This window comes from Micromonospora sp. AP08 (assembly GCF_008085935.1).
Lineage (GTDB): Bacteria > Actinomycetota > Actinomycetes > Mycobacteriales > Micromonosporaceae > Micromonospora > Micromonospora chersina.
Map to the genome: position 1 here is coordinate 1 of NZ_VSEZ01000016.1, position 114007 is coordinate 114007.

Below are 114007 nucleotides of genomic sequence, written 5' to 3' on the forward strand. Positions count from 1 at the left end.
GCAACCAGTTCCTGCACACCGTGGTGCCGCTGCTCGCGATCGCCGACTGGGCGCTGTTCGACCGCCGTGGCCGGCTGCGCCCGCGGTACGCCGCCTGGTGGCTGGCGTTCCCGCTGGCGTACCTCGGTTTCGCCCTGGTGCGGGGGCTGGTCGTGCACCGCTACCCGTACCCGTTCCTCGACGCGGGGCAGCTCGGCTACGGCGGCGTGGGGGTCAGCGCGCTCTTCTTCGCCGTCGCGTTCTGGCTGCTCGGCCTCCTCCTCGTCGGCGTCGACCGGGGACTGGCCGGGCGGGCCCGCGCCGTGCCGGCGGAGCCGGCCCCGGCCGCCCCCGCCGACACCCCGGAGCAGAGCGCGGCCGGACCGCGCTGACCGGACGGGCGTCGGTCACCCGGTGATGCGCCGCTCACCGCTCGCGCCGCCGACCCGGACCCGCCGGCCCGTGGTGCGGTCGCGGCCGTAGGAGTCGGCGCGCCCCCAGCGCCCCGGCACGTCGAGCAGCTCGATCCGGCCGTACCCGTCGGGGACGCACGGGTTCACCAGCAGGTTCTCCCCGCACGGGCGCAGCCCGAGCATGGTGGCCAGCAGCATCAGCAGGCCGCCGGAGGCCCACGACTGCGGCCGGCCGGCCGCCGGCAGCTGGACCGGGTACTTCGTGACCTCGCGCGGGTAGCCGGCGATCACCTCCGGCACCGAACCGCCGAGCGTCTCCGCCACGGCGAAGATGCCGGACACGACCTGGGCCGCCTCGGCGTCGTACCCGTAGCGGCGCAGGCCCGCCGCGACGATCGCGTTGTCGGACGGCCAGACCGCGCCGAGGTGCGCGCCGACCGGGTTGTAGGGCCGCTGCCCGGTGGCGTACGTGCGCACCCCCCAGCCGGTGAAGAGTTCGGGGCCGGACAGGTGCGCGGCGACCGCGTCGGCCCGCTCCGGCTCGACGATGCCGCTCCACAGCAGGTGCCCGAGGTGGGAGGTGAGCGCGTCCACCGGCTCCCCGTCCGGCGTGAGTGCCAGCGCGTAGTAGCCCCGGTCCGGTAGCCAGAAGTCCCGGTTGAACCGCTCGCGCAGCCGCGCGGCCTCGGCCTCCAGCCGGTCGGCGTACCCGGGGTCGCCCCAGATCTCCCGGGCCAGCCGGGCGCCCCGGACCTTCGCGTCGTACGCGTACCCCTGCAACTCACAGGTCGCGCGGGGGTACGGCGGCTCGACGGCGTTCCGGTCGACGATGGCACCTGGCGAGTTGCGCCAGGTCTGGTTGGCCAGCCCGTTGACGGTGTTGCGCGGCTGGTAGCGCAGGTAGCCGTCGCCGGTGGAGTCGCCGTACTCGTCGAGCCAGTCCAGCGCCATCCGGGCCGGGTGGCGCAGTTCCCGGACCAGGCCCACGTCGCCGGTCCAGCGCTCGTACTCGTCGAGCAGGATCACGAACAGGGGCGTGGTGTCGGCCGCCCCGTAGTACGGCGCGGTGGGCTGCTCGCCGAAGGCGGCCTGCTCGCCGTACCGCAGCTCGGTGAGGATCTTCCCGGGCTCCTCGTCGTGGTAGTCGTCGAGCCGCCCGCCTTGAAGAAGGGCGAGCAGGTGCAGCGTCGCCGGGGTCAGCTCCGGGGTGAACGGCAGCGTCGCCAGGCAGGTGACGAGGGCGTCGCGGCCGTACAGCGCCATGGCCCAGGGCAGGCCACCCACCGGCACCCGCTCGCTGTACGACAGCGGCGTGTAGCGCAGCGACGCCAGGTCGGTCAGCGCCTGCCGGTACGCCGACACCAGGGGTTCCCGGTCGGCGATGAGCTGCGGCGCGTGGTCGAACCAGCGGGCCAGGTCCTCCCGCATGTCCTGACGGACGTGCCGGCGGTGGGACTCCAGGCTGGAGCGCAGGTCCCGTCCCCCGGCGCCGTGGATGATCATGGCGATGTGCAGGTCGGTGTGCCACTGCCCGTCCGGGTCGACCCGGATCCGGAAGGTCATGCCCTGCTGATCGACCTCGACGGGCGCGGTGCTGGAAACGAGGGTCTCCCGGGTGAACCGGCCCCGCTCGTAGCAGATCCGCAGCTGCCGGTGGGCCGGGTCGGCGGTGACCACCGGCCGGCGCGGCGCGGGACGGAGGATCTCGGCCGTGTCGGCGAAGTCGCTGCCGATCTCCATCCGCACGGTGAACTCGGCGGGCTCGGCGGAGTGGTTGAGCACGGTGATCCGCTCGTTCAAGCTGTCGTCGAGGGACCGGTGCCGGATCACCGAGACGTCGGCGTCCACGTAGTGGCTGGCGGCGCCGGGCACCAGCACGAACCGGGTCTCGAAGTAGGCCAGCTCGTCCCGGGACAGGGAATGTAGCCGCTCCCCGTCAACGGTGAGCACCCAGTGGGACAGGAAGCGGGTGTCGAACGAGAACAGGCCGATCGGGGCGTACGGCTCGACCTCCATGTCGCCCTGCGCGTCGCTGAGCACGAACGCGTTGCCGGCGAGGACGTTCACCAGTTCCTGCTTCATCGCGCCCCCACCCGGTCTCCGGCGCGGGCCACCTCGCGGGGATGCCGGGCGTCGGGCGGGCCTGGGAAGAGCCGGCGCAGCGACAGCAGCAGCCGCAGGTCGCCCTGCGCGGTGAGGTCGTTGCGCAGCAGCCCCGCGACCGGGTGCAGCCGGCCGGCGACGATCCGGTCGAACACCTCCCGGTCGGCGCGGACCACCAGGTCGGCGTCGTCGGCCAGGCGGTCCACCCGGATCTCCTGGTGGTCGATGGTGAGATACCAGTGTTCGGTCCGCGCCCCGTCCCGCACGTCCATCCGCAGCGTGCCGGCGGTGGTTTCAGACAGGTCGGGGTGCCGGCCGGCGACCTCCCGGTCCAGGTACTCCGCGGCCGAGACGCTCATCCGTCCCTCCCCGTGTCCGTCGTCGCGGCTCACCGCCGGGCGGCTCCCGCCCGCTACGCCAGGGTCCCCGCGCACCGGGTGAGTCCAACTCACCTCGTACGGGTGAGAACCGGGCTGCCGGACTGGCCGTCCGGCCTCCGCGCCGAGCTGGATCGGGCCCGGGCCGCGGTCAGCCGCGCTGGATGAGCCCGCGGACGTACGCCGCCTGGCCGACGTGCTGGAGGTCGTCGTCGAGCACGCTCACCAGCCGTACGCCCAGGGTGACCGGCGGGTCCCAGTTCTCGTCGACCACCCGGTCCAGGTCGGCCGGGCCCAGCCCGCGCACGTACGCCAGGGTCCGGTCGACCACCGCCCGGTGGTAGGCGAGCAGCACCCCGCCGTCCTCCGGCCGCACGCGGGCGACCTGCTCGGGGCCGTGCCCGAAGCCCGTGTCGTCCGGGTCGGCGGTCAGCCCGCACCGCTCCGCCCAGGGGCCGCCGACCCAGAGCTGCTCCTCCCCCATGACGTCGCTGAGGTGGTGGTCCTGGAGCCGGGTCAGGTGCCAGACCAGCCAGCCCACCGGGTTCGACCCGGGGGCCGGGGCCTGCCACAGCTGTTCGGGGCTGAGCCCCTCGATCGCGCCGGCCACCAGGTCGGGCAGCCGGCCGTACGCGTCGGTCAGCAGGTCGTTCACGTCCACCGGTCCCACACTCCTCCGCCGTCGGTGCCACCCGGGCAGTACCGCCCTGGCCGGGCGACAAACCTCACCCCCTTAGGGTGATCGCGTGGTCGCGGCGCTGGAGCTGTATCTCGACACCGACGCCACCCGGCGGATCCGGGTGCTCTGGGACGCGTTGGAGGCCGAGGGCGTGCAGAGCATGCGGTCGCTGCTGGAGCAGCGGCACCGGCCGCACGTCTCGCTGGCGGTCGCACCGCGGCTCGACCCGCACCGGGTCGCCGAGGCGCTCGCCGGGATGGTGGTGGCCGCGCCGCTGCGGCTGGAGTTCCAGCACGCCGGGCAGTTCGTGGGGCGGGTGCTCTGGCTCGGTCCGGCCCCCACGCCGGAGTTGCTGGCCCACCACGGCGCGGTGCACGAACGGCTGGCCCGGGCCGGCATCGGCCTGGTGGAGCACTATCAGCCGGGCCGCTGGGTGCCGCACTGCACGCTCTCCATGCGGGTGCCGAACGCGCTGATGGCCGCGGCGGTGCGCCGCTGCCTGGAGGTGCTGCCGCTGACCGCCACCGTGGTCGGCGCGGCCGTCACCGACCACGCCCGGGGCATCTCCCACCCGCTCGGCTGACCTGCGTCCCGACCGGGTTTTTCGCCATGTGCTGGCGGTGATGGCGCTGCCGCCGGACCGACGCAAGCTGGTAAAAGCGCAGGTCAAGGCCGTCCTGGCCACCCGAGGACGTGCGGCCGGAGCGCCACGAGCAGCCTCGAGGAGGCATCCCATGGCCGCACCCGTCATCCGGTCCGTCACCGCCGAACCGACCGTCCTGCTGCCCGGCCAGTCCACCACCGTCCGGGTGGACGCCTACCATCCCGACTCGCGGCTGCTGACCCTCTCCGGCCGGGTCAGCGACCCCACCGGCGCCGCCTGGGACAGCCCGGTCCGGGTGGACCTGAGCGTGCCGCTGACCGTCCAGCTCGGCAGCAGCGCGCCCGGGGTGACCGTCACGCCGGACCCCACCGACCCGACCCGCTTCACGGTGACCGTGCTGGCCGGCCGGGGCACGGTCACGCTGACCGCGACGGCCCGGGACGGCGCCGGCCGGACCGGCACCGCCACCACCAGCCTGGCGGTGCCGCTGCTGGTGGGGATGAGCGCCGAGAAGGGGGCGCGGACCCAGCGGGCGGTGGCCGAGTACCCGGGCATCCGCTACATGCGCGACTTCGGCACGGACGGCGGCGACGCGGACGCCCTGCCGGAGCTGCCGCCGCTGAACGCGGGCAAGTTCGTCGACGCCCCGTCGGCCGTCATGCACGTCTCGTGGAAGGACGACGTCGAGCAGTTGACCGGCTGGCTGGACGGGCTGGGCCGGCCGATCTACCTGACCTGGTACCACGAGCCGATGGGTGATGTGACACCGGCCACGTACCGGACCACCGCGACCCGGGTGGCGCAGATCGTCGCCGCCCACCGCAACCGGCGCTGGGTCCTGGGGCACGGCCCGATCGTCACCCGCTACTGGCTGGACGAGGGGCGCGGCAACCCGGCGGACTGGGGGTACCCGGGCATGACCCACTACGGCGTGGACTGCTACTCCCGGGACACCGCCACCTACTGGCCGGCGTCCCGGATGTTCGGGGTGGCGTTCGGCAAGGTGCGTGCCGCGTACCCGGGGATCCGATTGCTGGTGCCCGAGTACGGGCTGAGCCGCACCACGGCCGACACCACCGGCGCGGGTCGGGCCCAGGCGATCCGGGACCACGTGACGTGGCTGCGCCAGCAGAACGACGTGGACGCGGTCGCGTACTGGAACAACTGGGCCGAGTTCGAGCTGGGCGACCCGCCGCTGGAGTCGACCGCCTGGCGGAACCTCCAGCTCGCCTGAGGCGGCCGCCCCGGCCCGGCGGCCACCCGGCCCGGCCGGGCCGGGTGGCCGCCCGAGGGCCGTCCGCGACGGGTGTGCCTAGACTGGCCGGGTGGGGCAGACCGAGTGACCAGCGACAGCGCATCGTCGACCGCGTACGGTCACGCCTGCCTCGCCTACGACGACCCGGCGGCGCTGGATGCCCGGGCGGTCGCCCACCTGGCCGCCGGCCTGGCGGCCGGTGAGCAGGTCTGGCTGGTCGCCCCCGGCGACACCGACTCGCTGACGCGCCGGCTGGACCGCCTCCCCGGCCGCGACGACGCGCTGCGCCGGCGCGCGCTCCGGCTGCTCCCGGTGGAGCACGCCTACCGCCACGACGAGGTCGTCGACCCGGAGAGGCAGGTCCGGGCGTACGCGAGGGCCACCACGGAGGCGCTGGCCGCCGGCTACACCGGCCTCCGGGTGTTCGCCGAGGCCACCACGCTGGTACGCAGCGTCGCCCAGCGGGACGCCTTCACCCGGTACGAGCACCTCATCGACCGCTGGATGCGGCACCACCCCATGTCGGCCGTGTGCGCCTACGACCGCCGGGAGCTCAGCGAGGCGGCGATCGCCGAGCTGGCCTGCATGCATCCCGAGACCAACACCGACGCGCTGTTCCGGCTGCATGCCGGTGGCGGCGAGGCGGTCGTAGAGCTCGCCGGGGAACTGGACCCGTCCAACCACCGGCTGTTCGCCGCCGCGCTGGACCGGGCCGACCCGCGACCGGTGGACGGCCGGCTCGTGCTCGACGCGACGGGGCTGCGTTTCGTCGACCACCGCAGCCTGCTGCTCCTGGGTGACCACGCCCGCCGGCACGACGCCACCGTCGTGCTGCGCACCTCGCGCTCCGCCCCGGCCCGGCTGGTCGAGCTGTTGGACCTCCACGAGGTGCGGGTGGAGGTGGTCCGGTGAGGACGGGCGCCGCCGCCGGTCACGTGGGCTACTACCACGAGGCGATCCTCTACGACTCCGACGAGCACCTGCTGGCCGTGGTGCTGCCGTTCCTGCTCGGCGGCGTCGAGGCCGGCGAGCCGACCGTGGTGGGTCTCGGCGGGCGCAACGCGGAGCTGGTCCGCCGCGCCCTGCCCGCCGGCACCGAGGTCACCTTCCTGCCCGGCGGCGACGTCTACGCCCGCCCCACCTCGGCGATCCGCTCCTACCGGAAGCTGCTCGCCTCGTACGTGGCCGACGGCGCCCGGCAGATCCGGATCGTCGGCGAGCTGCCGCCGCCCGTGCTGGGCGCCACCTTCGACTGGTGGGCCCGCTACGAGTCGGCCATCAACCACGCGTACGACGACTTCCCGCTGTGGAGCATGTGCGCGTACGACACGCGGAACACGTCGGCGCGGGTGCTGGCGGAGGTGACGCGGACCCATCCCCGGGTGGCGCTGCCGGACGGCAGCCACGTGCCGACCGACGACTACACCGACCCGCCGACCTATCTGGCCGAGCAGCGGCTGATGCTGCCCGACCCGGTGCAGCGGACGGCGCCGACGGTCGAGCTGACCGACCCGACCCCCGCCGAGGCCCGGGACGCGGTACGCGCCGCCCACCGCGGCCAGCTTCCCGCCGACGGTGTCGACGACCTGGTCGTGTCGGTCAGCGAGGTGGTGAGCAACGCGCTGCGGCACGGGGTGCCGCCCGTGCGGGTGCGGCTGTGGAGCGCCGCGGACCGGATGGTGGTGACCGTGCGCGACGGCGGCACCGGCCCCACCGACCCGTACGCCGGGCTGCTGCCCGCGGGCAACGGCGCCGCCGGTGGCCTGGGCCTGTGGATCAGCCACCAGTCCTGCGACCACGTGGCGCTGCACCGGGAGGCCGACGGCTTCACCATCCGGCTGACCGCCGGGAACCCGCACTTCCCGGTCTGAGGCGGGGCGGGGCGGAAGCCGCGGGCCGACGGCGGTACCGTTGCGCCTCATCATGCCCTGCGGGGCGGTCATCCGCCGGCCTGGCGCTGGCGAACCGACGGAGGATGGCGCATGTCCAACGGCGAGGAACCGTTCGCACCCCACGACGACGTGTCCGCGCGACCGAGGTTCGACCCGGCGCTGCGGGGCTACGACAAACGCCAGGTGGACCGGTACGTCGAGCAGATGGACGGCGAGCTGACCGCCGTGACGGCCGACCGGGACCGGGCGTACGCGCAGGTCCGGGAGCTGACCGCGCAGGCGCAGCGGGCGCAGACCGAGGCCGCCGAGCTGCGCCAGCGCCCGACTCAGGTGGACCGGGCGTCCTTCCGCGACCTCGGCCCGATGGTCGACCAGATCCTCGACCTGGCCGAGAAGCAGGCCGGGCAGATCACCGAGGCGGCCACCAAGCGCGCCGCCGACCTCCAGGCGCAGGCGGAGAAGGTGCTGGCCACCGCGCGCGAGGAGGCGGAGCGGGAGCGGCACGAGCTGGCCGAGGAGCTGGCCACCCGCCGGGCCGAGCAGGAGAAGGCGGACGAGGAGCGGCGGACCGCCGCGCAGGCGGAGCTGACCGCGATCCGAGAGCTGACGGAGAAGCTGCGCACCGAGGGGCAGGCCGCCCACGACCGGGCCCAGCAGGAGGCGAAGCGGATCGCCGAGCAGAGCGCCCAGCAGGTCGAGCAGGCGCGCTCCGCGTCGGAGGCGCTGGTGAAGGCGGCGCGCACGCAGATCCAGCAGGAGGTGCAGGCCAACCGGAGCAAGGCCCAGCAGGAGCTGGCCCAGTGGCAGGCCACCATGGCCCGCGAGCTGGACGAGCGGCGGGCCGCCGCCGAGCAGGAACTGGCCGACCGGGCCAGCGCCGCCGAGCGGGACATCGCCGCCCTGGTCGCCGAGGCCCAGCAGTACGCCACCGAGGTCCGCGAGCGCGCCGACGAGGAGACGACGGCGCACCAGGAGCAGCTCGCCACGGTGCAGCAGGAGATCCAGCAGCGGCAGGAGGCCCTCACCCAGCTCCTGACCGAGCTGGCGACGGTCGACGAGCAGCTGGAGCGCACCCGCCGGGAGATCGGCACGATCGAGCAGCAGGGTGCCGCGCTGGAGGAGCAACTGGTCGAGGTGCGCCGGGATCTCGCCGCCGAGACCAAGCGGCTGGACGAGGCGCGCCGGGCGGCGGACCTCGCCGAGCAGCACGCCAAGGAGACCCGGGCCCGGGTGCAGCGGGAGGCCAAGCGGGTCGCCGACCTGGCCGCCGCGGCGGTCATGGCGGCCGCCGCGGGCGGCGTGGAGACGGCCGAGTACCCGCAGGTGGCGCCGCGTCCGATCGCCGCGCCCGCGGAGGCCGTCCCGGCGGTCGTGCCCGCACCGGCCGCGGTGCCCGCCCCGGTGGTGGTGCCGGCCCCGGCCGCGCTTGTCGACCCGGCCGCGCTGGCCGATCCGGAGCCCGCCGAGCCGGCCGACGGGGAGCGGCCTCGCGCCGAGCCGTTCCTGGAGCGGGCCTCCCTGGACCGGCCGAGCTTCGACGCGTTCGCGGTACGCACCCCGGCGCAGCGCCCCGCCCCCGACGCGGAGACCATCGGGGAGCCGGCGGCCGGTCCGGACGGCGGCGTGCCCGCCAACGCCTGACTCCCAGCAGCCCGGCGGACCCGCGTCGGCCGTGGAGCCGGCGGCACGCGCGGGTGCGGTCAGCGGGCGGCGAGGGCGGCGGCCAGGTCGGCGAGGTAGCCGGCCACCGGGCCCGCCGTGAGCACGCCGCTGCCCGCGCCGGCCAGCTCGTCGGCGGCGGGGCGCAACGCGGCGTGCAGCCGCGCCATGGTGGGCCGGTCCTCGAGGACGAGGGCGGCCCGGGCCGCGACGCAGAGCCGAGCCTCGCGCAGCTGGTCGTGCGGCGACTCCGGCAGGCAGCGGAGCGCGGCGGCCGCCTCGTCCCGCCGTCCCGCGGCGAGCAGCGCCAGCGGCCGGACCCACGGCGCGTACGGGCCGGTGGCGGTGGCGTCCACCAGCGCCGGAGCGGGGTCGTCGCCGGTGGACAGTCGCAGGCAGAGCAGGGCGAACGGCAGCAGCCCGCCCGCCATGCCGGGCATCTGGCCGGCGTCGAGCCGGACGGCCGCCGCGCGGTACGCCGCCTCGGCTTCGGCGCGCTGGCCCGTGACGGCGAGCCGGAGGGCGGCGTACCAGGCGGTGAAGACGCCGACCAGGGGCAGTTCGTAGCGGGTGGCGAGGCGGTCGGCGGCAGCCGCGTGGGCGTCGGCGGCGGCCAGGTCGGCGCGGGCGCACTGCGCCTGGAGCGCGATGAGGTGCCCGAGCACCTCGAAGGTGACCAGCCCGTGCCGGGCGGCCAGGTCGACCAGTTCGGCGCCGATGCGGGCGCGGTCCGGTGCCCGGCCGGCCCGGTCGAAGGAGTGCATGAAGCGAGCGTTGAGCGCGAAGGCCAGCAGCGCCGGGTCACCGAGCCGGCGGGCGATCCCCTCCGCCTCGGCGGCCGCCCGCCGGCCCCGGTCGCCGGTCTCGCCGCGCAACTCCAGGGCGAGGGTGCAGAGCAGGCGGCAGCGGCGGGCCGTCTGGTCGGTGGGGAGCGCGGCGAGGGCGGCCTCGGCGGCGGCGACGATGCGCCGGGACAGCTCCTCGTCGTCGTTGCGGGCCCAGACGGCCGGCACGTCGAACGCGGCCAGCACGTCCGCGGTGAGCCCGGGGTCGGCGAGCCGTTCGACGGTGGCGACCGCCTCGGCCCGCAGCCCCCGGGTCCGGTCGAGGTGGCCGGTGATCGCGAGGCCGCGACCCCAGCCGATGATCGCCGCCAGCCTTCCGCGTACGTCTGTCCCGCCGGCCCGGTCGTGGGCGGCGACGGCCTGCTGCCAGAGCCGGGCCGCCTCGTGCGGGTGGCTGTGCCGCTCGGCCCGTTCGGCGGCGGCAGCGGCGTACCGGGCGGCGCGGGTCGCGGCATCCGGACCGGGGGCCTGTCCGAAGTGGTGGGCGAGGGCGGTGACGTCGTCCGGCCGGAGCCGTTCGAGCGCCGCCCCGACGGCGGCGTGCCAGCGGGCCCGGCGCGGGGCGGACAGGTCGGTGTAGAGGGTGTCGCGGACCAGGATGTGGCCGAACCGGGTGCCGTCGGGGGTGAGGAAGCCGGCCTGCGCGGCCCGGTCCACGGCGTCCAGCATGGCCTCCTCGCCGGCCAGCGCGGCCAGCACGTCCGCGTCGAGGTCACGGCCGAGCACCGCGGCCTGCCGCAGCACCGTCCGGGTCGGCCCGGGCAGCTGCGCCAGGCGGTGCCGGATGACGTCCCGCACGCCGGCCGGGACGGTGTCCAGCGCGGCGGCGCCCTCGGCGGCGAGCAGCCGGGCCAGTTCCCGGGCGAAGAACGGGTTGCCGCCGCTGCGCCGGTGCAGCACCCGCACGGTGTCTTCGTCCGCGGGCCCGGCGACCGCCCGGACCAGGTCGGCGGTCTCCGCCTCGGCGAGCCCGCCCAGGTAGACCCGGACCGGTTCGGTGCGGGCGAGGCGGGCCAGGGCCCCGGTCAGCGCCGGCGTGATCCCGGTGGCCCGGTACGTGCCGACCACCAGCACCGGCCCGGTCACCGGCTCCGGCCCGGTGAACAGCGCGGTCAGCAGGTCGAGGGTGTCCTCGTCGGCGCGGTGCAGGTCGTCGAGGACGAGCAGCACCGGGCCGCGCCGCGCCGCCGCGCGGAGCCGGTCGCCCGCGATCCGGTGCAGGCGGTACCGGGCCACGGCAGGCTCGTCGCCGCCCGGCACGTCCTGCTCCGGCTCGGCCGGTTCCGCCGGTGCCGTCTCGTCGGGCAGGGCGGCGGCGAGCTGGGTCCACGGCCAGGCGGCCGGGGCGCCCTCGTACTCGGGGACCCGCCCGACGGCGCAGGTCCAGCCGGCGGCGGCGAGCGGGTCGGCCAGCGCCTCGACGAACACGGTCTTCCCCGCGCCGGCGTCGCCGGAGACCAGCGCGAGGGCGGGCCGGCCGCGCCGCGCCACCTCCCCGGCGAGCCCCGTCAGGCTCGCCAGCTCGGCCACACGCCCCACGAAGGGCCGCCGCTCCTCCGCCGCTCCCCCGGCGGCCACCGAGAGCCGAGCGGGCGGCGGGACCGGGGCGGGCGGCGTCGGGTCGAGGTGCGGGGCCTGGGCCAGGATGTCGGCCTCCAGCCGGCGCAGGCGGGGGCCCGGGTCCACCCCCAGTTCCCGGACCAGCACCGCTCGGGCGTCCCGCAGCGCGGCGAGCGCGTCGCCCTGCCGGCCGGCCTGGTAGAGGGCGACCGCGAGCAGCCGCCAGGTCTCCTCCCGCAGCGGGTGGGCGGCGGCCTGGGCGCGCAGGTCGCTCGCGGCCTCGGCGGCCCGGCCCAGGGCCAGCAGCGCCTCGGCGCGCCGCTCGACGGCGAGCATCCGCAGCTCGTCCAGCCGGTCGATCTCCGCCCGCGCCCAGGGCTCGCCCGCGAACTCCGCGTAGGCGGGGCCGCGCCAGAGGGCGAGCGCGTCGTCCAGCGCGGCCAGCGCCGGGCCGGCCCGCCCGGCCGCGAGCAGTTCTCCCGCCGCCGCGACGGCCGCGTCGAACCGGCCCGCGTCGACCGCCTCGGGGGCGGCCGCGAGCGCGTACCCGGGTGGGGCCGTGACCAGCAGGCGGGCCGGCTGCCGTGGCGGCCGGTCGGGCTCCAGGGCCCGACGGAGGTCGGCCACGAAGGTCCGGACCGCGCCGACCGCGCCCTCGGGCCGCTCCCCCCACAGGTCGTCGACGAGCCGGTCGACCGGCACCACCCGGCCCCGGGCGACCAGCAGGCGGGCCAGCACCGCGCGCTGCCGGGCGCCCTTCAGCGCCACCGGCCCGCGCTCGCCGGCCGCCACGAGCGGCCCGAGCACCCCGAAGGTCGTTCCGGGTACGCGCGGCGGGCTGGTCACCCCGCCCACTCTAGGCAGCCCGGTGCGCCCGTACCGGCGGCCGGGCCAGGGCACTCATCAGTTGCTGACCGGCCACTGACCGGCCCCGGGCAGGCTCGACGGGTACCCGATCGCACCCGGAGAGGACCTCTCATGATCAACGGATTCGCGCAGCACCGCGTCACCGTCGCCGACGGCGTCGCCCTGCACGCCGCGGTGGGCGGCAGCGGCAGCCCGGTCGTGCTGCTGCACGGCTTCCCGCAGACCCACCTCATGTGGCGGCACGTCGCCGCCGACCTGGCCGCCGACCACACGGTCATCTGCCCCGACCTGCGCGGCTACGGCGACAGTGACAAGCCCGCCGACACCGACGGCACGGCGTACGCCAAGCGGACCATGGCCGCCGACGTGGTGGCGCTGGCCCGGGCGCTGGGGCACGAGCGGTTCGCCCTGGTGGGGCACGACCGGGGCGCCCTGGTGGCGATCCGGGCCGGCCTGGACCACCCGGAGACGGTCACCCACCTGGCCGCGCTGGACGTGCTGCCCACCCTCGACACGTGGGAGGTGATGCACGGCGTCACGGCCGCCGTCGGCTTCCACCTCTACCTGATGGCCCAGCCGCCGGGCCTGCCCGAGCGGCTGATCGGCGCCGCCCCGGACGAGTTCTTCGGGCACTTCCTCGACCTGTGGGCCGGCGACCCGGAGGCGATCCCCGCCGACGTGCGGGCCGCGTACCTCCGGGCCTGCCGCGCGGCGGTGCCCTCGATCGTGGCGGACTACCGGGCGTCGGCGGGCGTCGACCTCGCGCACGACGAGGCGGACCGGGCCGCGGGCCGGGTGCTGCGGATGCCGGTCACCGTGCTCCAGCAGGACTGGGGCGCCGCGCTCGGTTTCGACGCGGCGGCGCGCTGGCGGGCCTGGGCGCCGGACCTGCGACACGTGCCGGTGTCGTACGGCCACTTCATGGCCGAGGAGGCGCCGGCCGAGGTGGTGAAGGAGCTGCGCGCGCTGCTGGACCGCTGAGAACGCACCCTTGCCTCGCACCGTGAAAGATGTAAATATTCGGATCACTTTACGTGTTGGAGTACTCACGTTCGGGGGTTGATCGACATGCGGAAGTTCTCCTCGGTGGCGGCGGCGGTCGCGCTGACGGTCGGCTGCACCGGTGTCGCGGTGGTGGCCGCCGCCGCTCCGGCGAGCGCGACGTGCAGCCACGCGCACTCCAACATCGACACCAAGTTCGGCACGCTCTTCAACGCCAGCAACGTCAACATCCGCACCGGCCCGCACACCAGCTGCGGCTCGCTCGGCTACGGCCAGCTCAGCCACAGCGTCGACTTCCACTGCTTCGCCAGCGGCGACCGGGTCAGCGCGAACGGGCACACCACCTACACCTGGACCTACCTGAAGGACACCACCACCGGGGTGTCCGGCTGGGTCGCCGACGCCCTCCTGGACAACCTCGGCAGCAGCATCGCCTGCTGACCGTCCCCGCACCACCCGCGCCGGGCGGGCAGGATGGTCCGGCATGAGCGAGCCACGCCTCTACCCGCCCGTCGAGCCGTACGCCACCCACCGGATCGCCGTCGGCGACGGCCACCAGCTCTACGTGGAGGAGGTGGGCACGCCGGACGGCGTACCCGTGGTCTTCCTGCACGGCGGGCCCGGCGGCGGCCTGGTGCCGGCGGCGCGGCGGTTCTTCGACCCGCGACGCTACCGCGCCGTGCTGTTCGACCAGCGCGGCGCGGGGCGCAGCACCCCGTTCGGTGAGCTGCGCGCCAACACCACCGGGCACCTCGTGGGCGACCTGGAGACGATCCGGGAGCGGCTCGGAATCGACTCCTGGCTGGTGTTCGGCGGGTCGTGGGGGGTCACGCTCGGCCTGGCGTACGCCCAGGCCCACCCGGACCGGGTCACCGGGCTGGTCCTGCGCGGGGTGCTGCTGCTGCGCCGCAGCGAGCGGAACTGGTTCTACCAGGGCGGCCTGCGCCACCTCCAGCCGGACGAGTGGGACCGCTTCGTGGCGCCGATCCCCGTCGCGGAGCGGGACGACGTGCTGGCGGCGTACCACCGGCGGCTGCACGGGCCCGACGAGGCGCAGGCGCGGGCCTGCGCGGTCGCCTGGGGGCGCTGGGAGGCGGTCAACTCCTCGCTGCGCCCCGACCCCGGGGTGCTCGCGCACTTCACCGCCGAGGAGCAGGCGCTGCCGATCGCCCGGATCCTGTCCCACTACGCCGTGCACGGCGGCTTCCTCGCCGAGTCGCAACTGCTCGACGGCGTGGACCGGATCCGCCACCTGCCCGCCGTGATCATCAACGGCCGCTACGACCTGTGCTGCCCGCCGGTGTCCGCCTACGACCTGGCCCGGCGCTGGCCCGAGGCCGAGCTGCGGATCGTGCCCGACGCCGGCCACTCGGCCGCCGAGCCGGGCATCGCCCGGGAACTGCTCCGGGCCACCGACCACTTCGCCGACCTGCTCGGCTGAGCCGGCTACGTCGCGAGCAGGGCCCGGATCGGGTCGGCGATGGCCGGATCGAGCGGGAACCGGGCCGCCAGCCAGTCGAGCGTGGCCCGGGCGGCCTCGCGGTTGTGCCGGTAGCCGGGCACCATGGCGGCCAGCGGCAGCACCTCCGGCGGGTACGCCTGCTCGACCCGGCGGCTCGGGTCGAACGGGTCCCGCCGGTGCGCCGCCGACGGCTCGCTGAGCCGCAGGAGGGCGAGCACCCGGTCCACCGCGTACGACTGGATGAAGCGCACCGCGGTCAGCCGTTCCCCGCGCAGCTCCCGGTGCAGGCCGACGTAGAGGTTGGTGAGCGCCTCGTTGAGGTGGAACTCGACCGTGTCGTACGGCGTGGCGGGGCGCGGCGCCGCACCGCTTCCGGCCAGCCCGGCCGGCGCGTCGGGGCGCTGCCACACCACCCGGGCGCCGGTGAACGGCAGCCGGGCCAGCTCGGCCACGGTGAAGACCGCGTACTCGACGAAGATCCCGTCGGCGTAGCGCGCCTTGCGGCCGTTGCGCTCGTTCGCGAAGCTGTACGCCACCGGGCACGGCGCGGCCAGCCAGTCGATCGAGTCGACGTAGTGGGCCACCGCGCCGTCGGAGACGACGAGGAAGAAGTCCAGGTCGGAGTGGTCGTCGAGCCGGTCCCGGTCGGCCCCGGCGGAGCCGAGGCCGAGCAGCGCCACGGTGTCCGGCCGGGTGGCGAGATGGGCGGCCAGGTCGTCGAGCCGACGCAGCATCGGGTGCATGCCGTCGCCCCTTCCGTGAAGAGTCGACGTTTCATCCCGTGCGGCCCTGCACCGCCGCCGGGGTCGCGACACCGATGCCGGCCATTCTGCGTCGGACCCCCGACACCGGACAAGTCACGGCTGTCCATCGGCGGGCGGCGCTGGCAAGATCGACCGGGTGACGGGTGCGCTGTTCGCGGTCAGTGACCTCCATGTGTCGTACGCCGAGAACCGCACCGTCGTGGACGGGCTCCGGCCGGAGTCCGGGGACGACTGGCTGATCGTGGCCGGCGACGTCGGTGAGGTGTTCGCGGACATCGAGCGGACGTTGCGGCAGCTCCGCGACCGGTTCGCCCGCGTCGTGTGGGTGCCCGGCAACCACGAGCTGTGGACCCACCCGACTGACCCGGTCACCCTGCGCGGGCAGGCCCGCTACGACGCGCTGGTCGGGATGTGCCGTGACCTGGGCGTGCTCACCCCGGAGGACGACTATCCGGTGTGGGACGGCGAGGGCGGGCCGGTCACCGTGGCGCCGTTGTTCCTGCTCTACGACTACTCGTTCCGCGCCCCCGGCACGAACTCCAAGGAGGAGTCGCTGCGGGCGGCGTACGCGGCGGGGGTGGTGTGCACCGACGAGATGCTGCTGCACCCCGACCCGCACCCGGACCGGGAGTCGTGGTGCTGGGAGCGGGTCACCGTGACCGAGCGGCGGCTGGCCGCCATCGACCCGGCGCTGCCGACCGTCCTGGTCAACCACTGGCCGCTGGTCCGCCAGCCCACCGACGTGCTCTGGTATCCCGAGTTCGCCCAGTGGTGCGGCACCGACCGCACGGCCGACTGGCACCTGCGGCACCGGGCCGCCGTGGCGGTCTACGGGCACCTGCACATCCCCCGCACCACCCACTACGACGGGGTGCGCTTCGAGGAGGTGTCGCTGGGCTACCCGCGCGAGTGGGGCCGGCGGGGCGGCGAGCCGCGGCCGATGCGGCGCATCCTCGGCGGCGCCTCATGATCGAGACCCTGCTCCCGCCGGCGGCGGTGCCCGTCGAGGCGTTCTCCGACATCCCCGGCGAGGCCCCGTACCCCGGCGAGGAGGACCTGCTCGTCCGGGCCGTGGAGGCCCGCCGACGCGAGTTCGTGACCGCCCGCCGCTGCGCCCGCGAGGCCCTGGCCCGCCTCGGGTACGCCCCGGCGCCGATCCGCCCCGGCCCGAAGCGGGAGCCGCTGTGGCCGGCGGGCGTGGTCGGCAGCATCACCCACTGCGCCGGGTACCGGGCCGCGGCGGTCGCGCGGGACACCGCGCTGGCCGGGCTCGGCATCGACGCCGAGCCGCACGGGCCGCTGCCGGACGGCGTCGCCGAGGTGGTCATGACGGCCGGCGAGCCGGAGTCGCTGGCCCGGCTGCGCGCCGACCGTCCGGCGGTGCACTGGGACCGGCTGCTGTTCAGCGCCAAGGAGTCCGTCTACAAGGCCTGGTATCCGCTGACCGGGCGCTGGCTCGGCTTCGAGGACGCCGAACTCTCCGTCGACCCGGCCGCGGGGAGCTTCACGGCCCGGGTGCTGGTCGACACCACCCGCGCGGACGGCGGGCCGCCGCTGGCGGTGCTGCACGGCCGCTGGCTGATCGCCGACGGCCTCGTGGTCACGGCCGTGGCCGTGCCCCGGCAGCCCTGATCCGGGTGACGGTCGCCGGCCGCGGGTGAGCGTTCTGCCTGACCTCCTACGAGCACAACGCGGTGCTGCGCCGCCGGCCGGACGGCGAGTTCGAGACGGTGCTGCACGACCCGCGACTGCTGTGGCCGGACACGATGTCCGTGGCCGCCGACGCCTCGGTGGTCCGCTCGACACCGGTGCGGCGGTCCAGCAGGTAGACGCTGTGCACGCCGGCGTAGTCCAGCGACGAGGCGACCAGGCCGAGGATGTGCGTCGGGGTGACGACGCCCCAGTACTCCCAGCGCTTGGCCCGGCCCCAGCCGCGCAGGTTCGCCCGGTGCAGCGGCCGACGGCTCCAGCCCACCGCCGCCGGGTTCAACCGCCCGTCCGGCCCGCACAGGTCGACCGGCTCGGTGATCTCCCGCTCGTGCGTCATCGACGCAGGCTACCGGCTCGGGCCGCGCCCGCGATCCGTCCCGGCGGTCAGCCGACCCGGTTCAGGTTCGGCCGGCCGGCACGGGCCCGCTGCCGGTCCGCGGGCACCCGCGGGCCGTCCACGGCGAGCATCCGGTCGGCCGCCGCCAGCCCGGTCAGCGCGGCGCCGTAGGCGGCCAGCTCACGCTGGAAGTGCTCCACCTTCGCGTACCAGAACTTCAGCTCCGGGTTCATGGCCTTGGCGTTGATGTACCCCACGATGTCGGTGTCCGGCGTGATGCCCCGGCGCGCGTAGCAGCGGTCGAAGGCCGCCTTGGTCCGCTCGTACCGCTCGTTCATGGCGGTGAGGCCGGCCTCGGCCTCCAGCAGCCGGTCGCGCAGGTACCGAACGTACGTGGGCGGGACGCCGGTCGGTGTGGGGCTGGGCCTCCGGTGACCGTCGGCGCCGTCGGGGAATGGCATGACCGCCCTCCTTCCTGCGGTCGAAGTGCAGTGACGTCCTTCTACCCCCGATTCGGCCGAATCATGCCGGGGTCCCGGCAGCCTGACCAGAGCCAGCGATATTGGTCGATGCTTGATATCGATGTAAGCCAATATGTAGGCTGGGCCGATCCCGCTCGACCCCGTCCCACAAGGAGAGTGAGCGATGCGTCTGCCCAAGGTCACCCGGTTCCTCGCCACCGTCGCCACCGCGGCACTGGCGGCACTGGGCGCCGTCACCGTCGACGCGGCGCCGGCCGCCGCAGCCGTCCGCAACGTCTGCTACAACACCAGTCAGGCCGGGCCGTTCGCGAGCTACGCCGTGCAGGCCGCCTCGATCTGGAACAACGCCACCAACAACATCAACATGGCGCAGTGCGGCTCGAACCTGATGATCTACTACACCTACGGCGGCGGCTCGTACGCCCAGCGCACGAGCCTCGGCAACGGCCGCGTGGTCATCGACTACTACCAGGCGCAGCAGTACTCGCCGCTGCGCATCATGACCCACGAGATCGGGCACATCCTCGGCCTGCCCGACAACTACAACGGCAACTGCGCCATCCTGATGTCCGGCGGCAGCGCCGGCACCAGCTGCACCAACCCGTACCCCAGCTCCACCGAGGCCGCCCGGGTCGACTCGCTGTTCGGCTTCGCCGCCCGCAGCGCGGTGACGCCGCAGGTCTTCACCGGCAGCTGGCCGGCACCTGCCACGGCGGGCGCCCAGCGCTGACCGGCGGAAACGACGACGCCCGGCCGGGCCGGCGGAGACGCCGACCCGGCCGACGTCGGTGGCGGTACGCGAGCGCCGAACTGCGGGTGCTGACCGGCATCGCCTCCAATCGATGGGACGGGTCCCGCCGCGGGCCCTCGGCGGGGCGACGCACCGCCCCGCCGAGGGGGTGACTCAGCGGCCCCGGGTGGCCTTGCAGATCTCCACCGGGAGGGCCGGCGCGCCGTCGACCGGCGCCGGGTCCTCGGGCGTGGCGGCGATGCCGCCCGCCGCGATCCGGTCCAGGGTGGCCAGCCCGGCATCGTCGATCGTGCCGAACACGGTGTAGTTCGGGCGCAGCGCCGAGTCGGACTGGACCAGGAAGAACTGGCTGCCGTTGGTGTCCGGGCCGGCGTTCGCCATGGCCAGGGTGCCTCGGGCGTAGAGGCGGCGGACCCCGGTCGGGTCGGTCGGCGCCGGCGGAAGGTCGGTCGGCAGTTCGTCGGCGTACCGGTAACCCGGCCCGCCCTCGCCGGTGCCGGACGGGTCACCACACTGGAGCACCTTCAGCGTCGGGTACGCGGTGAGCCGGTGGCACGGGGTCCGGTCGTAGAACCGGTGCCGGGCCAGGTGCAGGAAGCTCTGCACGGTGCACGGGGCCTGCTCGCGGTCGAGGGTCAGCCCGATCGGCCCCTGGTTGGTCCGCAGCGTGACCCGGACCGTGCCCCGGTCGGGCGTGTGGCGGGGGTCCGGCGGCAGCGGCACCGGCCGGGCGGCCGGCTCGTCCGGCGTCGGCGTGTACGCGCACGGGCCCTTCGTGGGCGCCGGGTCGGCGGCCGGCGCCGCGGACGCGGCGACGCCGCCGGTGGCGACCAACGCGGCGGAGATCGTCGCCACCCCGGCGAGGCGGGCCAGCAACGGCGGTACGGCGCGCGGTCGGGTTTCGCTCGACACGTGGGTCCTCCCTGGACTCGTGGTACCAGAAAGACCGGAGTCTATGGAGGCGGTGACCGGATGTCGATGATGGTCGACGCGAGTGCCCCCCGATCCAGGGCGCGCGCGTTGCCGTCGGCGCCCCGGAAGGTGACATGATGATGCGACCGAGCCGGTGCTCCAGGTGAGAAAGCGTGGGTTGCCCATGGCGTCCTTCCGGGCGAGGACCTCCCGCGAGCCGGGACGCACGGTGATCCGGCTGGCCGGCGAGTGCGACCTCGCCGCCCGCGAGCGGCTGACCGGCACGCTGCTGGCCGCCGTGGACGGCGCTCCGGTCGTGGTGGTCGACCTGGCCGCGGTCGAGTTCCTCGACTCGACCGGCATCCACGCGCTGGTGGCCGCGCACCACCGGGCGCGGGCGGCGGACGGCCGGCTCTACCTGGTCAACGCCGCGGGGGCGGTGGCCGCCCTGCTGGAACTCACCGGCGTCGGCGACCTGCTGCGGCATCCCGGGGACGGGGCCGGCTCGTGACGGCGGCGGCGGATGTGCCGCCCGCCGGGGAGCGGGCCCGTGACTGACCACCCCACCGCCCCTCCCGACACCATGCCCTACGACTGCGCGGCGGACCTGTCCGCCGTGCGGGCGTTCGCCTCGGCCCGCGCGCTGGCCGGCGGGCTGCCCGCCGCCCGGGTGGACCTGCTCGCGCTGGTGGTGAGCGAGCTGACCACCAACACCCTCCAGCACACCGACGGTGGCGGCTCGGTCCGGGTGTGGGTCGAGGCCGGGCAGCTGTGCTGCGACGTCGTGGACCGGGGCGGCCCGCGTCCGACGGCCGGCCGGATGCCCCCGGCCGACGCCGTCCGGGGCCGGGGGCTGGCCATCGTGGCGGCGTTCTGCGACGAGGTCGACGTCCGGCCGGGTCCGGCGGGGACGGTGGTGCGCGTCCGGTTCGACCTCTGAGGACGGTCAGGGCAGCACGCGGACGGCCAGGGTGCACGTGTCGTCGTCCGGGCTGGGCCGGTGCAGCGCCTCGCGCAGCCGTGCCAGCGGGCGTGCCCCGGGCTGACCGGAGAGCGCCGACAGGGCCGACCGCACCGCCGCCAGCTGGTCCTCCGGGTTGCCGGCGCGGCGTTCCACCAGCCCGTCGGTGTAGAGCAGCAGCACGTCGTCGCCGCGCAGCTCGGTGGTGACCACCGGGTAGCGGGTCCCGGGGTCGGCGCCCAGCAGCATCCCGGCGGGCCGACCGAGGTCGCCGGTCGCGCCCGCCCGGGACAGCATCGGCAGCGGGTGCCCGGCCCGGGCCCAGGCCAGCCGCCGGGTGGCCGGGTCGAAGACCGCGATCACGGCGGTGCCCGTGATGGCCAGCTGGCCGCAGAGCCGGTTCATGTGCCCGAGCAGCGCCGCGGGTTCGCGGATGCCGATCGAGAGCCACGCCACCAGCGCGAAGCGCAGGTGGGCCATCCCACTGGCCGCCTCCAACCCGTGCCCGGCGACGTCGCCGACCGCCAGGACGACCGACCCGTCCGGCAACGTCTCGGCGTGGTACCAGTCGCCGCCGACCCGCAGCGCGCTCTCCGCCGGCAGGTAGCTGACCAGCACCTCCAGGCCGGCCAGGGAGATGGGCTCGCGGGGCACCGGCTGGATGAGGTTCTGGAGCTGGGCGGCGAGGCGGTGCTCGGCCAGCGCGGTCGTCTCCCGGGTCCGCAACTGGTCGCTGAGCTGCTCGATGGCGCTGCGCGAGTTCTCCCGGGCGGTCACGTCCTGGACCACCGCGTAGATCTTCACCGGCGCGCCGCCCTCGTCGCGGGCCACGTCCGACAGGATCCGCAGGTACTTGACGGTCCCGCCGGCGCGGAACCGCACCGTGACGTCCGACGCGGCGCCGCTGTCGAGCGTCTGCCAGGCGGCCTCGCGCAGGCCGTGGTCGTCGGGGAGGAGCGCGGCGGCCTGGTCTGCCCGGGACAGCGGCCCGAGCGCCGGGTCGCGCTCGAAGATGCGGTACATGCCCGGGGACCAGTCGCTGCGGCCGGTCACCAGGTCGTACTCGGCCCAGCCGAGGTTGCCGAGCAGCTCGGTACGCGCCAGCCGCCGCCGGTGCTCGTCCAGCCGCTGCCACCAGACCAGCAGCCCGTCCAGCACCCGGTGCACGCTCACGTCGAAGACCGAGTCGGTGACGACGCCCGCGCCGTGCCCGGCGTACCGGAAGTCGGGCAGGTGGGCGGGCTCCCCGGTGGCCAGCACCTCGTGGTACGCCTGCCACAGCGGGCCGGCGACCATGCCCGGATAGAGCGCGCTGAGCCGCTGGCCGACGCGGTCGGCGCCCCGGCCGTGGAGGTCCCGCCCCTGGGCGCTCACGGCGGCGACCACGAAGTCCACGACCGCGCCGTCCGACGCCCGCACCGGCAGCAGCCAGGTGCAGCCGGCCGGGATCGTCGCCAGCACCTGCTCGACCGCCGCCACCATCGGGTCGGCGGTCGACCGGGACACCACCCCCGCGGGCGCGCGCGACACGGCCTCCTCTGCCATGCCGGCAGCGTAGCCACCTCCGGTGCGGCGCGGTGGATCCGAATGCGGTCGGCTCGTGAAAGTCGCTTGCCGCCCGTCGTGGACTCCGGCAGGTTGTGTCCATGACGTTCTGACGGACCGCACCCGACGTTCCCGGGCCGCGCCACGAGCCGCGCCGCCCTGCCGTCCGCCTTTCCTCCTTCGCGAGAAACGAGCGTCCTTGTCCGCGCACCCCTCCCGGCGGGAGTCCCTGCCGCCGTCCACCCCTGCCACCGTCTCCGTCTTCGCCTCCGCCGGCAGCTGGATCGAGTCCACGGCCCTCGACCAGTGCCGCCAGGTCGCCGCCCTCCCCGGCATGGTCCACGTCGCCGGCATGCCCGACCTGCACCCCGGCAAGGGCGCACCGATCGGCGCCGCCATGGCGTCGACCGTGCTCTACCCGTTCCTGGTCGGCTCCGACATCGGCTGCGGCATCGCCGTGTTCCCCATCGCGCTCCGGCGCGCCGTACCCGAGCGGCTCGCCGCCCGGTTTCCCGACCTGGACCGGGCGCTGGACCCGGAGCGGGACGCGGACGACCCGGCCTGGGCCGTCGTGGCCGGCGACATCCCCGCCGGTCACCTCGACGGCCTCGGCACGGTCGGCCGGGGCAACCACTTCGTCGAGCTGGCCCGGGTGGGCACCGTCCTCGCGCCGGAGCACGCGAGCCGGCTCGGGCTCGACGCCGGTGACCTGGTCCTCGTGGTGCACAGCGGCTCCCGCGGGCTGGGCGAGCGGATCCTGCGGGCGCACACCGAGGCGCACGGCGCCGGCCCCGCCCCCGACCCGGCCGCCTACCTGGCGCGGCACGACGCCGCGGTGCGGTGGGGTTCGCTCAACCGGCGGCTGCTGGCCGCCCGGGTCGCGCACGCCCTGGGGGCGGAGCCCACCGCGCCGATCGTCGACCAGTGCCACAACCTGGTCGAGGTCCGCGACGGGCACTACCTGCACCGCAAGGGCGCGGCCCCCGGCGACGGCCGGGACGTGCTCGTCGCCGGCACCCGGGGCACCCCCTCCTACCTGGTGGCCGCGCACGCCGGTCCGGCGGCCAACCACTCGGTGGCGCACGGCGCGGGCCGCAAGATGTCCCGCGCCGACGCGCTGCGCCGCGGCCGCGCCAAGCACACCGTCGAGGAGCTGCGCCGCACCCCGCTGGGCTCGGTCGTGGTGTGCGGCGAGCGCCAGCTGCTCTTCGAGGAGGCGCCCACCGCCTACAAGCGCATCGAGCAGGTGATCGACGACCTGGTCGCGCACGACCTGGCCACGCCGGTGGCCACCACCGTCCCGCTGGTCACCTACAAGACGCCCGACCTCGGCCCCCGGTCGGAGCGCCGGGACAACCGGCGCGGGCGGGGCCGGCCGTGACCGTCCACCTGCTCCTCTCCGCCGGTCGGGGCCCGCAGGAGTGCGCCTGGGCGCTGGCCATGCTGCTGCCCCGCCTGGAGGCCGACGCCGGCGGGCGGGGGCTGACCACCCGTCGGGTCGAGACAGTGCCCGGTGACCGGCCGGGCACCTTCCGGTCGGTGCTGGTCCGGATCTCCGGCGCCGACGCCGCGGCGTTCGCCGCCGGCTGGACCGGCACCCTGTGCTGGCAGGCGCGTAGCCCGTACCGGACCGGGAACGGGCGCCGGAACTGGTACGTGACCGCCCGGCCGTGCCAGGTGGACGCCCCGGTCTCGACGTTCGACGAAAGGGACGTCGAGGTGGTGGCCGTGCGCACCGGCGGACCGGGCGGTCAACACCGCAACAAGGCCAGCACGGCGGTCCGGGCCATCCACCGCCCCTCGGGCACCGTGGTCGTGGTCGACACCGAGCGGCAGTTCAGCCTGAACCGCCGGATCGCCGTCGACCTGCTGCGCCGGCGGATCGCGCAGGCCGACGAGGCGACGCGGCGCGCCCTCACCACCGACCGGTGGCGGGTCCACGACGAACTGGTCCGCGGCGACCCGGTCCGGGTCGAGCGCCCACGAGCCGGCGGGTGATCCGCGCTCCGGGTGGTTTCGGCGGGAGCGTCCCGGGTGGTGCGTCGCAGCGGAGCCTTCGGCGGCGGCGGACGTTCGCCGGCCTGCTGCCCGGGTAACCGCGTCGGAGCCGACCAGGGGCCCTCCCACGGGCCCCTCGCCCGGGGCTGACCGCCGGGCGATCCACGGAGGCCCCATGCTGCGACCACCGCTCACCCCGATGCTCGCCGTGCCGGTGGCGGAACTGCCCACCGGCCCGCACCTGGCGTACGAGCCGAAGTGGGACGGATGGCGAACCGTGGCGTTCCGCGACGCGGCCGGGGTGCGGCTGCAGTCCCGGGCCGGCCGGGACCTCACCGGCTACTTCCCCGACGTCACCGCGACGCTGCGGTCCCTGCCCGCCGGCACGGTGCTCGACGGCGAGCTGATCGTGTGGGCGGAGGGCCGCACCGACTTCGCGCTGCTCCAGCGGCGGGTGACCGCCGGGCGTGGACTCGCCGCGCTGGCCGACCGCCATCCCGCGCACTTCGTGGCCTTCGACCTGCTCAGCGGCCCGGGCGGGGAGCCCCTGCTGGACCTGCCGCTGGCCGAGCGGCGGGACCGGCTGGCGCGGCTGCTCGACGGCGCGCCCCCGGGACTCGTGCTGTGCCCGCAGACCGGGGACCTCGCAGAGGCCCGGGAATGGCTCCGGACGTGGACCGACGCCGGCGTCGAGGGAATCGTGGTCAAGCGGCGCGACGGCCGGTACGAGCCGGGGCGGCGGGGCTGGCAGAAGGTTCGCGCGCACCGCACCGTGGAGACCCTCGTCGGCGGCGTCACGGGGCCGGTGACCGACCCGGACACGCTCCTCGTCGGCCGGTGCGACGACCGGGGGCGCCTGCGCTACCTGGGGCGGACCCACCCGCTGCACCGGCAGCAGCGCCGCGAACTCGCCGGGCTGCTCCGGCCGGCCGCCGCGCAGGGCCACCCCTGGCCGGAACCGCTGCCCGGCGGGTGGACCGGCCAGCTGAACCCGGCGCCGCCGCTGCCGTACACGCCGGTGCGCCACGACCTCGTCGTCGAGGTGGAGGCCGACACGGCGTACGAGCACGGGCGCTGGCGGCACCGCGTCCGGCACCTGCGGCCCCGGCTCGACCTGGCCGCCGGCGACCTGCCCGTGCTCACCGACGGACCGGAGGCGTTGGGCGGTGACGGGGCGGACGGCGGTACGGGCGGTGTAGGCACGGGCCGGCCGGGTAGCCGCACCGGGTGAGCGACTGGCAGAGACTGCTCGTCCCCGACACGCCGCTGTGGGAGATCGCGCTCCGGGGCAGCGTGATCTACCTGGTGCTGTTCTTCCTCCTGCGGGTGCTGCTGAAGCGGGAGAGCGGCAGCACCGGCGTCACCGACCTGCTGGTCATCGTGCTGATCGCCGACGCCGCGCAGAACGGCATGTCCAACGACTACACGTCCATCACGGACGGCGTGCTGCTGGTCGCGGTGATCATCGGTTGGGCGTACCTGCTCGACCTGATGGCGTACCGCTGGCCCGCCGTCGCCCGGATCGTCCAGCCGGGGTCGCTGGTGCTGGTGCGCGACGGCCGCGTCCTGCGCCGCAACATGCGGCGTGAGCTGGTCACCGACGAGGAGCTGCACAGCCAGCTCCGGCAGCAGGGCGTCGAACGCCTTGGCGACGTCAAGGAGGTCCGGATGGAGTCCCAGGGCCAGTTCAGCGTGATCCCCCGCGACGGCGGCGGGCGCGACCGGGGCTGAGGCCGTTTGTTCCCGCGCGACCCGGGAAGCCGACGTCGGCATGGCGCGCGGAGCCGCAGATGGCCGAGGAACACGCCAAGCGGTGACGGCCACGGTGGGGCGCCGGCGCCCGACCGTCAGCCCACGGTGACCTGGGCGCTCCACTGCGTCATATGAACAGATGGTTAACGGCCTGTCTCTTGACGGCCGGTTGATGCACGCCATTGAATTTCGACGTGGTGAGCTGCCTCATCCGAGTGGCGTCCACATCGGCGGTCGGCGCGGGCGCGCCGACCGGGCGACGTCGCGCCCGCACGGGCCCGCGCGGCCGAGGGCCGGGGGCAGGGTGGACGGCGGGATGAGGGAGCGCCGCCGCCGCACGCTGATCAGCGCGGCCCTGCACGCGGTCTCCCACGCGGTCGCCGTCGTCTACTGCCTCATGACGCTCACCGGGCCGAACCGGGGGCTGATGCTCACGGCGTACGGCTGCGGCCTGGCCGCCGGCGTCGTGGGTTCCTGGGCGGCGACCCGGGTGACCACGAAGGCGTCCGGCTACCGGGTCTCGTTCACCCTCCTGATGATCACGCTGGTGGTCGCGGCGCTCGGCGCGCACTGGGACGGCGGGGTCACCTCGCCGGCGGCGCTCGGATTCGTGACCACGGCCGTGTTCGTGGCCGGCTACACCCCGCACCTGCGGCTCATGGTGGGGCTGGAGGTGCTCACCCTCGGGTCGTACGTCGTCGTGGCCGTCGCCGGTCCGCAGGCCCCCGCCGGTCACGTGTTCGTCTACCTGGCCGGCATGCTGGTCCTCGTCTCGGTCTGCTCCACGCAGACCCGGACCCTCGCCCGGCAGCGGTCCCAGCTGCGCGCCCTGGCGTCCCTGGACCCGCTCACCGGCGCCCTGAACCGGCGTGGCCTGGCCGAACTGGCGACGTTCCTGTTCCACAGCGGCTGCCGCCCCGGCCCGTCCCTGCTCTGCCTCGACCTGGACGACTTCAAGCTGGTCAACGACCGCCTCGGGCACGCCGCCGGCGACGACCTGCTCCGCCGCGTGGTGGCGACGACCCGGAACGTGCTGCGGGCCGAGGACGCCGTGGCCCGGATCGGCGGCGACGAGTTCGTGGTGGTGCTCGGCGACGCCGACCGGGACTCGGCGCGGGCCGCGGCGGCCCGGATCGAGGCGGCGGTCCGGGGGCTGGCCGGCGTCAGCGTCGGCTCGGCCACCGCCCCGTACGACGGCGACAGCCTCGACCGGCTGCTGCACGTCGCCGACCAGCGGCTCTACCTGGTCAAGCAGCAACGCCGCCGGACCGCGGGCCGGCTGCTCGCCGACGGCACCGGCCGTGGCTGACGGCTGCGCCTCCTCCCGGCCGGCGATGGTCCGGACCGACCCGGCACGGGCGTCCGGTGCCGGATACCGTTGCCGCGGCGCGGGTGACCGCGCCGGGCGGTCGAGCGGTGGGAGGGTCGGATGCGCCTGCACGTGGGCTGCGCCATGTGGACGCACAGGTCCTGGCAGGGGCGTTTCCTGGCGCATCCGCTGCCGGCCCACGAGCGGCTGCGCGCCTACGCCGAGTGGTGCACGGCGGTCGAGGGGAACACCACCTTCTACGCGACCCCGACCCGGGAGACGGCGGCGTCCTGGGCCCGGCAGACCGGTCCCGACTTCCGCTTCGTGCCCAAGCTGCCGAAGGTCGTCACGCACGAGCGCCGGCTCACCGGCGCCGACGCGGAGCTGCGGACCTTCCTGGACGCCGTCGAACCCCTCGGCCCGCGGGCGCACGCCCTCTGGGTGCAGCTGCCGGGCTCGTTCGGCCCCGGCGACGTGCCCACGCTGGCCCGCTTCCTGCGCGGCCTGCCCACCACCCACCGGTACGCCGTCGAGGTCCGCCATCCCGCGTTCTTCACCGACCCCGGCGCGGTACGCGCCCTGGAGGAGGCGCTCGCCCGGGTCGGCGCGGAGTGGATTCCCTTCGACACCACCGCGTTCTTCCGCACCCCGCCGACCAGCGACGCGGAACGGGAGGCGTGGCTGAAGAAGCCGCGCCTGCCGCTGCGGACCCGGGCGCTGACCGACCGGCCGATCGTCCGCTACCTGGGTCGGGACGACCCGGCGCGGACGGTCGAGGGCTGGCAGCCGTGGCTCGACGTGGTGACCGGCTGGCTGCGCGAGGGCCGCTCGCCGACCGTCTTCGTGCACACCCCGGACAACGCCGACGCGCCCGACCTCGCCCGCCGCTTCCACGACCAGGTCCGCGCACGCCTGCCCGAGGTCGCGCCGCTGCCCGAGCCGGCGCCGGCCGCCCCGTCGACGCTGTTCTGACCCGACCGCGCCCCGTCAGGCCGGCGCCAGCGGCAGCAGCACGACGAACCGGGTGTCGCCGGGTTCGGACTGCACGCGGATGTCGCGCAGTTCTAGGCTGAGGTGGCAGCGCCGGGCGTTGACCAGGGAGGGATCGCCATGAGCCAGACCGAGCGGACCGACTTCGCCGACGAGTGGAACATGGCCGAGGACGACGGCGTCCTGGACGCCTCGGACACCCTCGACGACGACCGGGTCGGCGACCCCCTCGACACCGGCATCGTCGCCGCGGACCACTGGACGGGGGCGAACCGGTTCGGCACCACCCCCGCCGAGGAGCGGGCCGGCGAGTCGCTCGCGCAGCTGCTCGCCCAGGAGGAACCGGACCTCGACCCGTACGCCGAGGCGGCCGACGACGAGGACGAGCTGACCCGCCGGGGCTACGAGCGGGAGGCGCGGACGGGGCGCCTGGTCGCCGACGACGCGGGCTTCGGTGAGGACGAGCAGGCGGACTCGGTCGCCTGGGACGCCGGCGTCGACGGCGGCGGGGCCAGCGCCGAGGAGGCCGCCATGCACCTGGTCGACGACCCGAACGGCCCGGGAGACGGCCCGCTGCGCTGACCCCTCCGGCGTCGCCTATCCGACGCCGGTGTTCCCCGCACGGCCGTCAGGTCGTTCACTGTCGCCACATCGAACCGGCGGAAGGGAACCCCGACATGACGATCAGCCACCTCAGCGTCGGTCACGGGCCGCACCGGGTGCTGGCCCTGCACGGCTGGTTCGGGTCGGCACGGGGCTGGGGCTGGCTGCCGGAGCTGGTCGACGTCGAGCGCTTCACCTGGGCGTTCCTGGACTACCGGGGGTACGGCGCGCGCGCCGACGTCGCCGGCGAGCACACCATCGCCGAGATCTCCCGCGACGCCCTGGCGCTTGTCGACTCCCTCGGCTGGGACACCTTCTCGGTGGTCGGGCACTCGATGGGCGGCAGCGCCGCCCAGCGGGTCCTCGCCGACGCCCCGGGCCGGGTGGACCGCCTCGTCGGGATCAGCCCGGTCCCGGCCGGCGGGGTGCCGTTCGACCTCCAGGGCTGGACCCTGTTCGACGGCGCGGCCGGCAACCCGGCGAACCGGCGCGCGATCATCGACCTCACCACCGGCAACCGGCTCTCCGGCCGCTGGCTCGACGAGATGGTCCGGTTCTCCCTGGCCCACTCCACCCCGGAGGCGTTCGGCGCGTACCTCACGGCGTGGGCGCGCACCGACTTCACCGACGAGGTGAAGGGCAACCCGGTGCCGGCGCTCGCCGTGGTCGGCGAGCACGACCCCGCGCTGGGCGCCGACATGATGCGTGAGACGTGGCTGCGTCACTATCCCAACGCCCGCCTGGAGGTCCTCGCCAACGCGGGGCACTACGCCATGTACGAGACCCCGGTGCGGCTGGTCACGGTGATCGAGGAGTTCCTCGGGCGGTGACGCCGGGGCGCCCGCTCACCGCACCGGCCGCCGGCCGCGGGTCGACACGAACTGGTACGACATCACGGCGAACCCCGGGTCCCGCAGCAGCCGGCGGAACGCCTCCAGCTGTCCCGGCGACAACCCGGCGTCGAGCAGTTCCGGCTCCAGCTGCCGCGAGTTCGTCCCGTACAGCGACGCACCGACGGAGCCGCCGGGCCAGCTCTGCGCGTGGGTGACCGTGTCCACCTCGACCAGCCCGGCCGCCACCAGTTCCCCGTGCACGTCCTGCGCCCAGGCCAGGTCCGCGCCGTGGCTCTCCAGAATGCCGAGCATCGCGTCCGTGACCTGGGCGAAGAGCTTCGCCGCGTCGTCGCTCGGCGCGGTCAGCACCCGCAGCGGTGCCGTGCAGTCGAACTCCTCGACCACCAGCCACCCGCCGGGGGCCAGGGCGCCGGCCAGCGCGGCCAGCACCCGCCGCCGCTCCGGCAGGTGCAGCAGCACGAGCCGCGCGTGGATCAGGTCGAAGGCGTCACCGGGCGGCGGCTCGGTACGCACGTCGTGCCGGCGTACGTCGAGGTTGTCGGCCGGGGTGAGACGCACGGTGTCGAGGTCGGTCGCCACCACTCGGCCGCCCGGGCCGACCGCCCGGGCCAGGCTGCGGGCGATCGAGCCGCCGCCGGCGCCGACCTCCCAGCACCTGCCGCCCGCCGGAAGCACCGGCGGGGCGATCCGGCGCGCGGTGATCGGATCCAGGAAGGACTCCAGCGCCCGCAGTTGGGGCACGGCCTCCGGTGAGCCGTTGTCGAAGGCGTAGTCGGTGTCATGGACGTGGGTCGGCATCGTTCCTCATCCCTGTCGCAGCGGGTCGGGTCAGGTGCCCGGCATCGGACCACAGCCCGGGCACCGGTCGGGGAGCCGGCGGCTCCGGGACCGCGGCGACGCTGAGCATCGCCGCCAGGACGTCCGGGTCGGCCCGGACCTCGTGCGCCGGCCGGTCGTAGACCACCCGGCCGTACTCCAGCACCGCGACCCGGTCGGCCACCTCGACGGCGTGCCGGAGCTGCTGCTCGACGAGGAGCACGGTGAGCCCCGCCCGGGCGAGCGTGCCGACGAGGTCCCGCACCCGGGCCGCCAGATCGGGGGCGAGGCCCTCGCACGGCTCGTCGAGCAGCAGCAGCCGGGGCTGGCCGAGCAGGGCCCGCGCGATGGCCAGCATCTGCTGCTCGCCGCCGGAGAGCTGGTCGCCGCGGTGGCGCAGCCGGGACCCCAGCCGGGGCAGCAACTCCAGGATCCGGGCCACCGTCCAGCCCTCGCCGCCGGGCGTCGCGGCCCGCCACGGCGCGGCGGCCAGGACCAGGTGCTCGGCCACCGTCAACCGGGAGAACACCCGGCGGCCCTGCGGCACGAGACCGACCCCGCAGCGGGCGATCCGGTGCGGCTGCCGGCCGGCCACCGGCACGCCGCCGACCTCGATGGCGCCGGAGTAGGGCCGCACCAGGCCGGCCACGGTGTGCACCAGGGTGCTCTTGCCCGCACCGTTGCGGCCCACCACGGCCTGGACGGTGCCGGTCCGCACGGCGAGGCTGACCTCGTGCAGCACCGTGCCGCCCGCGTAGCCGGCGCAGAGCCCGTCGATGCGCAGCATCAGGCAACCCCCTCGGCGTACGCCTCCCGGACCGGGCCGGAGGCGCGGATCTGGGCCGGCGTCCCGGTGGCGAGCGTCCGGCCGTCGCGCAGCACGGTCACCGTGTCGCAGAGCGCGTAGACCAGGTCCAGCCGGTGCTCGACCAGCAGCACGGCGACCGCCCGGGGCAGCGTCCGCAGGAACTCCACGAGCCACCCGACCTCGACGGCGGACAGCCCGGCGGCCGGCTCGTCGAGCAGCAGCAGCCGGGGCCGGCCGGCCAGCCCCATGGCGATCTCCACCTGCCGGCGCTGCCCGTGCGCCAGGTGTGCGGCGGGGACCGCGGCGATCTCGGCCAGGCCCACCCGCGCCAGCAGCGCGTCGGCCGTCCGCTCGGCCGCCCGCCGCCGCGCCGACGGGCGCCACCGGCCCGGCCGCACCGCCCGGGGCAGGGCGGCGACCAGCACGTTCTCCCGCACGGTCAGCGTCGACCAGACGGCGGGGCGCTGGTGGATCCGGCCGATGCCCCGGCGGGACCGGGCGGGCGGGCCCAGCCGCGTGACGTCCCGGCTGGCCAGCAGCACCCGGCCGCCGACGGTCCGGGTGGACCCGGCGAGCACGTCCAGCAGCGTGGTCTTGCCGGCGCCGTTCGGCCCGATGAGCGCGTGCCGCTGGCCCGGCATGATCCGCAGGTCGACGCCGTCCAGCGCGGCCAGCGACCCGTACCGGACGGTGATCCCGTGTGCGGACAGCAGCGGGGTCATGCGCGTACTCCCGTCGGCGTCGGGCGGTCCGGGGCGGGACGGCGGGCCGGGACGGCCAGGAGCAGCCGGCCGCGCGCCGGCGGCCGGGGGCCGCCGTCGGGGAGCAAATAGACGGCGGCGACGAACGCCAGCCCGAGCACCAGGGGTGCCTGCCCGGGAAGCACGCCGAACAGCCAGTCCCGGGCGGCCACGACGAGCGCGGCGCCGACCAGCGCGCCGCCGACCGAGACGGTCCCGCCGATCACCACCCCGAGCAGCAGCAGGGCGGAGGTGTCGAAACCGAAGTCGGCCGGGGAGACGAACTGCTGGGCCACCACGAGCAGGGAACCCGCGGCGCCCGCGAGCGCCCCGGCGGCCATGTGCATGCCGGCCACGTGGGCGGGCACCCGGTGGCCGCTGGCCCGCAGCCGCGCCTCGTCGTCCCGGCCGGCCCGCAGCAGCAGCCCGACCCGGGTACGCAGGACCAGCAGCACCACGCCGACGAGGACCGCGACGACCACCAGGGTGTACAGGTAGCGCGCCCGGTCGGTGGCGAGCACCGGCAGCCCCCACAGTGGACGTGCTGCCGGGACGCCGGCCAGCCCGTCGGTGCCGCCGGTCACCGACCGCCAGCGCCCGACGACGGTCACCGCGAGTTCGCCCACCGCCAGGGTGATCATCAGCAGCACCACGCCCCGCGCGGAGACCACCAGCGGCACGGTAACCGCGGCCAGCGCCGCCCCGGCCGCCGCCGCGACGCCCAGGTGCACGAGGCCCACGTCGGACAGGTGGCTGCCCACGACCGCGCTGGCGTAGGCGCCCGCCGCGTAGGGGGCGGTCTGGCCGAGGGTGGGCAGCCCGGCCACGCCGGTGAGCAGCGCGACGCTCACCGCCACCAGGCCGAGCGCCAGGGTGCGGGCGAGCAGCGCGACGGTGTAGTCGTCGACCGTCCACGGCGCCAGCACCAGCGCGGCCACGACCACCGCGGCGACACCGCGGCGCAGCGTGCCGAGGGCTCCCCGCCTCACGTCGCCCTCCGGGCCGTGGCGAGACCCCGCGCCCGTGCCGCGAGCACCGCGGCCATGGCGGCGAAGAGCAGGAACGGGGCGGCGGACGGGGCGAGCGCGACGCCCAGGGTCTGGATCTGCCCGACGGCCAGGGCGGCGAGCAGGGTGCCGGTCATCGAGCCGAGGCCACCGAGGACGACGACCACCAGGGACAGCAGCAGGACGGCGTCGGCGGTGTCCGGCCCGGGGCCGATGATCGGCGCGCCGAGCACGCCGGCGGCGCCGGCCAGCGCCCCGGCCGCCGCGAGCACGCCGACCCGGATGCGGGTCGGGCTCACCCCGAGGACGGCGACCATCTCGGCGTCGTCGACGGCGGCGCGGACCAGCATCCCGGCCCGGGTGCGGCGGACCACGAGGTGGAGCAGGCCCGCGAGCAGCGCGGCCACGAGGATGAAGACCAGCCGGTACGCCGCGTAGCGGTGACCGGCGACGACCACCGACCCGTCCAGCGCGGCGGGGACGCGCACCGGCGGGTCGTCCGGCCCGAAGGCGCCCACGAGCAGGCTCCCGCCGGCCAGTGCCAGCCCGAAGGTCAGCAGCGCCTGCGTGAGGTGGTTGCGCGCGGCGACCCGGGTGAGCAGCCCGGCGACCAGCGCGCCGGACGCGGTGGCGGCCACCACCCCGACGGCCAGCGCCAGCGCCAGGCTCGCCCAGCCGCCGTCCAGCAGCGCGGCCGCCGTGTAGCCGCCGATCGCGTAGAGCGTGCCGTGCGCCAGGTTCAGGATGCCGGCGACGCCGAAGCAGAGCACCAGCCCCGCCGCGGCGACGAAGACCAGCAGGCCGTAGGCGACCCCGTCCAGGGCGGGGACGACGTACGGGTCGAACCGGATGCCGGCGGCCACCGGGGTCACCCGCCGACGGTGGCGAGGTCGCCCACCACGGTGTTGGACAACGCCCGGCCGTCCTGGCGCACCTGGCGCAGGTACCACTTCTGCACGGGCGCGTGGGTGGTCGGTGAGAACTGCCAGGTGCCGCGCGGGCTGGCGATCTGCCCGAGCTGGGCGATGGCCGCGTTGACGCGTTCCGGCGTGGCCTCGTCCCCGGCCGCCGCGATGGCCCGGTCCAGCACGGCCGCCGCGTCGTAGGAGGCCATGGCGTACGTCGTCGGGGATCCGTCGTGCGCGGCCTTCCAGGCGGCCACGAACTCGCGGTTCTCCGCGTTGTCGAGGTCCGGCGAGTAGTTGAGCACCGAGTAGATGTCCCGGGAGGCCTCGCCCTGCGCGTCGAGCACCCCGCCCTCGGTGAGGAAGCCGGCGGCGTACAGCGGCAGGTCCTTCACCTCCGACTGGGCGTACTGCTTCACGAAGTCGACGGCCGCGCTGCCGGCGTAGAACGTGTAGACGGCGTCCGCACCGGAGGCCTTGATCCGCGCGAAGTACGGGGTGAAGTTGGTGGTCGTCGGGAACGGGGTGAAGGTGGTCTTCCCGTCCGGGTTGGCCAGCCGACCGCCGGCCCTGGCGAACGCCTCGGTGAAGCCGCGCAGCTCGTCCCAGCCGCCCTGGTAGTCCGGGCCGATGGCGTAGACGCTGCCCTTGACGTCGTCGCGGACGTGCTGGGCGATCGCCTCCCCCGGCTCGTCGGACAGGTAGGACGTGTGCCAGACCCGGGACACGTCCTTCAGCTCCGGCCGGCCGTTGGAGCCGACCAACGGCACCTTCGCCTCGTTGAGCAGCGGGTAGACCGCCGCCACCGAGCCACCGCCGACGATGCCGGTGAGCGCGACCACCCGGTCCTGCTTCAGCAGTTTCGTGGCGGCCGGCACGGCGGTCGCCGCGCCGTTGCCCTCGTCGGCGACGACGAGGTCCACCGTCCGGCCGCCGAGCTTGCCGTCGTGGGTGGACAGGTAGAGCTGGAAGCCGTCGCGGATGTCCTTGCCGACCGCCTGGTAGGTGCCGGACAGCGACGCCAGCAGGCCGATCTTGACGGATCCGCCGGAGCGGGCGCCGCCTCCGTCGTCGGCGCACGCGGGCGCGGCGAGCAGGACGAGGGCGAGCAGCGCCGCGGTGCGGGCACGGCTGCGCCGGGGAATGGTCAGGGGCATGGTCTTCCTCCGTGAGGGGTGGGGTGTCCGGCGTGGGGGCGCCGGAGCTCAGCGGCTGCGGCTCAGGGCCGCCCGCGCCGCGGGGGTCAGGGCGTCGCCGATGCGGTTCGCCAGCTCGGTCATCTCGTAGGAGACCTTGCCGACGTCGCACTGCGGGTCGGCGAGCACGAGCAGCGAGGCGCCGTCGTTGAAGGCCATGGAGAACATGAAGCCGCCCTCGAGCTGGGTGACGTTGGAGATCACCGCGCCGGCGTCGAAGAAGGCCGCCGCGCCGCGGAGCAGGCTCACCAGCCCGCTGCCGGTGGCCGCCAGCTGGTCCGCCCGATCGGGCGGGAGCCCCCGGGTCGCGGCCACCATCAGGCCGTCGCTGGAGATGGCGATCGCATGGCTGACCTCGGTGGTGCGCGAGGCGAAGGCATCCAGCAGCCAGCCGAGATCCTGATGGTCGGTCACGTGCACTCCCTGTCGGATCAGTTGTTGACCAGGTTGGCCCGGCGGCCGGCGACGCCCCGGGCGTACGCGGCCATCGCGGTGGCCACCCGAGCCGGGTCACGGTGCTCGGAGCGCTGCCGCGGGACGGTGACGCCGCCCGGCACCAGGTGCTGCTGCGGCTGCCGCTTGGGCAGCCCGGAGGTGGTGGTGCCGGCGGCCTCGGGCGAGTCGGCCCGGGCCGCCGTACGCCAGGCGTCGTCGGCGGGGGTGGCCCACGACGTGCCGTTCCCGTCGGCCGGACGGTCGGCCTGGAACCAGTGGTTGACCTGGTTAAAGATGACCAGTTCCTCGGTGGGCGCGGCGGCGCGGTCCGGCGCGGGCGCGGGCCGGAAGACCGGTGCCACCGGCAGCGCCTGCTCGGCGGGCGGCCTACCGGCCCACGGCTCCGGCGCCGCCCGGTATGGCGGCGCGACGGTGCTCCGCGCGGCCCGGCGGGACGGCCGGGTGGGCGTGAGCAGGAACTCCTCCGGGGGCAGCGGCCGGATGATCGTGCCCGGCAGCGCCACCTCGGCGATGGTGCCGCGGCGCGGGCCGGGCCGGAGCTGCACGGCCACGCCGAGCCGCGCGGCGAGCTGCCCCACCACGACCAGCCCCATGGCCCGCACGGCGGCGACGTCGATGGCGGGCGGGCGGGCGAGCAGGTCGTTGAGCTGTTGCCGCCGTTGCGGGGACAGCCCCACGCCCTCGTCGCTGATCTGGACGATCACCCGGTCGCCCAGGCCGCGGCCGGTCACCCAGGTCTCGGTCTCCGGCGGCGCGTAGCCGGTGGCGTTCTCCATCAGCTCGGCGAGCAGGTGGACGACCTCGTCGACGGACTCGGCAGCGACGGCGACGTCACCGTCGACCAGGCCGAGGCGGATCCGGGCATAGTGCTCGATCTGGCTCTGCGCGGCCTGGAGCACCTGTTGCAGCGGCACGTCGTGGTGGCGGACGCGACCGACGCCGACCCCGCCGAGCACCAGGAGGCTCGCGTTGATGCGTCCCATCCGGGTGGCCAGGTTGTCCAGCGTGTAGAGCTGGTGCAGCCGGTCGGGGTCGGTCTCGTCCTGCTCGACCTTGTCGACCTGGGCCAGCACCGCGTCGACCAGGCGCTGCTCGCGCCGGCTCAGGTGGATGAAGATCTCGGCGGTGTTGGCCCGCATCACGGCCTGCTCGGCCGCGGTCCGCACGGCGGCCCGGTGCACCGCGGTGAAGGCCTGCCCCAGCTCGCCGATCTCGTCGTCGCTGGACGGCTCCAGCGCGTCGGCGGCCTGCCGCCGGGCCAGCTCGTCGGGGTCCACGGTGGAGCTGTCCGGGTGCTGGAGCCGGGCCACCACCTGCGGCAGCCGCTCGAACGCCACCGCGTTCGCCGCGTCCCGCAGCCGGCGTAGCCGCCGGGTGATCTGCCGGGCGACCGCCCAGGTGACCAGCGTGGTGAGCAGCAGGGCGACCAGGGTGGCGGCCGCCTCCACCGCGGTGCGCCGCCGCTGGTCCGCGTGTGCGGCGCGGACGTCGTCGAGGACCGCCGCGTCGACCCGCTGGCGCAGCTCGGCCAGGCGCACGGACCACTGCCGGGTGGCGGTCACCCAGGTGTCCAGGTCCAGCTCCAGGCGGCCACCTGCGACGGTCCGGGACACCTGGTCCTGCATCCGTTGCAGCAGCAGGGCGCTCTCGCCGCTGCCGGCCTGCTCCCACCAGCCCCGCCAGGCGGGCCGGGCGAGGGCCAGGAAGCCGAGGCTCGACTCGGTGATGCCCGTGCGGGCGGCGGTGATGTCCTGCTGCATGGCGGGGGTCAGCTGGTGGGCCGCGACCGCACGCAGGACGGCGACCTGCTGCTGACCGACGGCCTCGGCCACCTCGGACAGCGCCGCGGAGGCCCGGATGCCGTCGGCGATCCGGGCGTTGACCACGCCGAGGGTGACGTGCTCGCGGAGGCTCAACAGGTCGGCGATGACGATCCGGTAGCTGAAGGTCATCGCCGACACCGAGGCGCGCTCCGCGGTGCGTACCTGGGCGCGCAGCGGCGGCAGGCCGGCCAGCGCCGCGTCGATCCGCGGCAGTACGGCCTGGTCGGCGGCGGCGCCGGGGGGCAGCTCGGCCCGCTGGCGGCGGTAGTGGGCCACGGCGGCGTCGGTGGCGGTGGTGGCGTCGGCGAAGGCGTCCTGCTGCTCCGGCGCGCCCCGGGTCAGCAGGTCGGCGGCGGCGATGCGCTCGTGTTGCAGCCGGTGGGCGAGGTCGCCCGCCTCGGCCCCGAGCTGCGCCAGGAGGCCGAGGTCGCTGGCGCGGGTGGTCTGGCGCGCGCTCTCGGTCAGCGCCAGGCCGGCGAAGCCCAGCACGGCGACCAGCGGGGCCGCGACGATGAGGCGCATCCGGGCGGCGATCTTCCAGGCGCGGCGGCGGGTCGGGTAGGGTCGGGCCGCGTGGGACCTCGTGCTCGACACCAAGGCTGACTCCCCGCACTCATCTACAAGGTTCGATCTGCATTTGCGGATTGCACGTCTCATTGCGCCGGAAGCCGTGCGCCCAGACCAGACCTGACAGTGGTACAAACAGCCCGTACCAGCATCTGTACCCAGAGTTGGCGATTCCGACGGCCGCGCCGCCCCGGTGCGGGCCTCGCGGCGTCAGCCCCCGCCGGGCGACGGCGGCGGCCCGCCGGCCTCCGGTTGGCTGAGCACCTGGCCGATCAGCTCCCGCAGCTCGTCGATGGCCGCCACCACCGCCTCCGGATCGCGCGCGTCGCGCCGCACGGCCGGGGCCGGGTCGAGCTGTGCCACCTCGCCGAACCGGGGCCCGCGCCGGCCGTCCGCGGCCAACTGCTCCGCCGCGACCTGGGGCCACAGCGCGGCCAGCCGGCCACCGGTGCCGAGGACCTCGTCGCAGCGGACGGCGAACTCCTGGCTGCCGAACCGGCGACCGGACTCGACGGCGGCGACCGTCTCCCGGCTGAACCGCACCCGCTCCGCCAGCGCCCGCTGGGTCAGCCCCTGCCGGGTCCGCCAGCGGCGCAGCTCCGCGCGGAACCGGTGGCTGGCAGCGCAGTGAGCGGCGCTCGACGGGGGCGTGCGATCCATGTGCTCACCTTCGCGACGCCGGCTCGGCATCGGCATCAGATCGGGGTGGGGTGATGACTGGGCATTCGCAGGGGACAATTCTTAACCGATCGGCGGACGGGTGTGAAGACGCGACTCCGCTCCGTGACCGCGTCCGCAGGTCAGCGCCCGGCACGGCGGAGCGGGTCAGGCCGCCGGACGCTCGACGGCGGGCGTCGCCCGGCCGCCGGACGGCACGGCCGGGTCGATGACCACCGGCAGGCTCCGGTGCGCCCGGAACGCCACGTTGGGGTGGTACGACCGGCGGTGGCCGGGTGTCAGCCGCAGCCCGGGCACGGCCGCGGCGAGCCGGGTGAGCGCGATCCCGGCCTCCAGCCGCGCCAGGGCCGCGCCGATGCAGAAGTGCGGCCCGTGCCCGAAGGAGAGATGGTCGTTCGCGTCGGGCCGCGTCGGGTCGAACCGGTCCGGGCGGGCGAACACCGCCGGGTCCCGGTTCGCGGCGCCGATGAGCAGCAGGCAGCGCGCCCCGGCCGGGATGGTGACGCCACCCAGCGTGACGGGCCGCCTGGTCACCCGCAGCCAGCCGTCGATGGCGGGCGCGAAGCGCAGGGTCTCGGCGAGGAAGGCGGGGACCCGGTGCGGCTCGGCCGCGATCGTCCGCCACCGGTCCGGTGCGGAGAGCGCCTGGTCCAGCGCGTGGGCGAGCAGGCCGGCCGTGGTCTCGTGCCCGGCGACCAGGAGGTTGAACACGATGCTCGACACCTCGGCGACCGTGAGGATCTCGTCGTCGCCGTCCCGGTACGCGAGCAGCCGGTCCACGTAGCCGTCACCGGGCGGGCCACTGTGGAGCGAATCGCGGTCGAGCCGGTCGCGCACGAGCGCCTGGCAGTAGCGCCAGAACTCCAGCAGGCCCCGGGCGAGCCGCACCTGTTCCGCCGGATCCGGACGCCCCCAGACCAGGGCGATCTGGCCGTCCGCCCAGGCCCGGACCCGGGCGATGTCCCGCTCCGGCACGCCGAGCAGGTCGAGCAGGACCAGCAGGGGCAGCTCGGTGGTGAACTCCCGGACGAGGTCGACCTGTTGCCCCGCGCGGGCGACGAGGCGGGACACCAGTTCGTCGACCCGGCGCCGGACGATCCCGCCGTACCGCTGCTCGACCCGGTCGGCGGTGTTGGCGAAGGTGGCCCGCAGCGCCCGGCGGGTCCGCGGGTGCGCCGGAGGGTCGGCGGCGGCCGTGGTGGGCGGGGCGTCGATGCGCCTGATGACGGCCAGAGCCTCCGGGCAGACGTCATAGACCGGCGCGAGGGTGAGCGCGTTGCCGAAGCTCCCGGCGTCGCCGAGCGCCCGCCGCACGTCGGCGTGCCGGGTGATCAGCCACAGCCCGAGGTCCTCGTCGTGGTGCACCCCGCCCGAGGAGTCGAGCAGCCGCCCCCACACCTGCGCCGGGTCGGCGAGATACGCGCCGGCGAACGGATTCCACCGCATGACCGCCTCCTGAATGGCGACCCGGCGACCCGTCGGGGTGCCGGCGCCTCTCACGGTGCGCCCCTCGGCCAATTACGTCAAGATTAGCCAACGTCAATGAAATTGCATTTATCCGTGCGCGCCAATTCCTTGCCCGACTGCAATTTGCGGCTTGCCCGTTGCGCCTTGACACCTGCCGTGAGCAGCCCTGACAACGCTACGTGAAGCGGCATGAATGAGCGCTGCCAGCCTGACCTCTCCATTGAACAGAATGCGGTATTCACAGCAGCCGGCGCAGCAACGCCACCAGGGCTGCGGCGTGAACACCGTCCGGATCCAGGTCGGGCCGGAAGTCCGCGATGCTCAGGCCGAGCAGCCGGGGCGAGGCCAGAAGCGGCGCCAACAGGTCGGCCAACTGCCCGAGGCCCGGTCCGCCGGGTTCCGGATAGGTGACGGCCGGCATGGCGGCCGGATCGAGGACGTCGCAGTCGACGTGCAGCCACACTCCCCCGTCGACACCGGCGAGCACCGCCGCGGCGCGCTCGCCGCACGCCCGCGGCGCCTCGACGACCGCAGGGGCGTCGATGCGCCGGATGCTGCCGGGCACCCGGGCCACCTCGGCGGCGGCCTCCGGATCGAGGTCCCGGGTGCGGTGGCCGACCAGCACCACGTCGCCGGGCGCCACGAGCGGCGCGGACACCCCGGCCGGCGCGGTGAGCCGCTCGGGGCCGGAGCCCGTGAGCAGGGCCAGGTCCATGTCGGCCGTCTCCCCCGTCGGCGAGGCGACGCCGTCGAGGAAGTCGGGATGCCCGTCGACGAACCACAACCCGACCCGGTCGCGGCTGCGGCGCAACCACGGCAGCACACCGAGCAGCAGGCTGCAGTCACCGCCCACCACCAGCGGCCGGCGGCCGGGCCGGCGCCGCGCGGCGTCGTCGAGCCCGTCGGCCAGCACCCGCGCCGCCCGGGCCGTCTGCCGCAGCGCGCGTACGCCGGTGGCGTCGTCCCGCCGGGCGTCGTCGATGACGATCGGCACGTCCCCGGCGTCGTCGGGGACGAGGTCGGACAGCCCGGCCGCGCGCAGGGCGGCCGGCGCGAGCCGCTCACCCCGGCCGAGCGCCGAGCAGTCCCACGGCGCCCCCACCAGATACCAACCCGGCGCTGTCACCCTCCCATCGTGGCATCCGCCGCGTCCGGGAGCGGCGGTACGGACGCCTCCCCACCCCCGGCAGGAGCGGGGCTGGGCGGCCGCGTGCCAGGATGCGGGGCATGCGTGCAGTGATCTTCGACAAGTTCGGTGCCCGGCCCGAGGTCCGCGACGTCCCGGATCCGGTGGCGCCGGCCGACGGCGCCGTCATCCGGGTGGAGGCGACCGGGTTGTGCCGCAGCGACTGGCACGGTTGGCAGGGGCACGACCCCGACATCCGCCCGCCGCACGTCCCCGGGCACGAGTTCGCCGGTGTCGTGGCGGCGGTCGGCGCGGGCGTCCGCGGCTGGCGGCCCGGCGACCGGGTCACCGCGCCCTTCGTCTGCGCCTGCGGGCGGTGCCCCGCCTGCCTGGCCGGCGACCAGCAGGTCTGCGAACGGCAGACGCAGCCCGGCTTCACCCACTGGGGCTCGTTCGCCGAGTACGTGGTGGTGCGCCAGGCCGACGTCAACCTGATCCGGCTCCCCGACGAGCTGGACTTCCCGACCGCGGCGGCGCTCGGCTGCCGCTTCGCCACGGCGTTCCGTGCCGTGGTGAGCCAGGGACGGGTGGCCGCGGGCGAGTGGGTGGCCGTGCACGGCTGCGGCGGCGTGGGCCTGTCGGCCGTCATGATCGCGGCGGCCTGCGGCGCGCGGGTGGTGGCCGTCGACATCTCCCCCGGCGCGCTGGACCTCGCCCGGCGCTCCGGCGCGGCGGTCTGCCTGGACGGCGGCGCGCTCACCGGCCCCGGCGCGGTGGCCGCGGCCGTCCGGGAGGCGACCGGCGGCGGCGCCCACCTGTCCCTCGACGCGCTGGGCAGTCACGCCACCTGCGCGGCGTCCGTCGAGAGCCTGCGGCGACGCGGCCGCCACGTGCAGGTCGGCCTCCTCCCGGCCGCGCAGGGCCGTCCGGCGCTGCCCATGGACCTGGTCATCGCGTACGAGCTGGAGCTGCGCGGCAGCCACGGCATGGCCGCGCACGCCTACCCGGAGCTGCTCCGGCTGGTCACCGCCGGGGTGCTACGCCCCGGCGAGCTGATCACCCGCACCGTCGGCCTCGACGAGGTGCCGGACGCGCTGACCACGATGGATCGGCCCACGACCGGCGGCATGTGCCTCATCGCCCCGCGCTGAGCCGGCGTCGGCACCGCCCGGGGCTGCGGTGGGGCGGTGCCGCTGCCAGAGTGAGGGCATGTCGGAGATCAGTGCCAGCGATTCGAGCGACGACAACCCGCCTGTGCGCATCGAGCCCTACGACGACCGATGGCCCGAACTCTTCGCCGAGGAGGCCGCCCTGATCAGCCGGACCATCGGTCCCTGGATCACCGGCGGCATCCACCACGTCGGCAGCACCGCCGTGCCCGGGCTCGCCGCCAAACCGGTCATCGACATCATGGTCGGCGTCGCGGACCTCGAGTCGTCGCGTCCCTGCATCGAGCGGTTGAAGCCCTTGGCGTACTGCTACTGGCCCTACCGCGCCGAGGTCATGCACTGGTTCTGCAAGCCGCGCCCCAGCAACCGCACCCACCACCTGCACCTGGTGCCGACGGGCTCACCGCGCTACCTCGACGTCCTGGCGTTCCGGGACCACCTTCGCGCGCGTCCCGACGCGCGCGCCGACTACGAAGCGCTGAAGCGGGACCTGGCCGCCCGCCACCCGAACGACCGGGAGGCGTACACCGAGGGCAAGACGGACCTGATCGGGCAGCTGACGGAGGCAGCCCGGGCGGACGGCCGCGGACCGGTCCGGCGTCGGGACTGAAGCGCTTCCCCGACCCCGACCGGTCCGCGGCCGGGCGGCTCAGCTGACGGTCACCGAGACGGTCCGCGGCGGCTGCTGGAGCTGCCCGTAGTTGTCCACCCCGCGGATCGTCACGGTGTACGTGCCCGCCGGGATCACCGGCGAGGTGTACGCGAAGTTCGACCCCGGGGAGCCCGGGCTGGTCAGGAACGACGCGATCCACGGGAAGTTGCCGGGGGTGCTCGGCGTGCTGAAGGTGCCGGCGGCGTTCATCCCCTGGCCCGCGGCGTTGGAGATCTGGATGTCCACGCGGAGCATCCCGACGTCGTCGACGGCCCGGCCGGTGACCACGATCCGGCCGCCGGTGTAGGCCTCGCCCTCGACCGGGGTGATGCTCGGCTCCAGCCGCGGGTCGAGGTCACCCGGGTAGACCAGGTACCGGGCGGTGGCGCCGGAGGTGGAGCCGTCCTGCTGGCCCGCCGTGTCGACGGCCCACGCCTCGACGCTGTACTCGCCCTTGGTGGGCAGGTCGATCGACAGGTTGAAGGCGGTGCTCGTCGCGCCCGGCGCGGCCAGCGTGGCGTTCACCGTGGCGAAGGCGGCGGCCATGGTGCCGTTCGGCTGCACGTACCGGCCGGTGTCCAGGTCGCGCAGCGCGACCCGGACGCTCTGCACGCCCTTGTCGTCGGTCGCCGTGCCGGCCAGGTTCAGGTGCAGCTGGTCGACGTTCTGCTCCACCCCGGTGAAGCTCAGCCGGCCGTCCGGGAACGCGTCGCCGGGCACCTGCGCGGTGACGCTGAGCCGGCCCGAGTTGGTGCCCGACGTGGTGAGGCCCAGGCTGTCGGTGGCCCGTACCCGGAAGTCGTAGACACCCGGGGTGAGCGGCACCGTGGTGTAGGACCAGTTGTACGACGCGGCGCTCAGGTTGGTCGGCGAGATCCGGTAGTAGGCCGCGACCGAGTCGGCGCCCCACGTGCCGTCGGCGGCCAGCGCCTCCCGCGTGGTGGTGTTGCGCAGGTAGATCTCGACCGACTTCACTGCGTCGTCGTCGTTGGCGGTGCCCGCGAAGGTGATCGCGGCGCCGGGCGCGACGGTGACCGGTGCGGCCGCGGTGGGCGGGGTCATCGGCACGGGAGCGCTGATGGCCACCGTCGGCGGGACGCCGGTCGACGAGACGGTCCAGTCCCGGGTGTCGCCGCGCAGGTCGCTCTGGCCGGTGGTGTCGACCGCGGTGGCGGTCATCTTCCACTGGCCCTCGATGGGCAGGGCCACCTCGAACTGCCAGGTGGTCGACAGCGCGCCGATCACGTCCGGCTCGCCGCGGAAGGTGTTGTAGACCGCGGCGACCGTCCCGTCGTCCTGGAGGTAGCGGTTGTCGGGGGTGCGGAACGAGTAGATCAGCGAGCTGACGCCCTTGTCGTCGGTCGCGGTGCCGGTGGCCACGAAGCTCTTCGTGGCGAGCAGCCCGGCGGTCGGGGAGTCGATCCGGGTCGACGGCGGCAGGTCGTCGAAGCGGAACGCCTCGATCTTCTTGACGGCCTTCGTGGCGTCGCCGACGCCGTCACGGCCGAACGTCTTCGCCTGGATCTGGTAGACGCCGGACGGCAGCGACACCGGGAGCGTCCACGTGGTCGAGGCCGTGTTCGGGGCGGCGACCGTGGCGTTGATGCTGTTGGCGGCGCCCCACGTCTTCAGGTCGTCCTGAAGGAACTGGCTCGTGTTGCGGTTCTGGATCTCGATCTGGACCCGGCTGACCCCGGCCGGCGTCAGCGCCTGGCCGCCGAGCGTGAACGACTCGTTGGCCGGCTTCACGGCGCCCTCGATGGGCGTGGCGATGGTGGTGTCGACCGCGGACGGCGCCGGCGCCCTGGACTGGTCGAAGAAGCCGACCCGGCCGACGGTCTTGCCGCCCTTGACGTTGCCGTCGCCGCCGACGAGGAGGCCGCGCGAGGTGGCGAGCATGGCCTTCTCGCCCTCGTACGAGTTGGAGCCGGGGTTCCACTCCAGCGCGGTGCCCGTCTTCGGGTCGAGCGCGCCGAGGTGGTCGCGGCGGACCACCTGGTCGCCGAGGCCGTAGCCGCTCAGGCCCTGGCCGGTGCCGTACCCGACGTTGTCCAGCCCGGGCCACGGGACGTTGGAGGTCGGCGACTCCTGCCAGCTGAAGTGGCCGCCGACGTACACGGCGGTGGCGGTGATGGCGACCGAGTAGACGCTGTCGAAGTGCCGGGACACCCAGAGCGGCTGGACGTTGTCGGCGCCGGTGAGCGGGTACGCGATCGCGGTGTCGTTGATCGGCGGCCGGTCGCCGCCCGAGCCGCTGGTGACGACGAAGTAGGAGTCGTCCGGCGCGATGTCACCGGCGAACACCCGCTGGATGCCGCCGACGAAGGAGAGGTTGTCCTCCCACAGCCGGGTACGCCACGGCAGCAGCGCCTTCGTGGCGGTGCTGATCAGCGCGACGCCGTAGCGGTCCTGGCCGGCGATCTGCCGACCGGTGTGGACGACGAGCAGCTTGCTCCGGTCGTGGGTCAGCTTGAGCTGCTGCACGGTGAGCATGCCGCCGACGCCGATGCCGCCGGTGAGCGGCAGGTTGAAGCCGGCGTCCACGGCGCCGGTCGTCGGGTTGAGCGCGACCAGGCCGGGGCGGCTCACCCCGTTCACGGTGCTGAACTGGCCGCCCACGTAGACCGCCGTGGGGCTCACGGCCAGCGCGGTGGCGCGGGCGTTCGCGGTCGCCGTGAACGCCGCGATCGGCGCGCCGGTGGTCGGGTTGAGCTTCACGATCTTCCGCTTCGCGACGCCACCGACCGTGTTGAAGGAGCCCGCCACGTAGAGCGACAACCCGTCGGGCGACGCCTCGACGGCCTCGACCGAACCGTCGAAGGTCGGCTTGAAGCCGGTGTCGACCTTCCCGGTGTCCAGGTTGTACGAGGCCAGCGACTTCTGCGCGATGGTGGTCCCGCCGACGTTGGCGATCGAGGTGAAGGTGCCGGCGATGAAGACCCGGTTGCCGATCACCTCCAGGTCCTTGATCTCGCCGTTGGTGATCCGCGGCGTGTCGGTGCGCGGCACGCTCGGCACCAGCCGGGTGTCCCCCGGCACGACCTGCGCCGCGGTGGCGACCGTGCGCGCCGCGCCGAGCGCGCTGCCGCTGCTCATCGCCTCGGCGCCGGTCCGCACGGTGGCGCCGGCGTCCGTGGCGGTGAGCTTGGTCGCCACGGTGCCCGCGACCGCCGGTACGCCCATCACCACGACGGCCCCGGCGACCAGACCCGCGACGGTGCGACTCCAGACCTGCATCCAGTCAACTCCCTGTGAACGCCCGAGACGGCACCACCGGGTCGGTTCCCGGCAACGTCCACCCGCCCGCGTGCCGGACGTCACGGTAGAAGGCAAGGTCTTTTCGCGGTACCGCGCCGCACCGGGATTCCACCGCACGGCATCAATTCCGGCCGCACCGGCGGGCGGCGCCCCCAACGGATCCAGACCCGCTCCCCCGATCGGATGGCGGGGCCCTGCTCAGCGGACCCCCGCCCACCTGATCGGCGGATCAACCGGCCGGGTCGACGTGGTCGCGCCAGGAGTGCCGCGGCTCGTAGCCCAGCACCCGGCGGGCCTTGTCGATGCTGAGCAGCGTCTCGTGCTCGCCGAGTTTCCCGCGGACCTCGACGCCCGGGTAGACCTCGGCCATCAGGTCGGCGCTGGACCTGTTCATCACGGTGTCGGCGTTGGCGATGATGAAGACGTCGGCGCCGGGCCGGTCGTGGGCGAGCGCCCGCTCGACGGCCTGGGCGCCGTCGCGGGCGTCGATGTAGCCCCAGAGGTTCCAGCGGCGCAGCTCCGGGTCGGCCTGGAAGGAGGGGAACCCCGCGTAGTCCTCGACGTCCATCACGTTGGAGAAGCGCAGGCCGACCATGACCAACTCCGGGTCCCAGCGGCAGAAGTGCCGCGCCATCTCCTCCTCGAGGGCCTTGTTGAGCGAGTAGGTCGACTCGGGCCGCGGCGGGTACTCCTCGTCGACCGGCGCGTACGGCGGCGGGGTGTCGAACGGCAGCCCCAGCACCGTCTCGCTGGACGCCCAGACCACCCGCTTGATGCCGGCCGCCCGGGCCGCCGCGAAGACGTTGTACGTGGCGGCCGAGTTGTTGGCGAAGGTCACGGCGTTGGGCAGCAGCCCGGGCGCCGGCACCGCCGCCAGGTGCACCACCGCGCCGACGCCGTCGGCGTGCTCGTCGGCGCCGCCGGTGAACGCCTCCACCACCTGCCCGTAGTCGGTGAGGTCGACCAGGAGGAACTCGCCGTCGACGTCGCGCGGGTCGCGCCCGCCGGCGCGGTCCACCGCGAGCACGTCGACGCCCACCCCGCGCAGGTGCGCGACCACGGCGCGACCGAGCTTTCCGGCGGCGCCCGTGACGACGACGCGCGTGGGGAGGGTGGACGGCACAGGGTCGGTCATGGACCCATCCTTTCCTGCCGCGCCGGGCGCCGCACGCGCGGCGCCCTCGCGCGCCGGCAGATGACCGGTTTCGGCGGGGTGCTGGGCGTCGAGCTCACGGCCGGGCGGGCGGGGGCCGCCGGGCTGCTGGCCGGGCTGACGCTGGCCAAGCGGGCGGCCAGCCTGGGCAGCGTCAGCACACTGGTGGTGCACCCAAGGTCGATGTGGGCGGGGATCGTGGACGCGGCGCAGCTGGCCGCCGCCGGCATCGGCGACGGGCTGGTCCGCGTCTCCACCGGCATCGAGGACACCGCCGACCTGGTCGACGACTTCCTGGCGGCGCTGGACCGGGTGCCGGCCTGACGCGCCGGGGTCCGTCGGTGCATGGTCCCGGCCGCAACGGGAATCGGAGTGCCGCCAGCAGCACCGACGGAGGCAGGAGCCAGCCATGACGGACCTCTCGCCCACGGGACCGCCGCCGCAGGCGGGCGACGGCGGCTTCGCCGTCGTGGAGATGTTCACCTCGCAGGGCTGCGAGAGCTGCCCGCCCGCCGAGGAGGTGCTGACCGAAATCGAGCGGGACGCCCGGAACCGGGGCGAACCGGTGTTCGCCCTCGGCTTCCACGTCGACTACTGGGACCACCTGGGCTGGCCCGACCCCTACGCCGCCGCGGCGTACACCGCGCGGCAGGAGGCCTACGCGCGGGCCTTCGGCACCGGACACCTCTACACGCCGCAGATGGTCGTCAACGGGACCGCCGAGTTCGTCGGCTCCGACCGCCGGCGGGCGGCCGAGGTCATCTCCTCCGCGCTGTCGGCGCCGGCCGTCACGCCGCTCGCCCTGTCGGTCGGGGACGCGGGCGGTGGGCACGTGACGGTGGACTACCGGGCGCAGCATCCGCCGGCGCGGGGCATTTTGCACGTGGCCGTCGTGGAACGCGGCCTGGAGAACGACGTCCCCCGGGGCGAGAACGCCGGGCGCCGGCTGCGGCAGGACAACGTCGTGCGGGCCTTCACCTCGGTGGGCCTTGACGCCATCGACGCCGACGAGGGGCGGGTGGACCTCACGGTGCCGCCCGACCTGGATCCCCGGCAGGCGTCGGTGGTCGGCTACGTGCAGCAGGAGGGTGAGCGGGCCGTGGTGGGCGCCGCGGCCGTCGAGGTGTCCCGCTGAGACCGCGTCACGGCCCGAACGTGAAGACGTACGCCCGGAAGCCGGGCTGGTCGGTGACCAGGGTGAGCAGGTGGTCGTCGCGGGACGCGCCGGCGACCAGCCTGATCATGGCGGCCCGGTCGACCGGCGCCACCGAGTCCGGGCCCACCGCGGCGCCCCGCTCCGCGCCGATCGGCTCCCCGTCGAGCAGCACCCGGAGCGTGGCCCGCCCGGCGTGTCCCGGGTGGACCACCAGGTTCACCTCGCCGGCGTTGAAGGGCAGCGCCAGCTCGCCGATCCCGGAGTTGAGCTCCACGTACTCGCCGCCGCTGAGCCAGTCACCGGTCACGCTGAACGAACCCGGCACCCCCCGGTCGGCGCCGAGGTAGGTCTCCGGCGTGATGCCGACGTAGCTGGGCTCCCCCGTGGTGGCGAACGCCGACACCTCGGGGCTGACCGGAGGCAGCGGGGTGCCCGGCGCCGTCATCTCCAGCAGCCGCCGGATCTCCGACTCGACCCGCTCGTAGTCGCCCTCCCCGACCCACCGCCGCACGAACCGCCCGTCCGCGTCGAAGAGGTACTTCGCCGGCCAGGCGTCGTTGCCGAGGGCCCGCCAGAAGGTGAAGTCGTTGTCGAGCGCGATGGGGTAGGTGAGTCCGTGGTCGCGGATCGCCCGGTCGATGTTCTCGGCGTGCCGGCCGAACTCGAACTCGGGCGCGTGCACCCCGACGACGGTGAGGCCGAGGTCCGCGTAGTCCCGGTGCCATGCCTTCACGTAGGGCGCGGTGCGGATCCAGTTGATGCAGGTGTACTCCCAGATGTCCACCAGGACCACCCTGCCGTGCAGGGCGTCGGGGGTCAGCGGGGGCGAGTTCACCCACCGCTGGACGTCGATCGGGGGGATCTGCCGCGCCATGCCAAGGAGGCTAACCGCGCGCCGGGGCGGGACGAGGCGGAACGGTGACTACACGCCGGGCCGGGGCCGTGCCGCTTGCCTCGGGCCGGACGGGGTACTCCGCTGCGCCGGTCTACCGGAGGGCGGCCGGGTCGTCCCACGCGCTCACCGAGGAGCAGGTCTGATGAGCACCGTCCCGTCGAGGCGCCTCACGCCGAACGTCGCCCTCCTCCTGCTCGCCTCGATCATCGTGTCCTTCGTCGCCGCGGCGACGGCCCCCAGCCCGCTGTACGGGATCTACCAGGGGCGCTGGCACTTCTCGCCGATCACCACCACGGTGGTGTTCGCCGTCTACTCCGTCGCGGTGCTGGCCACCCTGCTCACGGTCGGCAAGCTCTCCGACCATGTCGGCCGGCGGCCGGTCCTGCTCGCCGCCATCGCGGTCCAGATGATCTCGCTGGTCATCTTCGTCTTCGCCGGTGGCGTACCCACGCTGGTGGCCGCCCGCGTCGTGCAGGGCATCGCGGCGGGTGCCGCCACCGGCGCGGCGGCCGCCGCCATGCTGGACGTCGACCGGTCCCGCGGCACGCTCGCCAACTCGATCTCCCCGGGCATCGGCACCGGGGTCGGCGCCCTGCTCTCCGCGCTGCTCGTCCAGTACCTGCCCGCGCCGACCCGGTTGGTGTACCTCGTCCTGCTCGTCGTCCTGCTGGTCCAGGGTGTCGGGGTCGTGCTCATGGCGGAGACGGTCACGCCGATGGCGGGGGCGCTGCGGAGCCTGCGGCCGGAGATCCGGCTGCCCCGCGCCGTACGCGGTCCGATGCTGGTCGTCGCCCCGGTCGTCTTCGCCGTCTGGGCGCTGGCCGGGTTCTTCGGCGCGCTCGGCCCGGCGCTCGTCCGCGCCCTCATGAACTCCTCGATCGTGGCCGGGGGCCTGAGCATCTTCATCTTCGCCGTCTTCGGGTCCGTCACCATCCTCGTGCTGCGCGACCGGGCGGCGCGGACCGTCATGCTCACCGGCATCACCGCACTCGTGCTCGGCATGATCATCACGCTCGTGTCGGTGTCCGCCGATTCCATCGCCGGCTTCTTCGTCGGCCTCGCGTTCGGTGGCGTCGGCTTCGGAGGAGGCTTCCAGGGCAGCCTCAAGACCGTCACACCACTGGTGGAGGCGCACGAGCGCGCCAGCGTGCTCTCCCTGCTCTACATCGTCTCCTACGTCGGCTTCGGCCTGCCCACCGTCATCGCGGGCTTCCTCGTGGTCCACGGCGGCGGCCTGCGCCGGACCGCCGAGGAGTACGCCGTCGCCGTCATCGTGCTCGCCGCGGTCGCGCTGCTCGGGCTGCGTGGGACGGCCCGGCCGACCCGGGTGAGCCCGCGATAGCGTCCAGGTGATGCACAACCCGCCCGGACCAGCCGCCCTGACCACGGCCGAACGTGCGATCGACGCACGCTTCCGCGCGATCCTGGCCCGGCTGCCCCGGCACGGGCCGGCCGGCTGGCTGACCGAGTTCGCGGTTTTCGGGCTGAAACAGGCCTGGGCGTGCGTCTTCGGCGGGGCGATGCTGGCGGTCATCTTCGCGGCGCATCTCTGGTATCCGAGGGACCCGGCCTTCGCCCGCAACGACTTCCTGACGCTCGCCGCGGTCGCCATCCAGATCGCGATGGTGGCCGGGCGCCTGGAGACGCTGCGCGAGCTGCGGGTGGTGGTGCTGTTCCACCTCGTCGGCACGGTCATGGAGTTGTTCAAGACGCAGGTCGGCTCCTGGTCCTACGCCTCCGACGGCCTGCTGATGCTCGGTGGGGTGCCCCTGTTCAGCGGCTTCATGTACGCCGCGGTCGGCTCCTACCTGGTCCGGGTCAACCGGCTGTTCGACCTGCGTTTCACCCACTACCCGAGGCGCTGGCTGACGGCTCTGCTGGCCGCCGCGATCTACGCCAACTTCTTCACCAACCACTACGTCTTCGACGTGCGCTGGCTTCTCATGGCCGCCGTCGCGCTCGTGTTCGGGCGCTGCGTCATGCAGTTCCGCATCTTCCGGCTCCGGTGGCGCATGCCGCTGCTGCTGGCGTTCCTCCTCGTCGCCTTCCTCATCTGGCTCGCCGAGAACATCGCGACCTGGTCGAACGCCTGGCTCTACCCCAGCCAGCTGGGCGGCTGGCACCCGGTCGCACCGGCGAAGCTCGCCTCCTGGTTCCTTCTCATGATCATCTCGGTGGTCCTGGTCACCTGGATCTCGCCGCCCCAGCCGCCCGACGACGGGCCGCCGCCCACCGTGCGCCCGGACGCCGCTACCCGGCGGCGACGGACACCGGTGCGCTGAGCCGGCCCTCGTTCCCGCTGCGGTCCAGGCCGGCGACGCAGTAGGTGAGCGGCCCGCCGGCCGGGGCGGCGGGGTCCACCCAGTCGCGCCCACGGGTGGTGCCGACGAGCCGGGCCGCGTCGCCGTCCACCCGGTAGACGGCGAAGCTCACGGCGTCGTCGCCGCGCCAGGTGACCCTCACCCCGCCGGTGTCCCTACGCGCCCCGGTGATCGCGGGCGCCGGTGGCGGGGCCGCCGGCAGCTGCGCCATCGTGGGCAGCAGCGCGGGCGCGGCGTAGTGCGCGTCGCTGTACCGGCTGACCGCACCGAGCTTGTCGGCGCGCACCTGCCGGGCGCTGAAGTGGACGCTCCCGCTGACCCCGTGGCGCCGGTTCAGGGCGAGCTGGCGGTCCAGCTCGCCGGGGTCGCGCCAGGCCCCGCGCTCACCCACCCGGTAGTCGGCCTGGCCGATGTAGAGCTGCACCCGGGTGCCCCGCACCGTGGCCGCCCACCAGGGCAGCAGCTTGGCGTAGTCGGCCTTGCCGAACCCGATGTGCCAGTAGAGCTGTGGCACGACATAGTCCAGCCACTGCTGCCGTACCCAGAGCCGGGTGTCGGCGTAGATGTCGTCGTAGCTCTGCAGGCCCGCGCTGGCCGAGCCGGCCGGGTCGGTGCGCTTGTTGCGCCAGATGCCGAACGGGCTGATGCCGAACTTCACCCACGGCTTGATCGCCTTGATCCGCTCGCTCATCTCGCGGACCAGGGTGTTCACGTTGTCCCGGCGCCAGGCGTGCTTGTCGGCGAACCCCCGGCCGTGGCGGGCGAACGCCGCGCCGTCCGGGAAGTCCTGCCCGGCCTCCGGGTACGGGTAGAAGAAGTCGTCGAAGTGCACGCCGTCGACGTCGTACCGCTGGACCGCCTCCAGCATCGCGTCCTCGACGAACCGGCGGGCCTCCGGGATGCCGGGGTTGAAGTAGAGGCGGCTGCCGGGCCGGTCGGCGCTGGGGTAGGTCACCACCCAGTCGGGGTGCCGCCGCAGCGGGTGGTTCGGCGCGAGCTGGTCGACGCGCGGGCCCGGCCCGCCCACCGTGGCCGGTTGGCCGCCCCGGTACGGGTTGAACCAGGCGTGGAACTCCAGGTTGCGGGCGTGCGCCTCGGCGACCATGAACTCCATGGGGTCCCAGCCCGGGTCGCGGCCGTCGCGGCTCCCGGTCAGCCACTCCGACCACGGCGCGTAGTCCGACGGCCAGAGGGCGTCGCCGCTCGGCCGGACGTGCACGAAGACCGCGTTGTGGTGGCGCCGCACCGCCAGGTCCAGCCAGCCCCGGAACTCGGCCCGCGCCGTCTCGGCCGGCAACCCCCGGCGGCTCGGCCAGTCGATGTTGTTCACCGTGGTGATCCACATGCCGCGCAACTCGCGGGTCGCCCGGGCCGGCCGGCCGGCGCAGTCCGTGCCACCGCCCGCCGCGCCGGCGGTCCGGCCCGCGCCGCCGGAGGTTGGCGTACCACCGTCGATGACGACCCGGTCCCGCAGCGACCAGGCGCCGAGCGCGGCGGCCATCGCGAGCGCGACGACCACCGCGACGAGCGCCCGGGTGCGGCGGCGGGGAACGGGCGGGGCGGACGCATGGGCGGGGGGCATCGCCCCAGTCTGCCAGCGCCCGCGCGAACCGGCCGGAACCGGTTCTCCACGGTCGGCCCACACCGGACGGCGGCGTGGGCCGGTCCCGTGCGGACCGGCCCACGCTGCTCGGAACCGCGGTCGCCTCAGCCCTGGATGAGCGAGGCGCCGTAGTAGGTCAGGGACCCGATCTGCGCGTCACCGACCGGCCGCAGGAGCGGGGCGTACCAGACGGTGCTGGACCCGTTGGGGCTCACGCCGGGGCAGACCGCCGTGCCGGTCACCCCGGCGGAGACGGTGCCGCGGGCGTCGACCCGCCCGTCCGAACGGTACGAGTACACCGGCCCGCCGCTGTCGCCCGGCGCGGCCGCGCAGCCCCCGGCGACGATGTGGTTGGCCTGCGTCACCGGCCCGATCACGTAGCCGACGTTGACGAACTGGTTCACCACGCTGACCCGCAGGCTGCAGTGCTCACCGCTGGAGGAGCCGCCGGTGCAGACGTAGTTGCCGACGTAGTCCGAAGCGGCGCCGCCCACCCCGATGCTGGTGGCGGCGTTGTACGCCCCGGTGTAGATCCGGCCGCCGGCCGAGACCCGGATCATCAGGGTGTCCCGCGGGTTGTTGTCGTTGATGATCGGACCCATGGTGTTGGTGGGGCCGCCACCGTCGTACGCGACCTGGCCGTTCGCCCCGCAGTGCCCGGCGCTGAGGATCTGGCGGGCGTCGTTCCAGTACACCCCGAACCCGGTGGTGCAGCCGCCGCCGGCGTAGTACCGCGCCCCACCCCAGTACGGGGCGAAGTCGTTCTGCCGGTTGAGCAGCGTCGGGCTCGACGCGGTGGTCACGCTGAGCGGCAGCCGCGCGGTACGCAGGACGTCGCGCTTGCCCGACGCGAGCGCCTTGCCGGTGACGGTCACCGCGAGCCCGCTGCCGTCGACCTTGGCGGCCACCGAGACGGCCCGCGGGTCGGCGGCGAGCCGCTGCGCCTCGGCGACCATCTCGCGCTGGTGGAACCGGGCCGGCTTGAACGTCACCGGTACGGAAAGCCGCCTGGCCAGGTCACGGACGGAGCCGGGCACGGCGCCCTTCCAGTAGACGGTGAGCCTGCGGTCCTCCGGCGCGGCGACCACGCCGGCGAAGCCGTCGCCCCGGGCGGCCGTGATCTCGCCGGCGGCGGCGTTGAGCCGGTCCTGTACGGAGAACAGCTCACGCCAGCTGGCGAACCCGCCCGGCACGGCCTCCGCCGGCTGGGCCGACGGGGTGACCGGCTTGGCGTCGGCCACGGCCGGGGATCCGAGCGCGCCGGTGGCGACGATCGCGGCGGCCAACGCGACGATGGTGCGGCGCATGACCGTACCCCCGCGTCCGCCCGATGTCATTTGACTCATAGGGATTTACCTCCTGAACTGAGAGCCGCCGGGGCGACAATCTCCCCGGTCGCCTCGAATTCTGCGGCGGTGAATCCCATTCACCAGGCTCTTGCCACCAAACAGACTCAGCCATTTACCGCACTGGGTGCAACGTGCGACCATTGCCGGTTCCCGGCTCCCCCTACTCGGGCTTGACCAGGAAAGATGCTCAACTGTGGATGGATTCCATAAACTGTTTCTCGTCTTTTTCGGGGATTCTTACCTGCGGATTTAACCGCTTTTTCACGAAGCACATCCGACGCTCCTGCCGTCGACACCCGCCCTATGTCGCATCGCCGACATCGCGCGATCTGCGGCACCACATCCAGGTCGCTCCGGCAGGTCCGGCCTTCTGCCCACAGGCGATTTCGTTGTGAGACGTGGCCTGCGTCGTGTCGGGTGGCCACATGCCGCCCGATACCGTGAGACCCCGCTTTCCGCGTTCCTCGCCCTACTGGCCGGTGGTGAGCCATCCGCTGCTGCGACGGGTCCTGCCCGGGCTGGCGGTGTCCGCCCTGGGCGACGGCATGGCGCTGGTCGCGGTGACCTGGCTGGCGTTACAGCTGGCGCCCCCGGCTCAGCGTGGCATGTGGACAGCGGTCGCGGTGGCGGCGTACACCCTGCCCAGCGCCGCCGGAACCATGATCTTCGGCCGGTTCCTGGCCGGCCGGAGCGGGGCCCAGCTCGCCGGCTGGGACGCGGTCTTGCGCGCGGCCGCACTCGCGGCGATCCCCGCCGCCCATCTTGCCGGGGCGCTCAGCATCGGCCTGTACGTGACCCTGCTCGCCGCGTCCTCGCTGCTGCACTCGTGGGGTTCCGCCGGGCGCTTCACCCTGGTCGCCGAAATCCTGCCCGAACGAGATCACCTGCCGGCCAACGCGGTGCTCGCCATCCTCGGCCAGGTCGCCACCATCGTCGGTCCTCCGCTGGCGGGCATCCTGATCGGTGCGGTCGGTCCGGTCTGGGTGATCGCGCTCGACGCGGTCACCTTCGCCGTCCTGGCCCTGACCTACCGCCTCGCCGTCCCGGAGCACGGGAGGGCAGACCCGACGCGAGATGCTCCGTCCCGCACGGCCGGCTTCGGCATCATCCGCCGCAACCCGGCCCTGCGCGGCCTGCTGGTGCTGACCTTCGGCTTCTTCCTCCTCTTCGGCCCGTTCTACGTGGCCATGCCCGTCCTGGTCACCGAGGACCCGCACGGCTCCGCGACGACCCTCGGGCTGTACTACACGGCGTTCGGCGCCGGCTCCCTCCTCGGTGGTGTCGCCACCGGCTACCTGCACCGCTGGCGGCTGTGGCCCACCACCATCGGCATCGTCCTCGGGTTCGGCGTCGCCATGCTGCCGCTCGGCCTGGCCGCGCCCGTCGGCCTGTCGCTGCCGGCCTTCGCCCTGGCCGGCCTCATCTGGGCTCCCTACCGGTCCACGTCGATGGCGCTGTTCCAGCGCAGCACCACCACCGCGAAACTCCCGCAGGCCCTGGCCGCCAACGGGGCTGTCATCGTGCTGGCGGTGCCGCTGGGCACCATGCTCGGTGGCCCGCTGACGACCGGCATCGGTGCCCGTCACACGCTGCTGCTGTGCGCCGCGGCGACCATCGCCCTCGGCGTGGTGGCCGCCGGACTCGCCGTCCTCCCCCGCGACCGTCCGGGACCGACCGTCCGGCACGGTGACGACGACCTGCTCGGTCCAGGGCAGCCGACCGGAGCGGCGTCGCCGCGGCAGCCCGACGGAGACGCGGCGGGCGGGCCGGGCCGGGCCGGGCCGCCGCGAGCGGATATTCGGAACGCAGGTAGCCTCTTTTTATGGGCGGTTTCGGGCCCCCGGCCGACATCAACTGGACGAGGGCCGAACACGCGCGGGGTGAGTGGTCCCCGCTTCTCTCCCGTGAGTTCACCGCCGCCACCATCACGGAGCTGCGGCATGCCGTCGCCGCCCGGGTCGCGGCGGTGGGGCTGACCGGCGAGCCGGCCGAGAACTTCGTCCTGGCCGTCCACGAGCTGGCCACCAACGCGGTACGCCACGGCGGCGGGGTGGGCCACCTGCTCCTGCGGCGGCAGGGCGACGTCCTGCGCTGTGACGTCGACGATCAGGGTGCGGGTGCCGGCGCGCCGCCGATCCGGTTGTCCCCTGGCGACGAGGCCGGTGGCCGGGGCCTCTGGCTGGCGGATCAGCTGGTCGACTCGCTGAGCCTGCACCGTCGCCCTGACGGCATGACCGCCACCGTCACCATCGGGCTGCGCTGACCACACCCGCCCGTGTACGCGGGGCTCCCCGCGTACCCCGGTCGCCCTGCCGGCGGCGGCCCGGCGGTGTGCCGGGCACACCGCCGGAACCGGGTCAGGCCGCCAGGGCCGCCTCCCGCACCACCTCGGGGGCGCCCGACCGGGCGGCGTCGGCCGCCGTGTCGTCGGGCTGCTCGTGCGCGGCCCGCTCGGCCCGGACCCGGGCCAGGTAGTGCGCCACCTCGCGGTCGACCCGCTGGTCGTCCCAACCGAGGACCGGGGCCATCAGCTCCGCCGCCGGCCGGGCGGCCGCCAGGCCCCGGTCGAAGCTCTCGATCGAGATGTGGGTGCGCCTGGTCAGCACGTCCTCCAGGTGCAGCGCCCCCTCGGCGGAGGCCGCGTAGGTGATCTCCACCCGCAGGTAGTCCTCGGCGCCGTCGAGCGGCTCGCCGAGCGTGGGGTCCTCCCGCAGCAGCGCCAGCACCTCGTCCACGGCGGCGCCGTAGCGGTGCAACAGGTGCTCCACGCGCTCCACGTGCAGGCCGAACTGCTGGGCCAGCCGGCGCCGCTGGTTCCACCGCGCCACGTGGCCCTCCGCGCCGTGCAGCGGCACCCGGTCGGTGCACGAGGCGGGGACCCCGCCGCCGAGGCCGCGCACGGCCTCATCGACCGCGTCGCGCGCCATCACCCGGTACGTCGTGTACTTGCCGCCGGCCACCATCACCAGTCCGGGCGCGGGGCTGAGCACGGTGTGCTCGCGGGACAGCTTCGCGGTCGCGTCGGACTCGCCGGAGAGCAGCGGGCGCAGGCCGGCGTACACCCCCTCGACGTCGTCCCGGGTCAGCGGGGTGGCCAGCACCTGGTTGACGTGCTCCAGCAGGTAGTCGATGTCCCGGCTGGTGGCCGCCGGATGCGCCTTGTCCAGGTCCCAGTCGGTGTCGGTGGTCCCGATCAGCCAGTGGCGGCCCCACGGGATCACGAACAGCACGCTGGTCTCGGTACGCAGGATCAGGCCGGTGCGGGACCGGATCCGGTCGCGCGGCACCACGAGGTGGATGCCCTTGGAGGCGCGCACCTGGACCTGGCCGCGCTCGCCCACGAGCGCCTGGCTGTCGTCGGTCCACACCCCGGTGGCGTTGATGACCTGCCGGGCGCGCACCTCGAACACCCGGTCGGTCTCCAGGTCGTGCACCCGCGCTCCGGTGACCCGGGCACCCTCGCGCAGGAACCCCACCACGCGGGCCCGCGACAGCGGATGCGCCCCGTACGCGGCGGCGGTGCGGACGAGGAAGGTGACCAGCCGCGCGTCGTCGACCTGGGCGTCGTAGTACTGCAGGGCGCCCACCAGCGCCTCGGGCCGCAGCGAGGGGCAGGCGCGCAGCGCGCCGCGCCGGGTCAGGTGCCGGTGGGCCGGCACCCCGCGCGCGTGGCTGCCGGAGAGGCTCATCGTGTCGTAGAGCAGCACGCCGGCTCCCGCGTACAGCCGTTCCCAGCCCCGGTGGCGCAGCGGGTAGAGGAACGGCACCGGGCGGACCAGGTGCGGGGCGAGCCGCTGCAGGAGCAGGCCCCGCTCGCGCAGGGCCTCGCGGACCAGCCCGAAGTCGAGCATCTCGAGGTAGCGCAGGCCGCCGTGGATCAGCTTGCTGGACCGGCTCGACGTGCCGCTGGCCCAGTCGCGGGCCTCGACGAGCCCGACCGACAGGCCGCGGGTGACGGCGTCGAGAGCGCAACCGGCGCCGGTGACGCCGCCGCCGATCACCAGGACGTCCAGTTCCTGGCCGCCCCCGAGCGCGGCCAGGGACCGCTCGCGGGCGGCCGGAGACAGTGTCGCGGAGTGCATCCGTCTTCTCTTTCTTCGAAAGGGGTGGGGGCGGCCGGCGGGGGGCGCCGGCCGCCCGGATCCTTGGGTGGGGGACGGGTGGCGCGGCGTCAGCCGACGTCGACCCAGTCGAGGGTGCGCTGGACCGCCTTCTTCCACCGGGCGTAGCCGGTCTCCCGCTGCTCCGGCGACCAGGCCGGCTGCCAGCGCCGGCTCTCGTTCCAGTTCTCGCGCAGCTCGTCGGTGCTCTTCCAGAACCCGACGGCGAGGCCGGCGGCGTAGGCCGCGCCGAGCGCGGTGGTCTCGGCGACCACCGGCCGGCTGACCGGCACGCCGAGGATGTCCGCCTGCAGCTGCATGCAGAGATCGTTGACGGTGACGCCGCCGTCGACCTTCAGGCACTCCAGGTGCACCCCGGAGTCCTGCTCCATGGCCTCGGCGACGTCCCGGCTCTGGTAGCAGATCGACTCCAGGGTGGCGCGGGCGATGTGGGCGTCGGTGTTGAACCGGGACAGGCCGACGATCGCGCCGCGGGCGTCGGAGCGCCAGTACGGGGCGAACAGGCCGGAGAACGCGGGCACGAAGTACACGCCGCCGTTGTCCTCCACCTGCCGGGCCAGGATCTCGCTCTGCGCGGCGGTGCTGATGATCTTGAGTTGGTCGCGCAGCCACTGCACCGCCGACCCGGTCACCGCGATCGAGCCCTCCAGCGCGTACACCGGCGCCTCGTCGCCGAACTGGTAGCAGACCGTGGTGAGCAGTCCGGCCTTGGACCGCACGATGTCCGTACCGGTGTTGAGCAGCATGAAGTTGCCGGTGCCGTAGGTGTTCTTCGCCTCGCCCGGCGCGAAGCAGACCTGACCGACCGTGGCGGCCTGCTGGTCACCCAGGTCGCCGGTGATCGGGACCGGGCTGCTGAACGGGCCGTGCGGCATGGTGCTGCCGTACGAGCGGGGGTCGGAGGACGGCCGGATCTCGGGCAGCATGGCCCGCGGGATACCGAAGAAGGAGAGCAGCTCGTCGTCCCAGTCCAGCGTCTCCAGGTTCATCAGCATGGTGCGGCTGGCGTTGGTGGGGTCGGTGACGTGCACGCCGCCCTCGGTGCCGCCGGTGAGGTTCCACAGCAGCCAGGTGTCGGTGTTGCCGAAGACGGCCTCGCCGCGCTCGGCCGCCTCCCGGACCCCGTCGACGTTCTCGAGAATCCACTGGATCTTGCCGCCGGAGAAGTACGTCGCCGGCGGGAGGCCGGCCTTGCGCCGGATGACGTCGCCCTTGCCCTCACGTTCCAGCGCCGAGGCGATCCGGTCGGTACGGGTGTCCTGCCAGACGATGGCGTTGTAGTAGGGCCGGCCGGTCCGGCGGTTCCACACCACGGTGGTCTCGCGCTGGTTGGTGATGCCGAGCGCGGCGAGGTCGGGGCCGGTGAGGCCGTGGGAGTTCATCGCGGTCTGGATGACCGTCTGGGTCCGTTCCCAGATTTCGAGCGGGTTGTGCTCGACCCAGCCGGCCTGCGGCAGAATCTGCTGGTGTTCGAGCTGGTGGCGACCGACCTCGTTACCGCCGTGGTCGAAGATCATGAATCGGGTGCTGGTGGTGCCCTGGTCTACCGCGCCGACGAAGTCAGCCATGCGGGGGTCTCCTTCCGGGAGGCGAAATGTGGGTCGACGGGTCAGACGCGGGCGAGCTCGGCGTCGGCCGGAGTGGCCTCGGTGGCCAGGGTGCCCGGCTCCGGAGCGTCCTCGCTGGGCAGGAAGCGGCCGACGATCAGCTCGTACAGGCCGGCGCCGATCACGCCGCCGACGAGCGGCCCGACGATCGGCACCCAGAAGTACGGATAGCCGCTGGCGTCCTGGAAGGCCGTTTCGTACCCGGTCAGGAACGAGGCGAGGCGGGGGCCGAAGTCGCGGGCGGGGTTGATCGCGTACCCGGCGTTGGCGGCGAAGGCCATGCCGATCGCCACCACGATCAGGCCGACGATCAGCGGGGCGAGGTTGCCGCCGGGCAGCGAGTTGCGGGCGTCGGTGACCGCCAGGACCAGGAACAGCAGGATGGCGGTACCGATGATCTGGTCGCGCAGCGCGCCCCACTCGCTCACGCCGGCGCCGGGCAGGGTGGAGAAGACGCCCTGGCTCTTGATCGTCAGGCCCGGGTCGAACCGGGACAGCACCTCGCTGTAGTTCCAACGGATGATCAGGGCGGCGACGAACGCGCCGGCGGTCTGGGCCAGCGCGTACGGCATCACCTTGCGCCAGGAGAAGCCCTTGAAGACCGCCAGGGCGACGGTGACCGCGGGGTTGAGGTGGGCGCCGCTGATGCGGCCCGCCACGTACACGCCGAGCGTGACGCCCAGGCCCCAGGCCCAGGCGATGCTGTCGAACTCGCCCGTTCCCGCCGCGGCGACCTGGGCGACCACGCCCACGCCGAACAGGATGAGGATCGCGGTGCCGGCGAACTCGGCGGCCAACTCGCCGACGAGTCCGGGGACTTTCACACGTTGCGTCATGTGGTGCCTCCAGAAAACGGTGGGGGTGGCGACCCTGGCTCGGGGGAGAGCGGAGGGCCGTTGATCACGCTGCGGTGTCGGGCGTCATCGTGCGGTGAACCGTAGGAAACGCCGCGAGGTCGGGTCAACGAACCCCGGTCGACAATGTCGAACACTGTTGCGACCGGCGGAACACCGCTAGCATTCCGCCCCATGCCGGGTCAGGTGCAGTCCATCGCGCGTGCCGCGGCGATCCTCCGCCTGCTGGCCAGCAGCTCAGGCCGGCTTGGCATCGGAGAGATCGCCCGCTCCCTCGACCTGCCCAAGGGCACCGCGCACGGCATCGTCCGCACCCTCCAGGACGTCGGCTTCGTGGAGCAGGACAAAACCTCCGGCAAGTACCAACTCGGCGCGGCCCTGCTGCACCTGGGCACCAGCTACCTCGACGTCAACGAGCTCCGCTCCCGCTCGATCAACTGGGCCGACCCGCTGGCCGCGCGCAGCGGCGAGGCCGTCCGCATCGGCACCCTGCTCGACGGCAAGGTGCTGGTGGTCCACCACGTCTTCCGGCCCGACGACACCCTGCAGACGCTCGACGTCGGGTCCCTGCTCCCCCCACACGCCACCGCGCTCGGGAAGGTCCTGCTCGCCTACGACGTCGGCGCCGCCAACGCGGTGCTGCAGGGCGAACCCGAGCCGTACACCCGCCGCACCCTGGTCACCGCCCGGACCCTCAGCCGGGCCCTGTCCGAGATCCGGGACAACGGCTGGGGCACCGAGATCGAGGAGATGACCCTCGGCGAGGCCGGTATCGCCGCGCCCATCCGCGGCTACGGCGGTCTCGTCGTGGGCGCGATCGGGCTCTCCGGCCCGGTCGACCGGGTCTGCGACGGCAAGGGCCTCCCCCGACCCACGCTCGTCGCGTACGTCCGCGACGCCGCCCGCGCGGTGTCCCGCGATCTCGGCGGCGCCCGCTGGTGATCCGTCCACCCTGCCCCGCCACCCCCGCGCCAGAGAGGACGATGACATGACCGACAGCTACGTCGTCTCCATCGACCAAGGCACCACCTCGACCCGCTGCATCGTGTTCGACCGCCGCGGCAACCTCGTGTCGGTCGCCCAGCGCGAGCACCAGCAGCACTTCCCCCGGCCCGGCTGGGTGGAACACGACGCGCTGGAGATCTGGCGCAACGTCGGCAAGGTGGTGCCCCGGGCCCTCGCCGAGGCCGGCATCGGCGCCGACCAGATCGCCGCGATCGGCATCGCCAACCAGCGGGAGACCACCGTGGTGTGGGACCGCCGCACCGGCGTCCCGGTGGCGCCCGCGATCATCTGGCAGGACACCCGCACCGACGCGCTGGTGGAGACGCTGTCCCAGGCGCCCGGCGCCGAGGACCTGCGGGAGCGCTGCGGGCTGCCGCTGACCACGTACTTCTCCGCCCCGAAGCTGCGCTGGCTGCTGGACCACACCCCCGGGCTGTACGAGCGGGCCGAGCGTGGCGAGGTGCTCTTCGGGACGATGGAGAGCTGGCTGATCTGGAACCTCACCGGCGGTCCGGACGGCGGCCTGCACCTGACCGACGTGACCAACGCCAGCCGCACCATGCTGATGGACCTGCGCACGCTGCGCTGGCACCCCGACTCGCTCGCCTTCTTCGGCATCCCGGCGGCCATGCTGCCCGAGATCCGCTCCTCGTCGGAGGTGTACGGCACGGCCACCGCCGTCCTGCCCGGCGTGCGGATCGCCGCCGCGCTCGGCGACCAGCAGGCCGCCCTGTTCGGCCAGACCTGCTTCGCGCCCGGCGACGCCAAGTGCACCTACGGCACGGGCAGCTTCCTGCTGCTCAACACCGGAGCGGAGCCGGTGCACTCCCACCACGGGCTGCTCACCACCGTCGGCTATCAGATCGGCGGCGAGCCGGCCGTCTACGCCCTGGAAGGTTCGATCGCGATCACCGGCTCCCTGGTGCAGTGGTTCCGCGACCAGTTGGAGCTGATCAGCACCGCCCCGGAGATCGAGACCCTCGCCCGAACCGTCGACGACAACGGCGGCTGCTACATCGTGCCCGCCTTCTCCGGACTGTTCGCGCCGCACTGGCGCAGCGAGGCACGCGGGGTGATCGTCGGGCTCACCTCGTACATCACCAAGGGGCACCTGGCCCGCGCGGTGCTGGAGGCCACCGGCTGGCAGACCCGCGAGGTGGTCGACGCGATGAACGCCGACTCCGGCCTGGAACTGACGGCGCTGCGGGTGGACGGCGGGATGACCGCCAACAACCTGCTGATGCAGTTCGTCGCCGACGTGCTCGGGGTCCCCGTGGTGCGCCCGATGGTCGCCGAGACGGTCTCGCTCGGCGCGGCGTACGCCGCCGGGCTCGCGGTCGGCTACTGGGCCGACCTGGAGGGGCTGCGCAGCAACTGGCACCTCGCCGCCCGCTGGGAGCCGGAACTCGACGACGCGATCCGCGCCGAGGAACGGGAGAACTGGCAGCGCGCGGTGGAGCGCACCTTCGGTTGGATCAAGCCGGAGGCCCGGGCCGCCAACGAATGAGCTGCCCCGCCGAACCCGTCGGGGCAGGGCCGGTTCAGGCGGTCGGCAGGAGTGGACGCATGAAGGTCCGGTCGTAACGCACCACACAACCCGACTCGTCGCGGATGCGGTCGGCCGCGACGAACTCCGGGTCCTCGCCGAACCGTGCGCGGTAACGCTCGTACGCCGCCAGGCTCTCGAAGCTGAACAGCGCCTCGGCCCGGTCGCTGGCGCCCTCGGCGGGCAGGAAGTAGCCGTGGTGCACGCCGCCGTGCTTGGCCACCAGGCGCATCCACTCGCAGGCGAAGCGTTCGAACGCCTCGATCTGCGCGGGGTCGATGGTGTAGTGCACGACGCAGGTGATCACGGCCCCACCCTACGGGCCACGCCGGCACTCACCGGGCGAGTGCCGGCGTGGCCGGGACGGTCACTCGCAGCCCAACGCCCCCTCGTAACCGCGCGGTACGCTGCCGGCGGCGACCTCGTCGGCCGTCTCCCAGAACACCTCCGGCCAGTCGCCCTCGGCGTTCATCTGGTGCAGCACCTTCCAGTTGTGGCTGCTGCGCAGCGCGTCGGCGGCCCGCCGGAGGGCGGCGTCGTCGCCGGCCCGCCTGGCGCGCTGCCATTCGGCGATCCAGCCACAGCCGACCCGGGACGTGACTCGGGCGCCGAACTGGTAGGCGTCGTTGGTGCCGAGGCCGGCCAGCGCGGCCCGGTCGAAGTCCGGGGGCAGCGGGATGTCGGCCAGCACCTTCGCGGCCTGCTCGTCCACGCGGTCCGGAGTGACGATCTCGGGCGGGAGGGCGGCCAACCAGGTACGCACGTCGACGCGGACCACGTGGGCGAGGATCCGGTCGAACTCCGTGCGGTCGCCGCCAGCGGCGCGAATCTCGACGAAGACGCCGTCGCGTGGCCGGAGCATGACCGCGAAGTCGTTGGCGCTGTAGCGGAACACGTCACCCGGCCAGCCGTCCACCTTCACCGCCTCCGGGTCGCTCACGTGGCGCCGGTCCGCGTGGTAGCCGTCGTACTGGTCCGCCGGGTACCAGTTCATGTCCAGCTGCCGTTTGCCATTGCGGAACCCGATGGTGCCCTGCTTCTCGGCGAACCCGTACACGTTGGTCACCTGCCAGCCCGGCTCGTCGACGAGCAGCCGCGGGTTCTCCTCGGCGGCCTTCAGCGCCACGGGCGAGAACACGACCGACGTGGTCGGCCCGGCGCTGGTCGGCCCGACCGTCTCCGTCGGAGCCGCCTGACGGTTCTCCGGAGGCGCGCCGTGGACGGTGACCACGGCGAGGACGCCGATGAGCGCCGCGGCCGCGGTCAGCGGGCCGGCGAAGCGGCGGACCAGGCCGCGGTTCGGCCGGGAGCGCGGCTGTGGTGATTCGACGACGCGATCGAGCGTCGGTTCGGACATGATCTCCTCCAGGAGAGCCTGCTTCGCCCCGTCGAGGTGCCCGATGACATCGGGTCGGTAGGGGTCGGCGTCTCGGACCATCCGGTCGAGGTGCTCCTCGGTCATCTGCCCTCCTTCGGGGCGGGTGCGGTCACGACGTCGAGTACATGTCCGGGTGGGCCGAGGTCGTCACCGACGAGTTCGCGCAGCCTGGCTCGCGCCCGCGACAGGCGGGTACGGACCGCGGCGGGGCTCACCCGCAGGACCTCGGCCGCCTCGCGCGGTTCGAGTCCCTCCCAGACGGTGAGCAGCAGCACCTCGCGGTCCAGCTCGCCGAGCCGGGCCAGCGCGGCCTGGACGGCGAGCCGTTCGGGCACCTCACTGCCCGGGTCGGCGCCGATCGCCGCGGTGATCCGTTGGCGTAGCCGCTCCCCCAGCCGCTGCCGGCGTACGCCGCCGCGGTGGTGGTTGGCGAGCACGCGGCGGGCGACACCGTACAGCCAGAGCCGGGCTTCGCCGTCGGCCGGCAGGTCGCGTCTTCGCCGCCAGGCGACGAGGAAGGTCTCGGCGACGACGTCGGCGGCGTCCTCGGGGTGCGCGACGCGCCGCAGGGCGTACGCCAGCAGCGGCTCGAAGTCGGCGGCGTAGACCCGTCCGAAGTGGTCCTCGTGCTCGTTCCCGGAGCTCACGTTCATCCCATGTCCGGTCAGGTGCCCATCGTGACAGGCCGGGGACCGGAAGAATGACGAAATCGGTCAGGCGGGACGTAGCCGGGTGCGCCGGTTCTTGCGGCCCGCCTCGTACGCGGCCCGGGCGGCTCGCCCGTCGGCGGTGGTCGAGACCTCGGCGACCGGCACGTCCCACCAGGCGCCGGCGTCCGGGCCGGCCTCGAACCGGTCGGTCGGCACGTGCACCACCGTGGTCCGGGTGGCCGCCGTCGCCGTCGCCAGCGCCGCCCGGAGCTGCGCCATGGTCGACACCCGGATCAGGTCGGCGCCGAGGCTGGCCGCGTTGGCGCCGAGGTCGACCGGCAGCGGCTCCCCGGCGCGGTCGGTGTAGGCGGTGCCGAGCCGGTGCGCGCCGACGCTCTCCGACAGCCGGCCGATCGAGGCGAAGCCGGAGTTGTCGACCAGCACCACGACCAGCTTGACGCCCTCGGCGACCGCGGTGGCCAGCTCGCTCGGCAGCATCAGGTAGGACCCGTCGCCGACCAGCACGAACACCTCGCGCTCGGGCGCGGCCAGCTTCACCCCGATCCCGCCGGCGATCTCGTAGCCCATGCAGGAGTAGCCGTACTCGACGTGGTAGCTCTTGGGGTCGCGGCTGCGCCACAGCCGGTGCAGGTCACCGGGCATGGACCCGGCGGCGCACACCACCACGCCGCGAGGGCCGGCGGCGTCGTTGACGGCGCCGATCACCGCGGTCTGGGTGGGCGACGCGTCCGGGTCGGCGTGCCGGGCGGCGTCCGCCACGGCCGTCCACCGCTCGCGCAGCCGGGCCACCGACTCCCGGTACGCCGGCTCGGTGTCCCAGCCGGCGCAGGCCGCGTCGAGGGCGGCGAGGCTCTCCCGGGCGTCGCCGACGACCTGCGTGCCGGACAGTTTCGCCGCGTCGAAGCCGGTGACGTTGAGGTTCACGAAGCGTGCTCCGCCACCGAAGAGGGTGCCGGAGGCGGTGGTGAAGTCGCTGTAGCGGGTGCCCACCCCGATCACCACGTCGGTGCCGGCCGCGATCTCGTTGGCCGCGGTGGTCCCGGTGACGCCGACCGCGCCGAGCGCGAGCGGGTGGTCGTGCGGCAGCGCGCCGGTGCCGGCCTGGGACTCGGCCACCGGCACCCCGTGCTCCTCGGCGAACCGGCGCAGCACGCCGGTGGCCCCGCTGTAGATCACCCCGCCGCCGGCCACCAGCAGCGGCCGGCGGGCCGTCCGCACGATCGCGGCCGCCCGGTCCAGCGCCGCCTCGTCGGCGCGGGGGCGCGGCACGTGCCAGAGCCGTTCGGCGAACAGCTCGTCGGGCCAGTCGTACGCCTCGGCCTGCACGTCCTGCGGCAGCGCGAGGGTGACCGCGCCGGTCTCGGCCGGGTCGGTGAGCACCCGCATGGCGGCCAGCAGCGCGGCCGGCAGTTGTTCCGGGCGGTTGATCCGGTCCCAGTAGCGGGAGACCGGCCGCAGCGCGTCGGTGACGCTGACGTCGTAGGAGCGGGCGTCCTCCAGCTCCTGGAGCACCGGGTTGGCCACCCGGGTGGCGAAGATGTCGCCGGGCAGGAGCAGCACCGGCAGCCGGTTGATGGTGGCGCCGGCGGCGCCGGTGACCAGGTTGGTCGCGCCGGGGCCGATCGAGGTGGTGCAGGCCAGGGTGCTGAGCCGGTCGGTCATCCGGGCGTACGCGGCCGCCGTGTGCACCATGCCCTGCTCGGTGCGGCAGAGGTGGTACGGCAGGTCGGCGCCCGCGCCGGCCAGGGCCTCGCCGAGCCCGGCGACGTTGCCGTGGCCGAAGATGCCGAAGCAGGCCGGAACGAGCCGCTGCCGCCGCCCGTCGCGTTCGGAGAACTGCCGGGACAGGAACGTCACGAGCGCCTGCGCGACCGTCAACCTGGGCATCACGCCTCTTTCGTTCCGGGCCGGGTCAGCGGCAGCCGCGGGTCCACCGGCCGGCCGGCCCAACTGCCCCGGATCCAGCCGTGTCGGGGATCGTCCACACAGGCCATCGTCCGGGTGGCGCCGGGTCCGGCCAGCACGTTGAGGTAGTACAGGTCGTAGCCGGGGGCGGCCATCGACGGGCCGTGGTAGCCGTAGGGGACGAGCACCACGTCGCCGGTGCGCACCTCGGCGAGCACGTCGATCGGCCGCTCGGCGGTGCCGTAGACCCGCTGGTAGCCGACCGGACCCGCACCGGGCTCGCCGCCGGCCACCTCGAAGTAGTAGACCTCCTCCAGCGCGGCCTCCACCCGCCCGTCGTCGTACGTGCGGTCCTGCTCGTGCTTGTGCGGCGGGTACGACGACCAGTTCCCGCCGGGCGTGAGCACCTCCACGGCGACGAGCCGGTCGCAGTCGAAGGCGTCGGGCGCGCAGAAGTTGTTGACCTGCCGGCTGGCCGGCCCGGCGCCGCGCAGTTCCACCGGCACGTCCCGGGCCGCGCCGTAGCGGGGCGACAGCCGGCGGGTGGCCCGCGCCGACGGCAGCGCGAAGCGTCCCGCGCCGCGGATCGTCACGTCGGCGTCCCGGGGCAGGTAGGCGAAGTCGGTGACCGCGGCGAACACCGACTCACGCCCGGTCAGCGCGAGCCGCAGCCCGTCGCAGTGCACGGTGGCGGCGCCGGCCAGCGGCAGGACCAGCATCTCCTCGTCGCCGGTGGCGAAGCTGACCTCGCCGCCGGCGGGCAGGGTGAGCACCCGCAGGCCGGCGTAGGTCCAGCCGGCCCGCTCGGGGGTGACCTCCAGCGCCCACGGCGCCCGGACCGTGCCGCCCCAGGGCAGGTGCCCGTCGCCGGTCCTCACGCGTCCTGCCCGGTGGGCAGCAGCGAGCCGGCCAGGTCGACGGCGGCGGCCACGTCGTCGTCGGGCGGGTAGAGCAGCGCCCGGCCGACCACGAGGCCGCGCACGCCGGGCAGCCGCAGCGCCCGCGACCACCGCGCGTAGACCGCGTCGGGCGCCTCCACCGGGTCGCCGCCGAGCAGCAGGACCGGCAGCGTGGTCGCGGCCATGACCTGCTCCATCTCGTCGACGGCCGGCAGCTTCAGCCAGGTGTACGCACTGGTCGCGCCGAGCGCCTGCCCGACGCTGACGCCCTTGATGACCGCCTCGGGGCGCAGGTCGGCGCTGACCCGGCGGCCGTCGCGGGTGACCCAGAGCGGCTCGACCAGGGCCACGGTGCGGTGCGCGGCGAGCGCGGTGACCGCCCGGGCGCACGCCTGGAGGGTCGAGGCGGTGCCGGGGTCGTCCGGGTCGATCCGGCAGAGCATCTTGCCGCCGTCGTAGCGCATGGCGGCGATGCTGTCGGCGTCGTAGGCGGTGAACCGGTCGTCGAGTTCGAAGGTGGCGCCGGACAGCCCGCCGCGGTTCATCGAGCCGATGGCCAGGCGGTTCTCCAGCGCACCGAGCAGCAGCAGGTCCTCCAGGACGTCCGGGGTGCCGAGCACGCCGTCGACGCCGGGCCGGGACAGCGCCACGCGCAGCCGGTCGAGCAGGTCGGCCCGAACGGCCATGGCCATCGGCCGGTCGCGTACCCCGAGGGCGCCGCGGGCCGGGTGGTCGGCGGCGATGACGAACAACGGCCGGCCGGGTTCGGGCCAGGGCCGGCGGGTACGGCGGGCGGCGGCTTCGGCGATCGCCTGCGGCCGGTGCGCGCGGGTGCGGGTCAGCGCCTCGTACTCGGTGCTCACCGGTCTTCTCCTGTCAGGACGGCGGTCGACGACGCCGGACCCGGCGCGGCGCCCCCGGCGATCGCCTCGGTCTCGGCGTAGTCGGGCATGGCGGCGGAGCAGGCCAGGTGGGAGGCCACGATCGCCCCGGCGGCGTTGGCGAAGCGCAGGGTCCGCTCCAGCGGCCAGCCGCGCAGCAGCCCGAGGCAGAGCGCGCCGCCGAACGCGTCGCCGGCGCCGAGCCCGTTGACCACGTCGACCGGCACGGGCGGCACCCGTACGCTCTCCTCCGCGGTGCGGGCCAGCACGCCCGCCGGTCCGAGCTTGACCACGGCGAGCCGGGGTCCGCGTTCGAGCAGCAGGTCGGCGGCCCGGTCCGGGTCGCGGGTGCCGACGGCGATCTCCACCTCGTCGAGGTTGCCGACGGCGACGGTGACCCGGGGCAGCGCCTCGGCGACGGCCGCGGTCGCGGTCGCCGGGTCGGGCCAGAACATCGGCCGGTAGTCCAGGTCCAGCACGGTGTGCGGGCGGCCGGCCCGGGCGGCGAGCGCGGCCGCGTGCGCGTCGCGGCTGGGCTGCTGGCACAGGCCGGTGCCGGTGAGCCAGAAGACGCGGGCCGAGACGATCGCGTCGAGGTCCAGTTCCTCGGGGCGGATCTGGAGGTCCGGGGCGGTGGGGGTGCGGTAGAACCAGAGCGGGAAGTGGTCCGGCGGGAAGATCTCGCAGAAGGTGATCGGGGTGGGCAGCCCGTCGACCGGGCGGACGTGGCTGTCGTCCACTCCGAACTCACGCAGCGCCCGGTGCACGTAGTCGGCGAACGCGTCGGCGCCGGTGCGGGTGATCACGCCGGCGCGCAGTCCCTGCCGGCTGGCCGCGACCGCCACGTTGGTGGGGCTGCCGCCGAGGAATCTGCCGAACGTCTCGACCTCGGCCAGCGGCGTGGCGACCTGCAACGGATAGATGTCCACCCCGACCCGGCCGATGGTGAGCACATCGAGCATGCGGCGCCCTCCGTCCCGGCGGCGTCGGCGTTCCGCCAGCTCGATCCCGTCCCTGATTGGTAACAGTGCCTCATGAGTTGTGTCAATGTGTTGTCATGACATCTGCCCTCTGCGCTGGGTGAGCGCTTCGGTACAGTGACGGCCGTCAGCACGCCCGATCCCCGCAGCCGCAGCGAGGAGGTTTCCGTGACCGGCCCCGAGATCGCGGTCGACCGCAGCAGCCCGGTCCCGCTCTACTTCCAGGTCGCGGAGCAGTTCGCCGCGGCGATCCAGCGCGGTGACCTGGCCCCGGGTGACCGCCTGGACAGCGAGTTGCAACTGGCCGACCGGCTCGGGTTGTCCCGGCCCACCGTGCGCCAGGCGATCCAGCACCTCGTCGACAAGGGACTGATCGTGCGCCGGCGCGGCGTGGGCACCCAGGTGGTCCGGGGTGAGGTGCGCCGGGCCGTCGAGCTGACCAGCCTGCACGACGACCTGGTGCGCGCCGGGCAGCGGCCGTCCACCTCGGTGCTGGAACTGGCGACGGTGGCCTGCCCGCCGGCGGTCGCCGAGGCGCTCGGCCTGCCACCCGGCGGCGAGGTGCAGCACCTGCGCCGGCTGCGCTTCTCCGACGGGGAGCCCCTCGCGCTCATGGAGAACTGGCTCCCGGTCGACCTGCCGCGGCTCACCATGGCGGCCCTCCAGGCCGACGGCCTCTACGCGATCCTGCGCGCCGGCGGGCGGCGGATCCGCGGCGCCCACCAGCGGATCGGGGCGCGGGCCGCCACCGCCGCCGAGGCGCAGATGCTGGGCGAGCGGCGCGGCGCGCCCCTGCTCACCATGACCCGCACCGCGTACGACGACCAGGGCCGCTACGTCGAGCACGGCGCGCACATCTACCGGGCCAGCCGCTACTCCCTCGAGGTGACCGTCGCCGAGCGGTGACGGTGGATGTTTCGCGCTCATTTCAGTGACAGGTATTTACGTCGTAAAGCTGTCATGACATTGTGGCCGCAAGCACCGCCGGCGGCGGACGTGCGGCCGGCGGGACGACCCCGCGAGTCTCTTCGAAGTCACTCCTTGCGAAGGGAAACAGCCCATGTCAGCCAAGCCGAGACGCGCGACGGGCGCGCTCGCCGCGCTCACCGCCGTCGCCCTCGCCGCCACGGCCTGCGGCGGCTCCGACGAGCCCGCCGGTAAGGACGCCAAGAACATCACCCTCACCATTTCCGCGAACTCCATCGTGGGCGGTAAGAACTCCGCCGGCGCGGAGTGGATCGAGAAGTGGGTCATCCCCAAGTTCGTCGAGGCGCAGAAGGCCAAGGGCGTCACCGCCAAGGTGACGTTCGTGCCCAGCGGCGTCGACGACGAGCAGTACAAGACCAAGCTGGCCCTGGACCTGCGCTCCAAGGGCGGCGCCGACGTGATCGCCGTCGACGGCATCTGGGTCGGCGAGTTCGTCCAGGCCGGTTACCTCAAGCCGCTGTCCGAGGTGGCCGGGAAGCAGGCCGACTCCTGGGAGGGCTGGTCCCAGATCCCGGAGACCGTGCAGGGCCTCGGCTCGTTCGAGGACAAGCGCTACGGCATCCCGCTCGGCACCGACGGGCGGGTCCTCTACTACAACAAGAAGCTCTTCGCCCAGGCCGGCCTGCCCGCGGACTGGCAGCCGAAGAGCTGGCAGGAGATCCTCGACGCCGGCACGAAGCTCAAGGCGCTGCCCGGGGTGACCCCGATCCAGATCAACGCCGGCACCGCGATGGGCGAGGCCACCTCCATGCAGGGCGCGCTGCCGCTGCTGGTGGGCGCGGGCGGCGAGATCTACAAGGACGGCAAGTGGGCCGGCGCCACCCAGCCGGTCAAGGACATGCTCGACTTCTACACCAAGGTCTACGGCGGCGGCCTGGGCGACCCGAAGCTCCAGCAGGAGGCCAAGGGGCGCGACAAGTCGTTCGCCGAGTTCGCCGCCGGCAAGATCGGCATCCTGGCCGAGGGCGACTACTTCTGGCGCAGCGTCATCAACCCGAAGAGCGGCATCGCCAAGATGGCCGACCGGGACACCACGGTGGGGTACGCCATGATCCCCGCCAAGCAGCCCGGCGCGGGCATCCGCGGCCAGGACTTCGTCAGCATGTCCGGTGGCGGCGTCCGGGTGCTCAACCCCAACTCCAAGTTCCCCTCGCAGGCGTGGGAACTGCTGTCGTTCATGCACTCCGCCGAGGCGGTCAAGGCCGAACTCGCCGGCGAGGCGCGCATCACCGCCCGGCAGGACGTCAACAAGGAGGTCCTCGCGGGCGACCCGATGCTCAGCTTCGTCACCGAGAAGGTGCTGCCGCTGACCGCGTACCGGCCGCCGCTGGCGGTGTACCCGCAGGTGTCCGTGGCGCTCCAGGAGGCGACCGCCGCGGCCGCCTCGGGCAAGAGCGCCGACGAGGCGGCCGCCGCGTACCAGAAGAAGGTCGAAGGGTTCGTCGGTGGTCCAGGTAACGTCACCTCCTGACGAGGTGGTCGAGGGAGCGCGCCCGGTCACGGGCGCCTCCCCCGCCCCCGACGCCGCCGGCCTCGGCCGGGCCCGGGCCACCGGATTCCTCGTCCCGGCCATGGTGCTCATCCTGGTCTTCCTCGTGGTCCCGGCCGCCTGGACGATCTACCTGGGCGTCACCAACTACCGGCTGACCGGCCTGGCCGCCGCCCACCCCGAGGTCGTCGGCCTGGACAACTACACCCAGGCCCTCGGCGACGAACGGTTCCGCACCTCGCTGCTGCTGACCCTGCAGTTCGTCCTCGGCTCGGCGGTCATCGGCCAGGCCGGTCTCGGGTTCGCCATCGCGTTCGCGCTGCGCGACCGCCGCGGCCCGCTGCGCCGGTTGGTCGAAGGGTTCGTCCTGCTCTCCTGGATCCTGCCCAGCTCGGTGGTCGCCTTCCTGTGGATCGCCCTGCTCGACCGGGACGCCGGCACGCTCAACGCGCTGCTCGGCATCCCCGGGACGGCCTGGCTGCTGGACCACCCGATGCTGTCGATCATCGTGTTCAACACCTGGCGCGGCACCGCGTTCTCGATGATGCTCTACGCGGCCGCGCTGGAGAACGTCCCCCGCTCCCACCTGGAGACCGCCCGGCTGGCCGGCGCCTCGACCTGGCAGCAACTGCGCGACGTGGTCTTCCCCCGCATCCGCGGGCACGTGCTCACCAACCTGCTGCTGATCAGCCTCTGGACGTTCAACGACTTCGCGCCGTTCCTGATCACCGCCGGCGGGCCCGAGCAGCGCTCGGAGATTCTGCCGGTCTACGTCTACAAGGTGGCGCTCTCCGGCGGCGAGCTCGGCTTCGGCGCCGCCATCTCGTTCGTCATGCTGCTCATCAACCTGGTCATGGCGCTGGTCTACCTGCGCATGCTGGGCCGGCGGAAGGAGGCGGCGTGACCACCGACACGGCGCCCGCGCCCACCACCGGGTCGACCCGGCCCACCGTCGCAGTACGCCACCTGCTCGCCCAGATCGGCCGCTACACGTTCCTCTGCGCCGTGCTGGGCTTCTTCGCGCTGCCGCTGCTGTGGCTGGCCACCGCCCCGTTCGACGACACCCCGACGGTGACGGCCTCGCTGCCGCGGTTCACCCTGGACAACTTCCGCGCGCTGCTCGACAACCCGTACGCGCTGAGCTCGCTGCTCAACTCGGTCTACCTGGCGGCCGGCACCGCGGCGCTGGTGGTGACGTTCGCGGCGCTCGCCGCGTACGCGCTGAGCCGGGTGCGGGTGCCCGGCCGCGACGCGCTGCTCTACGGGCTGCTGCTGCTCTCGTCGATCGTCACGGGCACCGCCACCATGGTGCCGCTGTTCGAGCTGGCCTTCCGGCTCAACCTGATCGACTCCCGGCTCGGCGTCATCCTGATCCTCAGCGGCGGGCTGTTGCCGGCGGCCATCTTCATCCTCAAGGACTTCATGGACTCCACCCCGACGTCCTACGAGGAGTCGGCGCGGGTCTTCGGCGCCAGCCCGTTGCAGATCATGCGGCACATCGTGGTGCCGCTGGTCCGGCCCGGCCTGGCCACCGTCGGGGTCTGGGCGGTGGCCAACGTCTGGGGCAACTTCCTGGTGCCGTTCCTGCTGCTGCGCGGGCCGGACAAGGCCCCCGCCGCCGTGATCATGTACACCCTCTACACCGAGGGCGGGCAGGCCGACCTGCGGCTGCTCTCCACCTTCTCGCTGCTCTACTCGCTGCCGGTGGCGCTCATGTTCGTCTTCGTCAGCAGCCGGTACGGGTTCCGCTTCCACGGAGGGATCAAGCGCTGATGTCCGCCATCACCATGCGCGAGCTGACCAAGGTCTACCCCAACGGGGTACGCGCCCTGGACGCCCTCGACCTGGAGATCGCCGACGGGGAGTTCTTCGCCCTGCTCGGCCCGTCCGGTTGCGGCAAGACCACCCTGCTGCGCACCATCGCCGGGCTGGAGGTCGCCTCCGGCGGCAGCGTGCGGATCGGCGAGCGCGACGTCACCAACCTGCCGCCGGGCAAGCGGGACGTGGCCATGGTCTTCCAGGACTACGCCCTCTTCCCGCACATGACCGTGCGGGACAACATCGCCTACCCGCTGCGGATCAAGAAGGTCGACCGGCGCAGCCGCGGCAGCAAGGCCGCCGACACCGCCGAGGAACTCGGCCTGTCCGGGCTGCTGGAGCGCCGCCCCGGGCAGCTCTCCGGCGGCCAGCAGCAGCGCGTCGCCCTGGCCCGGGCGATGGCCTGCCACCCACAGGTGTTCCTGCTCGACGAGCCGCTGTCCAACCTCGACGCCCGGCTGCGGCTGGAGGCTCGGACCTTCCTCAAGCGCCTCCAGCGGGAACTCGGCGTCACCACCGTCTTCGTCACCCACGACCAGGCCGAGGCGCTCGCCCTGGCCGACCGGATCGCCGTGATGGAGGGCGGCCGTATCCGCCAGGTCGGCACGCCCACCGAGGTGTTCCGCCGCCCCGCCAACACCTTCGTGGCCGGCTTCATCGGCTCCACCCCGATGAACCTCGTCGACGCCCGGGTGCACGGCGACGAGCTGGCCGTGGGTTCGGCCCGGCTGCCGCTGCCCGACGACGCGCACGGCCAGGTCACCGACGGCGAGCGGCTGGTCTACGGCATCCGCCCCGAATACCTCGACTACTCGCCCACCGCCGTTCCGGGCGCGCTGACCGGCGAGGTCGTCGTCGTCGAGAACCTGGGCAGCGTCTCCCTCGTCTCGCTGGACGTACCGGCCGACGACACCGGCGCGGACGGCTCCGGCGCGGGCGACGCCGCCGGCGCGGAGCGGACCAGCGTGCAGGTCGTCGTGGCCGAGGGCGCCGAGCCCGAACCGGGCGACACCGGCTGGGTGGCACCCCGTCCCGGCCGGTCGCTGCTCTACCGGGACGGCACCCTGGTGACCGCCACCGCCACGGCCGAGGTGCCGGCCCCCCGCGCCGGCGCCGCCGTCCGGAGCTGAGCATGGTCGTGCACCGCGGCAGGTGGACCCTCCAGGACCGCGTCGACGGCGTGCTGCGCAGCCTGCCGGTCACCGTGGCGCCCGGCACCGCCGCGCTCACCGTCCGGCTGGACTACCCCCGCGAGGCCGGGGTGCTCGACCTCGGCTGCGTCGGACCGGACGGCTTCCGCGGCTGGTCGGGCGGGGCCCGCGACGGCTACACCGTCGCCGCCGACTGGGCCACCCCCGGCTACCTGCCGGGCGAGCTGGAGCCCGGCGAATGGCAGGTGCTGCTGCGGTTGCACCGCATCCCACCCGAGGGCCTGGACTACGAGGTCACCGCCACCACCAGCACCACGCCTGAGCCCGCGCCACCCGCGCCCGCGGCGCCACCCCGCCCCGACCGCCCACCGCGCCGCGACCTGCCCGACGTCGACGGCCGGCGCTGGCTCGCCGGTGACCTGCACGCGCACACCGTGCACAGCGACGGCGCGCAGACCATCGACGAGCTGGCCGCGCTCGCCGCCGGACGTGGCCTGGACTTCCTCGCCGTCACCGACCACAACACCGTGAGCCACCACCCGTGGCTGCCGGACGCCTCCGCCCGCTACGGCATCACCCTGCTGCCCGGCCAGGAGGTGACCACCGACCGGGGGCACGCCAACGTCTTCGGCCCGGTGGGCTGGGTCGACTTCCGCCGGCCGCCGGACGAGTGGCTCGCCGCCGCCCGGCGCGGCGGCGGGCTCATGTCGGTCAACCACCCCCTCGGCGGCGACTGCGCCTGGCGCCAGCCGCTGGCCGAGCGGACCCCGCTGGTCGAGGTGTGGCACTCCGGCTGGTGGGACCGCACCTGGGGCGCCCCCCTGTCCTGGGCGCGGGCGTGGCGGCCGGACATCGTGCCGATCGGCGGCAGCGACTTCCACCGCCCCGGCGACGACGCGCTGCCCGGCTCCCCCACCACCTGGGTGCTCGCCGACCGCCACAGCGCACCCGGCGACGCCCTGCTGGACGCGCTGCGCGGCGGCCGTACCGCCGTCTCCGCCGACCCCGACGGGCCGCTCCTGCTGCGTGTCGGCGACGAACTGCTGGCGCTCGACGCAGACGGCGCGCTGCTGGCCTACCCGGACGGGCGGCACCGGCTGGTCCGCGGCGACCGGTGCCTGCTGCCGGCCGGCGACGGACTGCACGTCCTGGAGTCCCACCGCATGGAGGTGATCGCACTGTGCAGCTGACCGGACGCACCCGGGTGGCCGGCGCCCCCGTCAACTACGGCATCTACCGGACCACCGACGCACCCGTCGGCCCCGACGACCTGCTCGCGGCACTGGCCCGCGACGGCTACACCGGGGTGGACTCCGGCCCCATCGGCTATCTCGGCACCGGCGAGACCCTCGCGCGGCGGCTGGCCACGGCCGGCATCGGGCTGGCCGGCGGCTGGGTCGACCTGCGTTTCGCCGACCCGGCCGGCTTCGCCGCCGACCTGGTGCAGCTCGACGCCGCGCTCGACGTGTTCACGGCCGCGCCGGCGGACGACGCCCGGTTCGCGCCCCGGCCGACCCTGGCCTGCCCCGGCAACCCGGCCCGGATGGCCCGGCCGGGGACCCCGACCGACCTGCCGTCGGCGCTGCCCGCCGCGGCCTGGCCGGACTTCGCGGCCCGGGTGCAGCAGGCCGCCGACCGGTGCCGCGACCGCGGCCTGGAACCGGTGTTCCACTACCACCTGGGCACCGACGTGGAGACCGAGGCGGAGGCCGACCGGCTGCTCGAACTGACCGACATCGCCATCTGCCTGGACACCGGGCACCTGGCGCTGGCCGGCGGCGACCCGGTGGCCGCGGTGCACCGCTGGGCCGGCCGGATCGGCCAGGTGCACCTCAAGGACGCCGACCTCGCCGCCCACGCGCGGGTCCGCGCGGCCGGCGGCGGGCTCATGGACGTGGTCGCCGCCGGCGGCTTCTGCGCACTGGGCCGCGGCGACGTCGACCTGGCCGGGGTGCTCGCCGGCCTCGACGAGATCGGCTACACCGGCTGGCTGGTGGTCGAGCAGGACGCCCCGGAGGACGGCCGGGACCTCGACCGGATCCGTGCCGACCAGCACGCCAACCGGCGGTGGCTCGAGGAGGCGCTGGGATGACCGAGCCGGGCAAGCGGATCCGGATCGCGGTGGCCGGGCTGGGCATCATCGCCCGGGCCGTACACCTGCCGTTGCTGCAACGCCGCGGCGACCTGTTCGAGATCGTCGCGCTGGCCGACCTGTCCCCGTCCCGGGTGACCGAGCTGGGCGAGCGGTACGGGGTCGAGCCCGCCCGCCGCTACACCGACGCGACGCGGATGGTGACCGACGGCGGTTGCGACGCCGTGCTGCTGGCCACTTCCGGCTCGCACGGCGAGCTGGCCGCCCTGGCGCTGCGCGCCGGCCTGCCGGTGCTCTGCGAGAAGCCGCTGGCCTACACGCTCGCCGAGACGGCCCGGCTGAGCGAGCTGGGCGCCGGCGGCGCCGGGCTGATGGTCGGCTACATGAAGCAGTACGACCCGGCGGTGGCGGAGGCCGCGCGGCTGCTGGCGGAGCTCGGCGGAGCGGAGCGGGTGCACGCCGTGGAGGTGACCGTGCTGCACGCCGGCGGCGACCGGCAGCTGCGCTTCGCCAACCTGTCCCCGGCCGTCGGGGACGTGCCGGCCGAGGAGGTGGCCCGGCTGTCCGCCGCGGACCGGCGGCTGCTCGACGCCGCCGTCGGCACCGATCCGGGCGCGCGCACCCTCTACCAGATCCTGATCAACAGCATCTCGCACGACCTGTCCCTGCTGCGGCTGTTCACCGGCGCACCGGCCACCGTGGAGCAGGTCGCCACCTGGCCGTTGGCTCCCGACGGCCCGGCCGAGCCGTCGGTGGAGGTCAGCGGGCGGCTGCCGGGCGGCGCCCGCTACGGCATCCGGTGGCTCAACCTGCCGGACTATCCCGCCTATCGGGAGACGGTCACCCTGCATCACGCCCGGGGCTCGCTGGAGCTGGTGTTCCCCTCGCCGTACCTGCTCAACGCGCCGACCACGCTGACTGTCGTGGACGAGCACGGCGGCGGCGAGCGGCGCGCCGCGTACCGGTCGGTCACCGAGGCGTTCGAGCAGGAGCTGGTCGCGTTCCACGCGATGGTCACGGCGGGCACCGCCCCGCTGACCGGCATCGCCGAGGGCGCGGCCGACGTACGGACCAGCCAGCAGGTGGTACGCCGCTACGGTGAGCTGACCGGGGCGGCGATCGGCGGAGAGGCGGCGAGCTGATGACGCGACCGACCGAGATCATCGTGGTGCCGCACACCCACTGGGACCGGGAGTGGTACGAGCCGTTCCAGCGGTTCCGGCTGCGGCTGGTGGCGCTCCTCGACGACGTCTTCGACCGGATGGCGCACGACCCACGGCAGCGGTTCACCCTGGACGGGCAGCTCGCCGCGGTCGACGACTACCTGGAGGTCCGCCCGGAACGGCGGGAGCAGGTGGTCGAGCTGGTCCGCGCCGGCCGGCTGTCGGTGGGCCCCTGGCAGATCCTGCTCGACGAGTTCCTCTGCTCCGGCGAGAACATCGTCCGCAACCTGGAACGGGGGCTGGCCCGCAGCGCCGACCTGGGCGGCGCCATGCCGGTCGGCTACCTGCCCGACATGTTCGGCCACATCGCTCAGATGCCGCAGATCCTGGCGGGCGCCGGGCTGGCCCACGCCTGCGTGTTCCGGGGCGTGCCCGAGCGGGTGCACCAGCACGCCTTCGCCTGGCAGGCGCCCGACGGCACCACCGTCCGCACCCAGTACCTGCCCGGCGGCTACGGCAACGCGGCCGGCCTCATGGAGGACGCCGCGCAGGTCACCCGCCGGGCCGGCGACCTCGCCGACCGGCTGGCCGGGTGGCGGCCGGCCGGCGACGACACCCCGGTCCTGGCCATGTACGGCACCGACCACGCCGCTCCGGCGCCGGACGCCCCCGACCTGCTGGCCACCGCCGACCTCGACGGCACCCGGCTGCGGCTGGGCACCCTGGCCGAGTACTTCGCCACCCAACCGGCCACTGTCGACGGCCTGCCGGTGGTCCGCGGCGAGCTGCGCTCACACGCGCGGGCCAACATCCTGCCCGGCGTGATCTCCGTCCGCGCCCACCTCAAGCAGGCCATGAACCGCGCCGAGCGGCGCGTCGAGCGGTACGCCGAACCGCTCGCCGCCCTGACCCACGACGGGTCGGTGCAGCGCTTCCTCGACATGGCCTGGACCCGGCTGATCGACGCGAGCTGCCACGACTCGGTGACCGGCTGCGGCTGCGACGAGACCGCCGAGCAGGTCGCGGCCCGGCTCGCCGAGGCCGACCAGCTCGGCAGGGCGGTCTGCGACCTGGTCGGCGCGCGGCTGGCCGCCGCCGTGCCCCGGGACGGCTACCTGCTGTTCAACCCGACCCCGGCGGCCCGTACCGCCCTGGTGCGGCTGGACGTCGAGGTGCCGGCCGACGGCGGCGTGACGCTCGCCGACGCCGCCGGCCGCAGCGTGGCCGCGCAGGTCCTCGACCGCAGCCGCACGGTGCTCGCCGACGACGTGGTGCCGGCGGCCGACCTGCCGGCCGTGCTCACCCGGGTGCACGGCCGGGAGCTGTACGGCCAGGAGGTCACCGCCTGGTCGGTGTCCCCCGACGACGCGACCCTCACCTTCGAGGTGGCCCGACACGGCGACCCGGCCTTCGACGTCGAGGACGTGCGACTGGCGCTCGCGGCCGCCCAGGCCGACCGGTGGCGGGTACGGATCCTCGCCGCTGCCCGGGCCACCGTCGCCGCGCTTGTCGACGTGCCACCGCTCGGACAGGCCGCGGTCCGCCCGGCGCCGCTCCCGGCGACCGCGACGCCCGCGTCCGCCCCGGTCACGGTGGCCGGCCGCGGCCTCGACAACGGCCTGCTCCGGGTCGCGGTCGCCGAGGACGGCACGCTGGCGCTGTCCACCCCGGACGGGGTGACCGTGGACGGGGTGGGCCGGATCGTCGACGGCGGCGACGTGGGCGACAGCTACAACTACGCCCCGCCGGCCGCCGACGAACTGGTCGACAAGCCGCGGGCGGTGCGGACCGTGGTGCGCCATGACGGCCCGCTGGTGGCCGTCCTCGACGTGGTACGCGAGTACCGGTGGCCGGTCGCCGCGGACGTCGACGCCGGCTCCCGCGCCGTGGACCGCGAGCCGATCACCGTGACCACCCGGGTCGAGCTGCGCCGCGGCGAGCCCTTCGTCCGGCTGCGCGTCGAGTTCGACAACCGCTGCGACGACCACCGGGTCCGGCTGCACCTGCCGCTGCCGTCACCGGCCGACACCTCGTACGCCGAGGGCCAGTTCGCCGTCGTGGCGCGCGGCCTGACCGCGGAGGGCGGTGGCGGCGAGGTGCCGCTGCCCACCTTCCCGGCCAACGGGTTCGTCGCCGCCGGCGGTTCGGACGGCGCGCTCGCCGTGCTGCTGACCCAGCCCACCGAGTACGAGCTGACCGACTCCGGCCGCGAGCTGGCGGTCACCGTGCTGCGGTCGATCGGGATGCTGTCGCGCAACCGGCACGCCCTGCGCGACGAGCCGGCCGGGCCGCAGCTGCCGACGCCCGAGGCGCAGTGCCGCGGCGCCCGCACGGTCGAGCTGGCGGTGCTGCCCTACCGGGGTGCCTGGCACGAGGCCGGGGTGCTGGCGGCGGCCGAGGCGTACCGGCACGAGCTGCTGGCGTTCCCCGGCACCGCCGACCCGGGCGCCGCGCTGCCCGCGCCGGCGGTCGGGCTCTCCGTCGACGGCGCCGGCGTCGCGCTGACCAGCGTCCGGGACCGGGCCGGCCGGACCGAGGTCCGGCTGGTGGCGCAGACCCCGGCGGACACCACGGCCGTGCTCGGCGGCGCGACCGTCCGGGGCGCGTGGCGGGCCGACCTGCTCGGCCGGGCCGGCGAGCCACTCACGGTCGACGGCGACGGGCTGGTCCGGCTGCCGCTGCGGGCCTGGGAGATCGCCACGGTGCAACTCGACAGGTCCTGACCGGGCGCCCCGAGAGACCTTGCCGGCCGATGCTCAGGCCGGTACGTCGGCGGTGGCCGGCAGGGTCAGCCGGACCACGCAGGCGTCGGGCGCGCCGAACGGCTCCAGCACCGCGCCGGTCGGCGGGGCGCCGGCCTGGTCGAGCACGCCGCGGACCACGCCGACGTGCAGCGCGCAGATCGCGTCGGGATTGCGGTTGACCAGTTCCAGGAACGGGCAGGTGTGCAGGCGCACCTCGATCGTCCCGTCGGCCGTCTCGTGCCGGCGGGGGTTGAAGCCCAGCCCGCGCAGCACGTCGAGCAGGGTGTCGACCGGCTTCCCGCCGGGGGGCGTGGCGGCGGCCAGGTGGCGTCCCCACTGGTGGCCGGCGCGGGTGGCCTCCGCCCGCGCGTCGCCGTGGTCGCGGCGGGACAGGTGGTCCAGCAGCGCGGCGGCGAGCGCCCGGTACGGCGCCGGGGCGGGAGCCTCCGTCGTGGCCGCCCGGTAGCGCCACGCCGGCCGGCCGGGCTGCCCGCCGCTGGCCCGCGCCTTGGCCAGCAGCCCGGCGTCGACCAGCCGGTCGAGGTGGGCGCGGGCGGTCGACGGGTGCAGCCCGGTCCGCTCGACCACGTCGGCGATGGTGGCGCCGGCGCCCGCGGTGCGCACGATCTCCAGGATCGAGGCCCGGCTCGCGGTGCCCAGCGCGCGATGGCGGTGGAGGTCGATGGTCTCGCCGGTCGGCCCGGTTCTCGGGGTTTCCACGGTTCCAACGTTACAACGTCGTTTGACCGCAAAACCCGCCGCCCGCTGCCCCGCCGGGCCGTTCGGCTCTGCCCGTGGCGGTTACCCGGCCGCAGGCTGGAACCGTCACCAACTGAGGAGGAGCCGTGTGCAACTACTGCGGCTGTCGGCAGTTTCCCCTGATCGGCCGGCTCTCCGCCGAGCACGAGGCGATCACGGACGCCGCCGAACACGACGACATCCACGGCGTGCTCGGCGCCGTCGACCGGACCGCCCCGGACTGGCCGCCGGTGCTGGCCGCCCTCGACCGGCTGCACCGGCACGTGGACAACGAGGAACACGGCCTGTTCCCCGCCGCGGTGATCGCGCTGCCGATCCCGGCCTGGGACCGGATCACCCCGGCCGCCGACGCCGCCCGGTGAACCTCCCGGGGCGGCGGATGCGGTCCTACCGATGATCTCGGGACCTTCGGCCCGGTTCGAGGGAGGTATCCCGCCGGCAGGATGGCCGCGACGCAGCACGACAGAAGCTATCGAAGGAATGAGGCGTATGTCGCGAGCGACCGAGAGTGCGGAGCGGGCGCTGCTGGCGGTGGGCGGCCTGGTGCGCCGGGCCGAGGTGTCCGCCGACGGCCGGACGCTGCACCAGATCGGCGGCCGGGAGGCGGACGCCTTCTACCGGGACCGCTGGTCCTACGACAAGGTCGTGCGTTCCACGCACGGGGTCAACTGCACGGGCTCGTGCTCCTGGAAGGTGTACGTCAAGGACGGCATCATCACCTGGGAGCAGCAGCAGACCGACTACCCGAGCGTCGGGCCGGACCGGCCGGAGTACGAGCCGCGCGGCTGTCCCCGGGGCGCCGCGTTCTCCTGGTACACCTACTCCCCCACCCGGGTGCGTTACCCGTACGCGCGGGGCGTGCTGGTGGAGATGTACCGGGAGGCCAAGGGCCGCCTCGGTGACCCGGTGGCCGCGTGGGCGGACATCCAGGCCGACCCGGAACGCCGCCGCCGCTACCAGAAGGCGCGCGGCAAGGGCGGTCTGGTGCGGATCACCTGGGACGAGGCGCAGGAGATGATCGCCGCCGCCCACGTGCACACGATCGGCGCGTACGGCCCGGACCGGATCGCCGGCTTCTCCCCCATCCCGGCCATGTCGATGGTGTCGCACGCCGTCGGCGCGCGGTTCGTGTCGCTGCTCGGCGGGTCGATGCTGTCCTTCTACGACTGGTACGCCGACCTGCCCGTGGCCTCCCCGCAGGTGTTCGGGGACCAGACCGACGTCCCCGAGTCCGGCGACTGGTGGGACGCCTCCTACCTCGTCATGTGGGGCTCCAACGTCCCGGTGACCCGTACGCCGGACGCGCACTGGATGGCCGAGGCGCGCTACCGCGGGCAGAAGGTCGTGGTCGTCAGCCCCGACTTCGCCGACAACGTGAAGTTCGCCGACGAGTGGATGCCCGCCCAGCCCGGCACCGACGGCGCCCTCGCCATGGCGATGGGCCACGTCGTGCTCAAGGAGTTCTTCGTCGACCGGCGCACCCCGCGGTTCGTGGACTACGTGCGCCGCTTCACCGACCTGCCGTTCCTGGTGACCCTGGAGCCGGGCGCGGACGGCGCGTACCGGCCGGGCAGGTTCCTCACCGCGGCGGACCTCGGCGACACCGGCCGGGAGTCCGCCTTCAAGACGGTGCTCTGGGATTCGGCCACCGACGCCCCGGCCGTGCCGCGCGGCAGCCTCGGGCACCGGTGGGGCGAGCAGGACGGCCAGTGGAACCTCGACCTCGGCGACCTGGAGCCGGCCCTGACCTGCCTCGGCGCCGGCGCGGCGGTCGAGGTGGAGCTGCCCCGCTTCGACACCGACACCCCGCAGGTGCTGCGCCGTGGCGTGCCGACCCGCACGGTGGACGGTCAGCTGGTGACCAGCGTGTTCGACCTGCTGCTGGCCCAGTACGGGGTGGCCCGGGACGGGCTGCCCGGCCAGTGGCCGGCCGGCTACGACGACGTCGCGGCGCCGTACACGCCGGCGTGGCAGGAGCCGCTCACCGGGGTGCCCGCCGCGCAGGTGGCGCGGGTGGCCCGGGAGTTCGCCGACAACGCCGAGCGCTCCGGCGGCCGGTCGATGATCCTGCTCGGCGCCGGCACGAACCACTGGTTCCACTCCGACGCCACCTACCGGGCGATCCTGGCGCTGGTGACGCTCACCGGCTGCCAGGGCGTCAACGGTGGTGGCTGGGCGCACTACGTGGGGCAGGAGAAGTGCCGGCCGGTGACCGGCTGGCAGCAGCTCGCGTTCGGGCTGGACTGGGTGCGCCCGCCACGGCAGATGATCGGCACCGCCTTCTGGTACGTGCACACCGACCAGTGGCGCTACGACACGTACTCGGCGGACGTGGTGGCCTCGCCGACCGGCACGGGCGCCTTCGCCGGGAAGCACACCATGGACCTGCTGGCCCAGTCCGCCCGCTCGGGCTGGATGCCGTCCATGCCGACCTTCGACCGCAGCCCGCTGGACCTGGCCGACGAGGCCCTGGCGGCCCGGCCGGACGACCCGGCCGGCTGGGTGGCCGAGCAGGTCGGGGCGGGGCGGGTGCGTTTCGCCTGCACCGACCCGGACGCGCCGGAGAACTGGCCGCGGGTGCTCACCGTGTGGCGGGCCAACCTGCTCGGCTCGTCGGCCAAAGGCAACGAGTACTTCCTGCGCCACCTGCTCGGCACGGCCGCCAACCTGCGCGCGTCGGAGGCGCCGGAGGAGCTGCGGCCGAAGGACGTGACCTGGCGGGACGAGGCCCCCGAGGGCAAGCTCGACCTGCTGCTGAGCCTCGACTTCCGGATGACCTCCACGACGCTCTTCTCCGACATCGTGCTGCCCGCCGCCACCTGGTACGAGAAGCACGACCTGAGCAGCACGGACATGCACCCGTTCGTGCACGCGTTCACCCCGGCCATCAACCCGCCGTGGCAGACCCGGACCGACTTCCAGGCGTTCCACGGCATCGCGAAGGCGTTCTCCGCGCTGGCCGCCACGCACCTGGGCGTACGCAAGGACCTGGTCGCGGCGCCGCTGCTGCACGACACGCCGGACGCCATGGCCACCCCGCACGGCCGGGTGCGCGACTGGGCGGTGACCGGTGAGCCGCCGGTGCCCGGCCGCACCATGCCGAAGCTGGTGGTGGTGGAGCGCGACTACGGGGCGGTCGCCGACCGGATGGCCGCCCTCGGGCCGCTGATGGACTCCCTGGGCACCACCGGCAAGGGGGTGGCGGTCGACGTCCGCCCCGAGGTGGCGTACCTGCGCGGCAGGAACGGCGAGGTGCGCGGCGGCACGGCCGCCGGGCGGCCGTCGCTGGCCACCGACGTGCACGCCTGCGAGGCGATCCTCGCCCTCTCCGGCACCACCAACGGCCGGGTGGCCACCGCCGGCTTCCACGACGTGGAGAAGCGCACCGGCGTACGCCTGGCCGACCTGGCCGCCGAGCACGAGGGCAAGCAGATCACCTTCGCCGACACCCAGGCCCGCCCGGTGCCGGTGATCACCAGTCCGGAGTGGTCGGGCAGCGAGCACGGCGGCCGCCGCTACTCGCCGTTCACCATCAACACGGAGCGGCTCAAGCCCTGGCACACGTTGACCGGCCGGCAGCACTTCTTCCTCGACCACGACTGGATGCACGAGGCCGGCGAGGCCCTGCCGATCTTCCGCCCGCCGCTGGACATGCACCGGCTCTTCGGCGAGCCGAGGCTGGGCCGCAACGGGGAGTTGGAGATCACCGTGCGGTACCTCACCCCGCACTCGAAGTGGTCCATCCACTCCGAGTACCAGGACAACCTGATCATGCTGACGCTGTCCCGCGGCGGGCCGACGATGTGGATGAGCGAGGCCGACGCGGCGAAGATCGGCGTACGGGACAACGACTGGATCGAGGCGGTCAACCGCAACGGCGTGGTGGTCTGCCGGGCGGTGGTGACGCACAAGATGCCCGAGGGCACGGTGTACATGTACCACGCCCAGGAGCGGGTGATCGACGTGCCCAAGGCCGAGGTCAACGGCCGGCGCGGCGGCATCCACAACTCGCTCACCCGGCTGCTGGTCAAGCCCACCCACCTGATCGGCGGGTACGCGCAGCTGTCCTTCGCGTTCAACTACCTCGGCCCCACCGGCAACCAGCGCGACGAGGTCACCGTGATCCGCCGCCGCTCCCAGGAGGTGCAGTACTGATGCGGGTCATGGCGCAGGTCGCGATGGTCATGAACCTCGACAAGTGCATCGGCTGCCACACCTGCTCGGTCACCTGCAAGCAGGCGTGGACGAACCGGTCCGGCGTCGAGTACGTCTGGTTCAACAACGTGGAGACCCGCCCCGGGCAGGGCTACCCCCGCACGTACGAGGACCAGGACCGGTGGCAGGGCGGCTGGACGCGGACGCGCTCCGGCCGGCTCAAGCCCCGTTCCGGCGGCCGGGTGAAGAAGCTGTTCAGCATCTTCGCCAACCCGAAGCTGCCGTCCATGCAGGACTACTACGAGCCCTGGACGTACGACTACGAGCACCTGCTCACCGCGCCGGCCGGCGACGACATCCCGGTGGCCCGGCCGAAGTCGCTGCTCACCGGCCAGGACACGAAGATCACCTGGAGTGCCAACTGGGACGACTCGCTCGCCGGCGGCAACGAGATCGCCGCCGGCGACCCGGTGCTCGCGAAGGTCTCCGACCAGGTGAAGCAGGAGTTCGAGAAGACGTTCATGTTCTTCCTGCCGCGCATCTGCGAGCACTGCCTCAACCCGTCGTGCGCGGCCTCCTGCCCGTCCGGGGCGATCTACAAGCGGGCCGAGGACGGCATCGTGCTGGTCGACCAGGACCGCTGCCGCGGCTGGCGGATGTGCGTCACCGGCTGCCCGTACAAGAAGGTGTACTTCAACCACCGCACCGGCAAGGCGGAGAAGTGCACGTTCTGCTTCCCGCGCATCGAGATCGGTCAGCCGACCATCTGCTCCGAGACCTGCGTCGGCCGGCTGCGCTACCTCGGCCTGATGCTCTACGACGCCGACCGGGTCGCCGAGGCCGCCGCCGTCGAGGACGAGCACGACCTCTACGACGCGCAGCGGTCGGTCTTCCTCGACCCGCACGACCCGCAGGTGGTCGCCGCGGCACGCGAGGCGGGCATCCCCGACGACTGGATCGACGGGGCCCAGCGCTCGCCGGTCTGGGACCTGGTCATGCGGTACGAGGTGGCGCTCCCCCTGCACCCGGAGTACCGGACCATGCCGATGGTCTGGTACATCCCGCCGCTGTCGCCGGTGGCCGACGTGCTCCGCGAGACCGGCCACGACGCGGAGGAGGCCGGCAACCTCTTCGGCGCCATCGACGCGCTGCGCATCCCGGTGGAGTACCTCGCCGAGCTGTTCACGGCGGGCGACCCGGAGCCGGTGCGCGGGGTGTTGAACCGCCTCGCCGCGATGCGCGCCTACCAGCGCCGGATCAACCTGGGCGAGGCCCGCGACGAGTCCATCGCCGCCGCCGTCGGCATGACCGGCGACGAGATGGACGAGATGTACCGGCTGCTCGCCATCGCCAAGTACGAGCAGCGCTACGTCATCCCCGCCGCGCACGCCGAGGACGCCCACCGGCTGGAGCGGCTCGCCACCGAGTGCAGCCTCGACTACGAGGGCGGCCCCGGAATGGGCGGCGGCGGCCCGTACGGCCAGGGTCCGTTCGGGGAGTCCTCCGGCACGCCCGTGCCGCTGCAGGTGGAGACCTTCCACATGCTGCGCGACCGGCAGACCGCCGAGGGCTTCACCGATCCCGGCGACGAGCCGCGCCGGGTCAACCTGCTCAACTGGGACGGCAAGGGCACCCCGAGAGGGCTCTTCCCACCCCGTCGCCCCGGGTCCGACCACGCCGACGGAGGTGACCGGTGAGCCAGCCGACCTGGCGGCGGGTGGCCGCCCGCGCGGCGTCCCTGCTGCTGCGCTATCCCGACGACGAGGTGCTCGCCGCGCTGCCGACCGTGCGCGCCGCCCTCGACGGCCTGCCGGCCGAGGTGGCCGCCCCGCTGCGCGAGGTGGTCGCCCACCGGGAGGCGACCGCGCCCGTCGAGCTGCGGGCCGCGTACGTGGAGCTGTTCGACTTCCGCCGCCGCTGCTGCCTGCACCTCACGTACTACACCTGCGGCGACACCCGTCGGCGCGGCGAGGCGCTCGTCGGCTTCTCCGGCGCCTACCGGCGGGCCGGGCTCGCCGTCGTCGGCGGCGAGCTGCCCGACTTCCTCCCCGCCGTGCTCGACCTGGCCGCCGCCGACGACGGTGGGTGGCGACTGCTGCGGGACAACCGCGTCGGCCTGGACCTCCTGGTCGAGGCGCTGGGGCGGGAGAGGTCGGTCTACCGGCACGCCGCGGCCGCCGTACGCGAGATGCTGCCGCCGGCCCAGCCCGCGGACCTCGCCGCCGCCGCCCGGCTGGCGCGCACCGGCCCGCCGGTGGAGCAGGTCGGCCTGGAACCGTTCGGACTCGTCGACACCACACCGGGAGGCCGTCGATGAACACCCTGCTGTGGGTCGTGTACCCGTACCTGGCCCTGGCTGTCCTGGTCGGTGGCCTGATCTGGCGCTACCGGTACGACAAGTTCGGCTGGACCACCCGCTCGTCCCAGCTCTACGAGAGTGCCGTCCTGCGGTGGGGTAGCCCGCTGTTCCACTTCGGGGTGCTGATGGTGCTGGTCGGTCACGTCGGTGGCCTGCTGGTGCCCAAGTCCTGGACCGAGGCGGTCGGCGTCACCGAGCACGCCTACCACCTGACGGCCGTGTTCGTCGGCACCGTGGCCGGCCTCTGCACGCTGATCGGGCTGGGCATCCTGATCGCCCGGCGGCGGCTGACCGGGCCGGTCTTCGCCGCCACCACCCGCAACGACAAGGCGATGTACGTGGTGCTCGCCGGGGTCATCGTGCTGGGGTTGCTGGCCACGGTGCGGGCCAACGTGGTCGGCGACGGCTACGACTACCGGGAGACCGTGTCCCCGTGGTTCCGGTCGCTGTTCTATCTCAGCCCGGACCCGGAGGTCATGGCGGACGTGCCGGTCGGCTTCCAGATCCACATCCTGGCCGCCTTCGCGCTCTTCGCGTTCTGGCCGTTCACCCGGCTCGTCCACGCCTTCAGCGCCCCGGTCGGCTACGCCACCCGCCCGTACGTGGTCTATCGCAGCCGCGACGACCGGCCCGGCCTGCGGCCGACCCGGCCCGGCTGGGAGGGCCCGCCGCGGCTACCCACCCCGCGCGGCGACCGCAGCCGCTCACGCCGCTGACCAGCACGACGACCCACGGAGGGCAGCGATGAGTATCGCCCGTGACAGCGCAGCATCCGCCACCACGCCGGCGCCCGGTGCGGCCCGCGCCGGCACGTCCACCCCGGGCAGCTCGCAGGCGACGCTCCAACTCGCCCTGGCGACGCTCGGCTTCCTGGTCAACTTCTGGGCGTGGGCCCTGCTGGGTCCGCTCGGCCCGGGCATCAAGGAGCGCCTCGACCTGAGCTTCGCGGCGCAGTCCCTGCTGGTGGCCGTGCCGGTGGTGGTCGGTTCGCTGGGGCGCGTCCCGGTCGGCGCCCTCACCGACCGGTACGGAGCGCGCGTGGTGTTCCCGCTGGTCACGCTCGCCACGATCGTGCCGGTGCTGACCCTGAGCGTGGTCTCCTCCTACCCCGCGCTGATCATCACGGGGTTCTTCCTCGGCATCGGAGGGACCGCCTTCGCCGTCGGGGTGCCCCTGGTGTCCGGCTGGTACCCGCCGGCACGGCGCGGCTTCGCCATCGGTGTGTTCGGCGTCGGCATGGGCGGCACGGCGATCGCCAACTTCACCACGGTCCGGCTCGCCGACACCTACGGCGCGCGGACGCCGTTCCTGCTCGTCGCGGCGATCCTCGCCGGCTACGCGATCCTGTCGTTCCTGCTGCTGCGTGACGTGCCGGGGCGGGCCCGGCCGACCGGGTCGGCCTGGCAGCGCCTCAGCACGGTCGGGCGGCTCACGGTCACCTGGCAGCTGTGCTTCCTGTACGCGGTGGGCTTCGGCGGGTTCGTGGCGTTCAGCGTGTACCTGCCCGCCTACCTGCGCACCGCCTACGGCCTCGACGCCGGGGACGGCGCGCTGCGTACCGCCGGGTTCGTGGTCCTCGCCGTGGCCGCCCGACCGCTGGGCGGCTGGCTCTCCGACCGGCTGCACCCGGTGCCGGTGCTGGTGTGGTGCTTCGGCGGGGTGGCGGCCTTCGCGGTGGTCCAGGCGTTCCAGCCCACCCTGATGCCGGTGGGTACCGTCGCGTTGCTCGGGATGGCGGTGCTGCTGGGCGCGGCCAGCGGCGCGGTGTTCGCCCTCGTCGGCAAGGTCGCCCCCGCCGACCAGGTGGGTGCCGTCACGGGTCTGGTCGGCGCCGCCGGCGGCCTCGGCGGATTCGTCCCGCCGCTGGTGATGGGCTGGGTCTACGGATCGCAGGGCTCCTACGCCATCGGCCTCATGCTGCTCTCCGACGTCGCGCTGGCCGCCGCCGTGTTCACCGCGGTGAAGATGGCCGGCCTGGCGGCGCGCGAGTCATGAGCGCGGCGATGCCGGCGGGCGCGCTGGAACGGCACCTCGCGCGCCCTGCCGGCCTCGCGCCGCCACCACCTACCGCGGGCGCGGGGCGGCGTTGTCGAGGTTGAGCAGCCCGGCGTCGACCACGGCCCGGCTCATCGGCCGGGTCAGCTCGGCGAGGCGGGCGCACCCCTCGGCGCCGAGCACCGCGTACGCGGGCGTGGCGAGCCGGTCGGTGGCGGCCTCCAGCCACGCGCGCTGCGCCCGCCCGCCGGCGGTCAGGGTCGGCTCGTCGCCCTCGACCAACCCGCGCCCGCGCAGCCGCTCGACCGCGTCCGCCCACTGCTCGCCGCTCCAGCCCCGCGTGCGCCGCAGGAAGCGGACCGACACCTCGCCGGACGCGGCGTGCAGCACCAGCGCCTCCAACCCGCTCAGGCCCGCCAGCACCAGCGCGGCGACGTGCCCGTCGCCGCGGAACTCCCGCAGCACCGTCTGGGCCTGCCAGAGGACCAGGTGGGGCCGCTCCGGCCAGGGCAGCGCGGCGTGGGCGGCGGACAGCGGCCGCCCCTCGGGGTACGCGGCGGCGGACTCGGCGGCGCGGCGGGCCAGCTCGGCGGCCTCGGCCATCTCCGGGCCGTGCACCAGGTCGCCGAGCGCCCGGGTCAGGGCCGCGTCGGCGGCCGCCAGCCGGGCGGCCAGCACGGCGGCCGGCATGGCCCGCTCCCAGGCGGCGGGCAGCACCCGGGCCACGAGGGCGGGGTTGAAGTTGAAGAAGGTGGCGGCCACCGGGGCCGGGCCGACCGGTCCCAGGGCGGCCGCGCGGGAGGCGAAGTAGCCGGCCGGTTCCGCGAGGCCGAGGGCCGCGTACCGCTCGTGCGCCTCCGGCACGAAGTAGATCATCGCGTGCAGGGGTTCGGTCACCCGCCAGGCGCGGCGGACGACGGCCGGGTCGAGCGCCGCCGCCCCCGCCCAGTCGGGAACCAGCTCGTCCGTCATGTCCGCCATGTCGCCGCCTTCCGCCGGGAACGTTACCGACGGGTAGGTTCCCATGCCGACAGCGGCCGTGTCACCTGCCGGGCAAAGGTTGCCCTGTCGGGTCCTGTTGCTCGGGTCAACGACGTGTTCTCATACCGGGACGACGATGTCACCGACCTGCGCACGGCGACCCCGTCCCCGCCGCTCGGTGACTCCAATCCCGGCGTGAAAGGTGCAAGGATGCACAGAAGACCAACCTTCCAACTCGCGGTCCTGACCGCCACCGCGGCGACCTTCCTGGCGGCCGGCGGAGCGTCGGCGGCGGCCGGCACGGCGCCGTCCTTCACCGCCTCGGCGGGCGCGGCGGCGTGTGAGCCGGGCGCCGCGGGGAACAGCGCGGCGCGCGTGGCTGAGGGTGCCACCGCACAGGAGCCGGAGCTGTACTCCAAGAACGAGGCGAACGCCTACGGCGTGATCAAGGACTCGCCGCGGCTGGCCAACGGCAGCGTCACCATCCCCACGGTCTTCCACATGGTCTCCGACCACCCGCTCACCACGGCGGAGACGACCCGGTGGAACTCCCTGATCGCGGCGCAGATGACCGTGCTCAACGACTCGTTCGCGGGTCGCACGGCGGCGGACGCCGCCGACACGCCGTTCCGGTTCTCGCTCGTCGACACGACGTGGACGGTGAACAGCGACTGGTACACCGTCGTGCCCGGCAAGAACGAGCGGGACATGAAGCAGGCGCTGTACACCGGTGACGCCCGCACCCTGAACGTGTACGCGGCCAACATCGGCGGCGGGCTCCTCGGCTGGGCGTACTTCCCGAAGGGCTACAACAACGGCCGGGACTACATCGACGGCGTCGTGATGCTCGACGAGTCGATGCCGGGCGGCACGGCGGGCAAGTACGCCCTGGGTGACACCCTGACGCACGAGGTCGGGCACTGGCTCATGCTGGAGCACACCTTCGCGCACGGGTGCTCCGCCTCCGGCGACTACGTCGCGGACACCCCGCGCGAGGCGGCGCCGCAGTTCAACTGCCCGGTGGGTGCGGACACCTGCACGGCGCCCGGGCTCGACCCGATCCACAACTTCATGGACTACACGCAGGACTCCTGCATGAACATGTTCACCGCCGGGCAGGCGGACCGGATGAGTGACGCCTGGGTGGCGTTCCGGGCCGGCGGCGGCAAGCAGTAACCGTTTCCGGACGTACGTGTCGGGGTCGGCGGGTCGCGCGAGCGGCTCGCCGACCCCGACGGCTGTCGAGGCCGGCGGGGTCAGCCGGTGAAGGACTCCGGGCCGAAGCGGCCCCACGCCACGAAGACGGCCATGGCGAGATAGACCAGGTCGGGCACGATCGTCACCCGCTCGCCACGGCGGAGACGCATGGTCGCCGCGCCGGCGAACAGCACCGCCACACACGTGGCGGTCACCGGCACCAGAACCGGGGCGATGTCGACCACGGCGGGCAGGATCAGGCCCGCGGCGGCCAGGAGTTCGAGGGCTCCGATGGCCCTGAGTGCGCCGGGGCTGAAGTCCAGGACCCATTCCGCGGCGCGACCCACCGAGGCGATCTTCTCCCTGGGCACGAACATCTTGCTGGTGCTCCCCAGGAGGATGGCGGCCAGCAGTCCGGTGACGAGCCACAGCGCGAGGTTCACGAACATCTCCTTGAGGGTTGTCGGTCTCCGGTCGACCATGGAGATGCCGGCGCCCCGGTTCTCGTGACAGCGCGGCCGTGTGGCCTGCACCACGGAGCGCGGATGTCGCCGCCGCGACGGCTGCCGGCGGAGCCCACCGGGGGCAACGGCCCGACGCCTTCGGCCGTATCCTTCGCCGGTGCCGCTCCTCTTCTCGACCGCGACCCGTTCCCGCCACCGCGCCCCCGGGGCACCGAAGTCGCTCTGGGTGGTCGCCGGGCTCGTGGTCACGCTGCTGCTCGCCGGCTGCGGCCTCGTCGCCCGTCCCGGCGCCGCCTCCCTGCTGCGGTTCGAGTTCGCGCCCACCACCGGCGACGGGTACATGAACCAGCTCCTCACCATCTACAACGACGGCACCCGGCTGCTCGCCCCGACACTGGAGTTCACCGCGCTCGACGCCTCCGGGAGCCCGCTACCGGCGGTGAAGGTCACCACGGTGTACGGCAGCGACCGCGGGCGCCTGGTCGTCCCGCCGGGCGGTGGCGTCGACGTGCTGGTCTTCAGCGGCGAGCAAGCGCAGTTGGCCGCGGACGTGACCGTGTCCGTGCGCACCGCGGAGGTGGTCGACGCCCCGGTCGTCGATGTCGAGCCGGTGGTCACGCCGATGGACGACTCCGGCCGGGCGCTCGACCGCAACAGCCGGTTCACCGCCGTGTCGCTGCGTAACGACGACAGCGAGCCGATGAGTGTCCGACTGGTCTACATCGTCTGGACCGAGCCCGAGGGAGACGAGCGGCAGCAGGCCAGGCAGGTGGTGCCGGTCGGCGACCTGATCGTCCTGCCACCGCAGCAGAGCACGCTGGTGCCGGTCACCGGTGCGGCGCGGACCGCGGTGGAGGGCGCGGCGGGGCGCGTCCCGGCCAGCATCAAGGCGTACCTCTCCCGCTGACCCGCAGGCCGGCGGCCGTCGCGGTCCAGAACGCTCCCCACCGTAGCGGGGGCCGGACGCCGGCGGCGCGGTGACGGCGGAGGGCGGATGGGGTGCCGGCCCACCGACGGCACCCCACCCACGTGTCAGGTCAGCCCGTCGCGCAACTCGCGGTGGGCGTCGTGTTGTTGCCGTTCTTGTAGAGCGTGATGCCGAAATTGTTCCCGTTGCCGTTGGGGCGGGCCGTGAGCGTGCCGCTGGTGCCGCTGATCGAGGCGTTCCAGCTGTTCTGCAGGGTCTGCCCGCCGTTGGTGCGGATGGTCACCACCCAGTTGCTGGTGCCGCTGACCGAGAAGGTCACGTTGAACCGGTCGCTCCACTCCTCGGCGCGGCTGACGCTGACCGTGCAGCCCCCGGAGGGCGGTGGGGTGGTGGGGCCGGGCGCGGCGCCGCCCACCGTGATGTTGGAGCTTCCGCTGCTCTGGTAGCCCTCGGTGGCCAGGATCTGGTAGTCGTGGCTGCCCAGGTTCATCCCGTAGCGGGCCCACGCGTCGAAGTGGTTGCCGGCGGTGATGGTGCCGCCCACCCGCTTCGACTGCCGGACGCTCCAGTACTGGTAGAAGGTCCGGGTGCCCTCGATGGAGGGCGCGTTGACCCGCTGGGTCCGGTAGATGTCGTAGGTGCCGCCGTCGCTGGTGACGGTGCCCATGTACCCCTGGCCGCCCGGCGGCCGGTAGGTGCCCCAGCTGTCGACGATGTAGTACTCGACGAGCGGGTTCCTCGTCCACCCGTAGAGGGTCAGGTACGCGTTGCCGGACGGGCTGAAGGTGCCCGAGTAGGTCACCGTCCGGCGGGCGCCGGGATTCCAGCCCTTGCCGGCGACGAAGTTGTTGACGTTGCTCCACTGGGTGCTGTACTGGCCGCCGCTACCCATGTTCATGGAGACGTTGCCACTGTCCTTCCAGAAGGAATAGAAGTAGCCGTTGTTGGTTCCGGTCGAGTTCGTCGTCACGGTCTCGGCGTGGGCCGGGCTGGGCAGGAGGGCCGTGGTGCCGGCCGTGACCAGGGCGACGGCGCAGGCGCCGCCGATGAGCATCCTGAGGCGTCCGCGTCTGGGGATCCTCGCGCGGACGGGGGCGTCGTTCATCTACGTGCTTCCTCCTCGTGAAGGCTGGCGGAGGCCAGCAGCGGTACGACCCGGCGCGGTTCGCATCGACGGAAGTGGATAGGTCCCGTCAGCGCCAGCATCGATCGCACCGCTGCGGGTTGTCAACAATTTCCGGAAGTCGTGCGGAAGACCCACGGTCGCGGACAAGCCGCCGCCATCCCTGTTCAGAGAGGACGCTCAGCCGTCGGTGTGCCGAGCGCTCCGGTGGACTTCCGAGGCATCGAGGAGTCGGTGTCACCGACCGGGTTCCGAAACTTTCCGAGCAGGTCAGCCGTCCAGGGCGGCACGGAGGAAGTCGAGCGCCGCCGCGTCGTCGTCGATGCCGCCCGCCTCGTGGCCGTTGTACCGCCACACGGCCAGCTCGACCGGCCCCCGGTAGGCGTTGACCGCGGCGAAGACCGTGGACGGGGGCACGATCTCGTCCATCAGCGCGACGGAGAAGCGCGCCGGCACGCCCGCCCGCCGGGCGAAGGCGACCCCGTCGACGTAGCCGAGGGTGCGCAGCACGGCCTCCTCCCGGTCCCGGTGCACCGCCAGGTAGTCCCGGATCTCCCGGTACGGGTGGGCGTCGGTGACCGTCACCGCGCGCGGGATGTCGCACAGGAACGGCACGTACGCCACGGCGGCCCGCAGGCCCGGCACCAGGGCGGCGGCGGCCAGCGCGGCACCGCCGCCCTGGCTGTGACCGAGCACCGCCACCCGGCCCGGGTCGACGGCGGGCAGCCGGCGGGCCGCGTCGACGGCCCGGACCGCGTCGGTGAGGAAGCGCCGGTAGTAGTACCGGCGCGGGTCCTCGATGCCCCGGGTGGCCATGCCGGGCGCCTGCGGACCGGCCCCGGCCAGGTCGGGGGTGTCGCCCCGGCTCCAGCCGGAGCCCTGGCCGCGGGTGTCCATCTGAAGGTGCGCGAAGCCGGCGGCGGCCCAGAGCAGGTTCTCCAGCGGGTGGCCCCGCCCGCCGCCGTAGCCGACGTACTGCACGATCGTGGGCAGCCGCCCGGTGACGCCGCGCGGCACGCGCAGCCAGGCCCGGACCGACTGGCCGGCGAAGCCGGGGAACGCCACGTCGAACACGTCCAGGCCGGTCAGCGGGGTGTCCAGCGGGGTCACGGCGAGGTCGCCGTCGCACGCGCGGGCCTCGGCGAGGGTGTCGGCCCAGAACGCGTCGAAGTCGTCCGGTTCGCGCAGGGCGCTGCGGTGGGCGCGCAGCTCGGCCTCGGGCAGGTCGGTGTACACGGCGCTTCCTCAACTCCTCGGGACATGAGGGCCGGTCGGGGCTGTCGTCAACCCTCGGGCGGTGGGGCAAGATGGCTCGGAGCCGGCCGGGTGAAGGAGACGCGGGTGAACGCGGACGACGAGCGCAGGGTGACCATCACCGTGATCGCGCGGGAGGCCGGGGTCTCGGTGCCCACGGTGTCGCGCGTGCTCAACGGCCGTTCGGACGTGGCTCCGGGCACCCGGGAACGGGTCGAGGAGCTGCTGCGCCACCACGGCTACCGGCGGCGCGGCACCCGCGCCGTGCAGCGCGCGGCCCTGCTCGACCTGGTCTTTCCCGACCTGGACAGCCCGTGGGCGTTGGAGATCATCCGTGGGGTGGAGGACGTCGGGCACGCGGCCGGGGTGGGCACCGTGGTATCGGCGATCCACAGCGAGTCGAGCTCGACGCGGCAGTGGTTGCAGAACCTGCGGGCCCGGGCCTCGGACGGGGTCATCGTGGTGACCTCGCACCTCAGCCAGCCGGTGCACGCGCAGCTGCGCCGGCTCAACGTGCCCGTGGTGGTGGTCGACCCGGCCGGCGCGCCCGCGACCGGCGTGCCGACGATCGGCGCCACCAACTGGTCCGGCGGTCTCGCGGCAACCGAGCACCTGCTCGGCCTCGGGCACCGCCGGATCGGTTTCGTGACCGGCCCGACGCGTCTGCTGTGCAGCCGGGCCCGGCTCGACGGCTACCGGGCGGCCCTGGAGCACGCCGGGGTGCCACTGGACGACCGGCTCGTGCAGCCCGGCGACTTCTACCACGCCTCCGGCTTCGCCGCCGGCGCCGCGCTGCTCGACCTCGACGACCCGCCCACCGCCATCTTCGCCGCCAGCGACCAGATGGCCTTCGGCGTCTACGAGGCCGTCCGCCGCCGCGGGCTCCGGGTCGCCGACGACATCAGCATCGTGGGCTTCGACGACCTGCCCGAGGCCCGCTGGGCGTCCCCGCCGCTGACCACCGTCCGGCAACCGCTGGCGGAGATGGGCCGGCTCGCCGCCCGCACCGTGCTGCGCCTGGCCCAGGGCGAGGAGATCGAGTCCCCCCGCGTGGAGCTGGCCACCGAACTCGTGGTGCGGGACAGCTCGGCCCGCCCCGACTAGCCCTGGCGGCCTCCCCCGGGCGGCGATCTTCACGGCAGGTCCTCCCTCAGGTCGACCGGCGCGGGACGGCGCAGCGGGGCACATCACTTCCGAAAATTTCGGCGTACGCTATCACAAGTTCCGAGCGCTCAGCGGGCAACGCCAATGCGGGGGCCGGCTCACGGACGCCAATGTCAGCAGGTGCCACGCCACGTGGATATGCTCGTCCCACGCTCGCTTGACGCGCCGATCAACGGTGCCTAGATTCCCCACATCACGTATCGGGATTTTCCGAGACTTCCAACGCCGAACTATGGGAGGACGGGTGAGCGGCCCCAGGCTCGTCGACGTCCACCCGGCGTGGCTGCCCCCGGAGGCGTTCCGCGCCGTCGGCTCGCGGCGCGCCCTGGTGTGCGGCGCCGGGACGCTGGTCGGGACGGTGCGGCACGAGCTGGCGCGGGCGTGCGCCCGGTACGGCGGCACGGTGGCGTGGCAGCCCGGGTCCGGACCGGTGGACGCGGCCCCGGAGCACCGGACCGGCGGCGTCAACCTGGTGCTCGCGCTGTCCACCGCCGCTCCCCTGCCCGCCCCGGCGGCGGAGGTGGCCGGGGAGTGCCGGCGGCGCTACGGGGCCGGGGCGCTCGGCGCCGAGGGCTTCGCCCTGGCCCGGACCGGCGACGTGACGGTGGTGCTGGCCGAGGAGCCCCCGGGGCTGCTCCACGGCCTGTTCCACGTGATCCGGCTCGGCGAGTCGGCGTTCGGGGCCGCCCGGGGGCAGGAGCGGCACCGGCCGGCCATGCGGCTGCGGATGCTGGACCACTGGGACAACGTCGACGTGCACCGGGTCACGGGGCAGGTCGAACGCGGCTACGCCGGCGGGTCGATCTTCTGGCGCGACGGCTCCCCGCGCGGCGACCTGGCCCGGGTACCGGACTACGGGCGGCTGCTGGCGGCGTGCGGCGTCAACGCGGTGTCGGTCAACAACGTCAACGTCCACGCCACGGAGGCCCGGCTGCTGACCGACCGCCTCGGCGACGTCGCGGCGATCGCGGACGTCCTGCGGCCGTACGGGATCCGGGTCCACCTGTCGGTCACCTTCGCCGCGCCCGTCGTGCTCGGCGGCCTGCCGACCGCCGATCCGCTCGACACCGAGGTGCGGGCCTGGTGGGCCGCGACCACCCGGCAGGTGTACGACCGCGTCCCGGACCTCGGCGGCTACGTGGTGAAGGCGGACTCCGAGGGGCAGCCGGGCCCGTTCACGTACGGGCGGAGCCACGCCGACGGCGCGAACCTGCTCGCGGAGGCGCTGGAGCCGTTCCGGGGGGTGGTGCACTGGCGGGCCTTCGTCTACGACCACCGGCAGGACTGGCGGGACCGGTCGACGGACCGGGCACGCGCCGCCTTCGACCACTTCGCCCCGCTCGACGGCCGGTTCCGGGCCAACGTGGTCCTCCAGGTGAAGCACGGCCCCATGGACTTCCAGGCGCGGGAACCGGTCTCCCCGGTGCTCGCGGCCATGCCGGCCACCAGGCTGGCGGTGGAGGTGCAGGTGACCCAGGAGTACACGGGCCAGCAGCGGCACGTGTGCTATCTGGCCCCGTGGTGGAGCGAGGTGCTCGGGTTCGCCCCGTGGGGCGACCACCGCACCGTCGCCGCTCTGGCGGCCGGCGACGTGGGCGAGGGCGGCGGGCTCGTCGGCGTCTCCAACGTCGGCGACGACCCCTTCTGGACCGGGCACCCGCTCGCCCAGGCCAACCTGTACGCCTTCGGCCGCCTGGCCTGGGACCCCGGGCTGGGCCCGGCGGCGGTGCTCGACGAGTGGATCGGGTTGACCTTCCCGCCGGGCCCGGCCGGCGGCCACGACCTGGTGCGGCGGACCCTGCACGAGATGATGGACGGATCGTGGCGCACCTACGAGCGGTACACCGCGCCGCTGGGCGTGGGCTTCATGGTCCGCCCGGGCCACCACTACGGACCCGACGTGGACGGGTACGAGTACTCGCCGTGGGGCGCCTACCACTTCGCCGACCGGGACGGCGTGGGCGTCGACCGCACCCGCGCCTCGGGCACCGGTTTCACCGGGCAGTACCCACAGCCGTGGCGCGACGTCTACGAGTCCCTCGACCGGTGCCCCGACGACCTGCTGCTCTTCTTCCACCACGTGCCGTACGGGCACGTGCTGCACGACGGCTCGACCGTCATCCAGCACATCTACGACACCCACTTCGCCGGGGCCGAGGAGGTGGCCGCCCTGCGCCGGCGGTGGGACCGGCTCGACGGGCTGCTCGACCCAGGGCTGCACGCCCGGGTACGCGAGCGGCTGGACGAGCAGGTGCGCTGCGCCGAGGAGTGGCGGGACCAGGTCAACGCGTACTTCTTCCGCAAGTCCGGGGTGCCGGACGCGCGGGGCCGCCGCATCCCGTGAGGTCGGCGCCTACCGTTCCCGGGGCGGCGTGGCGCTGTCCCGGACGACGAGTTCGGTGGCCAGTTCGACCCGCCGGCTCTCCACGTCCTCACCCTTGGCCAGCCGCAGCACGGTGCGGGCCGCGAGCATGCCCATCTCCGCCAGCGGCTGCCGCACGGTGGTCAGCGGCGGGGAGCACCAGCGGACCTCGGGCAGGTCGTCGAAGCCGACGACGCTGACGTCGTCGGGCACCCGGAGGCCCCGCTGCCGGACCGCCTCGTAGACCCCCAGCGCCATCTGGTCGCACGCCGCGAAGATCGCGGTCGGCGGCTCGGGCAGCGCGAGCAGCCGGGTGGCGCAGGCGAACCCGGACTCGTGGTAGAAGTCGCCCTGCTGGACGAGGCTGTCGTCGACGGGCAGGCCGGCCGACTCCAGGGCGGCGCGGTAGCCGTCCATCCGGGCCCGGCTGCACATGAGCCGCGGCGGGCCGGAGATGAACCCGATCCGCCGGTGACCGAGGCCGATCAGGTATTCGGTGGCGCTGAGCCCGCCGGCCCAGTTGGTGGCGCCGATGGTGCAGGCGTCCTGCTGGGGGATGCCGTCGGCGTCGACGAGGACCAGGGGGATGTTGAGGCGGCGCAGCCCACCCTGCAACGACGGCTCCACCATCGAGTTGACGAAGATGACGCCCTCGGTGGAGCGCCCACGCAGGCTGTCCAGCCACTGCCGGGCGGAGGAGGCGCGCCGGTGGATGGCCGAGACGACCGTGCCGATGCCCGCCTCGTGGGCGACGTCCTCGACACCACGGATGATCTCGACGGCCCAGGGGCTGTCGAGGTCGTTGAAGACCAGGTCGACAAGGCCCGAGGTGGGACGGGCGGCGACCACCCGGCGGCGGTAGCCGTGCCGGTTGAGCAGTTCCTCGACCCGTTCCCGGGTCTGCACGGCGACGTCGGAGCGGCCGTTGATGACCCGCGACACCGTCGGCACCGAGACACCCGCCAGGTCGGCGATCGTGGCGATGGTGACCCGGGGGGTGTTGTTCACCGTCACAGCAGCTCCCTGGAGGTCCGGTCGCGACGAGAGGCGCGTCGCCCGCGCGCAGCCGTGCCGGTGAGGCTTCCGGCGGCCTGACCTCAGTCTAGCTCCGAAAGTTTCGGCCGCGCGCCGGCGGTGTTACCGGACAGGTCCCGGTCGTCCTCCGCCACCTGGGGCGCGGGCGGTTTCAGGCGGCCCGGGCGGCGCTGTCGCGGACGACCAGCTCGGTGGCGAGTTCGATGCGCGGGCTCTCGATGCGCTCGCCGTGGGCCAGCCGCAGCACCGTCCGGGCGGCGAGCAGCCCCATCTCGGCCAGCGGCTGCCGCACGGTGGTCAGCGGCGGGGAGCACCAGCGGACCTCGGGCAGGTCGTCGAAGCCGACGACGCTGATGTCGTCGGGCACCCGCAGGCCCCGCTGCCGGACCGCCTCGTAGACACCGAGCGCCATCTGGTCGCTGGCGGCGAAGATCGCGGTCGGCGGCTCCGACAGTCGCAGCAGGTGGCTGCCGCCGGCGAACCCGGCCTCGTGGTAGAAGTTGCCGGGATAGATGAGCCGGTCGTCGACGGGCACGCCGGCCGACTCCAGCGCCGTCCGGTAGCCGTCGAGGCGGGCCCGGCTGCACATCAGTTGCGGCAGGCCGGCGATGAAGCCGATCCGGCGGTGGCCGAGGCCGAGCAGGTACTCGGTGGCCCGCAGGCTGCCCGCCCAGTTCGTGGCGCCGATGGTCGGCGCCTCCTGCGGCGGCACCCCGGCCGGGTCGACGATGACGACGGGGATGTTGAGCCGGCGCAGCTCGGCCTGCAGCGGCGGCTCCAGGGTGGAGGTCACGAAGATGACCCCCTCGGTCGAGCGGGTACGCAGGTTGTCCAGCCACTGCTTGGCCGCCGAGGTGCGCCGGTGGATGGCGGAGACGACCGTGCCGATGCCGGCGGCGTGCGCGACGTCCTCGACACCGCGGATGATCTCCACGGCCCAGGGGCTGTCGAGGTCGTTGAAGACCAGGTCGACCAGCCCGGAACTGGCCCGCATGCTGGGCGGGCGGCGCCGGTAGCCGTGCCGGGCGAGCAGTTCCTCGACGCGCTCCCGGGTCTGCGCGGCCACGTCGGAGCGACCGTTGACGACGCGCGACACGGTCGGCACGGACACCCCGGCCATGCGCGCGATCGTCGCGATGGTGACTTTCCGGCTGTCGTCGGAGACCACGGCCCGCCCTTTCGTCGTCGCCCGGGCACCCGGGCCCGCTCAGCCCTTGACGCTGCCCGCCAGGCCCCCGATGAGCTGACGCTCGGCCACCGCGTAGAAGCCCAGCGCCGGCACCATGGAGAGCACCACGTACGCGAGCACCCGCGCGGTGTCGTCGGAGTACTGCCCCTGGAAGGCCTGCACCCCGACGGGCAACGTCCACCAGCTCTGGTCGGTGAAGACCACCAGCGGCAGCATGAAGTTGTTCCAGCTCGCCACGATCGCCAGCACCGAGACGGTGGCCAGCGCCGGGCGGGCCATCGGCAGCAGCACCCGCCAGAAGAACCCGAACGGGCTGCACCCGTCGAGCGTCGCGGCCTCCTCGACCTCGGCGGGGATGGTGCGGAAGAACTGCCGCAGGATGATGATGGTGACCGGCAGCCCGAACGCGGCCTGCGGCAGGATGACGCCGAGCGGGTTGTCCAGCAGGCCCATGGTCCGCAGCAGGATGAACAGCGGCAGGATGGCCACCGCGAACGGGAACATCAGTCCCACCGCGAAGAGGGTGAACAGGAACTCCCGGCCCCGGAAGGAGAACCGGGCGAACACGAAGGCGGCCATCGCTGCGGCGCCGACCACGACGAACGTGGTGGCCAGGGCGATCAGCGTGCTGTTGCCGAGCTGCCGCCAGAACACGCCGGAGGCCAGGATGCCGGTGTAGTTCTCCGGCACCCACGGGTCGGGCCAGCCGAGCGGGTTGCTCGACAGCTGGCCGTTGTCCTTGAACCCGCCGAGCACCCCGAACCCGATGGGCACCACGATGAGCGCGCCCACCGCGACGGAGATCAGGTGCAGGACGAGGGAACGGGTCCGCTCGCCGGGCTTCGGCCTGGTGGTGGTCATCCCTGGACTCCCCTGGTGGTGATCGCGCCCTCGGTGTCCCGCCGCAGCACGTACCGCTGGTAGAACAGCGCGAAGACGAGGCTCAGGATGAACATGACCATGCTGATCGCGCTGGCGTAGCCGACCTCGAACCGGCGGAAGCCGTACTGGTACATGGTCACGGCCATGGTCTCGGACGAGTGGATCGGGCCGCCGCCGGTGAGCACCCAGACCATGTCGAAGAGCTGGATGGTGCCGATCACCGACAGGAAGATGCTGATCCGGATGGTGGGGCCCAGCAGTGGCAGCGTGACGTGCCGGAACACCTGCCAGGCACCGGCCCCGTCGGTGGCCGCGGCCTCGGTCAGCTCCCGGGGGATGCCCTGCCGGCCGGCCAGGTACAGGACCATGTGGAAGCCGAAGTACTTCCAGGAGATCACCAGGAACAGGGCGAGCAGCACCGTGTCCGGGTCCGCGAAGATGGCGCCGGCGTCCGCGCCGAGCCACCGGGCCAGGCCCTCGCCGAGGCCCCGGCTCGGAGAGAACACCAGCGTGAACAGCACGCCGGTGGTGACCTCGGAGAGCACGTACGGCGCGAAGAAGACCAGCCGGTAGGCGCGGCGGCCGGACAGCCGCTGGTTGAGCAGCATGGCCAGGCCCAGCGACACCGGCAGCTGGATGACCAGCGACAGGACGATCAGCAGGAAGGCCCGCCAGAGGTCGCCCCGGAAGGTGGGATCGCCGAAGGCGCGGGTGAAGTTCTCCAGCCCGACGTTGTTCTCCGGCAGGCCGAAGCCGTTCCACTTGAACACGCTGGCGTAGCTGGCGACCAGGATCGGTGCGACCACCAGCAGCAGGAACAGCACCAGCGCCGGGGCCAGGAAGAGGGCGATGGTGCTCAGGCGGCCGATCCGTGGCCGGGCCCGGCGGCCACGCGGGTGCGTGGTCGCCGGGCCCGCCGGGAGCTCGGTCGCCGGATCGGCGGGTCGCAGGCCGGGCATCGTCGACGGAGTCATCGTGCCTGCTCCACTCGGTTGTCGGCGGCGGCTTCGGGGTGGTGGGACATCGCTACTGGCTCTTCGCCACCGTGGAGATGTCCTTGACGATCTGCTCCGGCGTCTTCGAGCCGGCGATCAGCTCGGCCACGCTGTCGTTGACCTGCTGGCCGACCGCCGGCGGGTACGCCTGGTCCAGGTAGAGCTGGAACCCGGTCGCGCTCGCCAGGGTCTCCGCCACGGTCTTGTTGTTGGCGTCCTTGATCCCGTCGACCGCGTCCTTGACCGTGGGCAGCACGGCGCCGGTCGCGGCGGCCTTGCGCTGGTTGCCGACCTCCAGCAGCATCTTCAGGAAGTCGACGGTCGCCGCGGGGGCGTCCTTGCCCACCGCGAAGCCGTTGCCGCCGCCGAACGCCTCGGCCACCGAGCCCTTGCCGCCGTCGACGGCCGGGAACGGGAAGAAGCCGAGCTTGTCGCCCAGCCCCTTCTTGCTCGTGGAGGAGGATGCCTCCACGGCCGGGGCCCACTGGCCCATCAGCTCCATGGCCGCGCCGCCGTTGCCCATCGTGGCGGCCTGCCCGTCCGGCGTGCCGTATCCGGCGCCGAGGAAGCCCTTCTGGAACGGCTTGAGGTCGACCAGTTCCTTCAGGCGCTGGCCGGCCGCGACGAAGTCCGGGGTGTCGAAGTTGTGGTCCTTCGCGGCCTGCTGCAACGCCCCGAGGCCGCCGATGCGCATGGCCAGGTACGCCCAGTAGTAGTGACCGGGCCACTTCTCCTTGCCGGCCAGCGCGATCGGGACGACACCGGCGGCCTTGATCCGGCCGACCGCCGTCAGCAGCTCGGCCCAGGTCTTCGGCGCGGCGGTGACGCCCGCCTTGGCGAAGAGGTCCTTGTTGTACCAGAAGCCGACCATGCCGATGTCGAACGGGACACCGTAGATCTTGCCGTCGATGGTGAACGGCTGCACCGACGCCGGCAGCAGGTTGCCGATCCAGGGCTTCACGTCGTCGGTGAGGTCCTTGACCAGGCCCGCGTCGACCTGCTGCTTGAGCACGCCCCCGCCCCACGACTGGAACAGGTCCGGCGGCGAGCCCGCCTGTGTGGCGGTGGTGAGCTTCGCCTTGAACGCCTCGTTCTCCAGCGGCTGGACGGTGACCTTGACGTTGCTGTGCGCGGCCTCGTACTCCTTGGCCATGGCCGCCCAGACCGGCAGCATCGGCTCGGTGTTCTGGATGTGCCACCAGTTGATGGTCTGCGGCGCGTTCGGATCGTCGGCCTTGTCATCGCCGCAGGCGCCGAGCAGGAGCGCGCCGGCGCCGGCGCCGGCCAGACCCAGCAGCGATCTGCGGGAGAGGTGCGCTGTCATGTGCCATCCCTTCGAGGACTCAACGAGGTGCTCGGACGCGGAACTGATCAACGGACCGCGTCGGAACCGCGGCCCCGGAAGTTTCGGTCAACCTGCCGGTATTTTCAGGTGATGGCGGGCACGTTACGACGCCCCATGTTCGCGGTCAAGGCCCTGTCGCAACTCGACTTCAACCGTTACGGTGGGCGGGATTTCTGAAAGTTCCGGGCGAATGCTTCCGGAAATTTGACGGAGGACCGATCAAAAGGAGCCGTACATGTCGACCGAGATCGCAGACGTGGCCACCGCCGCCCGGTCGATCCGCAACCCGGTCCTCACCGGGTTCCACCCGGATCCCTCGATCCTGCGCGTGGGGGACGACTACTACCTGGCCACGTCGACCTTCGAGTGGTACCCGGGGGTGCGCGTGCACCACTCGCGCGACCTCGTGCACTGGCGCGCACTGGGCGGGATCATCACCGACCGCCGGCTGCTGGACCTGCGCGGCTGCGGGGACTCCAACGGGGTGTGGGCCCCGGACCTGTCCTACCACGACGGCCTCTTCCACCTGGTCTACAGCGACGTGGCCAGCTTCGCCAGCGGCTACTGGGACCCGCAGAACTACCTCACCACCGCGCCGGACATCACGGGGCCCTGGTCGGATCCGGTGCCGCTGCACGCGCACGGCTTCGACGCCTCGCTCTTCCACGACACCGACGGCACCAGCTGGCTGCTGAGCATGAGCGCCGACTGGCGGCCGGGCCGGGACCGCTTCGGCGGCATCGAGATCCAGCGCTACGACCGGGACCGGCGACAGCTCGTCGGCAAGGCCGAGATCATCTTCCACGGCACCTCGGCGGGCCTGACCGAGGGGCCGCACCTCTACCGTCGCGACGGCTGGTACTGGCTGGTCACGGCCGAGGGCGGCACCAGCTGGGAGCACCAGGTGACGGTCGCCCGCTCGCGCCACCTGCACGGTCCCTACCTGGCCGACCCGGCCGGGCCGATGCTGACCTCGGTCGGCCGCCCGGACCTGCGGCTCCAGAAGGCCGGGCACGGCAGCCTGGTCCAGACCCAGCACGGCGACTGGTACCTCGCCCACCTCGTCGCCCGCCCGTACACGACCCGGGGCAACTGCGTGCTCGGCCGGGAGACCGCGATCCAGAAGGTCGACTGGCCCGCCGCCGGCTGGCCCCGGATCCCCGGCGGGGTGCCCGCCGAGGAGATCCCCGCGCCGGGCCTGCCCGCGCACCCCTGGCCGGACGAGCCCGCCACCGACGACTTCGACGGCCCCGAGCTCGGCACCTGCTGGTCGACGCTGCGCCGCCCGGCCAGCGTGGACTGGCTGGACCTGCGCGCCCGCCCCTCGCACCTGCGGGTGCACGGCGGGCAGTCCCCGGTCGGCCGGCAGCGGCCCAGCCTGGTCGCCCGCCGGGTCGGCGCCGAACGCTGCTCGCTGGAGACCGTCGTCGAGTTCGACCCCGTCGACCACCGGCACCTGGCCGGCGTCACCGCCTACTACAACACCCTCAACTGGCACTACCTCTACCTGACCCGGGACGACGACGGCCGGGCGGTGCTGGAGCTGCTCAGCTCCGACCAGGGCCGCCGGAAGACGTACCCGGAACTCACCGTCGACGTCGGCGGCGCGTCGCGGGTCGGCCTGCGGGCCGTGTTCGACGGGCCCGTGGTGCGCTTCGGCTACGACATCGGGGACGGGTGGCGCCCACTGCCCGTCGGGCTCGACGCGACGATCCTCTCCGACGAGCACGCCGCGCTGATCATCGACGGCGAGCCCGCGGCCTGGGGCTTCACCGGCGCGTTCCTCGGCCTGTGGGTGCAGGACCTCGGCAACGACGGGGTCTACGCCGACTTCGACCGGGCCACCTACCTCGAGCACTGACCGTCCGCGCGACCGCCCGTGGCCGGACCGGTCTCCGGAAGTTCCGGAGGTTGACGGGGCCAGATCGACGACCGTAACGTTCCGGCTCAGTACCGGAAATTGTCTCGGAATTTTCGGCGACCCTCCATCGGGGAAGGAACGCAGATGAAACTCAGACGGTGGATAGCCGCCGGCGCGGTCGCCATCGCGACCGTCGGGGCGCTCAACGTCGCGCCGGCCACGGCCGGCCGCCCGTACAACCCGGCCGACCAGAGCCTGCGCAACCTCGCGCTGCGCCACGGCCTGGCCATCGGCACGGCCGTCGACCTGGCCGCCCTCGACGACCCCGCCGACCCCCGGTACCGCCAGCTCGCGGCGTCGGAGTTCTCCACGGTCACCGCCGAGAACGCGATGAAGTGGGAGAGCCTGGAGCCGACCCGCGGCACCTACAACTGGGGGCCGGCCGACCAGCTCGTCGCCTTCGCCAAGCAGAACAACCAGCGCGTACGCGGGCACGTCCTGGTCTGGCACAACCAGCTGCCCGGCTGGCTGACCAGCGGCGTGGCCGACGGCTCCATCAGCACCGCCGAGCTGCGCGACATCCTGCGGAACCACATCACCGCCGTGGTCACCCACTTCAAGGGCCGGATCTGGCAGTGGGACGTGGTCAACGAGGCCGTCAGCGACCCGTGGGACACCCCGTCGACCCTGCACTACAAGGGGTTCTGGGCCCAGCACCTCGGCCCCGGCTACATCGCCGACGCCTTCCGCTGGGCCCGCGCTGCCGACCCGCACGCGCTGCTGTTCTACAACGACTACAACATCGAGGCCTTCGGCTCGGGTGACCCGGCCAACGACAAGACCCAGTTCGTGTACGACATGGCCAAGGACCTGCTGGCCCAGGGCGTGCCGATCGACGGGGTCGGGAGCCAGGGCCACCTCGGCACCCAGTACGGCAACTTCGACACCCTCCAGGTCGCCGGGGCGCTGCGGAAGTTCGCCGGGCTGGGGCTGGCCACGGCGTTCACCGAGGTCGACGTGCGCAGCCAACTGACCGCGGGCGTCCAGGCGGGCGACTCGAACGAGATCAACCCGCGGTTGCAGGCGTCGGCGGCCAACTTCAGCGTGCTCTTGCAGGCCTGCCTGGCGGAGCGGCACTGCCTGTCGTTCACGGTCTGGGGGTTCACCGACAAGCACTCCTGGGTGCCCGGCTGGTTCTCCGACCCGCCGGAGGGCCTGGCCACGATCTACGACGAGAACTACCAGCCCAAGCGGGCGTACCAGGAGATGAAGGCCGACCTGATCTACAGCGGCCCGCCGTACGTCCTGCCGCGCGTGCCGCAGCGGCCGCGCCGCTAGACGCACGTCGTCCCGAGCGGGGCCGGTCGGTCGACCGGCCCCGCTCGGCGCGTCCGGACCCACCTCGCCGTCGCGCCACGAGGCCCCTTCGGTGGCATTGATAGTTCGAAATTGTTCCGGTAGTTTTTCGAGAGATGCACTTCGATTGACTCACGGTGGGACCGGGACATGGTCCCGATCCGCGTGGCCTCCGGGCGGCCGCGCACCGAGCCGACCACCGTGGCGGGCAGTCGTCGAGGTAGCCGTCCTCATCGGTACAGACATCGAAAGGCTCCCTCATGGACAAGGTGCTCGCCCGCGGCAGCGGGAGTTCGACGGGTCGACGGCGATCCCGGGTCGCGCTGGTGTCCGCAGCGGCCGGGGTGGCGCTGGTCGCCGCGTCGGTGGCGGTGGCGACCAGCGCCAGCGCCGGGACGACCCTCGGGGCGTCGGCGGCGGAGAAGGGCCGGTACTTCGGCACCGCGGTGGCCGCGAACAAGCTGTCGGACGCCACCTACGTCGGCATCCTGAACCGCGAGTTCAACATGGTCACCCCCGAGAACGAGATGAAGTGGGACGCCACCGAGCCGTCCCAGAACCAGTTCAACTACACGAACGCCGACCGGATCGTCAGCCACGCGCAGGCCAACGGCATGCGGGTCCGCGGCCACGCGCTGGCCTGGCACTCGCAGCAACCGGGCTGGGCGCAGAACCTCTCCGGCACCGCCCTGCGGCAGGCCATGGTCAACCACATCACCCAGGTCGCCACCCACTACAGGGGCAAGATCTACGCCTGGGACGTGGTGAACGAGGCGTTCGCCGACAGCGGTGGCGTCCGCCGCGACTCCAACCTCCAGCGCACCGGCGACGACTGGATCGAGGTGGCGTTCCGCACCGCACGGGCCGCCGACCCGGGCGCGAAGCTCTGCTACAACGACTACAACACCGACAACTGGACCTGGGCGAAGACGCAGGCCGTCTACAACATGGTCAGGGACTTCAAGGCACGTGGCGTGCCCATCGACTGTGTCGGCCTCCAGTCGCACTTCAACAGCGGCTCGCCGTACCCGAGCAACTACCGCACGACCCTGCAGAACTTCGCCGCCCTCGGCGTCGACGTGCAGATCACCGAGCTCGACATCGAGGGTTCCGGCACCACCCAGGCCACCACCTACGGCAACGTCGTCAAGGACTGCCTGGCCGTGTCCCGCTGCACCGGCATCACCGTGTGGGGCATCCGCGACAGCGACTCCTGGCGGGCCAGCGGCACCCCGCTGCTCTTCGACGGCAACGGCAACAAGAAGCCGGCGTACACGGCGGTGCTCGACGCGCTCAACGGCGGCGGCACCACCCCGCCGCCCCCCACGACGACCCCGCCGCCCACCAGCGCCCCGCCGACCACCCCGCCGCCGTCCGGCAACGGCTGCACCGCGTCGCTCGTCACCAACCAGTGGCAGGGCGGCTTCGTCACCACCGTGCGGGTCACCGCCGGCACCACCGCGCTCAACGGGTGGGCCGTCGCGCTGACGCTGCCGGCGGGCGCGAGCCTGGTCAACACCTGGAACGCCCAGCCCAGCGCCACCAGCGGCGCGGTCACCTTCCGCAACGTCGCCTACAACGGCCAGGTCGCCGCCGGCACCACCACCGAGTTCGGCTTCCAGGGCAACGGCACCGCCCCCGCCGGCACACCCACCTGCACGGCCGGCTGACCGACCGCGGCCCGGCGCGGGGGTGCTCCCGCGCCGGGCCACGGTAGTTCCCTCTCGTCAGGAGCGGTCGGACAGCACCGCGCCGACCGCACGCTGCGCGACGGCGTACATCGTGGGGTTGGTCTCCCGGTAGTAGGTCAGCGCGCTGATGAAGGTCAGCGCCCACCCCTTGCCGCGCGCCCAGGTCGCGTCGTCGAACCCGGCCGTCTCGCGGAACACGTCACGCGAGTCGGCGTCGAGCAGCGTCCACGCCGCCATCGCGTCGCAGGCGGGGTCCCCGATTCCGGCCGCTCCGAAGTCGATCAGACCGCACAGCCGGCCGCCCTTGACGAGCACGTTGCCCGCCAGCAGGTCACCATGGCTCCAGACGGGCGGACCGTCCCAGGCCGGCGCGGCCAGCGCCGCCTCCCAGACGGAGATGACCGCGTCGACATCGACCAGGTCGCGGGCGGCCTCGGTCCACTCCCGCAGGTACGCGTCGCGGCCGCTCAACGGCCCGCCGCGGTACCCGACAGGGGCGCCCGCGGTGTCCGCCCGCCGCAGGCCGGTCACCAACTCCCCGAGGTCGGCGGCGAACCGTCGCGGATCGGTGTTGCCCTCCGCCGGATGTTCGCCGTCGACCCATTTACAGACCGCCCAGGGCCACGGGTACGACTCGTCCGGCCGGCCGACGGCGCACGGCTCCGGCACCACCACGGGCAGGTGTCTCGCGAGGACCGGCAGCCACTCGTGCTCGAACTCGACCTGGTCGACCGCGGATTCGATGCGTGGCAGCCGGACCGCGAGGTCGTCGCCGAGCCGGTAGATGGCATTGCTCGTACCGCCGGAGGCCACGGGAGTGACCGGCCGGTCCGCCCACCGCGGGAACTGCCCGGCGACCAGCCGGCGGACCAGGGCGGCGTCCGTGCGTACCTCGTCCTTGTGCATCTGCCCAGCGGGCATTCCGGCCCTCCTCCGGTCGCGGTCGTCCGTGCACGCTAGCCGGGCGCGCCGCCGATGTCCCCGGAGTTATCCGTGCCTGGGTGACCCGCGGCCAGCCGAGTTCGTCACACCCGTCGGGCAAGCTGGCCGCTACCGACCTGGCCGGTGCGACATCGGCCCCGAAGACCTGGAGGACACCGTGGCGGTCACCGCCGACGACCTCGACGCGGCACTGTCCAGCGTTGTCGCCAGCCTCCGACCGGCGACCGGGCTCGACTGGTCCGTGCCGGCGGGCAGCCTGGAGTGGGACTGCTGGCACACCGCCGAGCACGTCGGTGACTGCCTGATGTCGTTCGCGGGCCAGCTGGTGGCCCGGCCGGAGAAGCGGTACGTGCGCTTCATGGCAACCGCCGACAAGGACGCGTCCCCGGAAGAGGTGCTCGAGTTCGCCGAGGCGGGTGGCCGCATCCTGGCCGCCACGGTCCGCGCGTCCGGGCCGGAGGTGCGGGCCTACCACCCCACCGGTCGGGCCGATCCGGAGGGCTTCGCCGCCATGGGGTGCGTGGAGACCCTGCTGCACGGGGACGACATCGCCCAGGGCCTCGGTCTCGCCATCGATCCCCCGCGTGACGTGTGCGCGCGGCTGCTCGCTCGCCTGTTTCCGGACACGGCGCGGGACCTGGCCGACGTCGACCCGTGGGCGGCGCTGCGGTGGTCCACCGGCCGCATCGCGCTGCCGGGGCACCCGCAACTGACGGAGTGGCGCTGGCGGGCCGCCCCGTTGGGCGAATGAGCCTCTTCCCAGCAGGATGACGGCATGGACCGTTTCGAGGGCCGCTGCTGGCTGGACTGGTGGGCGAACTCCTCGACCCTGCTCGGCAGTGTCGAGGTGGCCGTCGACATTGCCGCCACCGACGCCGGCTGGCGGGCCCGGGGTCGCCTGGTCAGCGACGAGGACCAGGAACCGTTCGCATTCCTGGTCGACCTCGATCCCGTCTTCCTGTTGCGATTCGAGGATGGGAGCTCGGTCGCCGTCACCGTGCACCCCGACGGGCATCGCGACTTCATCCTCACCGAGTACGCCGGTTCGCTTCGACGCTCGGTCGAGAATCGCATCGCCCTGGAGTAGCGCCGAACCGGGAGCTACACCATCTGGGCGGTGGTCGCCTCGGCACGTGGACCCGGACGGGGGCGGTCGACCGCGCGGGCGAACCCGAAGAGCAGCACGAGCAGCACGGCACCCACCGTGGTGAAGAGCGGCAGCGTGAGGGACGGGTCCTCGATCAGGCCGCCGACCTGGGACCTCAGCACGACCGGCGCGAGCGCCGAGGCGCAGAGCATGAGCGCGGCCAGCCCGAGGACGAGCACGCCGGCAAGGTCGCCGACCCCCTGACCGGTCCGACCACCGGCCGGCTCGCCCTCGGGGGCGACGGCTGGCGCGGCGGCGGCCGGCGCATCGCCGGCGGCGGCGGAATCGCCCTCCGCGGGATCGTTGACCGTGCCGGCCGGGCCGGTGGGCGGCGTCCCCGTCGGCTCGGTCACCAGGACGATGCCGGCCCCGAAGGCCAGGCCGAGACCGACGGCGATCAGCACCGGCCCGACCGTGTCGGCCGACGGGAGTTCCGCCCGGACATCCGGCCAGAACCAAGGGGTCGCGGCAGCAGTCACCACCACTCCGATCGCGTCCCAGGGCAGCATCCGCCCCGCGTGCCGAGCCGCCAGCGCACCGCCGGCCACCGCAAGGATCCCGAACAGCAGCACGATCGACGTCCGGGTACCCGACGAGGGGCCGCCGTACGGGAACCCGAACGCCGCGACCGGCGCCGCCGCGGCCCCGAGCACCACCCAGCGTGCCGCCGGCGCGCGGCCGAGCCGGTAGGCGTACGCGGTCAGCAGGAGCGCCACCACGAC

Annotated in this window: 103 protein-coding genes (1 of these 103 cut by a window edge); 56 read left to right on the top strand and 47 right to left on the bottom strand. The window is 74.0% G+C overall.

Annotated elements, in window-relative coordinates; genetic code table 11:
• Positions 1-371: Pr6Pr family membrane protein (locus FXF50_RS23375; protein ID WP_187399783.1), on the top strand; the 371-nt coding region annotated here is incomplete at its 5' end.
• A 15-nt stretch (positions 372-386) separates the two neighbouring features.
• On the opposite strand, the gene FXF50_RS23380 is transcribed toward FXF50_RS23375, so the two are convergent.
• The 3 genes from FXF50_RS23380 to FXF50_RS23390 form a co-directional block, all read right to left on the bottom strand.
• Positions 387-2474 (bottom strand): glycogen debranching N-terminal domain-containing protein, encoded by a 2088-nt coding sequence (locus FXF50_RS23380; RefSeq protein WP_148431016.1) that lies wholly within the window; start codon positions 2472-2474, stop codon positions 387-389.
• Entirely contained in the window at positions 2471-2854 is a 384-nt protein-coding gene (locus FXF50_RS23385) for an SCP2 sterol-binding domain-containing protein (RefSeq protein ID WP_148431017.1), read from the bottom strand. The genes FXF50_RS23380 and FXF50_RS23385 overlap by 4 nt, the downstream gene beginning before the upstream one ends.
• 169 nt (positions 2855-3023) lie before the next feature.
• A complete protein-coding gene (locus FXF50_RS23390; RefSeq protein ID WP_148431018.1) occupies positions 3024-3533 on the bottom strand; it encodes a DUF664 domain-containing protein in 510 nt (169 codons plus the stop codon).
• Between the two features lie 85 nt (positions 3534-3618).
• Here FXF50_RS23390 and FXF50_RS23395 point away from each other — a divergent pair, with 85 nt between their 5' ends.
• From FXF50_RS23395 to FXF50_RS23415, 5 genes are all read left to right on the top strand, one after another.
• Complete coding sequence (locus FXF50_RS23395; RefSeq protein WP_148431019.1) at positions 3619-4134, top strand: 2'-5' RNA ligase family protein; 516 nt, start codon at positions 3619-3621, stop codon at positions 4132-4134.
• 151 nt (positions 4135-4285) lie between these two features.
• Positions 4286-5389 (top strand): hypothetical protein, encoded by a 1104-nt coding sequence (locus FXF50_RS23400; protein WP_148431020.1) that lies wholly within the window; start codon positions 4286-4288, stop codon positions 5387-5389.
• A gap of 105 nt (positions 5390-5494) precedes the next feature.
• Positions 5495-6322, top strand: a complete 828-nt coding sequence (locus FXF50_RS23405; RefSeq protein ID WP_148431021.1) for an MEDS domain-containing protein — start codon at positions 5495-5497, stop codon at positions 6320-6322.
• Positions 6319-7281: a sensor histidine kinase gene (locus FXF50_RS23410; protein WP_148431022.1), complete on the top strand. Its 963-nt coding sequence runs from the start codon at positions 6319-6321 to the stop codon at positions 7279-7281. The genes FXF50_RS23405 and FXF50_RS23410 overlap by 4 nt, the downstream gene beginning before the upstream one ends.
• Before the next feature lie 111 nt (positions 7282-7392).
• On the top strand, positions 7393-8943 hold the full coding sequence (locus tag FXF50_RS23415) for a hypothetical protein (protein WP_148431023.1): 1551 nt from the start codon (positions 7393-7395) through the stop codon (positions 8941-8943).
• Between the two features lie 59 nt (positions 8944-9002).
• On the opposite strand, the gene FXF50_RS23420 is transcribed toward FXF50_RS23415, so the two are convergent.
• Positions 9003-12212 (bottom strand): BTAD domain-containing putative transcriptional regulator, encoded by a 3210-nt coding sequence (locus FXF50_RS23420; RefSeq protein WP_148431024.1) that lies wholly within the window; start codon positions 12210-12212, stop codon positions 9003-9005.
• A 132-nt stretch (positions 12213-12344) separates the two neighbouring features.
• On the opposite strand from FXF50_RS23420, the gene FXF50_RS23425 reads away from it, so the two are divergent.
• The 3 genes from FXF50_RS23425 (at position 12345) to pip (ending at position 14676) form a co-directional block, all read left to right on the top strand.
• Positions 12345-13214, top strand: a complete 870-nt coding sequence (locus FXF50_RS23425; RefSeq protein WP_148431025.1) for an alpha/beta fold hydrolase — start codon at positions 12345-12347, stop codon at positions 13212-13214.
• A gap of 87 nt (positions 13215-13301) precedes the next feature.
• Positions 13302-13676, top strand: coding sequence for an SH3 domain-containing protein (locus FXF50_RS23430; RefSeq protein ID WP_148431026.1), 375 nt, complete (start codon positions 13302-13304; stop codon positions 13674-13676).
• A gap of 43 nt (positions 13677-13719) precedes the next feature.
• Entirely contained in the window at positions 13720-14676 is a 957-nt protein-coding gene (gene pip, locus FXF50_RS23435; RefSeq protein ID WP_148431027.1) for a prolyl aminopeptidase, read from the top strand.
• Between the two features lie 5 nt (positions 14677-14681).
• Here the strand turns inward: pip and FXF50_RS23440 are convergent, their stop codons facing one another.
• Positions 14682-15440: a hypothetical protein gene (locus FXF50_RS23440; RefSeq protein ID WP_148431028.1), complete on the bottom strand. Its 759-nt coding sequence runs from the start codon at positions 15438-15440 to the stop codon at positions 14682-14684.
• Between the two features lie 157 nt (positions 15441-15597).
• On the opposite strand from FXF50_RS23440, the gene FXF50_RS23445 reads away from it, so the two are divergent.
• On the top strand, positions 15598-16431 hold the full coding sequence (locus FXF50_RS23445; protein WP_148431029.1) for a metallophosphoesterase: 834 nt from the start codon (positions 15598-15600) through the stop codon (positions 16429-16431).
• A complete protein-coding gene (locus FXF50_RS23450) occupies positions 16428-17093 on the top strand; it encodes a 4'-phosphopantetheinyl transferase (RefSeq protein WP_148431030.1) in 666 nt (221 codons plus the stop codon). Before FXF50_RS23445 ends, FXF50_RS23450 begins: the two co-directional genes overlap by 4 nt.
• Before the next feature lie 46 nt (positions 17094-17139).
• Here FXF50_RS23450 and FXF50_RS23460 read toward each other — a convergent pair whose 3' ends face one another.
• The gene (locus tag FXF50_RS23460) at positions 17140-17508 is read right to left on the bottom strand and encodes a DUF2804 family protein (protein ID WP_255510160.1); all 369 of its coding nucleotides are present in this window, start codon (positions 17506-17508) and stop codon (positions 17140-17142) included.
• A gap of 47 nt (positions 17509-17555) precedes the next feature.
• On the bottom strand, positions 17556-17969 hold the full coding sequence (locus FXF50_RS23465; RefSeq protein WP_148431031.1) for a hypothetical protein: 414 nt from the start codon (positions 17967-17969) through the stop codon (positions 17556-17558).
• Between the two features lie 184 nt (positions 17970-18153).
• On the opposite strand from FXF50_RS23465, the gene FXF50_RS23470 reads away from it, so the two are divergent.
• A complete protein-coding gene (locus tag FXF50_RS23470; RefSeq protein ID WP_148431032.1) occupies positions 18154-18720 on the top strand; it encodes a snapalysin family zinc-dependent metalloprotease in 567 nt (188 codons plus the stop codon).
• Between the two features lie 174 nt (positions 18721-18894).
• Here the strand turns inward: FXF50_RS23470 and FXF50_RS23475 are convergent, their stop codons facing one another.
• Entirely contained in the window at positions 18895-19653 is a 759-nt protein-coding gene (locus FXF50_RS23475; protein WP_148431033.1) for a peptidylprolyl isomerase, read from the bottom strand.
• Between the two features lie 184 nt (positions 19654-19837).
• Between FXF50_RS23475 and FXF50_RS23480 the strand changes: the two genes are divergently transcribed.
• On the top strand, positions 19838-20164 hold the full coding sequence (locus FXF50_RS23480) for an STAS domain-containing protein (RefSeq protein WP_148431034.1): 327 nt from the start codon (positions 19838-19840) through the stop codon (positions 20162-20164).
• A 39-nt stretch (positions 20165-20203) separates the two neighbouring features.
• Positions 20204-20593: an ATP-binding protein gene (locus FXF50_RS23485; RefSeq protein ID WP_255510161.1), complete on the top strand. Its 390-nt coding sequence runs from the start codon at positions 20204-20206 to the stop codon at positions 20591-20593.
• A gap of 6 nt (positions 20594-20599) precedes the next feature.
• On the opposite strand, the gene FXF50_RS23490 is transcribed toward FXF50_RS23485, so the two are convergent.
• Entirely contained in the window at positions 20600-22159 is a 1560-nt protein-coding gene (locus FXF50_RS23490) for a PP2C family protein-serine/threonine phosphatase (protein ID WP_148431036.1), read from the bottom strand.
• Between the two features lie 199 nt (positions 22160-22358).
• On the opposite strand from FXF50_RS23490, the gene FXF50_RS23495 reads away from it, so the two are divergent.
• From FXF50_RS23495 to FXF50_RS23530, 8 genes are all read left to right on the top strand, one after another.
• Positions 22359-23540, top strand: coding sequence for an RNA ligase RtcB family protein (locus tag FXF50_RS23495; protein ID WP_148431037.1), 1182 nt, complete (start codon positions 22359-22361; stop codon positions 23538-23540).
• On the top strand, positions 23537-24157 hold the full coding sequence (gene prfH, locus FXF50_RS23500; protein WP_148431038.1) for a peptide chain release factor H: 621 nt from the start codon (positions 23537-23539) through the stop codon (positions 24155-24157). Before FXF50_RS23495 ends, prfH begins: the two co-directional genes overlap by 4 nt.
• Before the next feature lie 175 nt (positions 24158-24332).
• Positions 24333-25388, top strand: coding sequence for an ATP-dependent DNA ligase (locus FXF50_RS23505; RefSeq protein WP_255510162.1), 1056 nt, complete (start codon positions 24333-24335; stop codon positions 25386-25388).
• Complete coding sequence (locus tag FXF50_RS23510) at positions 25385-25888, top strand: DUF421 domain-containing protein (protein WP_148431039.1); 504 nt, start codon at positions 25385-25387, stop codon at positions 25886-25888. The genes FXF50_RS23505 and FXF50_RS23510 overlap by 4 nt, the downstream gene beginning before the upstream one ends.
• A gap of 337 nt (positions 25889-26225) precedes the next feature.
• Entirely contained in the window at positions 26226-27218 is a 993-nt protein-coding gene (locus FXF50_RS23515) for a GGDEF domain-containing protein (protein ID WP_187399784.1), read from the top strand.
• A 144-nt stretch (positions 27219-27362) separates the two neighbouring features.
• A complete protein-coding gene (locus tag FXF50_RS23520; protein WP_222866095.1) occupies positions 27363-28190 on the top strand; it encodes a DUF72 domain-containing protein in 828 nt (275 codons plus the stop codon).
• A gap of 138 nt (positions 28191-28328) precedes the next feature.
• Positions 28329-28790, top strand: coding sequence for a DUF5709 domain-containing protein (locus FXF50_RS23525; RefSeq protein ID WP_148431042.1), 462 nt, complete (start codon positions 28329-28331; stop codon positions 28788-28790).
• Between the two features lie 95 nt (positions 28791-28885).
• Complete coding sequence (locus FXF50_RS23530) at positions 28886-29641, top strand: alpha/beta fold hydrolase (RefSeq protein ID WP_148431043.1); 756 nt, start codon at positions 28886-28888, stop codon at positions 29639-29641.
• Positions 29642-29656: 15 nt separating this feature from the next.
• Here the strand turns inward: FXF50_RS23530 and FXF50_RS23535 are convergent, their stop codons facing one another.
• From FXF50_RS23535 to FXF50_RS23585, 11 genes are all read right to left on the bottom strand, one after another.
• A complete protein-coding gene (locus tag FXF50_RS23535) occupies positions 29657-30463 on the bottom strand; it encodes a class I SAM-dependent methyltransferase (protein WP_148431044.1) in 807 nt (268 codons plus the stop codon).
• Positions 30444-31268: an ABC transporter ATP-binding protein gene (locus FXF50_RS23540; protein WP_148431045.1), complete on the bottom strand. Its 825-nt coding sequence runs from the start codon at positions 31266-31268 to the stop codon at positions 30444-30446. The genes FXF50_RS23535 and FXF50_RS23540 overlap by 20 nt, the downstream gene beginning before the upstream one ends.
• The gene (locus FXF50_RS23545) at positions 31268-32011 is read right to left on the bottom strand and encodes an ABC transporter ATP-binding protein (RefSeq protein WP_148431046.1); all 744 of its coding nucleotides are present in this window, start codon (positions 32009-32011) and stop codon (positions 31268-31270) included. The genes FXF50_RS23540 and FXF50_RS23545 overlap by 1 nt, the downstream gene beginning before the upstream one ends.
• Entirely contained in the window at positions 32008-33018 is a 1011-nt protein-coding gene (locus tag FXF50_RS23550) for a branched-chain amino acid ABC transporter permease (protein ID WP_148431047.1), read from the bottom strand. Before FXF50_RS23550 ends, FXF50_RS23545 begins: the two co-directional genes overlap by 4 nt.
• Complete coding sequence (locus FXF50_RS23555; protein ID WP_148431048.1) at positions 33015-33908, bottom strand: branched-chain amino acid ABC transporter permease; 894 nt, start codon at positions 33906-33908, stop codon at positions 33015-33017. The genes FXF50_RS23550 and FXF50_RS23555 overlap by 4 nt, the downstream gene beginning before the upstream one ends.
• A complete protein-coding gene (locus FXF50_RS23560) occupies positions 33905-35098 on the bottom strand; it encodes an ABC transporter substrate-binding protein (RefSeq protein WP_148431049.1) in 1194 nt (397 codons plus the stop codon). The genes FXF50_RS23555 and FXF50_RS23560 overlap by 4 nt, the downstream gene beginning before the upstream one ends.
• Positions 35099-35146: 48 nt before the next feature.
• On the bottom strand, positions 35147-35551 hold the full coding sequence (locus tag FXF50_RS23565; protein WP_148431050.1) for a roadblock/LC7 domain-containing protein: 405 nt from the start codon (positions 35549-35551) through the stop codon (positions 35147-35149).
• Positions 35552-35568: 17 nt separating this feature from the next.
• Positions 35569-38010 carry a nitrate- and nitrite sensing domain-containing protein gene (locus FXF50_RS23570; RefSeq protein ID WP_187399785.1) on the bottom strand — a complete coding sequence of 814 codons (2442 nt, stop codon included), beginning with the start codon at positions 38008-38010 and terminating at the stop codon, positions 35569-35571.
• 183 nt (positions 38011-38193) lie between these two features.
• Entirely contained in the window at positions 38194-38643 is a 450-nt protein-coding gene (locus FXF50_RS29600) for a helix-turn-helix transcriptional regulator (RefSeq protein ID WP_222866090.1), read from the bottom strand.
• A gap of 165 nt (positions 38644-38808) precedes the next feature.
• Positions 38809-40107 (bottom strand): cytochrome P450, encoded by a 1299-nt coding sequence (locus FXF50_RS23580; protein WP_148431052.1) that lies wholly within the window; start codon positions 40105-40107, stop codon positions 38809-38811.
• 259 nt (positions 40108-40366) lie between these two features.
• Positions 40367-41254, bottom strand: a complete 888-nt coding sequence (locus FXF50_RS23585) for an arginase family protein (RefSeq protein WP_148431053.1) — start codon at positions 41252-41254, stop codon at positions 40367-40369.
• Between the two features lie 101 nt (positions 41255-41355).
• On the opposite strand from FXF50_RS23585, the gene FXF50_RS23590 reads away from it, so the two are divergent.
• Together FXF50_RS23590 and FXF50_RS23595 are read left to right on the top strand one after the other, a co-directional pair.
• Positions 41356-42405 (top strand): zinc-dependent alcohol dehydrogenase family protein, encoded by a 1050-nt coding sequence (locus FXF50_RS23590; protein WP_148431054.1) that lies wholly within the window; start codon positions 41356-41358, stop codon positions 42403-42405.
• A 58-nt stretch (positions 42406-42463) separates the two neighbouring features.
• Positions 42464-43033 (top strand): GrpB family protein, encoded by a 570-nt coding sequence (locus FXF50_RS23595; protein WP_148431055.1) that lies wholly within the window; start codon positions 42464-42466, stop codon positions 43031-43033.
• Between the two features lie 39 nt (positions 43034-43072).
• On the opposite strand, the gene FXF50_RS23600 is transcribed toward FXF50_RS23595, so the two are convergent.
• Both FXF50_RS23600 and FXF50_RS23605 read right to left on the bottom strand, forming a co-directional pair.
• The gene (locus FXF50_RS23600) at positions 43073-46312 is read right to left on the bottom strand and encodes a hypothetical protein (protein WP_148431056.1); all 3240 of its coding nucleotides are present in this window, start codon (positions 46310-46312) and stop codon (positions 43073-43075) included.
• 250 nt (positions 46313-46562) lie between these two features.
• The gene (locus FXF50_RS23605; RefSeq protein WP_148431057.1) at positions 46563-47468 is read right to left on the bottom strand and encodes an NAD(P)-dependent oxidoreductase; all 906 of its coding nucleotides are present in this window, start codon (positions 47466-47468) and stop codon (positions 46563-46565) included.
• On the opposite strand from FXF50_RS23605, the gene FXF50_RS23610 reads away from it, so the two are divergent.
• Together FXF50_RS23610 and FXF50_RS23615 are read left to right on the top strand one after the other, a co-directional pair.
• Positions 47382-47810, top strand: coding sequence for a PLP-dependent transferase (locus FXF50_RS23610; protein ID WP_255510163.1), 429 nt, complete (start codon positions 47382-47384; stop codon positions 47808-47810). The two genes, FXF50_RS23605 and FXF50_RS23610, sit on opposite strands and share 87 nt — an antisense overlap.
• A gap of 85 nt (positions 47811-47895) precedes the next feature.
• Positions 47896-48621 (top strand): thioredoxin family protein, encoded by a 726-nt coding sequence (locus FXF50_RS23615; RefSeq protein WP_148431059.1) that lies wholly within the window; start codon positions 47896-47898, stop codon positions 48619-48621.
• 7 nt (positions 48622-48628) lie between these two features.
• Here the strand turns inward: FXF50_RS23615 and FXF50_RS23620 are convergent, their stop codons facing one another.
• Positions 48629-49516, bottom strand: coding sequence for a redoxin family protein (locus tag FXF50_RS23620; protein WP_148431060.1), 888 nt, complete (start codon positions 49514-49516; stop codon positions 48629-48631).
• Positions 49517-49679: 163 nt separating this feature from the next.
• Between FXF50_RS23620 and FXF50_RS23625 the strand changes: the two genes are divergently transcribed.
• Both FXF50_RS23625 and FXF50_RS23630 read left to right on the top strand, forming a co-directional pair.
• Positions 49680-50879 (top strand): MFS transporter, encoded by a 1200-nt coding sequence (locus FXF50_RS23625; RefSeq protein ID WP_148431061.1) that lies wholly within the window; start codon positions 49680-49682, stop codon positions 50877-50879.
• A gap of 10 nt (positions 50880-50889) precedes the next feature.
• Positions 50890-51819, top strand: coding sequence for a DUF817 domain-containing protein (locus FXF50_RS23630; protein ID WP_148431062.1), 930 nt, complete (start codon positions 50890-50892; stop codon positions 51817-51819).
• On the opposite strand, the gene FXF50_RS23635 is transcribed toward FXF50_RS23630, so the two are convergent.
• Positions 51788-53440, bottom strand: coding sequence for a glycoside hydrolase family 10 protein (locus FXF50_RS23635; protein ID WP_255510164.1), 1653 nt, complete (start codon positions 53438-53440; stop codon positions 51788-51790). The genes FXF50_RS23630 and FXF50_RS23635 overlap by 32 nt on opposite strands.
• Before the next feature lie 125 nt (positions 53441-53565).
• The gene (locus tag FXF50_RS23640) at positions 53566-54768 is read right to left on the bottom strand and encodes a S1 family peptidase (RefSeq protein WP_148431063.1); all 1203 of its coding nucleotides are present in this window, start codon (positions 54766-54768) and stop codon (positions 53566-53568) included.
• Between the two features lie 524 nt (positions 54769-55292).
• On the opposite strand from FXF50_RS23640, the gene FXF50_RS23645 reads away from it, so the two are divergent.
• A complete protein-coding gene (locus FXF50_RS23645; protein ID WP_255510165.1) occupies positions 55293-56786 on the top strand; it encodes an MFS transporter in 1494 nt (497 codons plus the stop codon).
• Positions 56777-57073, top strand: a complete 297-nt coding sequence (locus FXF50_RS23650) for an ATP-binding protein (RefSeq protein WP_187399793.1) — start codon at positions 56777-56779, stop codon at positions 57071-57073. The genes FXF50_RS23645 and FXF50_RS23650 overlap by 10 nt, the downstream gene beginning before the upstream one ends.
• A gap of 94 nt (positions 57074-57167) precedes the next feature.
• Here the strand turns inward: FXF50_RS23650 and FXF50_RS23655 are convergent, their stop codons facing one another.
• The 3 genes from FXF50_RS23655 to FXF50_RS23665 all read right to left on the bottom strand — a co-directional run bounded on the left by FXF50_RS23655 (position 57168) and on the right by FXF50_RS23665 (position 61374).
• Positions 57168-58892 carry a glycerol-3-phosphate dehydrogenase/oxidase gene (locus FXF50_RS23655; protein ID WP_148431066.1) on the bottom strand — a complete coding sequence of 575 codons (1725 nt, stop codon included), beginning with the start codon at positions 58890-58892 and terminating at the stop codon, positions 57168-57170.
• An 89-nt stretch (positions 58893-58981) separates the two neighbouring features.
• Complete coding sequence (gene glpK / locus FXF50_RS23660) at positions 58982-60499, bottom strand: glycerol kinase GlpK (RefSeq protein WP_148431067.1); 1518 nt, start codon at positions 60497-60499, stop codon at positions 58982-58984.
• 41 nt (positions 60500-60540) lie between these two features.
• The gene (locus FXF50_RS23665; protein ID WP_148431068.1) at positions 60541-61374 is read right to left on the bottom strand and encodes an MIP/aquaporin family protein; all 834 of its coding nucleotides are present in this window, start codon (positions 61372-61374) and stop codon (positions 60541-60543) included.
• A 192-nt stretch (positions 61375-61566) separates the two neighbouring features.
• On the opposite strand from FXF50_RS23665, the gene FXF50_RS23670 reads away from it, so the two are divergent.
• Entirely contained in the window at positions 61567-62334 is a 768-nt protein-coding gene (locus FXF50_RS23670) for an IclR family transcriptional regulator (protein WP_148431069.1), read from the top strand.
• A gap of 46 nt (positions 62335-62380) precedes the next feature.
• Entirely contained in the window at positions 62381-63904 is a 1524-nt protein-coding gene (glpK, locus tag FXF50_RS23675) for a glycerol kinase GlpK (RefSeq protein ID WP_148431070.1), read from the top strand.
• A gap of 34 nt (positions 63905-63938) precedes the next feature.
• On the opposite strand, the gene FXF50_RS23680 is transcribed toward glpK (FXF50_RS23675), so the two are convergent.
• The 7 genes from FXF50_RS23680 to iolC are packed head-to-tail and all read right to left on the bottom strand — an operon-like array spanning position 63939 to position 70639.
• Complete coding sequence (locus FXF50_RS23680; protein ID WP_148431071.1) at positions 63939-64250, bottom strand: NIPSNAP family protein; 312 nt, start codon at positions 64248-64250, stop codon at positions 63939-63941.
• Positions 64251-64310: 60 nt separating this feature from the next.
• Entirely contained in the window at positions 64311-65405 is a 1095-nt protein-coding gene (locus tag FXF50_RS23685) for a hypothetical protein (protein ID WP_148431072.1), read from the bottom strand.
• The gene (locus FXF50_RS23690; RefSeq protein ID WP_148431073.1) at positions 65402-65974 is read right to left on the bottom strand and encodes an RNA polymerase sigma factor; all 573 of its coding nucleotides are present in this window, start codon (positions 65972-65974) and stop codon (positions 65402-65404) included. Before FXF50_RS23690 ends, FXF50_RS23685 begins: the two co-directional genes overlap by 4 nt.
• Positions 65975-66034: 60 nt before the next feature.
• Entirely contained in the window at positions 66035-67879 is a 1845-nt protein-coding gene (gene iolD / locus FXF50_RS23695) for a 3D-(3,5/4)-trihydroxycyclohexane-1,2-dione acylhydrolase (decyclizing) (RefSeq protein ID WP_148431074.1), read from the bottom strand.
• Positions 67879-68775 carry a 5-deoxy-glucuronate isomerase gene (gene iolB, locus FXF50_RS23700; RefSeq protein ID WP_148431075.1) on the bottom strand — a complete coding sequence of 299 codons (897 nt, stop codon included), beginning with the start codon at positions 68773-68775 and terminating at the stop codon, positions 67879-67881. Before iolB ends, iolD begins: the two co-directional genes overlap by 1 nt.
• Entirely contained in the window at positions 68772-69659 is an 888-nt protein-coding gene (locus tag FXF50_RS23705) for a deoxyribose-phosphate aldolase (protein ID WP_148431076.1), read from the bottom strand. The genes iolB and FXF50_RS23705 overlap by 4 nt, the downstream gene beginning before the upstream one ends.
• Complete coding sequence (iolC, locus tag FXF50_RS23710) at positions 69656-70639, bottom strand: 5-dehydro-2-deoxygluconokinase (protein WP_148431077.1); 984 nt, start codon at positions 70637-70639, stop codon at positions 69656-69658. Before iolC ends, FXF50_RS23705 begins: the two co-directional genes overlap by 4 nt.
• Before the next feature lie 186 nt (positions 70640-70825).
• On the opposite strand from iolC, the gene FXF50_RS23715 reads away from it, so the two are divergent.
• From FXF50_RS23715 to FXF50_RS23755, 9 genes are all read left to right on the top strand, one after another.
• The gene (locus FXF50_RS23715) at positions 70826-71563 is read left to right on the top strand and encodes a GntR family transcriptional regulator (RefSeq protein WP_148431078.1); all 738 of its coding nucleotides are present in this window, start codon (positions 70826-70828) and stop codon (positions 71561-71563) included.
• Between the two features lie 154 nt (positions 71564-71717).
• Entirely contained in the window at positions 71718-73115 is a 1398-nt protein-coding gene (locus FXF50_RS23720) for an extracellular solute-binding protein (RefSeq protein ID WP_148431079.1), read from the top strand.
• On the top strand, positions 73090-74037 hold the full coding sequence (locus FXF50_RS23725; RefSeq protein ID WP_222866092.1) for a carbohydrate ABC transporter permease: 948 nt from the start codon (positions 73090-73092) through the stop codon (positions 74035-74037). Before FXF50_RS23720 ends, FXF50_RS23725 begins: the two co-directional genes overlap by 26 nt.
• Positions 74034-74906 (top strand): carbohydrate ABC transporter permease, encoded by an 873-nt coding sequence (locus FXF50_RS23730; protein ID WP_222866093.1) that lies wholly within the window; start codon positions 74034-74036, stop codon positions 74904-74906. Before FXF50_RS23725 ends, FXF50_RS23730 begins: the two co-directional genes overlap by 4 nt.
• Positions 74906-76081, top strand: coding sequence for an ABC transporter ATP-binding protein (locus FXF50_RS23735; RefSeq protein WP_148431080.1), 1176 nt, complete (start codon positions 74906-74908; stop codon positions 76079-76081). The genes FXF50_RS23730 and FXF50_RS23735 overlap by 1 nt, the downstream gene beginning before the upstream one ends.
• Positions 76082-76083: 2 nt before the next feature.
• On the top strand, positions 76084-77292 hold the full coding sequence (locus tag FXF50_RS23740; protein ID WP_148431081.1) for a CehA/McbA family metallohydrolase: 1209 nt from the start codon (positions 76084-76086) through the stop codon (positions 77290-77292).
• Positions 77283-78194: a sugar phosphate isomerase/epimerase gene (locus FXF50_RS23745; RefSeq protein WP_222866094.1), complete on the top strand. Its 912-nt coding sequence runs from the start codon at positions 77283-77285 to the stop codon at positions 78192-78194. Before FXF50_RS23740 ends, FXF50_RS23745 begins: the two co-directional genes overlap by 10 nt.
• Positions 78191-79336 carry a Gfo/Idh/MocA family protein gene (locus FXF50_RS23750; protein WP_148431082.1) on the top strand — a complete coding sequence of 382 codons (1146 nt, stop codon included), beginning with the start codon at positions 78191-78193 and terminating at the stop codon, positions 79334-79336. The genes FXF50_RS23745 and FXF50_RS23750 overlap by 4 nt, the downstream gene beginning before the upstream one ends.
• Positions 79336-82080 (top strand): glycoside hydrolase family 38 C-terminal domain-containing protein, encoded by a 2745-nt coding sequence (locus FXF50_RS23755; protein ID WP_148431083.1) that lies wholly within the window; start codon positions 79336-79338, stop codon positions 82078-82080. Before FXF50_RS23750 ends, FXF50_RS23755 begins: the two co-directional genes overlap by 1 nt.
• A 33-nt stretch (positions 82081-82113) precedes the next feature.
• Here FXF50_RS23755 and FXF50_RS23760 read toward each other — a convergent pair whose 3' ends face one another.
• Positions 82114-82821: a metalloregulator ArsR/SmtB family transcription factor gene (locus FXF50_RS23760; RefSeq protein WP_148431084.1), complete on the bottom strand. Its 708-nt coding sequence runs from the start codon at positions 82819-82821 to the stop codon at positions 82114-82116.
• 125 nt (positions 82822-82946) lie between these two features.
• On the opposite strand from FXF50_RS23760, the gene FXF50_RS23765 reads away from it, so the two are divergent.
• From FXF50_RS23765 to FXF50_RS23790, 6 genes are all read left to right on the top strand, one after another.
• On the top strand, positions 82947-83222 hold the full coding sequence (locus tag FXF50_RS23765; RefSeq protein ID WP_148431085.1) for a hemerythrin domain-containing protein: 276 nt from the start codon (positions 82947-82949) through the stop codon (positions 83220-83222).
• 127 nt (positions 83223-83349) lie between these two features.
• Positions 83350-87015, top strand: a complete 3666-nt coding sequence (locus FXF50_RS23770; RefSeq protein WP_148431086.1) for a nitrate reductase subunit alpha — start codon at positions 83350-83352, stop codon at positions 87013-87015.
• Complete coding sequence (gene narH, locus FXF50_RS23775; RefSeq protein ID WP_148431087.1) at positions 87015-88712, top strand: nitrate reductase subunit beta; 1698 nt, start codon at positions 87015-87017, stop codon at positions 88710-88712. Before FXF50_RS23770 ends, narH begins: the two co-directional genes overlap by 1 nt.
• Positions 88709-89332, top strand: coding sequence for a nitrate reductase molybdenum cofactor assembly chaperone (gene narJ, locus FXF50_RS23780; RefSeq protein ID WP_148431088.1), 624 nt, complete (start codon positions 88709-88711; stop codon positions 89330-89332). Before narH ends, narJ begins: the two co-directional genes overlap by 4 nt.
• Positions 89329-90090 (top strand): respiratory nitrate reductase subunit gamma, encoded by a 762-nt coding sequence (gene narI, locus FXF50_RS23785; protein ID WP_148431089.1) that lies wholly within the window; start codon positions 89329-89331, stop codon positions 90088-90090. The genes narJ and narI overlap by 4 nt, the downstream gene beginning before the upstream one ends.
• Before the next feature lie 28 nt (positions 90091-90118).
• Entirely contained in the window at positions 90119-91369 is a 1251-nt protein-coding gene (locus FXF50_RS23790) for a nitrate/nitrite transporter (RefSeq protein WP_148431090.1), read from the top strand.
• Positions 91370-91438: 69 nt separating this feature from the next.
• Here FXF50_RS23790 and FXF50_RS23795 read toward each other — a convergent pair whose 3' ends face one another.
• On the bottom strand, positions 91439-92350 hold the full coding sequence (locus FXF50_RS23795; protein WP_255510166.1) for a hypothetical protein: 912 nt from the start codon (positions 92348-92350) through the stop codon (positions 91439-91441).
• Between the two features lie 210 nt (positions 92351-92560).
• Here FXF50_RS23795 and FXF50_RS23800 point away from each other — a divergent pair, with 210 nt between their 5' ends.
• Positions 92561-93526 (top strand): zinc metalloprotease, encoded by a 966-nt coding sequence (locus FXF50_RS23800; protein WP_148431091.1) that lies wholly within the window; start codon positions 92561-92563, stop codon positions 93524-93526.
• An 80-nt stretch (positions 93527-93606) separates the two neighbouring features.
• On the opposite strand, the gene FXF50_RS23805 is transcribed toward FXF50_RS23800, so the two are convergent.
• The gene (locus FXF50_RS23805) at positions 93607-93990 is read right to left on the bottom strand and encodes a DoxX family protein (protein WP_148431092.1); all 384 of its coding nucleotides are present in this window, start codon (positions 93988-93990) and stop codon (positions 93607-93609) included.
• 178 nt (positions 93991-94168) lie between these two features.
• On the opposite strand from FXF50_RS23805, the gene FXF50_RS23810 reads away from it, so the two are divergent.
• On the top strand, positions 94169-94918 hold the full coding sequence (locus tag FXF50_RS23810) for a hypothetical protein (RefSeq protein ID WP_148431093.1): 750 nt from the start codon (positions 94169-94171) through the stop codon (positions 94916-94918).
• A 130-nt stretch (positions 94919-95048) separates the two neighbouring features.
• Here FXF50_RS23810 and FXF50_RS23815 read toward each other — a convergent pair whose 3' ends face one another.
• Positions 95049-96044: a glycoside hydrolase family 11 protein gene (locus FXF50_RS23815; RefSeq protein WP_148431094.1), complete on the bottom strand. Its 996-nt coding sequence runs from the start codon at positions 96042-96044 to the stop codon at positions 95049-95051.
• 288 nt (positions 96045-96332) lie between these two features.
• On the bottom strand, positions 96333-97298 hold the full coding sequence (locus FXF50_RS23820; protein ID WP_148431095.1) for an acetylxylan esterase: 966 nt from the start codon (positions 97296-97298) through the stop codon (positions 96333-96335).
• 105 nt (positions 97299-97403) lie between these two features.
• On the opposite strand from FXF50_RS23820, the gene FXF50_RS23825 reads away from it, so the two are divergent.
• Both FXF50_RS23825 and FXF50_RS23830 read left to right on the top strand, forming a co-directional pair.
• Positions 97404-98420: a LacI family DNA-binding transcriptional regulator gene (locus tag FXF50_RS23825; protein WP_148431096.1), complete on the top strand. Its 1017-nt coding sequence runs from the start codon at positions 97404-97406 to the stop codon at positions 98418-98420.
• Between the two features lie 304 nt (positions 98421-98724).
• The gene (locus FXF50_RS23830) at positions 98725-100824 is read left to right on the top strand and encodes an alpha-glucuronidase (RefSeq protein ID WP_255510167.1); all 2100 of its coding nucleotides are present in this window, start codon (positions 98725-98727) and stop codon (positions 100822-100824) included.
• A gap of 9 nt (positions 100825-100833) precedes the next feature.
• On the opposite strand, the gene FXF50_RS23835 is transcribed toward FXF50_RS23830, so the two are convergent.
• From FXF50_RS23835 to FXF50_RS23855, 5 genes are all read right to left on the bottom strand, one after another.
• On the bottom strand, positions 100834-101856 hold the full coding sequence (locus FXF50_RS23835) for a LacI family DNA-binding transcriptional regulator (protein ID WP_148431098.1): 1023 nt from the start codon (positions 101854-101856) through the stop codon (positions 100834-100836).
• A 172-nt stretch (positions 101857-102028) separates the two neighbouring features.
• Positions 102029-103045: a LacI family DNA-binding transcriptional regulator gene (locus FXF50_RS23840; protein WP_148431099.1), complete on the bottom strand. Its 1017-nt coding sequence runs from the start codon at positions 103043-103045 to the stop codon at positions 102029-102031.
• Positions 103046-103084: 39 nt separating this feature from the next.
• Positions 103085-103927 (bottom strand): carbohydrate ABC transporter permease, encoded by an 843-nt coding sequence (locus FXF50_RS23845; protein ID WP_148431100.1) that lies wholly within the window; start codon positions 103925-103927, stop codon positions 103085-103087.
• Positions 103924-104922, bottom strand: a complete 999-nt coding sequence (locus FXF50_RS23850) for a carbohydrate ABC transporter permease (RefSeq protein WP_148431101.1) — start codon at positions 104920-104922, stop codon at positions 103924-103926. Before FXF50_RS23850 ends, FXF50_RS23845 begins: the two co-directional genes overlap by 4 nt.
• Before the next feature lie 52 nt (positions 104923-104974).
• Positions 104975-106267 carry an extracellular solute-binding protein gene (locus tag FXF50_RS23855; RefSeq protein ID WP_148431102.1) on the bottom strand — a complete coding sequence of 431 codons (1293 nt, stop codon included), beginning with the start codon at positions 106265-106267 and terminating at the stop codon, positions 104975-104977.
• Positions 106268-106523: 256 nt separating this feature from the next.
• Here FXF50_RS23855 and FXF50_RS23860 point away from each other — a divergent pair, with 256 nt between their 5' ends.
• The 3 genes from FXF50_RS23860 (at position 106524) to FXF50_RS23870 (ending at position 111175) form a co-directional block, all read left to right on the top strand.
• Positions 106524-108149 (top strand): glycoside hydrolase family 43 protein, encoded by a 1626-nt coding sequence (locus FXF50_RS23860; RefSeq protein WP_148431103.1) that lies wholly within the window; start codon positions 106524-106526, stop codon positions 108147-108149.
• A gap of 144 nt (positions 108150-108293) precedes the next feature.
• Positions 108294-109487 (top strand): endo-1,4-beta-xylanase, encoded by a 1194-nt coding sequence (locus FXF50_RS23865; protein WP_148431104.1) that lies wholly within the window; start codon positions 108294-108296, stop codon positions 109485-109487.
• A 278-nt stretch (positions 109488-109765) separates the two neighbouring features.
• Positions 109766-111175, top strand: coding sequence for an endo-1,4-beta-xylanase (locus tag FXF50_RS23870; RefSeq protein ID WP_148431105.1), 1410 nt, complete (start codon positions 109766-109768; stop codon positions 111173-111175).
• Positions 111176-111232: 57 nt separating this feature from the next.
• Here the strand turns inward: FXF50_RS23870 and FXF50_RS23875 are convergent, their stop codons facing one another.
• On the bottom strand, positions 111233-112117 hold the full coding sequence (locus tag FXF50_RS23875; protein WP_148431106.1) for an aminoglycoside phosphotransferase family protein: 885 nt from the start codon (positions 112115-112117) through the stop codon (positions 111233-111235).
• Between the two features lie 178 nt (positions 112118-112295).
• Between FXF50_RS23875 and FXF50_RS23880 the strand changes: the two genes are divergently transcribed.
• Together FXF50_RS23880 and FXF50_RS23885 are read left to right on the top strand one after the other, a co-directional pair.
• Positions 112296-112889, top strand: a complete 594-nt coding sequence (locus FXF50_RS23880; RefSeq protein WP_148431107.1) for a hypothetical protein — start codon at positions 112296-112298, stop codon at positions 112887-112889.
• Between the two features lie 24 nt (positions 112890-112913).
• Positions 112914-113225 (top strand): hypothetical protein, encoded by a 312-nt coding sequence (locus FXF50_RS23885; RefSeq protein ID WP_148431108.1) that lies wholly within the window; start codon positions 112914-112916, stop codon positions 113223-113225.
• 14 nt (positions 113226-113239) lie between these two features.
• Here FXF50_RS23885 and FXF50_RS23890 read toward each other — a convergent pair whose 3' ends face one another.
• Positions 113240-114007: the end of a hypothetical protein gene (locus FXF50_RS23890; RefSeq protein ID WP_148431109.1), read on the bottom strand. Its footprint extends 822 nt past the window's final position; the window shows 768 of its 1590 coding nt (coding positions 823-1590); the start codon falls outside the window, past its right edge; the stop codon is at positions 113240-113242.

What these genes read in the sequence shown, in the direction of transcription:
- FXF50_RS23870 (WP_148431105.1), top strand. Translation starts at nt 109,766, where the DNA reads ATGGACAAGGTGCTCGCCCGCGGCAGCGGGAGTTCGACGGGTCGACGG.
- FXF50_RS23595 (WP_148431055.1), top strand. Translation starts at nt 42,464, where the DNA reads ATGTCGGAGATCAGTGCCAGCGATTCGAGCGACGACAACCCGCCTGTG.
- FXF50_RS23450 (WP_148431030.1), top strand. Translation starts at nt 16,428, where the DNA reads ATGATCGAGACCCTGCTCCCGCCGGCGGCGGTGCCCGTCGAGGCGTTC.
- FXF50_RS23885 (WP_148431108.1), top strand. Translation starts at nt 112,914, where the DNA reads ATGGACCGTTTCGAGGGCCGCTGCTGGCTGGACTGGTGGGCGAACTCC.
- FXF50_RS23615 (WP_148431059.1), top strand. Translation starts at nt 47,896, where the DNA reads ATGACGGACCTCTCGCCCACGGGACCGCCGCCGCAGGCGGGCGACGGC.
- FXF50_RS23625 (WP_148431061.1), top strand. Translation starts at nt 49,680, where the DNA reads ATGAGCACCGTCCCGTCGAGGCGCCTCACGCCGAACGTCGCCCTCCTC.
- FXF50_RS23685 (WP_148431072.1), bottom strand. Translation starts at nt 65,405, where the DNA reads ATGACCGAGGAGCACCTCGACCGGATGGTCCGAGACGCCGACCCCTAC.
- FXF50_RS23470 (WP_148431032.1), top strand. Translation starts at nt 18,154, where the DNA reads ATGCGTCTGCCCAAGGTCACCCGGTTCCTCGCCACCGTCGCCACCGCG.
- FXF50_RS23740 (WP_148431081.1), top strand. Translation starts at nt 76,084, where the DNA reads ATGGTCGTGCACCGCGGCAGGTGGACCCTCCAGGACCGCGTCGACGGC.
- FXF50_RS23665 (WP_148431068.1), bottom strand. Translation starts at nt 61,374, where the DNA reads ATGACGCAACGTGTGAAAGTCCCCGGACTCGTCGGCGAGTTGGCCGCC.
- FXF50_RS23690 (WP_148431073.1), bottom strand. Translation starts at nt 65,974, where the DNA reads ATGAACGTGAGCTCCGGGAACGAGCACGAGGACCACTTCGGACGGGTC.
- FXF50_RS23530 (WP_148431043.1), top strand. Translation starts at nt 28,886, where the DNA reads ATGACGATCAGCCACCTCAGCGTCGGTCACGGGCCGCACCGGGTGCTG.
- FXF50_RS23795 (WP_255510166.1), bottom strand. Translation starts at nt 92,350, where the DNA reads ATGGCGGACATGACGGACGAGCTGGTTCCCGACTGGGCGGGGGCGGCG.
- FXF50_RS23630 (WP_148431062.1), top strand. Translation starts at nt 50,890, where the DNA reads ATGCACAACCCGCCCGGACCAGCCGCCCTGACCACGGCCGAACGTGCG.
- FXF50_RS23590 (WP_148431054.1), top strand. Translation starts at nt 41,356, where the DNA reads ATGCGTGCAGTGATCTTCGACAAGTTCGGTGCCCGGCCCGAGGTCCGC.
- FXF50_RS23545 (WP_148431046.1), bottom strand. Translation starts at nt 32,011, where the DNA reads ATGACCCCGCTGCTGTCCGCACACGGGATCACCGTCCGGTACGGGTCG.
- FXF50_RS23815 (WP_148431094.1), bottom strand. Translation starts at nt 96,044, where the DNA reads ATGAACGACGCCCCCGTCCGCGCGAGGATCCCCAGACGCGGACGCCTC.
- FXF50_RS23770 (WP_148431086.1), top strand. Translation starts at nt 83,350, where the DNA reads ATGTCGCGAGCGACCGAGAGTGCGGAGCGGGCGCTGCTGGCGGTGGGC.
- FXF50_RS23525 (WP_148431042.1), top strand. Translation starts at nt 28,329, where the DNA reads ATGAGCCAGACCGAGCGGACCGACTTCGCCGACGAGTGGAACATGGCC.
- narH (WP_148431087.1), top strand. Translation starts at nt 87,015, where the DNA reads ATGCGGGTCATGGCGCAGGTCGCGATGGTCATGAACCTCGACAAGTGC.
- FXF50_RS23560 (WP_148431049.1), bottom strand. Translation starts at nt 35,098, where the DNA reads ATGCCCCTGACCATTCCCCGGCGCAGCCGTGCCCGCACCGCGGCGCTG.
- FXF50_RS23670 (WP_148431069.1), top strand. Translation starts at nt 61,567, where the DNA reads ATGCCGGGTCAGGTGCAGTCCATCGCGCGTGCCGCGGCGATCCTCCGC.
- FXF50_RS23790 (WP_148431090.1), top strand. Translation starts at nt 90,119, where the DNA reads ATGAGTATCGCCCGTGACAGCGCAGCATCCGCCACCACGCCGGCGCCC.
- glpK (WP_148431070.1), top strand. Translation starts at nt 62,381, where the DNA reads ATGACCGACAGCTACGTCGTCTCCATCGACCAAGGCACCACCTCGACC.
- FXF50_RS23460 (WP_255510160.1), bottom strand. Translation starts at nt 17,508, where the DNA reads ATGACGCACGAGCGGGAGATCACCGAGCCGGTCGACCTGTGCGGGCCG.
- FXF50_RS23480 (WP_148431034.1), top strand. Translation starts at nt 19,838, where the DNA reads ATGGCGTCCTTCCGGGCGAGGACCTCCCGCGAGCCGGGACGCACGGTG.
- FXF50_RS23535 (WP_148431044.1), bottom strand. Translation starts at nt 30,463, where the DNA reads ATGCCGACCCACGTCCATGACACCGACTACGCCTTCGACAACGGCTCA.
- FXF50_RS23855 (WP_148431102.1), bottom strand. Translation starts at nt 106,267, where the DNA reads ATGACAGCGCACCTCTCCCGCAGATCGCTGCTGGGTCTGGCCGGCGCC.
- FXF50_RS23505 (WP_255510162.1), top strand. Translation starts at nt 24,333, where the DNA reads ATGCTGCGACCACCGCTCACCCCGATGCTCGCCGTGCCGGTGGCGGAA.
- FXF50_RS23655 (WP_148431066.1), bottom strand. Translation starts at nt 58,892, where the DNA reads ATGCACTCCGCGACACTGTCTCCGGCCGCCCGCGAGCGGTCCCTGGCC.
- FXF50_RS23850 (WP_148431101.1), bottom strand. Translation starts at nt 104,922, where the DNA reads ATGACTCCGTCGACGATGCCCGGCCTGCGACCCGCCGATCCGGCGACC.
- FXF50_RS23490 (WP_148431036.1), bottom strand. Translation starts at nt 22,159, where the DNA reads ATGGCAGAGGAGGCCGTGTCGCGCGCGCCCGCGGGGGTGGTGTCCCGG.
- FXF50_RS23520 (WP_222866095.1), top strand. Translation starts at nt 27,363, where the DNA reads ATGTGGACGCACAGGTCCTGGCAGGGGCGTTTCCTGGCGCATCCGCTG.
- FXF50_RS23440 (WP_148431028.1), bottom strand. Translation starts at nt 15,440, where the DNA reads ATGCACCCGATGCTGCGTCGGCTCGACGACCTGGCCGCCCATCTCGCC.
- FXF50_RS23465 (WP_148431031.1), bottom strand. Translation starts at nt 17,969, where the DNA reads ATGCCATTCCCCGACGGCGCCGACGGTCACCGGAGGCCCAGCCCCACA.
- FXF50_RS23415 (WP_148431023.1), top strand. Translation starts at nt 7,393, where the DNA reads ATGTCCAACGGCGAGGAACCGTTCGCACCCCACGACGACGTGTCCGCG.
- glpK (WP_148431067.1), bottom strand. Translation starts at nt 60,499, where the DNA reads ATGGCTGACTTCGTCGGCGCGGTAGACCAGGGCACCACCAGCACCCGA.
- FXF50_RS23605 (WP_148431057.1), bottom strand. Translation starts at nt 47,468, where the DNA reads ATGACCGACCCTGTGCCGTCCACCCTCCCCACGCGCGTCGTCGTCACG.
- FXF50_RS23860 (WP_148431103.1), top strand. Translation starts at nt 106,524, where the DNA reads ATGTCGACCGAGATCGCAGACGTGGCCACCGCCGCCCGGTCGATCCGC.
- FXF50_RS23540 (WP_148431045.1), bottom strand. Translation starts at nt 31,268, where the DNA reads ATGCTGCGCATCGACGGGCTCTGCGCCGGCTACGCGGGCGGCACGGTG.
- FXF50_RS23430 (WP_148431026.1), top strand. Translation starts at nt 13,302, where the DNA reads ATGCGGAAGTTCTCCTCGGTGGCGGCGGCGGTCGCGCTGACGGTCGGC.
- FXF50_RS23385 (WP_148431017.1), bottom strand. Translation starts at nt 2,854, where the DNA reads ATGAGCGTCTCGGCCGCGGAGTACCTGGACCGGGAGGTCGCCGGCCGG.
- narI (WP_148431089.1), top strand. Translation starts at nt 89,329, where the DNA reads ATGAACACCCTGCTGTGGGTCGTGTACCCGTACCTGGCCCTGGCTGTC.
- FXF50_RS29600 (WP_222866090.1), bottom strand. Translation starts at nt 38,643, where the DNA reads ATGGATCGCACGCCCCCGTCGAGCGCCGCTCACTGCGCTGCCAGCCAC.
- FXF50_RS23735 (WP_148431080.1), top strand. Translation starts at nt 74,906, where the DNA reads ATGTCCGCCATCACCATGCGCGAGCTGACCAAGGTCTACCCCAACGGG.
- FXF50_RS23580 (WP_148431052.1), bottom strand. Translation starts at nt 40,107, where the DNA reads ATGCGGTGGAATCCGTTCGCCGGCGCGTATCTCGCCGACCCGGCGCAG.
- FXF50_RS23380 (WP_148431016.1), bottom strand. Translation starts at nt 2,474, where the DNA reads ATGAAGCAGGAACTGGTGAACGTCCTCGCCGGCAACGCGTTCGTGCTC.
- FXF50_RS23750 (WP_148431082.1), top strand. Translation starts at nt 78,191, where the DNA reads ATGACCGAGCCGGGCAAGCGGATCCGGATCGCGGTGGCCGGGCTGGGC.
- FXF50_RS23845 (WP_148431100.1), bottom strand. Translation starts at nt 103,927, where the DNA reads ATGACCACCACCAGGCCGAAGCCCGGCGAGCGGACCCGTTCCCTCGTC.
- FXF50_RS23635 (WP_255510164.1), bottom strand. Translation starts at nt 53,440, where the DNA reads ATGCCCCCCGCCCATGCGTCCGCCCCGCCCGTTCCCCGCCGCCGCACC.
- FXF50_RS23600 (WP_148431056.1), bottom strand. Translation starts at nt 46,312, where the DNA reads ATGCAGGTCTGGAGTCGCACCGTCGCGGGTCTGGTCGCCGGGGCCGTC.
- FXF50_RS23515 (WP_187399784.1), top strand. Translation starts at nt 26,226, where the DNA reads ATGAGGGAGCGCCGCCGCCGCACGCTGATCAGCGCGGCCCTGCACGCG.
- iolC (WP_148431077.1), bottom strand. Translation starts at nt 70,639, where the DNA reads ATGCTCGATGTGCTCACCATCGGCCGGGTCGGGGTGGACATCTATCCG.
- FXF50_RS23800 (WP_148431091.1), top strand. Translation starts at nt 92,561, where the DNA reads ATGCACAGAAGACCAACCTTCCAACTCGCGGTCCTGACCGCCACCGCG.
- pip (WP_148431027.1), top strand. Translation starts at nt 13,720, where the DNA reads ATGAGCGAGCCACGCCTCTACCCGCCCGTCGAGCCGTACGCCACCCAC.
- FXF50_RS23865 (WP_148431104.1), top strand. Translation starts at nt 108,294, where the DNA reads ATGAAACTCAGACGGTGGATAGCCGCCGGCGCGGTCGCCATCGCGACC.
- FXF50_RS23425 (WP_148431025.1), top strand. Translation starts at nt 12,345, where the DNA reads ATGATCAACGGATTCGCGCAGCACCGCGTCACCGTCGCCGACGGCGTC.
- FXF50_RS23640 (WP_148431063.1), bottom strand. Translation starts at nt 54,768, where the DNA reads ATGCGCCGCACCATCGTCGCGTTGGCCGCCGCGATCGTCGCCACCGGC.
- FXF50_RS23755 (WP_148431083.1), top strand. Translation starts at nt 79,336, where the DNA reads ATGACGCGACCGACCGAGATCATCGTGGTGCCGCACACCCACTGGGAC.
- FXF50_RS23620 (WP_148431060.1), bottom strand. Translation starts at nt 49,516, where the DNA reads ATGGCGCGGCAGATCCCCCCGATCGACGTCCAGCGGTGGGTGAACTCG.
- FXF50_RS23400 (WP_148431020.1), top strand. Translation starts at nt 4,286, where the DNA reads ATGGCCGCACCCGTCATCCGGTCCGTCACCGCCGAACCGACCGTCCTG.
- iolD (WP_148431074.1), bottom strand. Translation starts at nt 67,879, where the DNA reads ATGCCCAGGTTGACGGTCGCGCAGGCGCTCGTGACGTTCCTGTCCCGG.
- FXF50_RS23720 (WP_148431079.1), top strand. Translation starts at nt 71,718, where the DNA reads ATGTCAGCCAAGCCGAGACGCGCGACGGGCGCGCTCGCCGCGCTCACC.
- FXF50_RS23875 (WP_148431106.1), bottom strand. Translation starts at nt 112,117, where the DNA reads ATGCCCGCTGGGCAGATGCACAAGGACGAGGTACGCACGGACGCCGCC.